Origin of the sequence: Pseudofrankia inefficax, from assembly GCF_000166135.1 — a bacterium.
In the GTDB taxonomy this organism is placed as follows: Bacteria; Actinomycetota; Actinomycetes; order Frankiales; family Frankiaceae; genus Pseudofrankia; species Pseudofrankia inefficax.
Genome location: NC_014666.1, coordinates 5,328,067 through 5,441,858 on the forward strand (window position 1 = coordinate 5,328,067; position 113,792 = coordinate 5,441,858).

The window sequence follows — 113,792 nt, forward strand, 5'->3', positions numbered from 1 at the left end:
GGAAGGTCGAGGTCGGCGCCTGATGGGCGTCGCGGCCCTGCGCGCGGCGCTGCCCGAGTACGCCAAGGACCTGCGGCTCAACCTCGGGTCGGTGACCAGCCAGACGCACCTGACCGAGCAGCAGCTGTGGGGCACCGTGCTGACCGCCGCCCTGGCCAGCCGCGGCCGGACGGCGCTCGCGGAGCTGAACCAGGAGGCGCGTGAGCACCTGACCGACGAGGCCCACCGGGCGGCCAGGACCGCGGCGGCGCTGATGGCGATGAACAACGTCTACTACCGCTCGCTGCATCTTCTTGAGGACGAGGAGTACGACCGGCTGCGCGCCGGCCTGCGGATGAACGCGATCGCCAACCCGGGCGTCGACAAGGTCGACTTCGAGCTGTGGTCGCTCGCCGCGTCCGCGGTCAACGGCTGTGGCCGCTGCCTGCAGGCCCACGAGCACGAGCTGCGCGGCCGGGGCGTGCCTCGCGAGTCGATCCAGGACGCGCTCCGGATCGCCTCCGTGGTGCACGCCGTCGCCGTCACCCTCGAAGCCGAGGAGCTCGCGCCGGCGGCGGCCTGACCCAGCCTCGCCCGTCACCCGTCGGTGGATGACCGCGGCCAACGCCCGGTCGCGGTCGTCCACCGCTCCGGGCATGGGCACGCCGGCCCGGACTGGGAGTCAGACGGTTCGCCCGGTCGCGGCGAGGAGCTGATCCTGCGGCTCGGTGCCGGCGGGAACGGGACGGGCCGCCACGTACATGCCGGTCGCCGCGAGCTGGTCGCCGAGAGCCAGGACTCCGGGAAGGATGGCCGCCACGGCGTCCTGGTCGAGGCGGACCGTGTGACCGGTCGCGCGGGCCAGGTCCCAGGCGTGTACCAGGGGTTCGATCACCGCCAGGGTCAGGATGTCGGCGGCACCGCGTGGTCCCAGCGGGGTGGCCGTCCGCGCGGTCGGGTCGACCGCTGCCAGGACCTGCTCGATGGCCCGACGGGCCGCCTGCCAGGCGGCGGCCGGCTCGGCGCCGGCGAGCGCGCCCGGCTCGGCGGCCGGGGGGCGAGGCCCCCTGCCGGTCAACAGTGCCTCGATCTGCCGCTGCCCGTCGATGAGATGGCCAAGCACGTCGCGCGCCGTCCAGGGCGGGCATGGTGACAACGAGTCCCACCGGTCGGGCTCGACGCGGGCGACCACCTCGTCGACACCGCGCAGCGCGCGTCGGTAGTGGTCCAGCGCGGGGAAGGTCATCGGTCCTCCGTGGAGTCTTCCAGCAGGGGTCGCACGGCCCGCCACGCTCCGGCCGCCAGCTCGTCCGCCGCCTCGCCGAGATTTCCAGCTGTCGTTGCCGCCAGTTGACGGCGGGCGTATTCCTGGGCCGGGCCGATCCACAGCGCCAGCACCACCGCCAGCCCTGGGGTGCCGGTCCAGCCGTGCTCGCGCAGCCAGGACGCGACGTCCTGGAAGAACCGCTGGTTCTCGGCGACGGCGACCGGGTCGAGCCCTGAGCGCAGCACGTCGGGCGGCGTCGTCAGGAACAGCCGGGCGAGCGGCCGATCGTCCTGCAGCCACCGCAGATGCCGGATCACCACCCGCTCGATCCCGACGCGACGGCCGGTGGCCGCGCGCAGCTCGGCCGTCAGCGCCGACTGATGGTCGCAGAGGCCGGCGGCGATCACCGCGCCCCCCAGCGCCTCGCGGGTCGGGAAGTAGTGGAACAGGCTGCCGTTGCTGACCCCGGCGCGAAGCCGCACCGCCTGCAACGACGTCGACTCCCAGCCCTGCTCGCCGACATACGCGAGCGCCGCGCGAACGATCTGCTCTCGGCTGTCACTGGCCATGGAGTGACACTCTAGAGCAAGACTCCAGTCCCCCGTTCGTGCGGGCGGCCCCGATCCCAGGGGAAGGGCTCGAGGTCGGGCTCGACCCAGTGGGTGCGGGCCGGGGAGCCGGCGAGCGTCGTCGCGCGGTAGAAGCGGGTGAGCAGGCGTTTGTCGAGCAGGACCGGATGCGCGTCGATGAAGCCCTCGAAGTCGGCGGCGGCCCGCGCGGTGGCGTGGTGCGCCACCAGCTCCACCCAGGCCCGGCTGACAGTGGCGTGGTACTTCCGCGGTGCCCCGGCGTGGAGGGCGGCCTGCTGGATCCCGTCACTGACCACCCGGACGGCCGCGGGCATGCCGACCCGGCGGATCGCCAGCCAGGTCAGGTGAAGGTGGGCGCGGTGATCGAACTGCCCGGTCGTGCCGGTCACCTCGGCCATCAGCTCGTCGAACAGCCCGGTCGGCCCCTCGCCGTCGTGCGTCACGCGGGCACCTCCGCCAACGCGCGCAGAACCGCGTGGAAGCCGGCGATCGCGTCCGGGGGCAGGTCTACGAGGGCCCGCCGCTCCAGGTCGGCGAGGGCCTCGCGGATCGTGCCGGCGACCAGCCGACCGGAAGCGGTCAGTTCGACGACCACCACCCGCCGGTCCCCCGGCCGGGGGCCGCGCGTGACGTGGCCACGCCGTTCCAGCCGGTCCAGCAGGCTGGTCAGCGTGGTCGGGCGGGTCCCGGCGGCGGCCCCCAGCTCGGAGATGGTGCGGCCACGGCCGTCGGCCAGGATGGCCAGGACGTTGATCTCGGAGGCGGTCAGATCGAGGTCCACCAGCGTGGCGGCAAGAATCTGCAGCGTGACATGGGTGGCTCGCTGAAGAGCGAGCAACGCCGACCCCTCGGCCGGCCCGTGAGAAGTATCCACGATTTCGGACTATACGATTTCGTAGCAACTAGCGGAACCCCGCGGCGGTGGGACGGCCACCAGCACCCGCCGGCTACCAGGTGGTGATCATGCCTCCGTCGATTCGGATGTCCGCGCCGGTCATGTTGGCGGAGGCGTCGCTGGCCAGGAGCAGGACGGCGGCGGCGATCTCGTCCGGCCGGGTGAACCGGCCGGTGAGCATCCCGGCGGCCGCGGAGTCGACGATGTCCGACGCGGTCGCGCCCTGCGCCGCGGACAGGTGCGCGGCGACGCCGTCCGCCCCGAGCCACAGGTCGGTCGCGACCGGTCCCGGGCTGATCGTGTTGACCCGCACGCCCTTCGGCCCGACCTCCTTCGACAGCGCCTTGCAGAAGCTGCTCAGCGCCGCCTTCGCCGCGCTGTAGTCCATGACGAGCGGATCGGCCAGCGTCGAGTTGACCGAGCTGATCGTGACGATCGAGCCACCGCCCGCCGCGAGCATCGCCGGCAGGACGGCGCGGCTGGCCCGGACCGCGGCCATCACGTTCAGCTCCCAGGTCTGCTGCCACATCTCGTCGGTGATCGCGGCGAACCCGGCCAGCCGGGTCGGCGCCGACCCGACGTTGTTCACCAGGATGTCCACCCGCTCGCCCGCCGCGGCGACCAGCCGGGCCGGGCCGTCGGGCGAGGACAGGTCGACCCGGACGGGCGTCAGGTTCCCGCCGGCGGCGAGCTCGTCGAGCTCGGGCGAACCACCCCGCGCGCCCGCGACGACGGTCGCGCCCTCACCCACCAGGGCACGCGCGACGGCCAGCCCGATCCCACGGCTCGCCCCGGTGACGACGGCGGTACGGCCTTCCAGACCCAGCTTCACAGGCACTCATCTCCTACGCGGGGCCGCGGCGAGTACGGCCACCTCCTGGGACGAAAGCTAGCCGGGCACCGGGCGGCCGGCTTCCGTCACATGGCTCATTTCTCGACGCGGGCCGCCCGGCCCCGGCAACCTGATCCGGCAGACCGACGCACCCGGCGGCTGCCCCCTCTGGAGCGGCCACCCGGGCGGACCCGCCGCCGATTTCCATACCAAGCTGGCGATCAAACCCGCCTCCAGGCGCGGTCAGAACCCATGATCGCCAGCTTGGTATGCGAATGGGCGTCCCATGACTGCTTTGCGCCTTTTATCCATACGTGGTTCGCGATCAAGGTACGAGAGCCGTCCAGGCGGACTGGAAGATCAGCGTCCGGGTATGGAAATCGGCATCTCGTCGAGAGCCGAGGCTCGTAAGCGGCTGCGGGATCTCCGGCATCCCACGAATGGTGTGGTCACAGGCCGGTGGTGAGGACCATGCGGTAGCGGGCGTCGCCGGACAGCATGCGGTGGTAGGCCGCGTCGGCCTCGTCGAGCGGGCGGGCCTCCGTCATCGCCCGGACTCCGGTGAGCACGGCGAACCGCATGGTCTCCTCGACGTCCCGGGCCGTTCCGGACGGGTGGCCGTGCACGGACCTGCTGTTGCCGATGAGCTGGAGCGGGCTGACCTGGATCGGCTCCGGCGTGACGCCGATGACGGTGAGCTCGCCGTTGTGGCGCAGGCCGTCGATGGTGGCGCTCATGGCCGTGGAGCTGGCCGCGGTCGCCAGCACGACCTTGGCCCCGCCCAGCGCCTGCAGCCGCTTGGCCACGTCGCCGGTGTTGCTGTCGAGGTAGTGGTGGGCGCCGAGCTTCCTGGCCATGTGGCCCTTGTCGGGGCCCCGGGCGATGGCCACGGTCTCGAAGCCGAGCTTCGCGGCGAACTGCACGCCCAGGTGGCCGAGCCCGCCCACCCCCAGCACGGCGACCAGGTCACCCGGCCCGGCCGGGCTGCGGCGCAGCGCGTTGAACGTGGTCACGCCGGCACAGCCCATCGGCGCCGCCTCGACGGCGGTCAGCCCGTCGGGGATGCGCGCCAGCGCCGACGTGGGAACGACGACGGCCTCGGCGTAGCCGCCCGGGTAGGCCCAGCCGGGAACCTGCATGAGCGCACAGTGGATGAAGTCGCCCTCCCGGCACGCGACGCAGAAGCCGCAGTTCCCGCCGAACCAGCCGACGGCGACGCGTTCGCCCGTGCTCCAGCCTTCGACGTCGTCGCCGACCGCGTCGATGCGTCCGGCGATCTCGTGCCCGGGCACCAGCGGGAACGACACGCCGGGGAACGCGGCGTCGACGAACCCGGAGTCCGAGCGGCAGACGCCGCAGGCCTCGACGGTGAGGCGGACGTGGCCCCGTCCCGGCTCGGGCAGCTCGTTTCTGACGATGCTGAACGAGCCACCCGGCTCGGCGACCTGCGCGGATCGGAAGGTCAACAGCTTGGCGGACGTCTGCGTCGGCATGGCCAACCTCTTCCCGGCCCCGGGGAGGCGAGAACATGCCGTCCGGCCTCGAACCCCGGCGCGGTGAACCCCGGTGCGGTGGCCGCCGGCGCGCGCAAGCCGGGTCTAGCCGACGAGCCCGTCGGCCCGCATGCCGAACATCTGGTGGGCGAGGCCGAACCCGAGGTCCTGGACGAGACGGCGCTTCCACGGGCGTTGGGCGATGGCGTGGGTGAGGCGGCGGGCCGCGCGGGGGGCCTTCATGATGGCCTCGGCGAGTTCCCAGGCGCGGGGCAGCAGACGGTCGGCGGCGAGCACCTCGTTGACCAGCCCGAGCTCCAGCGCCTGCTGGGCCCCGATGGGCTCGCCGGTGTAGAGGTGGTAGGCGGCGCGTTTCGTGCCGATGAGCTCCTGCAGGGTGAGCTGCTGCCCGTCGCCGGGTGCGGCGCCGACCAGGAAATGCGGGTCGACGATGGTGGCGGCCGTCGACGCCAGGGTGATGTCGCAGAGCAGGGCGAACTCGGTGTGGGCGACGCTGGGACCGTTGATCGCCGCGATGGTCGGGATCTCGATGCCGAAGACGAAGTTCTCCAGCAGCTTGGTCGCGTCGTAGTAGGTGTGCTCATAGGCGAAGTCCCTGGGACGCTCGCCCTGCCTGAGCCTGGCCGCCGCCGCCGCGGGGTCGGTGACGACCGGGTCGGGGACCCCCAGCCACCGGTCACCGGTCCCGGTGATGATCAGCACCTCGTTGTCGGGGTCGTTGCCGATCTCCTGCCAGGCCTGGGCCCAAGCGTTGTGGACGGCGAAGTCGAACCGCGCCGGGCCGCCGTCGGTGTGCATCCGCAGTTCGAGGATGCCGTCCCGGCGGTGCATGACGAAGTACTCGGCGTACTTCTCGGCGTAGACCTCGAAGCTCGGCCGTGGCACATAGCCGCCGGCCTGGGCATGCCACTCGTCAAGTTCCCGCGGCATAGAACGATCACCTCGCGCGCTCGTGGGGGCACCGGAGTAGCCTCGGGCCATAACCGAAGCGGTGCTCCCATTATGCGTAACGGTGCTTCGCTTAGCAAGACTCCGGGAGAAGGGCCCTGTGATGGATGAGGCGACCCCTCGACACGTCGGGCTTCCCGTGCGGGCCGACGGCCGGCGCAGCCACGAGCACCTGCTGGCCGCGGCCCAGGCGACGTTCGCGGACCAGGGGACGGACGCCTCGCTGCGGGAGGTCGCCCGCCGGGCCGGCGTCAGCATCGCGACCCTGTACCGGCACTTCCCGACCCGAGAGGCGCTGCTGGAAGCACTGCTGCGGCACGGGTTCGACACGCTGCGCGCCCGGGCGGCCGAGCTGCTCACCGCCGCCGACCCCGGCCAGGCCCTCGTCGTCTGGATCGGGGAGCTGGCCGCGGCGTCCACCCGCTACGACGGCCTGCCCGCCTCCGTCCTGCGAGCCCTGCACGATCCCGGATCCAGCCTGCACCACTCCTGCGACGGCCTGCGCACCGCGGCCGCCGACCTGCTGGCCCGCGCCCAGCGTTCGGGCGCGATCCGCGCCGACCTCGACCCGGGCGAGCTCATCGCCACGGCCTACGCCATGGCCTGGGCCGCCCGCCAGGCCGGCCGCACCCTCGACACCGGCGACCGGCTCCTGACCCTCCTCGTCGAAGGACTCGCCGCCCGCCCCCAGCCGGCCGTCTAGCGCCGGGTGGGGGCGGGTCGGACCGCCGCCGGCATGATCGCCACCCTCGCCTCCGCTGGTCGTGAATCAGCGCTGATCGCAACCACCTGAGGGCCGAAATCGCGATCACGGCGTCCCTTCGGCCTGCGGCCTCGTCGTCAGTTCCAGCGGCTGATCTCTCCGTGGGGATAGGCGGCGAACTGGCCGCTTTCAGCGCCGGTCTTGAGGCTGGTGAGGTAGCTGCCCCAGTTGGTGCTGCACCCGCTCATGAACTCGCTCGCCTCGCGCCAGCCGGTGTGGGCGAACAGCAGCGTGGTGGCGTCCTCGCCGCGCGGGCGCAGCGTGAAGGTGATGCGTGTCCCGACCCAGGAGTCCGGGCCCTCCACCACGTGCCAGGTGATCTCGTTCGGAGTGACGGTGACGATCCGCATGACCGCGGCCGGCTTCTCGGCGGCGCCGAAGTAGACGCCGACGGTCCCGCCGATCTCGGCGCTGCCGTCGAGCGGCCGGCCGGTCCACCAGCGGGCGATCCCGTCGGCGGTGGCGATCAGCTCGTGCACGCGCGCGGTCGGGGCGTCGATGCTGATCCGGTGCAGGATGTCGGGCATTTTTGGGTCCTTCGCTGCCAGGCGCCGACCAGAAGGTCGGCGGCGGGTGTCGACGCGCCCGAGCCGGGCCGGCGCATCCGCAGCAAGGACGAACGACCGGACGCCAGACGGACACCCGCGCCGGGAGATTTTCGAGGACCTGGCCGGAGGGCGCAGACGGACCTGCTGATCCCTCTCCGGCCGGCTACCGCCCCGCCGGGGAATCCGGCTCCGCGCCGCGCGTACTCGAAGGCTCCACCTTGTCCAGGTAGCCCGCGAGGAAGTCGACGACCTCGGCGTGGGAACCCGACATGCCGACGGCCTGCTCCATCAGAACCATCCGTGGGCTGCTGGTCAGGAGGAAGACGAGTATCTCGGGAGACACCGGTACCAGCGCGGACGTGTAGTCGTTGCCCGACCTGGCCATCGCGGCGAGAGTCAGCTGGCGGACCTGTTCGCCCACCGCGGCGATCTCGGCGCGGATCGCCTTGCGATGGTTCGCGAGCGCCATGAGCTCCGCGATGAGCGCCGCCGAGGTCTTGTTGTTGGCGAACTCCCAGATCGCCCGCAGCGGCTGGTCGGTCTCGAGCGCACGGACCAGCGCTCCCACGGTCTGCTCGGACCGGCGCCGGACCAGGGCCAGGAACAGGTCGTCCAGGGTCGGGAAGTAGTACTGGACCAGCGACGGGGTCATCCCGGCCTGGGCCGCCACCACCCGGTACGTGACGGCGGCATATCCCTCGGCCAGCATGAGCCGCTCGGCCGCGTCCAGCAGGTCGGCGCGCTTCGCCGACGTCTCGGTACCGACCCGTCGAGGCCTCGTCACCCAGCACCCTTCACAACCCAGGTATACCTTCCGCCCGCGGCACTCCCGCGGGCTCGGCGCCGCTCACGGGGCGCCAGAGTTCTTCAGGTACTCCGGGATGCGTGGGTCGGGTTCGAGGTCGAGCGAGTTCATCATCCAGGCCATCGTCTCGTAGCAGCCGGTGACGAACAGGATGTCGAGCAGCTTCCGCTCGTCGAGCTCGGCGCCGAGCGCGGCCCAGGTGCGGTCAGAGATGACGCCATCGTCGATGAGCTCGTCGACGGCCCGGATGAGCGCGGCGTCCAGTGGTTCCAGGAACGGGGCGTTCGGGCCGTAGGCGACCCGCGCGATCTCCTCGTCGGTGAGCCCAGCGGCCCGGGCGGCGAAGACGTGCTGGCCCCACAGATACCGGGACTGGCGCCGCGCCGCGACCCGCAGGACGAGGATCTCGACCTCACGGATCGGTAGCTCGGTGTCAAGCAGCGCGTAGCCGTTGAACGGGAGAAATGCCTTGGCGAGCACGGGATGGCGGGCAAGCGACGCAATCGCGTCCCGCCCGGACGGCCGCCGGTCCATCTCCGGCGCGGGCCGGCCCCGGGTCGTCGGGTCGATCGCGGTCAGCGCCCGGACCACGTCGGCGGGCCATTCTCCCGGCGGCAGCGGTGCGATTCGTGCCATCGAAATGCTCCTTCGCGGGTGGTTCTCGTCGAGAACATCGGACTCTTCGCGCCGATCGCGGCTCACGGGCGCGCGGCCGCGGTCACCAGCGAGCCGGGGCACGTTGGCCGAAATCCTCGACTTCTCGCGCGGTGGCCGCCAGCGGCTCCGGCGGGCGCGCCGCGAGCACCACGTCGGCGCCGTACTCGGCCAGCGCCAGCGCCGAGGCCCGGCCGATTCCCGTGCCGCCGCCGGTGACGACGGCGACCTTCCCCGCCAGTGAGAATCTGTCGTTCACAGTTTTCCGGATTCGCTCCGTCGCTTCACTTGCTCCGCGGCCGTCCTCGTCCCTCGGACGACCACTCCACTCGCTCTCTCCTGCGCTCACAGAACCGCTCCCCCGTTCGGCGCGATGACCTGTCCGGTGATGTAGGCCGCCGCGTCCGAGCACAGGAAGGCGCAGGTCGCGGCGACGTCGTCGGGAGTCCCCACCCGGCCCGCCGGGATCATTCGGGCGATGACGTCGTTCCCCGGCAGTTTTCGGCTGCTCTGCTGGTCACGCAGCAGCGGCGTGTCGACCGCGAACGGCGGGATCGTGTTGGCGGTGACGCCTCGGCCGGCGTATTCGAGCGCGACGGCCTTGGTCAGTGCGATGACGCCACCTTTCGTCGCCGAGTAGTGACCCTGGCCGACCGTGCCGGTCTGCCCCGCCGCCGACGAGATCGTGACCACGCGACCCCACCCGGCGGTGACCATGTCCGGGATCGCGGACTGCACGCAATGGAAGGTGCCGGTGAGGTTCACCGCGACGAACCGGTCCCACAGCGCGGGCGAGATCTCCTCGAACGGCGTGAACCCGGAGACCGCGGCGCTGGTGACCAGGACGCCGATGGGACCGAGCTCGGCGCGGACCCGTGCGAACGCGGCGTCGACCGACGCGCGGTCCGCGACGTCGGCCTCGGCCGCGAGGGCCGCCGCGCCCGTGGCGCGCAGCCGGCGGGCCGCGTCCTCGGCGCCGGCGCCGTCCAGGTCGAGGACCGCCACCCGCTGGCCGGCGGCGGCCAGGTGCCGGCAGATGGCCAGCCCGAGCCCCGAACCGCCGCCGGTGACGACAGCCACCCGTGCCATGGCATCCGTCTCCTTCCGTGGGGACATCTCGCGGTCAGCCGGTGACGGCGGGCATGGAGTCCCAGCCGCGGACGGTGGAGGTCGGCGCCCGGCGGGCGGCGGCCAGGTCGACCTCCCAGGTCGGGAAGCGTCTGAGGACTTCCTCAAGGGCGATCCGCCCCTCGAGACGGGCGAGACTGGCGCCCAGGCAGAAGTGCGCCCCATGGCCGAAGGTCACCAGCTGGCTGAAGTCGCGGTGGATGTCGAACCGGTCCGGGTCGGGAAACACCCGCTCGTCGTGGTTGGCCGAGGCCAGCATCAGCAGCAGGGCGCTCCCCGCCGGCACCGTCTGGCCGTGCAGGACGAGGTCCTCGGTCACGCAGCGGGCGACGTGCGGTCCGGGCGGCTCGACGCGCAGCAGTTCCTCGACCGCCCGCGGGATGAGGGCCGGCTCCGCGACCAGCTCACCGCGCTGATCGGGATACTCGGCGAGCAGCTTTCCCATCCAGCCGAACAGACGGCTGGTCGTCTCGACGCCGGCACCCGCGATCACCCCGACGAAGATCTGGACCTCCTGGCGGGTCAGCCGGCGGACCTTGCCCGAGTCGTCGGTGAACTCCAGCGTCAGCAGCTCGGTGATGATGTCGTCCGACGGGTTCTTCGCCCGCCAGTCGACGTACTCGGTGTAGTTCCCGCCTCCGAAGTACTTCTCCTTGGTGACCGGCAGCGGTTTGCCGGGCTCGTTGCGCAGGGCCCGCTGGGCGGTCGAGCGCAGCGACGGCTGCTCCGTGTCCGGAATGCCGAACAGCATGCCGATGGTGCGCATCGGCAGCTCGGCGCCGAGGTCGAGGACGAAATCGAACCGGCCGGCGCCGACCAGCGGGTCCAGGCAGGCGGCGCAGAACGCCCGGACCTTCTCCTCCAGCGCCCTGATCTTCCTGGGGGTGAACATCCGCGAGACCAGGGCCCGGTGGATGGTGTGCAGCGGCGGGTCCTCGTTGATGAAGATCCCCGGCGGCATGTCCGGAGCGGCCTGGACGACCTCCAGGATGTCGCCCTTCGTCGAGGTCAGCCGCCTGAGGTCCTTGAGCGCGGCGACGACGTCGTCGTAGCGGCTGAGCCCCCAGAAGTCGAGGCGCTCGTTGCGGTACAGCGGCGCCTCGTCGCGCAGCCGCCGGTAGACGGGATACGGATCCCTGTCGATCTCGACGTCGTACGGGTCGTAGTACAGATCGCCTGCGCCCACGTGCCTGACCTCCCCTGGACATCGTTGTACGAACGTACAGCATCGCGCCATACGTTCGTACAAAACGCTCGCCCAGGGCAGCCGCGAGGGGACCGCCCGAGGTCCCGCCCCGCCGGCCGGCGTTAGCCGATGCCCTCGCTGATGATCTTCACTTCCGTGTACTCCTCGAAGCCGAGGGTGCCCATCTCGCGGCCGACGCCGCTCTGCTTGTAGCCGCCGAACGGCACCTCGCAGCTGAAGTACATGCCGCCGTTGACGTTCACGACGCCCGACCGGATCTTCTCCGCGATGGCGCGGGCCCGGGCCGGGTCCGCGCTCTCGACCGTGCCGGCGAGCCCGAAGATGGTCGAGTTGGCGATCCGGATCGCGTCGGCGTCGGTGTCGAACGGGATGACGACCAGCACCGGGCCGAAGATCTCCTCCTGGGCGATCCGGGAGGCCGGGTCGACGTCGGCGAAGATCGTCGGCTCGACGTAGTAGCCGCGTTCCAGGTGGGCGGGCCTGCCGCCGCCCAGGACGAGGCGGGCGCCCTCCGCCTTGCCGATCTCGATGTAGTCGAGCACCCGGTCGCGCTGCCTCGCGTTGATCAGCGGGCCCATGTAGGTGCTCGGGTCGGCCGGGTCGCCGTACGGGATCGAGCGGAAGGCGTCCGCGACCTTGGCGATCATCTCCTCGTAGCGGGAACGCTGGACCAGCAGCCGGGTGTTGATCGAGCAGCCCTGCCCGGCCTGCGACAGCGACTGGTAGGCGATCATCAGCGCGTTCGTGTCCACGTCGGCGTCGTCACACTGGATCCAGGCCGACTTGCCGCCGAGCTCCAGGAAGACCTTCTTGACCGTGCTCGCGGCCGTGGCCATCAGATGGCGCCCGACCCCGGTCGAGCCGGTGAAGCTGATCAGGTCGACGCGGGGGTCCTCGGCCAGGATCTGGGCGACGGCGTTGTCCGAGGTGGGCACGACGTTGAACACGCCCGGGGGCAGGTCGGTCTCCTCGACCGCCAGACGGCCCAGCGCGGTGGCGTTCCAGGGCGTGTCCGGGGCGGGCTTGAGGATGACCGTGCATCCGGCGGCCAGCGCGAACGCCGCCTTCGCCAGGTTCACCTGCATCGGGGCGTTCCACGGCGTGATCGCCGCGACCACGCCGACCGGCTCGCGGTACTGGCGCCGGCGGCTCATCCGGCCCATCGACTCGCCGACGCCCAGCTCCCGGACGAACTCGTAGCGCTCGGCGAGGTCCGCGGCATAGGTGATGTTGTCCAGGGCACGGGCGAACAGCGGCACGTCCAGGCTGACGTTCGTCGCGCCGACCTCCGCGCGGATCGTCTCGCGCAGCTCTGGCTCGTGCCGTAACAACGCGGCGTGCAACTGGCGTAAGCAGCGGACCCGCAGTTCCACGTCGGTCGCCCAGGCGCTCTCGTCGAACGCGGTCCGAGCGGCGGCGATCGCCGCGCGCATGTCCTCGGCCGTCGCGTCGGCCGCGACCCCGATGACCTCCTCGGTCGCCGGGTTGATGTTCTCGTAGGTCCGGCCGCCGGACGCCGGGCGCAGCTCGCCGCCGATGAGCAGGCGCTCCTCGACGAACAGGCCGGAGGGAGTGATCACGGGTGTCGACATGGGTGCTCCTCGACGGTGCTGGTCAGCGGTCGCTGGTGGACGACTTGAGGTTGAAGCGGGGCAGAGTCGGCTGGAAGCCGGTGGCTCCGCCGTCGACGGTGATCTGGGTTCCCGTCACGTACTTGGACTCGTCGGAGGCCAGATAGACCGCGGCGGCGGCGATGTCGGCCGGCTCGCCCAGGCGCGGGAGCACCAGCATCCCGCGGATGACCTGCATGTACTCGGGGTCCGCGAGCAGCCTGCGCATGCCCTCCTCGCCGGTGTAGATGAAGCCGACGATGATCGCGTTGGCGCGGATGTCGTCGGCGCCGTAGTCGGCGGCGAGCTGGCGGGTCAGCACGTTCACGCCGCCCTTCGCCGCCTGGTACGCGGGCCGGGACCGCAGCGAGCGCAGGCTGGACGACGCCGAGATGTTGACGATCGAGCCGCCGCCCGCGGCCCGCAGGTGCGGGACGGCGTACTTGCAGGCCCACATCGTGCCGTTGAGCGCGGTCCGGACGATGTAGTCCCAGTCCGCCGTGTCGATCTCGTCGACGTGGTTGTCGCGGCCGCTCGCCGTCACGTCGGTGGCGGCGGCGCTGTTGACGAGCGCGGTGATCGGCCCGTAGGTCTCGACGGCCGTCGTGACGGCGCGGGCGACGTCCTGCTCGATCGAGCTGTCCGCGTGGACGTAGGTGACGGCGTGGCCGTCGGCGCGCAACGACGCCGCGAGCTCCTCACCGCGGAGGTCGTTGCGGCCCGTGAAAGCGACCGCCGCGCCCTGCTCGGCGAACATCTTCACGATCCCGGCGCCGATTCCCGCGGTCCCGCCGGTGACCAGCGCGACCTTTCCCTGAAGCCTCATCGCGCCGTTTCCTCCGTGTCATTCCCGGCCCCGACCGCGCCCACCTCGCCGGCCGGAACAGCGGCGGCCTGACGGGAGACGGTGATACCGATGTTGTCGACCAGCGGGGTGTCTCCGAAGGTCGCCGAGACGAGCAGCCGGACCTCGCCGTCCAGCACATCGAGTGGGCGCAACGTGTCCGCCTCGACGGCGTGGACGTAATCCACCGACGCGACGGCGGCTATCCGGTCCGCGATCCGGCCGGTCACCACCTTCGCGGCGCGCTCCCCCGCGTCGACCAGCTCGACGGCCTCGGTGAGCGCGCGGTAGATGACCGGGGCGGCGGCACGATGGGCCGGCGTCAGCCGGACGTTGCGGCTCGACCGCGCGACGCCGTCCGGCTCACGCACCGTCGGGCAGCCGACGACGGTGGACGGCGAGAGCAGATCCTCGGCCGCCCGCTTGAAGAGGACGAGCTGCTGCCAGTCCTTCTCGCCCGAATAGTTCGTACACGGACCGGCGATGTTCAACATGCTGACCACCATCGTCGCGAGGATTCCCGCGTGGTCGGGCGCGAGCAGGCCGGGCAGGTCCGGCACGAGCTCCGGCTGGGCCAGGAACGTCACCGGGGGCCGCGCGTACAGGTCATCGCGCCGCATCACGTAGAAGAGGTCGACCCCGGCGGCCGCCAGCAGCTCGGTGTCCCGGTCGACGTCGCGTTCGTAGATCTGGACCGAGGCCGGTGCCGCGTCCACGCTCATGACGCCGGCGTAGAAGAGGGCCACCACGTCGTTCTCGCGCCGGGCCCGTTCCACCAAGGACAGATGGCCCTCGTGAATGGCGCCGCTGGTGCCGACCATGCCGACCGTCCGGCCGGCGGCCCGGTGCGCGTCCAGCACCGCCCGCGTCTCGCGGTAGCTTTCCAGCGTCCGCATCACGCCCGCGGGCGCGCTCACGGCCGCCCCGCCGCCGGCTTCGCCCGGGCGGCGAGGGTGGCGGCCCGCGGCGCCGGCAGGTCGAGCACCGTCTTCGTTCCCGGCTCGGCGGCGACGAGAACCGGGATGGCGTTGACCGCGCGGGCGGCGTTCAGCGCGGAGACCGGTTCGAGGTCCGGGTCGAAGGCCAGGTCGAACACGCAGGTGATGGTCGGGACCCCGGTGATCTCGACCTTCCAGTTGGGCTCGTCCTCGCTGACGCGCCAGCCGGGCGCCAGGCCCAGCCCGACCGTCTGCTCGTTGACGACCTCGTAGAACGGCACGTCTCCATCCGCGCCGGTGTACGCCGTGAACGTCCACCGGGCGCCGGCGATCGTGCCCTTCCTGACGTCCAGGCCGCTGGGATGCAGCACGGTGTCCTGGAGGGCGGCGGCGTACTCCTTCTTGGTCACCTTCACGTCGACCAGCTCGAAGCCGAGACCGGCGGCGACGATCTCGGCGGACTGGCGGATGCCCCAGATCCAGCCCTGGTCGGCCTCGGTGGGCGACTGGTCCTCCGGCACCGGCAGACCCATGCCGAGCGCGCCCTGAAGCTGCTGGGCGGCCGGGTAGTGCGGCACGTAGTCGCTCTGCCAGCAGCGGATCTTCTCGACCTGGCCGGCGTAGCCGGAGACGAACAGCGGCAGCACGTCGCTGACCAGCCCGGGAATGTTGCCGCCGGCGAGGAAGGTCGAGCCGCCCTCGGCGCACGCCCGGTCGAGCGTCTCCTGGTCGGCGGGGATGAACGACGGCCACCAGCCGCCCATGCTCGAGTAGACGTTGGTGCCCGCGGCCAGGAACCGGGCGATGACCGCCGGCTCCCAGGTCAGCCCGTGCCACAGCATGCAGTCCGCGCGCAGCGCGACCAGCGCGTCGACGTCGCGCGTCGCGGCCAGCCCGATCGGCCCGATCCCGACCAGCTCGCCGACGTCGCGGCCGTCCTTCTCCTCATGGTGGACGAGGACCCCGACGATCTCCATGCCCGGTTCGGCCGCCAGCAGCCGTAAGGCCTGCGACCCGACGCCGCCGGTGTAACAGACGACAACCCGAATGCCCATGCCGCTCCTCTCTACGTCCCAGTTCTCGCGTCCCAGTGCCGGTGGTGCGCGGCCGGCTCATCGTCACCACGCCTTCCGAGCAGGTCAATCAGCGTTCAGTAAGCTGAACGCTTGTGCAGCCCAGGAGGCGCGGCGGACGCGCCAGAACCAGCGAGAGGAGCGGCCGCGTGGAGCGCGAAACCGAGGAACACCCGCCGGTCCGGCCGGACGACCTCACCGCCAGGGCGCGCATCCGCAACGCGGCGTTCGCGTTGATCGCGCAGAACGGTGTCGACGCGACGACGGTGCGCGCGATCGCGCGGCGGGCCGACGTCTCCCCCAGCCTCGTCCTGCATCACTTCGGCTCGAAGCAGGGCGTCGTCGACGAGGTCACGACCTGGGTGACCGACGTCCTCGGCGACGTCTCCCGCGATGCCGACGCCCAGGCGAGCCCGGCCGAGGCACACCGGCGCCGCCAGCTGCGGTTCGAGCGGATGACCACCGAGACGCCGCTGCTCGGCGCCTACCTGCGCCGGATGCTCCTCGACGGCACCGAGGACGGCCTGGCCTGGTTCGCCCGGGCCGTCGACGCCTCGGCCGCCGGGCTGAGCCAGCGCGAGTCACTCGGCATCGCGAGCCCGTCCGCCGACCTGCGCGTGACGGCCGCGATGCTGGCCCTGCTGGGGTTCGCCCCCGTCCTGCTGCGGCCGTATCTCGAACATGCCCTGCATCTCGACTTCGCCGACGAGAACGACCGAAGCCGCTGGCGCGCCGCCGAGACCGCCCTGCTCACCTCGGTGCTCTACCCCCAGGACGGCGAGGCGGCAGACACGGCCTGATCCCTGCCGACGGACAGCTACGCGGTCGACCGACGGCCGCCGTGCCCGGCGGTGCTGGCCGCGACCGGCCTGATCGTGGCGCCGGGAGGGCCGCCGCCTAGGGCCGCGATCCGGCACGGGATGTCGGTGTTCTCGTCCGTGAGGTAGACCGCGCACACCCGGTGGTACCCGTCGGCGATCGTCATCGGCAGGCCGGCGAACAGATCCCCGCGGACGAGCAGCACCGGCGACAGCTGCTTTTCCTTGCGGATCTTCTGGAGGTCCGCCGCGACATGGGGGTTGTCCGCCGGCAGCAGTGGCAGCAGGGCGGCCCGCAGGATGTCCTTGGCCTTCCACCGCTGTTCCGGCGCGACGCGCAGTGCCTTGACCAGCGCCTCGACCTGCGCGGGGGCCGCCAGCAACGCGAGGTAGTCCGCGGCGGCCGGGTAGTCATGCTCCTGCGGGGCGTCTTTCCAGCGGATGTCCGGCATGACCTCAGCCTCCAGTCGGGACCACGCGTGGGTGAGTATGCACGCCGTCAGGACTCGGGCTGCCGGTTGGACGGACCTGGTAGCCAGGGCGGAGACCCTCATGCCCTGGCGGCGACGACCAGTACCGGTCGCCGCCGCCTGGGCGCGGGGCCTTCGGGCCGGGCGCCTATTCGCGGGCGCCGGTGAGGCGGACCGCCGGCGTCCTGGTCGCCGCCAGCGCGGTGAGGGCGGTCGTCAGGCCGATGACGACGAGCGATCCCAGCCCGACGGCGGCGATCAGCGCCCACGGCACGCTCAGTACCGTCAGGCCGATCATGTGCCGGATGGCGGTCATGAGGCTGAACACGGTCGCGCTGGCGGTCAGGCCGCCGAGGAACAGGCCGATCACGACGACGGCCGCCGCCTCCCACAGCGCCATCCGCACCACCTGGCCGCGGGTCAGGCCGGACACCCGCGCCGTCGCGAACTCCGCCCGGCGCCCGGAGGCGGCGACGACGACCGCGTTGATCATCGCGATGACCGTGTAGACCATGGCGAGCCCGAGGAGCGCCACCATGATCTGGACGTTGATCCGCTGCTGCTCGTCCGCGTCGTGCCGGATCCACCCGGCCGCGGTGTCGACCGCGCCGCCGCTGCCGAGGCCGGCGCCGCGCAGCCGGTCCGCGACGGCGGACCGATCGGCGCCCGGCGTCACCTGGATCGTGTAGCGCCGCGGGGCCGAGGCCTCGACGCCGCGGCCGGCGGGCAACAGGAACTCCGGGCCGGAGATCGTCGCCGGTAGCCGCGCCACGACCCGCAGGTTCCGCGGCTCCCCCGCGAACCGGGTCCGCAGCACGGCGCCGACCCGCCAGTGCGAACCGACCACGGCGACGGTGTCGCCGCGCAGCTCGGCGAGGTCGCCGGAACTCAGGTCGAGCCGGTGGGTCCGGGCGTAGGCGGCGGGATCCACCGACAGGGCGTTGGCGGAGTCGTACTCGACCTTCCCGTCGTTGAGCGCGCCGAGGTCGAAGGCGACCGGGACCTCCTCGGACACCACCGCGACCCCGTCGACGGCCGCCAGCCGGGACGTCAGCTCCCGGTCGGTCGTCACGACCAGGTCCGCGCGCAGCGCGCGGGCCGTCTCCTGCCGGGACGCGACGCCGAGGGTGTCGAGCGAGCCGGCCATGCCGACGACGAACGCGAACAATACGATGACGGGGGCCGCCGTGGCGGCGCTGCGACGGGCACCCGCGCGCAGGTTCGCGTGGGCCAGCTGGCCGAGCGGCCCGACGGCGAACAGCCGCGGCAGCCAGCTCGCCGCCGGGACCAGCAGCGGGGTGAACGCCGCGACGGCGACGACCAGCACCATGGACGAGCAGAGCGCCATCGCGACGGCCGCGTCGCCGCCGACCGCCGGCACGAGCACGAGCAGCGCGATCCCGCCGGCGAGAAAGACACCGCCGAGCACCCACCGCGGGATGGTCATGAGGCGGGTGTCCCCGCCCGACTCGCGAAGCGCCTCCAACGGCCGGACCCGGGCCGCCCGGACCGATGCCACAGCCACCCCGCAGACGGCTACGACGACACCCGTGCCCACCGACACGGCTATCACCCAGGACCGCCATTCGCTGGTGAACCCGTCCGGGACCAGGTCGAAACGCGCCAGCATGGCGTCCTGCACGCGCACCACCGAACGCCCGGCCAGCACGCCGAGCCCGGAGCCGACGAGGCCCAACAGCAGCGCCTCGCCGAACAGCAGCCTGCGAAGCTGCCGGGGGCTCGCGCCCACCAGCCGCAGCAGGGCCAGCTCACGGCGGCGCTCGACGGCGGTGAACGCGAAGGTCGAGCTGACGATGAAACCGGCGACGAACGTCGCCAGGCCCAGGGTCATGCCGAGCAGCGCGATCGCGGCCGTGTAGCCGTCCCGCATGGTCTGGGCCTGGGCGGCCGGGAGCCCGGCGGGGACCTTGGCGGTCGCCGCCGAGATCAGGGTGAGCAGCGACGACTGGACGAGTGCGACGCCGAGGGCGACGGTGACGATCGCGCCGATGAAGACCTGCCAGCGGTCGCGGAAGGTACTCCAGGACATGCGCAACATGGGAGTGAAGCCTCTCTAGCCGGGCGGGCTCGGTCGTCCGGGCTCGTCGTCTGGGCTCGTCGTCAGGGGCGACGCGGGCTCACGATTCCCAGCTCGCCAGCAGGTCGGCCACCGCGTGGGCTGACGGCCGTTCCAGCCGGTCGACCAGGCGCCCGTCGCGCAGGAAGAGCACGCGGTCGGCGGTCGCCGCGGCGGCGGGGTCGTGGGTCACCATGACGATGGTCTGGCCCTCGTCGTCGACCATGGAACGCAGCAGGTCGAGCAGGCCGCGCGCGGACCGGCTGTCCAGCGCTCCCGTCGGCTCGTCGGCGAACAGCACTGCCGGCCTGGTCACCATGGCCCGCGCGATCGCGACGCGCTGCTGCTGGCCGCCGGACAGCTCCCGCGGCCGGTGCCGGGCCCGGTCGGCCAGCCCGACCGCGGCGAGCGCCTCCCGGACCACCCGCCGCCCCGGGCGCTGGCCGGCCAGCCGCAGCGGCATGGCGACGTTCTGCTCCGCGGTCAGCGACCCAATCAGGTTGAAACTCTGGAAGACGAATCCCACCGTCCTCCGGCGCAATTCGGTGAGCTCCGCGTCGGAGGCGCCGGTAATATCCTGGCCGGAAAGCACGACCTGCCCGCCGGTAACCTTCTCAAGCCCGGCCGCGCAGTGCAGCAACGTCGACTTTCCGGAGCCCGAGGGCCCCATAACCGCCGTCCACGAGCCAGCCGAGAACGCGACGTCCACGTCGTCCAGGGCTCGCACCTCCGTGAGGCGACGGCCATATATGCGGCTTACGCCACGCAGTTCGACGACAGGCGCGGACGCCAGCTCCGTCGCGGTCTCCTGGAATCGCGCTCGTACGCTCACGGAAATCTTTATAGCAGCGCAGGCGGAGCCTGACAGTAATGTAGGCGGGACCCTGCGAGGTGGGGTTTTCCCCCGCCCCGGCCGACAGCCTGGCCCGACGCCGACCAGCCGCCAGGCTCCTTCCGTTCGAGGGGCCGCGGGTGCCCGGCCGTCCTTCTCAGGTGACGAGTCCATGGTTCGCGTGGTCATAGGCGCTCCCTATGACAGTCCCTGGTAGTCGGGCGCTACCGGAGGTTCGGCGGGCGGTTGACGCTGGACTACATGACCACCGTCCCCGTCCGGGAACACCGGCCGGCCCGGCCCACACGGTTCGTGGCCGCGAGGTTCGCCGCCTCCGGCGAGCTGGGCGGGCTGACGCTCGCCGGCGCGATCGGCCTGGCCGCGACCGCTGTCGGCGCGGCCTGCCCGGTGCTCGGCGCGCCCGTCGTCGCGGTCGTCGGTGGCGCCCTGCTCAGCCCGCTCGCGCGGCGGTGGCGGGGTGTCGTTCAGCCCGGTCTCGACATCGCCCGGGTGCGCCTGTTGCGGTTGTCCGTCGTCTTGCTGGGCGCCCAGCTGTCGCTGGGTCAGGTGGCGCACGCCGGAGTGGCCTCGCTGCCGGTCATGCTGACCACGCTCGCCGCCTGCCTGGCCGGCGCGGCCCTGCTCGGTCGAGGTCTGCGGGTGGGCCGCGACCTGCGCGTCCTCATCGGGGTCGGCACGGCGATCTGTGGCGCGTCGGCGATCGCCGCCACGAGCCCGACGATCAGAGCCAGGGACCCCGACGTCACCTACGCCGTCTCGACGATCTTCCTGTTCAACGTGGCCGCCGTGCTGGTCTTCCCGCCGCTCGGGCACGCGCTCGGCCTGAGCCCGAACGGGTTCGGCCTCTTCGCCGGGACGGCGGTCAACGACATGTCCTCGGTCGTCGCCACGGCCGGCAGCTACGGCCCGGCCGCCGCCCAGCAGGCCGTCGTGGTCAAGCTCGTCCGCACCCTCATGATCATTCCGATCGTGCTGACGCTGGGGGCGCTCGTGCGCCGCCGGGAGGCCCCGGCCGGCCCGGCCGCCGCGACGCGCCGCCGGCCAGGGCGCGGGGGGCTGGTCGTCGCGCGCCGGGCCGCCCGTCTGGTTCCCGGGTTCCTGGTCGGGTTCGTCCTGGTGGCGGCGGCCAACTCGGCCGGGCTGCTCCCCGCCGCCAGCCAGGAGCCGCTGCGTCGCGGCGCGATGGTTCTCATCGCTGTCGCCCTCGCCGCGATCGGTCTCGCCACGGACGTCGCCGCGCTGCGCCGCACCGGGGGCCGGCCGCTGCTGCTCGGTCTGCTGCTGTGGGTGACGGTGAGCGTGACCAGCCTCGCCGTCGCCAGGGTGGTGTGACACGCTGTCCGGCGATGCCGCTCCCGAGCTGGGCCACGGATCTGGCGACGCTCGACCTGCTGCTGTCGGTCGCCGAGACCGGCAGCGTCGGCGGCGCCGCGCGGGCGCACGGCATCAGCCAGCCCAGCGCGAGTGAGCGGCTGGCCCGGCTGGAACGGCTGTTCGGCGTCCCGCTGCTGGTCAGGACCCGGCGCGGCAGCACGCTGACCCCGACCGGCGAGGCCGTCGTCGCCTGGATCCACCCGGTCGTCGACGCGGCGCAGGCGCTGGCCGACGGTGTGCTCTCGCTGCGGGCCGACCAGCGGGCCCGTCTGCGCCTCACGGCCAGCCTGACCGTCGCGGAGTACCTGCTGCCCCGCTGGCTGCTGGTGCTGCGACGCGGTCACGCCGACCTGGAGATCTCGGCCAGCGTCGCCAACAGCGCGGACGTCTGCGCGGCGATCCGGTCCGGCCGGGCCGATCTCGGTTTCGTCGAGTCGCCCGACGTCCCGGCCGACCTCGGCCGCCGGGTCGTCGGCACGGACGGCCTCGCGCTCGTCGTCGCCGCCCGCTACCCGCTGGCCGCGCGGGCCGACCGGGACCTGCGCGCCGGCGACCTCGTGGATGTCCCGCTGCTGCTGCGCGAGCCCGGTTCCGGCACCCGCGAGACGTTCCTGCGGGCCCTTGCCGGCGCCCTCGGGCGCACTCCGTCGATCCCCCGGGCGACCAGCCTCGGCTCGACGGCGACGATCCTGGCCACGGTCCGCGCGGGCGGCGGCGTGGGCGTCGTCAGCGCCCGGGCGGCGGCGGCCGGCCTGGCCACCGGTGAGCTGGTGCGGCTCCGGGTCGCCGATCTGGCCCTGGAGCGGCCACTGCACGCCGTCTGGTCCGGCCAGGCCCCGAGCCCCCTGGCCGCGGAGCTGATCGACCTCGCGATCAGCCTGCCGCCCTCGGACTAGCGCCGCCCAGGCCGCTCCAAGCCGGAGCGGCTAGTAGCGGATCGTCGTCCGCACTCGGGTCTTGACGAGCTCGTCGTGCTGGTTCGTCCATTCGGTCAGGACGTACAGGTAGAGGGTGAGGCCGTTGCGCCCCTGGCGTTCCTCCCAGTGGGTCAGCTGGGACCGGGTGGTGATGACGTCGCCGGGCCGCATCTTCACGCCGAACTTCTCGGTCATCCCGCCGTTGAGGGTGTTCTCGCCCTTCTTGACCTCCTGGCCAGGAACGGCGCCCATCATGACCGGCCTGGTCATGGACCAGGCGAACGGGTTGAAGTCCTCCGGGGCGATGATCCCGCCCCATCGGGTCGACCTCGCGTACTCCTCGTCCCAGTAGATCCGCGGCGGCGTCTCGTCCCAGTACACCGCGATGGCCCACTTGCGGATGTCCGAGGCGGAGATCGGGTAGGAGACCTCTTCGTCGATCCACACGCCCTTCTGGGCCTCAAGTTCAGGCGTTACCAGCGTCTCGAGGTGCGTCATCGTTTCCTTCGGTCCACGGACCCGCGGACGTTCTCCCCGCCCCGGGCGCGACCGTCGCGGCGGCAGGCCCGGGGCCGGGTGGCCGCGGGCCTGCCGGTCTCGTGCGGTTCAGGGTGCTGTCTGGACGATCGGGAGCTTGGCGGTGACGGTCAGGGCGAACGTCGTGCTGATGCCGTTGCTGGGCCGGGCATACGGGCCGTCGGAGGAGAGCAGCTCCAGCTTGGGACGGTGCCCGGCAGCGAAGGTATAGGCATTGCCGTCCAGCTGGAAACCGATGGTGCCCGACTGGTTGGCCGTCACCCGGTAAAGACCGCGGCTGACGAGGATCTGGGTCCCGGTGGGGCTGACGTCCCACAGCCGGGCGTCCAGCTGGCCATCCGGGCCGGTGTGCTGGATGGACGCGGTGACCTGGGGCATGCCGGCCAGGGTGTCCGCGTGCGTGAGAGCGGGCCCGAGGACGACGATGCTGTTCGGCTGGATCAGGGCCGGCGAGGTGGCGCAGGGGTTCGAGGTCTGCAGGGCCTGCGAGAACAGCGAGCCGAACTGGGAGCTGCCGCCGCCGCCCAGGATGGACAGCAGGCTGGACGGGTCGACGGTGCCGTTGACGAGGCCGGTGAGGACGTCACCGACGGTGCCCGGCAGGATGCCGATCACCGGGTCCTGGCCGACCTGGCCGAGGTAGTTCAGGCCGCTGGAGGTCGTCGACTGCGGCAGGGTCAGGCTGAAGCTGAGCGTGCCGGGGTGCGCGGCGCCCCAGGAGGCCGCGGTGATCGGCGCCGGGGTGGCGCTGCCGGCGGGGCAGGACATCGGTGACAGTGCCACCGAGCCGGGTGCCGGCCCGGTGCCGGTCCCGCGCAGCTTGGCGTCGAAGAACGCCGAGCCGGCGTCGACCAGCCGGTCCACCACGTCCGAGCGGTTGCTCGCGCCCGGGTGCCCGGTGTCGGCGAGCTGCAGCGACACGTCCGCGCTCGGGCTGGCCGCCCGGGCCTGGTTGAACAGGGCCAGGCCCTGCTGGGCACCGAACAGGTTGTCCGTCCAGCCGTTCTCGATCAGCATCGGCGTCGGCGCGCCGGGGATGCCCGTCGTGCCCTTGTACTTCAGCGCCTCGACGAGGCCGGTGACGGCGCTGCCGGAGTACGGCTCGCCGGCGAGCAGCGTCTTGTACCAGGTCGTCAGGTCGGCGCCGGGATCCGTGCCGGCGGGCGCGACCTGGCCGAGCAGGTCGGTGATCAGGTAGAGGAAGCTCGTGTAGGACAGCTTCGACACGCCCACCGGGGAGGTGTCGGCCGCGTAGCTCGGCGGGGCGGTGTCGGTGGCGCGGCCGTTCGGGACCAGCGCGGTGGCCAGGTCGGCCCAGCCCCAGCGCGGGTAGGACGCGGCGATGTGCAGGGGCGCGCCCGCCGGGCTCGTCCACGGGGCGAAGCCGCCGCTGGGCAGCTCGATCCGGTTGTTCAGGAACGCGAGCTGGGCCGCGGTGCCACCGCCGTACGAGATGCCGGTGACGCCGAGGGCCGACGGGTCGGCGACGCCCTCGTCGACGAGGGTTCCCAGCAGTTGCTGGATGTCGCGTGCCTCGTAGCGGGCGTCGTCCAGGTGCACCCATCCGGCGGCGCAGCCGGCGCTGGTCTTGGACGCCGAGCCGCAGGAGTTGCCGAAGCCGCGGGCCGTCGGGGTCACCACCGCGTAGCCACGCTGGGCGTAGTAGTTGGTGTTGTAGTGGTAGGTCAGGGCCTGCGAGCCGGTCGCGGAGGTGTCCTCGAACGCGGTCTTGTCCTCACCCAGGCCGTGCATGATCACGATCGTGGGGAACGGCCCGGACCCGGTGGCCGGGAGCGTCACGTCAACGTCCAGCGGAGTGCCGTCCCAGGACGCGACTCGCCCGCCCAGGTCGGCGGTCGGGCAGAAACGCACCCCGTTCTGCGCCGTGCAGGCGTGCCCGAACGGCGTCACGTCCGCACGGGCCACGGCCGTGTCCAGCACGACGGCCAGGCTCGCCGCGATCGCGCTCGCGGCAACCGCTCCCATCACTCTCCATAATCGTCTCATCACGCAACGTCCTCCCAGTGGGCCTACGCCCGTTGTTACCTACCGGTCAGTAGGAACCGTGGGACGGAAGGATGCCACGGGGATTGCGCCTATGTCACCCAAAAGGGGGTAGAGGCCGACATGTGCGCTGGTCAGGCGCACGGCGGTTAGGGAAGGGCGACGCGACCGGTCAGCGCGAGGCCACGGTGAACGCGCTTCTCGCCCGGCGTCCCCACCCAGGAATCCGCGGCGTGTAGATACTTCCGAGCCACCAAAGCGAGATTCGCGTCCCTTTGAAATCTCAGTTTGCTCCCCTATGCTCCGGTCCACCCGAGGAATGCACGGCGACCGTCGGCGACCACGTCGGGCACGAGCGAAAGATTATCGGACACGCACGGTTTCCTGCGCAACAAATCCGGCCTGCCCGCACCGCCAGGCAGGCGAGACGTCCAACAGAACGGCGCCTCCGCGACAAGGGGCCCGCGACACCAGGGCAACTGATCTTGGATGCCTGCCGGCGCGTCAGCGTCAACACGCAGGCGACCAGCACAGCAGCCCTGATCTCGCCCGCCGGCGGAATCTCAACCGGTTGTCATCGGTCATAGGCGCTCCTGTCGATTTCTGGACACTTCGCCAAGGTTTTCCGTGCGCCGCTGACCTACGCTTGGCCTGCCCGGCTGAAACCCTGGCCTGGAATCCGGCGACGCGCTCCTGGAAGCGTCGATGTGAACCAGCCACGGCACCGGTACTCCTTTCCTGCGCGAAAAGCGACACGCAGCTGTTCGCTGGCCCAGGGAAGGCAGGGAAGGCCTCGCATCGACGGAAGATCGCCACCGGACCGGCCCATGGCCGGCCGGCTGGGGGGACAGGCTTGGAGGACAGGAAATGTGTGGGGTTCGCATGGCTCCAAGCGGCGGCCGGGCGACCGGGGACGCGTTCACGTCCGTCCCGCTGCCCGAACAGCTGGCCGCACGCGCTCAGGGCGAGCCTGACCGGGTCGCCCTCACCTTCGTCGACTACGCCGTCGACCGGGCCGGCGCCGCCACGTCGCTGACCTACGCCCAGCTGTTCGAGCGGGTGTGCGCGTTCTCGACCCGGATCGCGGCCCGCCAGGAGCGGGGCTCCCGGCTGGCGATCAGCGCCCCCCAGGGGCTCGACTACGTGGTGGCGTTCCTCGGCGCGCTGCGCGCCGGCATCGTCGCCGTTCCCCTGTTCCCACCCGATCTGCCCGGGCATTCCGGCCGGCTGGACGCCGTCTTCCGCGACTGCGAGCCGGCGGCCGTCGCCACCACCCGGGCAGCGTTGCCGGCCGTGCGGGAGTTCCTGGCGGGGCAGGACCGGCCCATCGACGTCGTGGTCATCGACGACGCGGCGGGCGACGGCGCGGCCCCGGGAACCGCCGAGCCGGTGGGCCGCGTACCGGACGCGCTCGACGCGGACGACGTCGCCTACCTGCAGTACACCTCCGGCTCCACCCGGTCGCCGGCCGGGGTGCTGATCTCGCACCGCAACATCGCCGTCAACGCCGCCCAGGCCGCGGCCGCCTACAGCCAGGGCCGTGGCCCGGGGCTGACCCTGGTCAGCTGGCTCCCGCTGTTCCACGACATGGGCCTGGTCCTCGTCGTCGGTGGCTGTGTCGCCGGTGGCTACCCGGCCGTGTTCATGGACCCGGTCGCCTTCCTCGCCAGGCCGGTCCGGTGGCTGCGGCTGCTGTCGTCGAGCCCTGGCGCCGTGACGTCCGGCCCGAACTTCGCCTTCGACTTCTGTGCCAGCCGGGTCTCACCCGAGGACGCCGCCGGCCTGTGGCTGGGCGACGTCGCCGCGATCGGCAACGGCGCGGAGCCCGTCCAGGCAGGCACCATCGACCGCTTCGTCCGCAGGTTCGCCCCCCAGGGACTGCGCCGGGAGGTCATCCGGCCGGCCTACGGCCTCGCGGAGGCGACGGTGTACGTCTGTGGGTCCACCGACGGGACCCCGGCCCGGGTCCTGCGGGTCGACCAGGAACGGCTCGGTGCGGGTGAGCTGGTGGTACTGGCCGGGGACGCCGACCGCGACGCGCCCCCGGGCGAGACCCACACCCTGGTCTCCTGCGGCCACCCGGTCGGGCAGCGGCTCGCGATCGTCGATCCCGCGACGTCCCGGGTGCTGCCGGACGGAAGGGTCGGCGAGATCTGGGTCCACGGCCCCAACGTCGCGCAGGGGTACTGGGGCAACCCGGAGCTGTCCGCGACGACGTTCGGGCAGTGGCTCGCGCCGGGCGGCCCCGCGGCGCCCGCTCACGGTGGCGGCGTGGTCGAGCGGGCCGACGGCCTGCCCGTCGGCCCCTGGCTGCGCACCGGTGACCTGGGCGTCCTCGCCGGCGGCGAGCTGTTCGTCACCGGCCGGCTGAAGGACGTGATCGTCATCGACGGCCGCAACCACTACCCGCAGGACGTGGAGGCGGCCGTCGAGGCCGTCCACGACGCGCTGGGCCGCCACCGCACGGCGGCCTTCTCCGTGCCGAGCGACGACGGCGAGCGGGTCGTCGTCGTCGCGGAGATCTCCCGGCGCGCGCTCGACGGAGGGTGGGACCCGACCACCGTCACGCAGGCGGTCCGCCGGGCCGTCTCCGACCGCCACGGCCTCGCCGTCCACGACGTCGTGCTCACCCGGCCCGGCTCCGTCCCGCGCACCACCAGCGGGAAGATCGCGCGCCGCGCGAGCCGGCAGCGCTACCTGGCCGGCGGGTTCGCCCGGGTGGGGAACCCATCATGACGCGACGCCCCGGACCGACCGAGCCGGAGCTGCGGGCCTGGCTCACCCGCGAGGTCGCCCGCCTGGTCGGCACGCGGGCCGAGTCGATCGACCCGTTCCAGCCGCTCGGCGAGCTGGGCCTGGCGTCCCGCGCCGCGGTCGCGCTGGCCGGCGACCTCGAGGACCTGCTCGACATGACCCTTCCGGCCACGCTGGTCTGGGAGAACCCGACCATCGCCGCCATCGCCGCGCGGCTGGCGGCGCTCGGCTCCGAGCGCGAGGACGGCGACGTCCCGCGCGTCGCGGCGGTCCCGAGCGGCGAGCCGGTGGCCATCGTCGGCATGGGCTGCCGGCTGCCCGGCGGGTCGGCCGACCCGGAGGCGTTCTGGGCCTTCCTCACCGCCGGCGGCGACGGCGTCCGCGCGGTGCCGGCCGGCCGGTGGGAGCACTTCGTCGCCCAGGGCTCGCCGTCGGCCGCGGAGCTGGCCGGGCTGGGCAGGTTCGGTGGGTTCCTCGACGACGTCGCCGGCTTCGACCCGGGGTTCTTCGGCATCGCGCCGCGCGAGGCCGAGCTGATGGACCCGCAGCACCGGCTGCTGCTGGAGGTCGTCTGGGAGGCGCTGGAGAACGCCGGCATCACCCCGGACTCGCTGCGCGGCACGCCCACCGGGGTGTTCGTCGGCCTGAGCCTCCTGGAGTACGGCCACCTCACGGCCGCGGACCTGACCCGGATCGAGGCCCACACGTCCACCGGCGCGGCGATGTCGCTCGCGGCCAACCGGATCTCCTACACGCTGGACCTGCGCGGCCCGTCGATCGCCATGGACACCGCCTGCTCGTCGTCCCTGGTCGCGGTCCACACGGCCTGCGCGAGCCTGCGGTCCGGCGAGAGCGCCACCGCGATCGCCGGCGGCGTCAACCTGCTGCTCGCCCCGGCCGTCTCCGCCGCGTTCGCCTCGGCCGGCCTGCTGGCGCCGGACGGGCACTGCAAGGCGTTCGCGGCGTCGGCCGACGGGATCGTGCGCGGTGAGGGCGCGGGCGTCGTCGTGCTGAAGCGGCTGTCGGACGCGCGGCGCGACGGCGACCGGATCTGGGCTGTCATCCGCGGTTCGGCGGTGAACTCCGACGGGCGCTCGAACGGGATCACCGCGCCGAACCCGCGGGCGCAGGAGGCCGTCCTGCGCGCGGCCTACCAGGCGGCCGGCGTCGACCCGGCCGAGGTCGACTACGTCGAGGCGCACGGGACGGGCACCCCGCTCGGCGACCCGATCGAGGCCACCGCCCTGGGCGCCGTCGTCGGAGCGGGCGCGGGCCGCAAGGCCGACCGCCCGCTGCTGATCGGGTCGGTCAAGACCAACCTCGGGCACCTGGAGGCCGCGGCCGGCATCACCGGCCTGATCAAGGTCGCGCTCGGCCTGACGCACGGCGTGATCCCCGCCAGCCTCCATTTCGACGCGCCGAGCCCGCACATCCGCTTCGACGAGGCGGGGCTGCGGGTCGTCACCGAGCCCCACCCCTGGCCCCGCGTCGCCGGGCGCCCGGCCCGTGCCGGCGTCTCCGGCTTCGGCTTCGGCGGGACCAACGCCCACGTCGTCCTGGAGGAGTGGCCCGCCGGCGGGCCGAGCGTCGCCGAGGCCCCGACACCGGACGACCGGGCGGCGGACGCGGCCAGGACCCTCCTGCTGTCCGGCGCCGACCCGGCCAGGATCCGGCGGCAGGCCGCCCGGCTCGCCGGCTGGCTCGACGAGCCGGCCGGGCGGATCGCGCGCCCCGCCGACGTCGCCGCGGTCCTCGCGCGCCGGCACTCCTACGACGCGCCGGTGAGCGCCGCCGTCGTCGGCCGGACCCGCGGCGAGCTGGCCGACGTCCTCTCCGCGCTCGCCGGGGAGGCCGACCACCCGGCCGTCGTCGCCCCGGCGCCGACGGCGCGGCGGCGGGCACGCGCCGACGGGCCGGGCACCGTCTGGATCTTCTCGGGCCAGGGCTCGCAGTGGGCCGGCATGGGTCGGCGGCTGCTCGCGACCGAACCCGACTTCGCCGCCGCCGTCGACTGGGTCGAACCCGTCCTGGCCCGCCACACGGGCCGCTCGCTGCGGGCCGCCCTGACCGGAGCGACCCCGTTCGAGGGGCTCGAGGCCATCCAGGTGGTGCTGTTCGGGACGCAGGTCGCCCTGGCCAGGCTGTGGCGCTCACGCGGACTGGAGCCCGCGGCCGTTCTCGGGTTCTCGATGGGCGAGGTCTCGGCGGCGGTCGTGTCGGGCGCGCTCGACCTCGACAGCGCCGCCCGGGTCATGGCGACCCGGGCCAGGCTGCTCACGTCGCTGGAACGGGACGGCCGCGGCGAGCTGGCCATGGTCGAGCTGACCGACGCCGAGTGGGACGCGCTCGCGCCCGACTACCCGGACGTCGCGGTCAGCGTCTACACCAGCCCCACGCAGCGTGCCGTCGGCGGCGACCCGGACCAGCTGCGCGCGCTGTGCGCCCGGGTCGAGGCGATGGGTCACGCCGTGTTCCCGATGAGCATTCCCGGCGGGGCGCACTCCAGGGCGGTCGACGTCCTGCTCCCCGAGCTGACCAGCGAGCTGTCCGACATCGCCGGGCGGCAGCCGGCCGTGGCCTTCTACGGCACCACCCTGGACGACCCGCGCGCGCGGCCCGCCTTCGACGCCGACTACTGGGCGGCGAACGCCCGCCGGCCGGTCCGCTTCGCCCATGCCCTGGCCGCCGCCGGCGCGGACGGCCACGACACGTTCCTGGAGGTCTCGCCGCACCCGATCGGGGCGCGCGCGGTGCGCCAGACCCTCGGCGCCGGGCGGGTGACCGTCGCCGGAACGCTGCGCCGCGGGACCGACGACCAGGTGACGTTCCGGGCCAATCTGGCCCGGCTCGCCCTGGCCGGCGGCGACGCCGGGGCCCGGGCCGCGCTCGACCGTGAGACCGGCGGCCCCGGCCCGGCACGGCGGGCACCCGAGCCGCCCACGACCTCCTGGGACCGCCGGCCCTACTGGTTCCGCCCGAGCGCCGAGCCGCGGCCGGCCGTGGCCGACCGCCATCCGCTGCTCGGCACCCGGGTCGACCTGCCCGAGGGCGACCGGTACCTGTGGAGCGCCGAGGTCGGGACCAGCGACGCGCGCTGGCTCGCCGACCACACGGTCCACGGGGTTCCCGTGCTGCCGGGCGCGGCGCACGCCGAGCTCGCCCTGGCGGCGGCCACCGCGGTCCTCGGCTCGCCCGACGTCGTCGTCAGCGACCTGGAGATCCACCGGATCGTGCCGCTGGCCGACCACACGACGCTCACCGTCTCGCTGCGCGTGACCGACACGGGTGGCACGGTCGACGTCCACAGCAGGACGGCCGGGCCGGACCGCTGGGTCCGCTGCGCGACGGCGACGGTCGCGCTGGCCGGGACCGATCTCCCCCACGGTCCTGACGCGATGCTGGGCGACGGCGAGGGTGAGCCGCTCGACCTCTACGCGGCGTTCGACGCGGTCGGGCAGCACTACGGCCCCGCGTTCGTCGGCGTGACCGAGGCGCGGTTCGGCGGATCGGGCACCCGGGGTGTGGCCCGCGCCCGGGTGCGACTGCCCGACACGGCGACCGGGCATCCGCTGCTGCGCGTGCACCCGGCGCTGCTCGACGTGTGCCTCCAGACGCTCGCCGCGGCCGGCGCGGGCGTCCCGCAGGCGCAGGACGACCGCGCGGTCTACCTGCCGGTGGGCATCGGCCGGCTGCGCGTCGGCGCGGCCCAGCCCCGGGAGGGAACCTGTCACGCGACGCTCGCGCCGCTCGGCGCGGACGCGACCGGCCTGGTCGGCGCGGTCCGCCTCGTCGGCGACGACGGCGCCGTCCTGCTGGAGGCCGACGAGATCTACCTGCGGCGGCTGCAGCGCGACGACGTGCCGGTCGCGCTGGAGTCCATGCTGTTCGAGGCCCGCTGGGAGCCGGCGGAACTCCCGGCGCCGACGGCCGGTACGGGTCGGCCCGAGGACATCGCGTGGGTCGTGGTGACGGCGGGGCCGCCGCCCTACAGCCTGATCGCCCAGCTGGAGGCCCGGCTGGAGGCAGCCGGGGGCTCCGTCGTCACCGTCGCGCTGGCTGACGGTCCGGCCCTCGCCACGGCGCTGGCCGGACAGGCGGCCCGCGGCGACGCCGGGGTGCTGTTCCTCGTCCCCGATGAGCCCGCGCTGGTCGACGGGGACGACCCGGCCGCGCAGGTAGCAGCGGCGTCCGCGCTGGTCGCCGGGGCGGCCGCGCTGGCCCGCGCGGTGGTGGAGGCCTCGTCCGGGCGGACGCCACGCCTGTGGATCGTCACCCGGGGCGCGTCGGTGGCCGCCGACGGCGAGGCCGGTCGGCCGGGCCCGGCGTCGCTGCGCGGGCTGGTGCGGGTGCTCGCGTTCGAGCATCCGCTGCTGCGGGCGACGCTGGTCGACCTGGACCCGGCCCGCGACCCGCTGCCCGACCTGCTGGCCGAGCTGGCCGCCGGCACCCACGACGACGAGGTCGCCTGGCGGGGTGGCCGCCGGCTGGCGGCCCGGCTCGCCCGCGCCCAGCTCACGCAGGCTCGGGCGGGGCGGCCGACCCTCGTGCGTCCGGAGGCCTACCTGGTGACCGGCGGCCTCGGCGGACTCGGTCTCGCGCTGGCCGCCCGGCTGGCCGAGGGCGGCGCCGCCCGCCTCGTTCTCGGCGGCCGGCGCCAGCCGTCCCCCGAGGTCGAGGCGGCGCTCGGGCGGCTGCGGGCCGACGGGCGCACGGACGTCGTGGTCGTCACCGGCGACATCGCGCGACCGGAAACGGCGGAGCGCCTCGTCGCCGCGGCGACCGCCGGTGGGATGCGGCTCGCTGGCGTCGCCCACGCGGCCGGGCTGCTGGTCGACCAGACTGTTCTGGCCCTCGACCGCGACAGCCTGGAGCGGGTCTGGGCCCCCAAGGTCACCGGCACCTGGCTGCTGCACCGGGCGACCGAGCACCTCGACCCCGACTGGTGGCTGGTCTTCTCGTCCGCCGCCGGCCTGCTGGGCTCCCCTGGGCAGGCGTCCTACGCGGCGGCCAATGCCTGGCTGGACGGGTTCACCCGGTGGCGGCGCGCGACCGGACGGCCGGCGACGAGCATCCAGTGGGGCGCCTGGTCCCAGGTCGGCAAGGCCGCCGGGAACGCGAACCCGCTGCTGGAGCCGCTGTCGCCGGCCGCCGGCCTGGAGGCTCTGGAGGCCGTCCTCGCCTCCGGCCGGGACGTCACCGGCGTCACCCGGCTGTCGCCCACCCGCGCCGTCGCGCTGCTGCCCGAGATCACGGACGTCGCCTTCTTCGGCCCGCTGCTGGCCGAGCACGCCACCCAGGAAGACACGCCCGACGGCGCCGGCGAGGACCGCTGGCCCGGCGCGGCCGCCCTGCGCTCGTCGGACCCGGCAGCGGCCCGCGGCCTACTGGCGGCCAGGCTGCGCTCCCGGGTCGCCCAGATCATGGGCTTCCCGCCGGACCGGGCCGAGCTCGTCGACGCGGACGCCCCGCTGACCGGGCTCGGCCTCGACTCGCTGATGGCGGTCCGGCTGCGCAACGCGGTGGAGGCCGACTTCGACGTCGTGCTGCCGGTGCGCCTGATGCTGCAGGGCGCGAGCCTGACCGACGTCGAACACCACCTCGCCGCCGAGCTGGGCCTGCCCGACCTCGGCACCGGCCGGGCCGACGCCGGCGCCGAGCGGGCGCCCGGCGCCCGTGGGTACATCCCGCCCCGCGACGCGACCGAACGGTGGCTGGTGCTCCTCTGGGAGGAGGCCCTGGGCCGCTCCCCCATCGGCGTGGCCGACGACCTGGCCGCCGCCGACCGAGACGGCGACTCGCCCGGCCGGGCCGGCCGGGCGGTCGCGGCCGCCGTGGCCGACCGGCTCGGGCCCACGGCCCCGCTGGACCAGGCGCCGCCGGACGCGGCCCGGCTGCTCGCGGCGGGCACCGTCGAGCGGATGGCGAACCTGCTGCGCGAACAGCTGGAGGGCAACGGCGGGAACCCGCTGCGCCTGCTGCGCGCCGCCGGACCCGACGAGGGCCGGGCGCCCGGCGGCGAGCGGCCGCTGTTCCTGTTCCACCCGGCCGGCGGGCCGACCAGCGTCTACCACGCGCTCGTCACGCGGCTGCCGGCCGGGCCGGCGGTGTACGGCCTCGAACGGCTCGACGACCTGCGGGACGTCGAGACCAAGGCGGACCGCTACCTGGAGATCCTCCGCGAGATCGACCCGCGGGGCCCCTACCGGCTGGGCGGCTGGTCGTTCGGCGGGGTGCTCGCCTACGAGGTCGCGCAGCGGCTGGTCGCGGCCGGGGCGACCGTCGAGGTCGTCGCCATGATCGACTCGATTCTCCCGCTGCCCGTCACCGGAGACGTCCGGGGGCTGGTGGTCGAGCGGTTCCGCCGGTTCGCCGCCTACGTGAGCGAGACCTACCGGGTCGACCTGCGCCTGCCCTACGAGGAGCTGGCCGCCCTGGACGAGGACGCCCAGGTGGAGCGGCTCGGCCAGCTGCTCGCGTCCTCGGAGATCGGGATGACGCCGGGGGTGCTGGAGCACCAGCGCACCTCCTACGCGGACGCGCGGATCGCCGAGCGTTACCAGCCACGCCCGTACGCCGGCCGGGTCGTGCTGTTCCGCGCGGCGTCCACCCACCAGGTGACGGCCACGCTGGACCCGCGCTACGGGCGCACCGACGCGGCGCTGGGCTGGGACGCCCTCTGCCCGGACCTGGACGTCGTCGTGGTCCCCGGCGACCACACCTCGGTCATCGACCCCCCTGCTGTGGACCTCATCGCCGGCCACCTAGGCCGGCTCCTGACCGGCGACCGGCCGGCCGGCTAACGGACGGAGAGACTGGACATGCCCGCACAGTTATCGACGCGGCGGCGCCGGTGGATCGCGGTGGCCGCGGCGGTGGTCGCGGTCGCGATCCCGCTCGGGCTGGCCGGCGCCCTGCCGGCCGCCGGATCAGCCGCCGCGCCGTCCGCCACCGGGGCACCGGTCGCCCCGGTGGCCCAGGTCAACCAGAGCGTGAACGGCGGCGACAACCCCAAGACGGGGACGGTGCCCGACACGGCGACGCTCGGCGTACCCAACCCGGGGACCGTGCCCGTGGTCGGCCTCGCCACCGCGAAGGCCGCCGACGGTGCCCGGGTCCTCTACGAGACCCGCGTCGACGCCCGCACGGTCGACCTCATGGTCAGCTCGCCGGCCCTGGGCGGCGCCGCCCCGGTCCGGCTGATGCTCCCGCCGAACTGGTCCGGGGACCCGACGGCCACGTTCCCGGCGCTGTACCTGATCCACGGGTGCTGCGAGAAGGCCGACTACCAGTCGTGGTCGCTCTACACGGACGTCGAGGCCGCCACCGCGGACAAGAACGTCCTCGTCGTCATGCCCAGTGACGGCTCGGCCGGCTTCGGCACCAACTGGTGGAACTTCGGCGTGCCGAACAAGGGCTGGGGCTACGACACCTTCCTCGCGACCGAGGTGCCGCAGATCCTGCGCGCCGGGTACCGGGCCTCCGGGCGGGCCGCGATCGCGGGCGTGTCGATCGGCGCCTACGCGGCCGTCGCGCTCGCCGCCCTGCACCCGGGTGAGTACGGGGCGGCCGCCTCCTTCAGCGGCCTGCTCGACACCCAGACGCCGGTGGTGAGCACCGAGATCGCGGCGATCCTCGTGCGGGAGAGCCAGAACCCGCTGGCCATGTGGGGCGACCCGGTGCTGCTGGGGCTGCAGTGGCTCTTCACGAACCCGACGGCCCTGCTCGGGCGCCTGAAGGGCGTCGGGCTGTTCGTCTCCTCGGGGAACGGCAACCCCGGCCCGCTGGACCCGGCGAACACGCAGAGCAGCCTGCTGGACACGATCACGCTGGCCAACAGCACGACGTTCGTCACCCTGGCCCGGCTGTCCGGGCTGAACCCGACCGTTGACTTCTATGGAGCGGGCACCCATTCATGGCCGTACTGGAATCGCGAGCTCGCCCGGGCGTGGCCGGTGCTGGCGGCCGGGCTGGGACTGCCGGCGAGCTGACCGTCGGACCGGGCCGCCCGAGGCGACCTCGGGCGGTCCGGCGGACCGGGCTGCTGCTCACGGTCGCGCTCGCGGCGTTCGTCACGGCGCTCGACAACACCGTCGTGAACGTCGCGCTGCCGTCGATCGAGCGCGACCTGACGCTGTCGACGACCGGCCTGGAATGGGTCGCGACCGCCTACATCCTGACCTTCTCCAGCCTGCTGCTGGCCGGCGGCCGGCTCGCCGACCTGTTCGGGCGCCGCCGCGTCCTGCTGCTCGGCCTGGTGATCTTCGCCGTCGGGTCGGTGCTGTGCGGCCACGCCTCCTCGGGCACCGAGCTGATCGCCGCCCGGGCCGCGCAGGGCGCGGGCGGTGCGGCGGTGCTCCCGGCGACGCTGGCGATCCTGACCGCCGATCTGGACGGGCGCGACCGTGACCTGGGCGCCGGGGTGCTGACCGCGGCGATCGCGGCGGCCCTCGCGCTCGGGCCGGCGGTCGGCGGCGCGATCAGCCAGTACGCGCACTGGAGCTGGGTCTTCTACGTCAACGTCCCGGTCTGCGCGGTGACGATGGCGCTGGCCTGCTGGGCCGTCCCGCCGAGCCGCCGCCAGGGCGGCCGGCGGGCGAGCCTCGACATCCTGGGGCTCGCGACCTCCGGCCTCGCGCTGCTCGCGCTCACCTGGGCCCTGGTCGAGAGCAACGACCGGGGGTTCACCTCGCCGTCGATCATCTACGCCTTCGCGCTGGCCGGGGTGGCTGGCTGGGCGTTCGTCGCGGTCGAGACCACCGGGACCGACCCGATGCTCGACCTGGCGCTGTTCCGGTCGCCGGCCTTCTCCGGCGGCACGGCGGCCCAGATGCTGTGGGGGCTCGGGGTCAACGGCGTCTTCCTGTTCACGTCGCTGTACCTGCAGAGCATCCTCGGCTTCAGCCCGGTCGGGGCCGGCCTCGCGTTCGTGCCGCTGGCCGTCGCGCTGGTCCTGGCCGTGCCGGCGACCGGACGCCTGGTCGCCGCGTGCGGCGCGCGGTTCACGGTCGCGGCGGGACTCGGGGCTGTCGCCGCCGGTCTGTACCTGACCGCGCAGGTGGGGCCCGGCGCCTCCTACCTCGACCTGCTGCCCGGCCTGCTGATCATCGGCGCCGGCTCGGCCCTGACGACCCCGCTGACGTCGGTCCTGCTCGGCGACGTCGACCCGGCCGGGGCCGGGATGGCGTCGGCCGTCCTCAGCACGGCCCGGGAGGTCTCCGGGGTGCTCGGGGTGTCGGTGACCGGGGCGATCCTGCTCGCCAGGCAACGGGCGGTCGTCGCCGCGGGCGGCAGCGCGGTCGACGGCTTCGTCGCCGGCTACTCCCGCGGGCTGAAGGTCTCGGCCGGGCTCGTCGCGCTGGGCGCGCTCATCAGCCTGGCCACCCTGGGCCCGGCCGGGCGCGCCCGGCGCGCGCCAGGCCGCCACCGCCGGCCCCGGCCACACCCGGCCAGCTCAAGGCCACACCCGGCCAGCTCAAGGCCGCGGCCGGCCAGCTCAGGGCGACGGCCGGCCAGCTCAGGGCCCGGACCAGCCAGATCAGGGCCTCGCCAGGCGACGTGAACCCTCCTGGGCGAGCGACCGGCCGCGGCGCCCCTTCGACCCGGTCGGAATCCGGGGCGCAATTGTCCTGCCGGTGCTCCAGGGGAGTGCCGCCGGGCACCTCCTCGGCGCGCCCGGCTGGTTTTCGCCCGAAGTCGAGGCGAGCATCGGCGACGCCTGTGGCGTTACATTCAGACTTGTCCGTTATGTGTGTGTGACGGGTCACAGGGAACCACGGCCGTGGCGGCGGGTGGACGCGACCGACTGGCTGGAATTCCCAGTACACGGATGTCGCCCGCTCACTGACGAGGAGCCCTTGTGATGGCCACCAACAACGCTCGCAACATTCTGGACGGCATCTCAATAGACCAGCGACTGTCCACCGCCAGGGCCGAGCTCAGCCGCATTATCGTCGACCGCCTGACCGAGGAGATCCCGGTTTACGGGACGCTGCCGGCCGAGGAGTTACGCGGCGAGATCACCCGCATCACCGCCGCGAACATCGGAACATTCATCGACATGGCCCGCGACCCCGAGGCGCCGTCGGCCCGCCAGGTCGAGCTCATCAGGGAGTCGGCCTCACGCCGGGCGGAGGAGGGCGTCCCCCTCGAGGCGATCCTGAGCGCGTATTTCCTGGGAACCGAGATCTGCGCCGAGCGCATCCTGGCCGACACCAGTCCCACCGATCTCGCCGAGGTGGCGGCGCTGCATCATCGGCTGCTGCGCTACCTGCGCATGACCACGACTGTCATCGCGAACGTCTACCTGTCCGAACGGCAGGCCACGTCCGGAAAGAACGACCGCGACAGCCGCGCCGCGATGCTTTCCGCCCTGCTGAACGAGTCCCCCGAGATGGCCGAGACGGCCGCGCGGGCCGGCATCGCCCTGCCCGCCTGCTACCTCGCGATGAGCATCGCCGTGTCCAGGCACCCGGACGAGCAGGCCGCGGGAACCGACCCGGCGATCGCCGGCCGGCGCAAGATCCGCCGCATCCGCGCCGCGATCGAGCGCCACGCGTCGCCCAGCGCGCTGTCCAGCCTCTCCGGCGACCAGGGCATCGTGCTGGTTCCCTCGTCCACCGCGGCGGCCGACCTGAGCGCCGCCGACTGGCGCCAGATGTCCGAGCTGGTCGAGCGGCTGCGCGACGCGGCCGGCGCCGACATCATCGCCGGGCTCGCCGCGGCCGAGCCGGACTGCGTGGCCGCGGCCGCCAGGCTCGCCGCCGAGATCCGCCAGGTCGCCGAGACCTCCGGCCGCCCGCCCGGCGCCTACCGGCTGGTCGACGTGCTCGTCGAGTACCAGCTGACCCGGCCGGGCCCCGCCCGCGACCACCTCGCCGACCTGCTCCGGCCGATCCGGGACCGGCCCGACCTGCTGACCACCCTGCGCACCTACCTCGCCTGCGACCTCGACCGCAGGAAGACCGCGACCCGGCTGCGCATCCACCCGAACACGGTCGACTACCGGCTGACGAAGGCGGCGACCCTGACCGGTCTCGACCCGACCCGGGGCACCCACCTCCCGACCATCCACGCCGCGATCGCGGCCCACGACGCCCGCGGCGCGCACCCGCACGTCCAGACCGCGGCCGGCTAGCCCCGGTCGAACCAGCATTCGACGCCGAGGCGGACGTCGAGCTGGCTCGTGTCGTGGTCGGCCGCGTTGGTGTCGGTCAGCTCCAGGTTGAAGAACGCCATCCGCGGCCCGTCGAAGAACGGCCCGGCATGCCACGTCCCCCGGTGCAGGAGGACCGCGACGTCCCCCGGGATCTCGAACGCGACGATCTCGTCGAGCGCGGGCGCCACCTCGGCCGGGCCTTCCCCACGGGCCACCGCCATCCACCACGCACCGCCGCCGACCGCGGCCAGCACCTGGGTCACCTGGCGGTGCCGGGTGATGCGCGTGAAGGTCGTGCGGCCGTGGGTCAGCTCCATGACGTAGAAACGCGGCGTCCCCCGCGACAGGTCGAGCGCGGCCTCGGCGGCCGTCGTCCTGGTGCTGTCCGGCTGGGCGGCGAGCACCTGCCCGTACGGAGCGAAGGCGTTCTCGGTGATCGGCACCGTCGCGACGGCATGCCTGGTAAGAGCCACGGGTCCATCCTGCGGTGCCGCGCCCGTCCTCCACCACGTCCCGCGGGGCCGGTCCACGCGGAACCGCCTGTCCGAGGCCGCCAAGGGCCCACGGGCCCGCCGCGCCCGCCGCGCCCGCCGGGGAGAAACACGGGCGAAACGACCAGGCCCTAGCCTCGACGCGGCCGGGGAGGTGCCCACGATGACGGACCAGCACGAGGCCTTCGAGGCCGAACTCGCGGGTGACAAGCCGGGAGCCTTGATCGAACCGTTCCCGGTCCTGCAGCCCCTCAAGGGCGGCGCGGACGAGGCCTACCTCGCCGCCAGCCCGGAGAACGTGCTGTGGGGACGCCTGCCCACCGGCTCGGATCAGCCCGTCCGCACGGTCCGGCCCGGCACCGAGGTCCTGATCGACACGGTCAGCCACGAGGGTGTGCTGGAGGACCAGGGCCGGGACCCGGTGGCGTTCTTCGCCGGCTTCGGGGTGCCGGCCGACGAGGTGCTGACCGACGCCGTCGCCGTGGCCGCGCGCAGCGCGCACACCCCCGGGCTGGACGGCCCGCATGTGATCACGGGCCCGATCGCGGTGCTCGGCGCGCGGCCGGGCGACGTGCTGGCGGTGCACGTCCTGGAACTGACCCCGCGCACCCCCTACGGCGTCGTCTCCAACCGGCACGGCCGAGGCGCGCTGCCCGGCGAGCTGCCCGCGGGGCCCGACCCGGTCTTCACGTTCTGCCGGGCCGGGAACGGACCGCAGGGCCCGACCGGCACGATCGAGACCGACGCCGGCACCATCACGTTCCCGCTCCGGTTCTTTCTCGGGATCACGGGCGTCGCCCAGGCCGAGGACCGCCACCACAGCTCGGTCCCGCCGGGCCGCCACGGTGGCAACATCGACGTCTCGATGATGACCGCCGGGGCGACGCTCTATCTCCCCGTCCAGGTCCCGGAGGCGCTGGTCTACGTCGGCGACCCGCATTTCGCGCAGGGCGACGGCGAGGTGGCGCTGACGGCCTTCGAGGCGCCGCTACGCGCGCGGCTGCGCTTCGACGTCATCACCCGCGACCAGCGGGCGCACGCGGACCGGCCGTATGCCGAGACCGACGAGTACCTGATCCCGATCGGGCTGGACGAGGACCTCGACGCGGCGATGCGCGACTGCGTGCGCGCTGCCCTGGAGCTGCTCGAACGCCGCTACCGGATCGAGCGGGCCGTCGCCTACGCCTACCTGAGCGCGGCCACCGACTTCGCCGTCAGCCAGGTGGTCGACATCGTCCAGGGCGTCCACGCCAGGATCCGCAAGGCCGATCTCGCCGCGCTCGCCCGCCCCGACCCGCCAGCCGCCGAAGGACCCGCATCGGTCCAGACCTGAAGCCCGCGCCACTGCCGTGACCACGAAGGCCGGCCCGGCGGAGTGATCGCCGTCTTCGCCCTCAGGCGGTCGTGAATCGGGCTTCTCGCAACCAGGCGAGGGCCAGAACGGCGATCATGTCGAGGGCTCGGAGCGGGCAGACGTTGTCGGAGGCGCTGCGTCAGCGGTGGACCTGGGGTGTGGTCGGGGTGAGTGCGGCGGCTGCCTGGGCGCAGGTCGCGACGATCTCGTCGAAGCAGGCGAGGAGCGAGGGCCTTCCCTCGGTGAGGTAGAGGTGTGTGGCGGTCGTGAACCAGCTCATCGCCATCAGCGCCACGGCGTGAATCTCGAGGGATGACCACCGGGGGTCCGATCGGGCGGCAAGGATCTCGATAGCCGTTTTCAGGAAGGCGCCGCCCCCGAGCGAGACCTGCTCGGCGACGGACCGCTGCTCGGTCGCGATGACAGCGCGGATCTGGGCCAGAAGGTTCCGGTCGTAGCCCTGCTCGCACAGGTCACGCAGGACCGCGTGCAGGCTCACCAGCGGGGGTTCGGTCGCCGGCCGTTCGGCCAGGCGGGTGGCCGCCACCTCCCGCCGGACCACGAGCTGGTCGACCAGGATCGCTTCCTTGCTCGGGAAGTGGTGAAAGACGGTGCGGCGACCGACGCCGGCAGCGACCGCGATCTGGTCGATCGTCGTCTCGGCATAGCCCTGGACCTCGAACAGCCGCAGGGCCGCGGCCGTGATGCGCGCCCGCTTCGCGACCGGATCTCGCTCGCGGGTTCGGGCTTCCGGCACGCGACGGGAGTTTACCGGCCGGGGGCCTGGCCCAAGAGCGCGTCGCGCTCGGGCGGTTACGCCCCGGTCTTGACCATTCCGCTGCTATGGCACTAGTGTCAAAGCGCCTTGTGCGTCCCTACCGAACGGCAGGGTCTCTGGTGCCGTTCACCGTCCGAATAGCTCGGGAGCCCGCATGAACCGTCGTCGGCCGGGTCGATTAGCCGTCCTCCTTCTTGCCGCGGCCGCGGCTTTGTCCGGCCTCACGGCCTGCGGGGGCGGTGGCGGGGGAACCACTGTCGCGCCGACCGTGAACGCGGCCACGCGAACCGGGGTGACGGTGACCGGTCCGACGGCGGACGGCGACCGCCCCAACCCGTTCTCCCTTCCGGTGTTCGACCTCGGTGCCGCCGGCTACACCGCGCAGGAGTACTTCTTCGGCGGCACCGCCACCTCCTACGCCCCCGAGCCCGCCACGACACTCGGCCCGGACGGCCGATGGACGATGAAGGCCTCGCGCACGGCGTCGTTCAAGACGCGGATGCTCGTGCTCCGTCCCAGCGATCCCAAGAAGTTCAGCGGGACCGTCTGGGTCTCCTGGCTCAACGTCACCGCCGGCTTCGAGATCGGCGACTTCACCCGCGAAAGCCTGCGAGACGGTGACGCGACCGTGTACGTGTCCGCCCAGAAGGCGGGCCTCGACGGAGTTCCCGGCGCCGAAGGAAACGGCCTGCGGAAATGGGACCCAGAACGGTACGGCTCACTGTTCCACCCCGGCGATGACTTCTCCTACGACATCTTCACCAAGGCCGCGCTTCTCGTCGGACGCGACCGCGGAAAGCTTCCGGTGGACCCCATGGCCGGGTTCGACGTCAAGCAGGTGTTCGGCACCGGTGCCTCCCAGTCCGCCTTCCGCCTGACCTCCTACCTCGACGGCGTGCAGCCACTGACCAGGGCCCTAGACGGCGCCCTGCTGATCGCCAACTTCGGGCGTGCGGCCGCCTTCCAGACCGCCACCGGCACCGACGCCGCCGACGAGGCCTTCAGCCGGCCACCCGTACGCATCCGTGCCGACCTCGGCATCCCGACGATCCTGGTGAGCACCGAGACCGAGGCGGAATCGGTCTACCCGGCACGCCAGCCGGACACCGCGACATTCCGGTTCTGGGAGATCGCCGGCGCCGCGCACGCCGGCGGCGGACCCGACACCATCGGCGACGTGGTCAAGCTCTTCACCCGCGACGGCCTGAAACTGCCCACGGGCAGCCTCGGCTCGACCTCAGGAGCGGTCGGCGCCACGGCGGCACCCAACTCACTTGACTGGCAGCCCGTCGTGGCCACCGCCGGCGTCGACCTGACCCGCTGGGCGTCGGGCGGCCCACCACCGCCCGCACTGCCCCGCATCGCCATCGAGGGAAACCCACCACGGATCGAGCGGGACGCGGACGGCAACGCGCTCGGCGGCATCAGGATGCCCGACCTGGAGGTGCCGGTCGCGACCTACAGCGGCACCGTCCCCGGCGCCTCCCTGATGGCATCCCTGTTCGGAACGATGTCCCCCTTCCCACCCAGCCGCCTCGCGGCGCTCTACCCGGACCGCCAGACCTACCTCACGGCCTACGACCACGCCGTCGACAAAGCCGTCACCGCCGGCTACTTCCTCGCCCGAGACGCACCATCGATCAAGGCGGCAGCGACGGCCAACGCGACCGCGCTGTTCCCGGACCACTGATCCCGGGTGATCATCGCTGCTCGTCGTGGTGGCCCGCATGGCCCTCGGAGGTCCAGATGAGCTGTTCGTAGTGGGGGCAGCCGTCCGGTGGCGCGTCGCGATGGTGCTCGAGGGTGTGTTCGAGCAGCGCCCGGGCCGCGCGGAGCCGGTCGGCCTTGGCCTGCAGGGACTCGATCTGCGTTTCGATCACCCGGGCCCAGGTCGGGTCCGGACGGCCGGCCAGCAGGTCGGCGATGTCGTCGAGGCTCATCAGGGCGGATCTCTGCCAGTAGCGGATGACGGCCAGCCGGCGGATCTCGGCCGGGCGATACCAGCGGCGCCCAGCGGACCGCACCGCCGGGGCGATCAGGCCGCGCTGCTCGTAGTAGCGGATCGCCGAGGCGCGCAGCCCGACGCGACGGGCGACCTCGTCGATCGGCACGAGCTCCTCGTCCACCGGCCGCACCCTCGCTCCCCTCGAACCGCGGTTGCGTTCAAGCCGACTTGAACCGACACGATCGTTCCACACCCGACGACGCCCACGACGGCGCAGTCGAGAAGGAGGAACGACCGTGGCCAACGAACAGGCACTCGACTTCGTCGCCCGCTACCCAGACGCCGCGATGATCACGCTGCGGGCCGACGGCACGGCTCACATGGCGCGGATCGAGGTGGCCACGTTCGACAGCAGGGTCTGGGCCACCGGCGCCGAGCCTCTGGTAAGGACGAAGAACCTGCGCCGCGACCCGCGCTGCTCGCTGTTCGTCTTCGGCGCGCATCCGCACTGGCTCGGCCTGGAGACAACCGCATCGATCATCGACGGCCCAGACGCCCCGGGGATTCTTGTTCGCCTGCTACGGGCCCGGCACGGCGACGCGACCCCGCCAGGCACCGTCCTGGCCCACGACGACCAGCTCGGCCACGACCGGCCATGGCCCGAAGCCGACTACCTCGAACACGCCCACGCCCACCGGCTACTCGCCTACAGCTTCACCATCATCCGGACCTACGGCAACCCATGATCACCAGTGACGCCGGGTCCCGAGCCGTCACGCTGCCGGCGCTGGCCGTCGGCTTCGTCGGCGATGTTCCAGGCGCTGCCCTGGCGGCGCATGGGTACCTGGGCGGCTCGGACGGCCGTTATCTCGTCGCGGTCGCGTCCGGTCGCGTCCGCGACGCGGTCGACTCCGACGGGGGTGTCGATCATTCCGGGGACGATGGCGTTGACGCGGATTCCGTGCGGCGCGTATTCGAGGGCGAGCCCGCGGGTCAGCGCGTTGACGCCGTTCTTGGCGATCGAGTACGGGTTCGCGCCCGGCAGGAGCCCCTGTCTCCTTCGGTCGACGCCTGCGGCGCCCCACCTCGAAGGGGGCGGCCGCTTGCGGGTGGTTTCCGGCTCGGGCCGGTCCTAGGGGACGAGGAGCCAGCTGGTCGCGTCGCGCCCGGCGTTGTCGCAGGCGGCGAGCGCGGCCGGGGAGACGGGGGCGGTGAGGTAGCCGACCAGCCCGTCGAGCAGGTCCGCGACGTGCGCGGCGAAGGACAGGACGTCCTGCCCGCGGGCCTTGGCGCGTTCGCGGTCGGCCGCGGCGTGAATCGCGAAGGCGATGGCCTGGCTTATCCGGTGGGCGCGCAGCGGCTCGGGGATGTCCATGAGGAACGACCGGAAGTGGTCCTGGAAGGCATTGGACGCGGCCAGGTAGGTGGGCGCGAACTGGTCGAACACCTCGCGGCTGCCGTGGGTGTGCAGGTTCGCGACGAAGCTGAGGTAGTTGCTGCCTTCCTGCTCGCCCTGTTCGAGGACCGGCAGCACGTAGCACTCGACCCAGCCGCGCAGGTCGTTCGGGCGGTGCTGGGCGGCTAGCAGGTTGCGCCGCTCGTGCAGGTACGGCAGCCGGAACTCGAAGATCTCCCGGATCAGCTGTTCCTTCGTGCCGAAGTGGTACTGGACCGCGGTGTTGTTGCCGCTGCCGGCCGCGGCGGAGATCTGCCGCAGCGAGACCCCGTCCAGCCCGTGCGCGGCGAACAGCGCCTCGGCGGCCAGGATGATCCGTTCCTTCGGCGACGGCGCTAGCGGCATGGCTCCATCGAAACACACTGGACATCGTCAGGCAACTGCCTTAGCTTCCATGCATCCGCTTGGACCTGAGGAGTGCCATGGGCAGTGCCGCCGAGCAGACCTATCGCGAGGTCATGACCATCGAGCCACCGGCCGTGACGACGCCGCTGGAGCAGTTCAGCCGGGACTTCGTGTTCGGCGAGGTGTGGAGCAGGCCCGGCCTCAGCCGCCGCGACCGGCGCTGGGTGACGCTGACCTGCGTCGCCGCCGCCGACGCGCCGGGGCCGATCGAGGACCACGTCTACGCCGCGCTGAACAGCGGCGACATCGAGCTGGACGCGATGTTGGAGTTCGTCCTGCACTTCGCCGTCTACTGCGGCTGGCCGAAGGCCTCGCACCTGGAGATGGTCATCGCCCGCCAGTGGCACCGCATCCAACGTGAGCAGGGACGCGAGCCGGCCCCGTGGCCGGTCCTTGACAACGCCACGCTCGGCCCGAACGACTGGGAGGCGCGCCTCGCCCGCGGCGTCGAGGAGTTCGTCGACGTGAACCTCGTGCCGGCGCCGCCCGCGGAGACGCCCTATCGGCACGCCGGCATCCTCAACTTCGTCTTCGGCCACGTCTGGCAGCGCCCGGGGCTCACCCGCCGCGAGCGGCGCATCATCACCGTCGCCTGCGTCGCCATTGACGACTCGCCGACGCCGCTGACCACGCACGTCGGCTCCGCGCTGCGCTCCGGCGACCTCACCAAGGCCGAGATGGACGAGATCGTCCTGCACTTCTCCGCCTACTACGGCTTCGCCAAGGGCGAGGCACTCCACGACGCCGCCGAGAAGTAACGCGCGACGAGGTTTCCACGCTCACCACGCACCACACCTAGGGGAGATCAATGCTCAGAAAGCGCACGACCGTGGCCGCGGCGATCCTGTCGGCCGCCGCCGTCCTCTTAGCCGCCGGCTGCGGCTCGTCGAGCTCAGGCGGTTCCAGCGGCGGCGGCACCACCACCGCGGCGGCCGCGAAGAAGACCATCACGGTGGGTGTGATCGCCGACATGACCGGCGCGGCGGCCCCGCCCAACAAGTCCGTCGTCGACGGGGTCAAGGCCGGCACGTTCTACGCCGCCCGCAACGGCTACACCATCAAGTACATCGTCGGTGACACCGCGACGAACCCGGCCACCGCCCTCGCCGTCGCCCAGAAGATGGTCACCCAGGACCACGTCTTCGCGGTCCTGGCGAACTCCGCGCTGCTGTTCGCCGCCGCGCCGTACCTCACCGCGCACAACGTGCCCGTGATCGGCGCCAGCCAGGACGGCCCCGAGTGGATCCCGTCGAAGAACATGTTCTCGATCTGGGGCCCGCTGCAGGCCACCAAGGTCTCCACCACCCAGGGCAAGTTCTTCAAGATGATGGGCGTCACCAACCTCGGCGTCCTCGCGAACTCCGTTCCGACCGCGTCCGAGGCCGGCGAGGGGTCCGCCGCGTCGGCCGAGGTCGCCGGCATCAAGGTCGGCTATCTGAACGCCAAGTTCCCGCTCGGCGGTGACGTCGGCCCGGCCGTGCTCGCGATGAAGGACGCGGGCGTCGACGGCTTCGTCGCCGCCGCGGGCTCCGACACGACCTTCGCCGTGATCAAGGGCCTGCAGGACCAGGGCGTCAAGCTCAAGGCCGCTCTGCTGCCCACCGGCTACGGCGGTGACCTGCTGTCCGCCGGCCCCGGCGCGGCGCAGGCCGCCCAGGGCGCCTACTTCGTGTCCGCCTACGAGCTCATCGAGCAGCAGACGCCCGCCACCAAGCAGTTCGTCGCCGACATGCGAGCGGCCGGCCTCAAGGGTGAGCCCACCTACGCCTCCTACAACGGCTACGTCTCCGTCGGCCTGCTGGTGCGCGCTCTGAAGGCCGCCGGCGCCAATCCCACCCAGGCCAGCCTGATCACGGCGCTCGAGGGCATCCACGACTGGAACGCCCTCGGTCTCTACGGCTCCCACACGGTCGACATCAACGACCGGGAGAACATCGTCTTCGGGCCCGACAGCTGCCAGTGGATCGCCCAGTTCCAGGGCAACGCGTTCAAGCCCGTCCCGAACGCGACCCCCATCTGCGGTGACGTCGTCCCCGGCCGCACGGTCGCGCCCGCGTCCTGACCGTCCCTCTCCGCTCCCACCTGGCCCGGCGTGCTCGACGACGAGCGCGCCGGGCCTTCTTACTCGGAGCCGGCGCGCAGCAGGGCGAGGGTCTGGTGAGCCAGCGCGACGAGGGCCGCGGGTTCGGTAGCCCCGGCTGCCTGGGCGACGTCGAGCATGATGCCCACGTCCTTGCGCAGCAGCGGCTCGGCTCCGCGAAGCCCGGTCGTGTCGAACCCGGACCGCGCCAGGGTGGCCGCGGCGAAGCTGCCGCCGCTCCCATGGCCCTGCACGCGCGCGGCCGCGGCCCGGTCCAGCCCGAGCCGGTCGACGAAGGCGAACAGGTCCAGGGCGATGCCGACGTGGGTCGTGAACAGGAAGTTGTTCAGCGCCTTCGCGACCTGGCCACTACGGTGCCTCCTTGAAGGAAGAGGAAACAGGCAGCCGCGCCCGCTCGCGGGTGACCGCCCAGCGGGCGGCGACAGTCCGGGAGCGGCCTTTGCTATCGGTGTGGCGTGCTATCGGTGTGGCACCTGGTATCGGCGTCGCGACCGGGCGTTCAGGCGTAGTCGGTCGCGATCCGGTCCAGATAGGCGTCGATGTCTGCGGCGCGCTCGCGCAGCTCGTCGGCGGCCTCGGGCGCGGTGAGGACGAGGAACTGGCCCGCCTCGACGGCGTCGGCGACCAGCTCGCCGACCGAGGCCGCGTCGACGACCGGGAACGCCGGCCCTCGCGGTGGCTTGGGCTCGCCGTAGAACCTGACCTGTTCGATGATGTTCGTCGCGACGCCGGCCGGGCACAGGCAGGTCACGCCGATGCCCTGCGGCCGCAGGTAGACAGCCAGTGACTCCGACAGGCCGACGACCGCGTGCTTGGTCGCCGTGTAGGGCAGCCGGTCGTAGCCGTACGGCAGCAGGCCCGCGGTCGACGCCGTGTTGACGATGTGGCCGGACCCCTGGGCGAGCAGCGTGGGCAGGAACACCAGGTTGCTGCGCACGATGCCGAGCAGGTTGACGTCGATGACGCGCTGCCAGGCCTCCAGCGGGATGTCCTCCACGGCACCTACGGCGAGGATGCCGACGGTGTTCATCACCAGGTCGATCCGCCCGAACCGGTCGAGGGCGAGTGCGCGGGCGGCCTCCAGCTCGGCGACCTCGGTGACGTCGCAGCGGAGCGCCACGGCCTGATCGCCGATCTCGGCGGCCACCGCGGCGGCGCGGTCAGCGTCGATGTCGCTGGCCACGACCCGGGCGCCGCGCCGGGCGTAGGAAAGCGCCGCGGCCCGCCCGATACCGCTGCCAGCGCCGGTGACGACCGCGACCGAACCGTCGAGTTTCACGGGCTCCCTCACTTCGTTGACAGGGCCGCCATGCAACCACCTCGACCCGCGACAGTCAACCGCCTTAGGGTCCAGTCATACGCCTTAACCGTGGCCGACGTCGGCCGCGTGGGGAGGCGCTGAAAAGAACCCGCCTCGGTGCCCGGACGCGGAGGAAAGGTGTCGGTGAGCCGCTCGCCCGAACCGAGGCCCAGAGCGGGCCGGCCGGCGGCCGGAATCACGGCCTTGATCGCGGTTTTGGCCCTGGGATGGTCGTCGCGCGGGCATTTCCGCGACCACCCCAGGGCCCAAACGGCAATCATGACCGGTGCGGCGACCCGCGATCCAGGGACTGGACGCCGCGCGACGACTTCTCGATCACTGGAAGGCCCGGATCAGGCTCCAGTCATACCTCGCGACCGACCACTGACGAGATCCACCACCATCGGTCCGGATCCAGGTCCGGCTGCTGTCAGGCGCGCTTGCGGAAAGAGCGCTTGGGCCCGCGGACCTCGACCGAGCCCAGCACCACGCGGCCCTTGATCGTGAGGGTGTGAACAACGTCGGAGGCCGTCGCGAGGGCGGCGTCCGGACCGGGCTTGCGGTGGTCCTGGTAGCTGCCGAGGGTGGTGGCCAGCTCCGCGGTGACGAGCATGTCCTCCGGCACGCGGATCTCCACCGACCCTCCGACCATGTCGATGTCGAGGAGGGTGTTCGCGCCGGCCAGGACGGCCTCGGTGAGGTCCAGCTCGGCGGAGCCCATCCGCTGGCGCAGGACGACATGCTCCGGCACCGGCCAGGCCCCGTTGCGCTTGATCGAACCGAGCGTGTGGCTCAGGTTGAGGGCCTCGGACACTCGGCTCACTACCCCTTCCGGCTGTACTGGGCGATCTCCACGGCGACGAGTCAAGATACCCCCGACACCAGCCCACGTTGAGACCACGCCCTACCGGCCTCGACCGGCTCGAACGACGTCTACCTGGCTACAGGTCACGCAGCGCGTTCAGGGTCGTCTCGGCGAGTTCGGGGCGGCAGATGAGCAGGTCGGGCAGGTAGGGGTTGGGTTGGTTGTAGCGCAGGGGTGAGCCGTCGAGCCGGGAGACGTGCAGTCCGGCGGCCGCCGCGACGGCGACGGGTGCGCAGGAGTCCCATTCGTACTGGCCGCCAGAATGGGCGTAGATGTCGACCTGTCCGCGGACGACGGCCATCGCCTTGGCGCCGGCTGAGCCCATGGGCACCAGGGTGGCGTTCAGCTGGGTGACGAGATGGTCGACGCAGGCCGGCGGGCGTGTGCGCGACACGGCGAGGCGGACCGGGCCGGTCGACGGCGGGGCGAGGGCCGGTGGTCGGCCGGTGTGCAGGACGAGGCCGGCCGCGGGTAGCGCGACGGCGCCGGCGGTGGGCTCCGCGTTGACCGCGAGCGCCACATGGACGGCCCAGTCCTCGCGTGGCGGCTCGCCGTACTCGCGGGTGCCGTCGAGAGGATCGATGATCCACACCCTGTCCCGGTCGACGCGGGCGGGATCGTCGGCGCTCTCCTCCGACAGGATCGCGTCGTCGGGCCGCGCGCGGGACAGCCGCTCAAGGAGCAGCTCGTTCGACCCGCGGTCGCCGGCGGCGCCGCCTTCTGCCCGGATGGCAAGCAGGAGCTCGCCCGCCTCGGCGGCCAGCGTCGCCGCGAGGATGTGGTCGTCCATGCCCGTCACGCTCCGTCCTGCCAGGTGAGGATCCCGGCGTCACGCAGGTAGGTGACGACCTGTTCGGCGCCTTGTTCGGCGGGGATGGTGCCGGAGGCGTCGAGGTGGATTTCGGGGTTGTGGGGGGCTTCGTAGGGGGAGTCGATGCCGGTGAAGTTGGCTAGTTCGCCGCGGCGGGCTTTGGCGTAGAGGCCTTTGCGGTCGCGGGCTTCGGCGACGTGTAGGGGGGTGTCGACGTGGACTTCGATGAATTCGCCGTTGTCGAGGAGGTCGCGGGCGAGTTGGCGTTCGGCGCGGAAGGGGGAGATGAAGCTGGTGAGGACGATGAGGCCGGCGTCGGCCATCAGTTTGGCGACTTCGGCGATGCGGCGGATGTTCTCGACGCGGTCGGCTTCGGTGAAGCCCAAATCTTTGTTGAGGCCGTGGCGGACGTTGTCGCCGTCGAGGAGGTAGGTGTGGAAGCCCTCGTCGTGCAGCTTCTTCTCGACCAAATTGGCGATGGTGGATTTCCCGGCGCCGGACAGTCCGGTGAACCAGATGACCGCGGGGCGTTGGCCCTTGGTGGCGGCGCGGGCGGTTTTGTTGACTTCGACGGCCTGCCAGTGGATGTTGTGCGACCGGCGGAGCGCGAAGTGTAGGAGGCCGGCGGCGACGGTGGCGTGGGTGTATTTGTCGATGAGGATGAAGCCGCCGGTGTCGCGGTTGACGGTGTAGGGGTCGAACGGGACGGGCCGGTCGAGGGTGAGGTTCGCGACGCCGATCTCGTTGAGTTCCAGGGTCTTCGCCGCGGTCTGTTCCAGCGTGTTGACGTTGACCTTGTATTTGGGTGGGGCGAGGGTCGCGTTGACGGTGCGGGTGCCGAGTTTGAGCAGGTAGGGCCGGCCCGGGAGCATCGGCTCGCCGCCCATCCAGACCAAATGGCATGCGAACTGGTCGGCGACCTCGGCCGGGGCGTCGGCGGCGGCGAGGATGTCGCCGCGGGAGACGTCGATCTCGTCGGCCAGCGTGAGGGTGACCGACTGGCCGGCGTAGGCGGCTTCCAGGTCGCCGTCCGCGGTGACGATCCGGGTGACGACGGACTCCTGGCCCGACGGCAGCGCTCGGATCTTCTGCCCGGGGCGGATCATCCCGCCGGCGACCTGGCCGCAGAAGCCGCGGAAGTCCAGGTTCGGCCGGTTGACCCACTGGACCGGTAGCCGGAACGGCCCGTCGCCCGCGGTGTCGGCGATCTGGACGGATTCCAGGTAGCCGACCAACGTGGGTCCGGTGTACCACGGCGTACTCGTGGACAGTTCGGTGATGTTGTCGCCGCGCAGCGCCGACAGCGGGATGGCGCGGATGGCGTCACCTTCGAGGCCGATCTGGGCGGCGAACGTCCGGTAGTCGGCCTCGATCTCGTCGAAGGTCTGCTGGGAGTAGTCGACGAGGTCGAGCTTGTTGATCGCGAGCACGACGTGGCGGATCCCGAGCAGCGAGACGAGGTAGCTGTGGCGCCGGGTCTGGGTCAGGACGCCCTTGCGGGCGTCGATCAGGATGACGGCGAGATCGGCGGTGGAGGCGCCGGTGACCATGTTGCGGGTGTACTGCTCATGGCCGGGGGTGTCGGCGACGATGAACTTGCGTTTCTCGGTGGAGAAGAACCGGTAGGCCACATCGATCGTGATGCCCTGCTCCCGCTCGGCCGCGAGGCCGTCGACGAGCAGCGCGAAGTCGAGTTCGCCGCCCTGGGTGCCGACCTTCTTCGAGTCCGACTCCAACGCGGCCAACTGGTCGGAGAACACCAGCTTCGCGTCGTACAACAACCGGCCGATCAGCGTCGACTTGCCGTCATCCACGCTGCCGCAGGTGATGAACCGCAGCATCGACTTGTCCTCATGCCGGCGCAGATACGCCTCGACGTCCGTCGCGAGCAGCTCATCCGTCGCATGCGCCATCAGAAGTATCCCTCGTGCTTCTTCTTCTCCATCGACCCCGACGAGTCGTGGTCGATGACCCGGCCCTGGCGCTCCGACGACGTCGTCAACAACATCTCCTGGACGATCTCCAGCAGGGTCGACGCCTCGGACTCGACCGCCCCGGTCAACGGGTAGCAGCCGAGCGTCCTAAACCGGATCGAGCGCTGCTCGGGGATCTCCCCCGCCGCCAGCGGCATCCGCTCGTCATCGACCATGATCAGCGTGCCGTCGCGTTCCACGACCGGCCGCGGCGCCGCGAAGTACAACGGGACGATCGGGATGTTCTCCCGGTGGATGTAGAGCCAGATATCCAGCTCGGTCCAGTTCGACAACGGGAACACCCGAATCGACTGCCCCGGCGCCTTACGCGCGTTGTACAACCGCCACAGCTCCGGACGCTGGTCCTTCGGATCCCACCGATGCGCCGCCGACCGGATCGAGAACACCCGCTCCTTCGCCCGCGACTTCTCCTCATCCCGACGCGCCCCACCGAACGCCACATCAAACCCGTACTTGTCCAACGCCTGCTTCAGGCCCTCGGTCTTCCAGATGTCGGTGTGCATCGCCGACCCGTGATCGAACGGATTGATCCCCCGCTGCACCGCATCCGGATTCTGATGCACCAACAGATCCAGGCCCAGGTTCGCGACATGCTGGTCCCGGAAGGCGTACATCGCCTGGAACTTCCACGTCGTGTCCACATGCAGCAACGGGAACGGCGGCTTCGACGGAAAGAACGCCTTCATCGCGAGATGCAGCATCACCGCGCTGTCCTTACCGACCGAATACAACATCACCGGCCGCTCAGACTCGGCGACAGCCTCCCGAAAGATCTGAATGCTCTCCGCCTCCAGACGCCGCAAATGCGACAGATGAGGCGTGCCCGGGACGACGGGACTCGACGTGGCAGTGGACATCAGCCGTTCCTCTCCTGTCCTCGTCTGTGATGGCCGGCTGGTCAGCTCAGCCGCAACGCGACCCGCACGGAGTCGCGGCCGGGGGTGGACCGGGTCAGGAGCGCGAAGGCCTCCTCGAACCGCTCCAGCGGGAACGAGTCCCCGAGCAGCTCGGCGGTCGGGACCTTGCCCTCGTTGATGAGCGCGACGGCACCGGCGGCGTCCAGGCCGGCGCCGGGATGCAGCGTGATGCGCCGGGTCGGGATCCAGTCGCTGTGGAAGCCCTCCAGCGGGCGGTCCTTCATGCCGGCGATGACGACGTGGCCGCCCTTGTGGACGAGGTCCATGGCCAGGTTGACCGTCACCGGGTTGCCCGCGGCGGCGTCGATGACGACGCCGGCCATCGCTCCACCGGTGATCTCCCGGACCCGTTCGACCGGATCCTCCGCGTCGACGTCGATGACGTGGTCGGCACCGATGCGCAGCGCGCAGTCGAGCCGGAACCGGTCCTTGGCGGTTCCGGTGACGATGACGGTGGAGGCGCCGGCGGCCTTCGCCGCGACGATCGTGGCCATGCCCATGTGCCCGGGGCCTTCGATGACCACGACGTCGCCGTCGGCGACCGGCTTGACCCAGGTGACGGCGCAGCTCAGCGGCTCGAAGACGGTGAGCTGGTCGGCGGGGAGGTCGTCGCGCAGCTTGTAGACCATCGAGCCCGGCACCAGCTCCAGGTGTTCGGCGAAGCCGCCATAGAGGCCGGAGCCCTCGTCTACGGAGAAGTCGTGGCCGTAGATGCGATGCCCGGCCGGAGTGAAGGCGATGTCCCAGACCGCGACCCGGTCACCCTCGGCGACGCCCCACTTGTCCGCAGCCTCGGGGGTGATCCTCTCGATGCGGCCGACGATCTCGTGGCCGGGAATCGAGGGGAACGCGCCGCCCCACGAGGTGTGCACGTGGCCGCGGAAGTGGTCGATGTCGCTGTGGCACAACCCGGTGGCCTCGACGCGCAGGACCGCGCCCCCAGGTTGGGGGTCTGGCACGGGCAGGTCGCGCAGCTCCCAGGTCTCGTCGCCGTTGAACACGATCGCGCGGCTCATGGCAGTTCCTTTTCCAGGAGGGCGTTCGCCCGGTCGACGGCGCGGCGGGTGGCGGGTTCGAGGCCCTCGGCCTCGACCGCCGGGCCGACGAGTTCGAGTTCGAAGGGGCCGGTGTAGCCGGTGTCGAGGACGGCGCGCAGGAAGGTGTCGACGGGCATGTCGCCGTCGCCCGGGACGACGCGGGTTCCGGCGGGGAGTGTTCCTCGCTCGTGGGCGAGGACATCGCACAGCTGCGCGACGGCGAGGCGGTCGCCGACGTGGCGCACGGCGGCGGCGAGGTCGGGTTCGCGCCAGCAGTTCCCGAGGTCGACGATGAGGTCGAGGCCGGTCCGGTCGGCGACCTCGACGGCGTCGCGCAGCGTGTGGACGAACGACCGGTCGGTGCGCTGGGTGGGCTCGATCGCCACCCGGACACCACGCGTCGCCGCGTGGGCCAGGCAGGGAGCGACCGCGTCCGCCAGGGCCTGGGTGAGCTCGTCGAACGAACGGCCTGGCGCGGTGCCGGGGGTGAGATAGACGCAGCCGCCGACGACCGCCGCGAGGTCGATGGACTGGCGGATCTCGTCGCGGGTCGCGTCCCACGTCGCGGGGGCGGCCAGCTCGAACTGGTTCGTGATCACAGTGGTGAGCCGCAGCGACCGGGCCGTCAGCGCGCTGACGGCCTGCTCGCGCCCGTAGGCCGCGAGCTTGTTGTCGAGCACGCCGACGTGGCTCAGGTCGAGGGAGTCCCACAGGACGAGCTCGTCGGCGAACGGCCAGGGGTAGGTGCACATCTCGCTGACGGACAGCCGGGGGTGTGCCATCACAGCTTCTCCTGGGTGTCGCGGATCTCGGCTTCGAGCCAGCGGACCTCGCTGAAGTTCTCCCGGCCGCCACGGGCCAGCAGGAGTTCGTGGGCGTCGAGCTTCACGCGCAGGGCGTTCGGGTCGTCGGGCGCCTGGGACAGGACGATCTCGGCGAAGTGCAGTGCTTCCAGTGGTCGTCCGGCCGCGAGGTGTGCTTCGGCGCGGGCGAGCAGCGGGGCGGTTCCCCCGGCGAGGTCGATGAGCTCGTCCCAGATCGCCGAGGGCGGCACGTGGTAGAGCTCGGTGGTCGACTCGTAGCGGAACCAGCCGGTGTGCTCCTCCCAGATCGCCCGCACGATCCAGGGAACCTTGCCGTGGCCCTGGGGGATGTTCAGCTCGGGCGGCAGGGTGACCTGGCCCATCAGGGTCCACAGGTCGACGCCGGCGTTCATGCCCTCGATCGTCTGGTCGCGCAGCGACGCGGTCGCGTCCCGCAGCTGGGTGAGCCGCCGGCGGATCTCCTCGGCGCCGCGGATCGGCTCGCCGTGCCCGGTGATCAGCACCTCGGGGGCGAGCGCGAGGACCCGGTCGACGGTGTGGAGGTAGGAGATGGCGCTGCGGATCTTGTCGCCCCGGACCGTGTACAGGTTCGGGACGTGGCCGAACAGCGGCCCGAACAGGTTGCCGGTGAACAGGATGCGCTCGTCGGGGAGCCAGACGACCAGCGAGTCGGTCGTCTCCCCGCCCGGCGTCGAGTACAGCTCGAAGCGGCGGCCACCGAGGGTGAAGGCGTGGCTGTCGAGGAACGTCGTCGTGACGACGGGCTCGGGTGGCTGGTAGGAGCGGTCGACGTTCGTGATGTCCCTGCTCCACAGCTTCCCGGTGCGCCGGGCGTAGAACGGCTGCAGGTTGTGGAAGTACTCGCGGACGTCGGCGTGGTTCGCGTGCGCGATGGTCTCGATGCCCGGGGCGGTCAGCTGGGACCAGCCGCCGACGTGGTCCGGATGGCCCTGCGTGAAGACGATGGCGCGGACCGGATGGTCGCTGACCTCGGCGAACCGGCTCCTGATCTGGTCGGCCTCGAAGTACATCCCGGTGTTGATCAGCAGGTCGCCGTCCGGGGTGGTGACGAGGTAGCTGTTGGAGATGCCCCTCGACGCGTAGATGCCGTCTCCGAGCGGTACGGCCGGTTGCTCGCCTTCACCCTCCTTGACGATCAGGGCGTTGAGTGGCTGCTGCTGTGCACTCACCGGGCGCGCTCCTTTGCCACCTCGGGGCTGAGCTGGACGGTGTCGGTGTAGAAGGCGAACCGCTCGCGCAGCTCGCCCGCGTCGAGGCCGAAGTCGCCCGCCAGGTCGTAGACGACCCGACCGCGCTTCCCCCGGGGGTGGGCGGCCAGGTAGTGCTCGATGTCCGTGCGGGTCTCGTCGGTGACCGGGAGGCCGGCTCGTTCCAGTACGCCGGCGGCGGCCTGGACGTCGTTGCCGACGATCTCGTCGAACCGCAGCTCGACGAGCTGCCCGGCGGGGACCAGGTCGCGGTCGCGCAGGTAGCCGCGCAGCATCCGTTCGAGCCGGTCCACCCAGTAGGCGACGTGCGCGTCGACGTCGAAGCGCTTCTGGCTCGCCTTCAGCGCGAGGCCGCGCATCGTCAGCAGGGACCGGATCGTGGCGACCGGGTCACGGTGGATCATCACCACGGTCGCGTCCGGGTAGGTCGCCAGCAGCGGGCCGAGCTGCTCACTGTGCTGGTTGGACTTCAGCATCCACCGCTGGTCACTGGGGAACTGCCAGGCGACTGCCCGCAGGACGTCCTTCATGTAGCGGTAGTGCGGGGTCTGGTCGTGGCTGAGGTAGTGGTCGCGGAAGTGCGGGACGTTCGCCATCCACTCCCACTGGTAGCTGGCGAAGTCGGGCACCTGCAGCTCGTTCTCGCCGCAGGCGTGGTCGGGCGAGTGCTCGTGCATCGCCGCGAAGATCTCGTTGCTGGCGAGCCGCTGCCAGCGGGCGTCCGACCGGGACCAGCGCGGGTCGACCCCGTCCGGCCCCGGCAGCTCGCCGAGCTTCGGGGCCGGTTGGGCGGCCAGGTAGACCGGGAGGTGGCGCAGCCGGCGATCGGCGGCCAGCAGGTTCTCCAGATGGGTGCTGCCCGAGCGAGGCAGCGCGATGACGTTGATCGGCCGTTCGATGGGCGCGTCGAGACAGGCGGGGTTGTCCTTCCAGTAGCGCTGGATGAGCAGCCGGTTCGCCGCGGCCGAGACGCAGTGCTCGACGAAGGCCGCCTTGTGCGTCCGCCAGACGTTGTCGTCGGCCTCGACCTCGGCGAGCAGCAGGCCGAGCCGCTTGGTGAACTCCAGCGAGCCGAAGTCATCGAGGCCGGTCCGGCGGGTGGCGCCTTCGAGGACCGCGTCGATGCTCATGTCCAACAGCCGGCGCTCGTCGGCCTCCAGCGCGGCCCGCTCCGCGGGGGTGCGGGTGTCCTCGCGCATTCCCTCGACGCGTAGCACCTTTACGGCCATGGCGGCAGCTCCGTGATGTCGGTCTTGCCCGCGTTCGCCAACCAGCCGCCGTCGACGACGACCAGGTCGCCGGTGTGGTAGCGCGACTCGTCGCTCATGAAGTAGACGCCGATGCCCTCGAAGTCGTCGGCGTTGCCGGCCCGTCCGGACGGGTTGTAGCGGCGGTTGCGCTCGAACAGCGGGCTGTCGACCGCGATGCGCACGGTCTCGCTCACCGTGTAACCGGGACAGACGACGTTGCAACGGATGCCGTACCGGCCGGCCTCCACCGCGATGCCCCGCGACATGGCCGCCATCGCGCCCTTGGAGGCGTTGTAGTGCTGCATGCCGGGACTGCCGGTGAGTGCGGACAGGCTGGCGCAGAACAGCAACGACCCGCCCGGGTCGCCCGCGTCGTAGCGACGTTTCATATGGCGGGCACCCTCACGCATGGCGAAGAACGCGCCGTGCTGGTTGACGGCGAGCAGGCCGTGCCAGGCCTCGCTCGTCAGCTCCACGAAGCTGCGCTCACGGCGCATCAGCCCGGCGTTGGCGATGACCCCGTCGACCCGCCCCAGTTCCTCGACGACCTCGTTCATCGCCTCGACGACGCGGGTCTCGTCCGAGACGTCGACCTCCTGCGCCAGGACCCGGTGACCGAGACCGGCGAGGTCCTTGGCCGCCTCCGCGTTCTTCTCGGCTCGCCGGCCCCAGACGACGACGTCCGCGCCCGCCCGGGCGGCCCCCCGCGCGAAGGCGAGACCGATCCCGGCGTTCCCACCACTGACCACGACCACCCGGCCCGTTAAGTCGAACATGGGACATTGCTATAGCAAAATTTGTATTGCAGTCAAGCGGAGAGGCTGGCCAGGGGTCGCCCGAAGGTCGGCTACCGTTGGCTGCATGGCTCGGCCCGCGCCCGCATCCGCCCGCGCGACGGACATCGTGTCGTTCCTGACGGCGCACCCGTCGCGGGGCTTCACGATCAGCGAGCTCGTCACGCACCTCGGCATGAACATCGCCTCGGCGCACGCGACGCTGGCCGTGCTGTGCGACAGCGGGTTCGTGGTGCGCGACCCGGTCCACCGCACCTACGTCCTCGGCCCCGCGCTGGCGGTCACCGGGTTCGCGACGTTGGAGCAGCACCCCGCGATCGGCGCCGCGGTCGAGCAGGCCGAGGTGCTCGGCGACGAGCTCGGGACGGAGATCAGCGTGATGGCCGCCGCCGGCCGGGACGTCATCTTCCTCGCCCGACGCGGCCCGGTGGCACGGGCGCAGGTCCTCGGCTACCCGGGAGACCGGACGCCGATGCTGGCGCCGATCGGCGCGGTGTTCCTGGCCTGGGCCGAGGACGAGGCGGTCAGCGGCTGGCTGGAGCGGGCCACGCTGACGCCGGCCCTCCGTGAGCTCTACCGGCGCGTTCTCGGGGAGATCCGCGACCGCGGCTACAGCGTGCCCCTGGCGTCGATCGCCGCACCCGCCGTGATCGACGCCATCGCGAAACTGCGTGACGAGCCCACCGACGCCGACGCCGAGCATCGCCTCGCCGAGGTGCTCGCGAAGACCGACGAGATGCTGCTGTCCTTCGAGAGCCTCACCGGCAGCGACAAGATCGTCGTGAAGACGGTCGCCGCGCCGGTCTTCGACCCGATGGGCCGGGTGCTGCTGTCGCTGAGCATCACCGGGCCGGACCACGCGATCGCGGTCGAGGACGTCATCGAGCTCGGCCGACGGCTCGTCCAGTCCGCGACCATCGCCACCCGCCAGGCGCGGGGCAGGATCCCAGGCCGGGACCTGCCGCCGACCGGAACGACGAGTGCCGGCCGGCGGCGCTGATCCTCGCGCGATTCGCCGTTGGCGGATGCGCCCGCGTGGGCGCCTTACCGCCTAAGGGTCACGTGCTGTTCTGTGGCTGGTGGTAGGCGTGGCCGTTGATGGTGGTGGTCATCGTTCCGGTGGCTTGGAAGTCGTTGGTCAGTAGGTCGATGGTGAGGTGGAAGCCGTCGGGGCTGGTTTTCTTGGTGCTTGGGGTGATGCCGGTCTGGGTGAGGTCGGAGTACCAGTCGAGTTTGGAGACGGTGAGGCTCGGGGCGGCGGCGGTGACTTTCTCGGTGCCGTTGAGGGTGCGCAGGCCGTCGTCGGAGTAGTTGGTGTAGCGGACGGCGATGGTGTCGATCGCGGTCTTCGCCGCGTTCTCGGTGATCGTGACGGCCGCTGTTCCGGTCTTGGCTCCGGCGAGTGTGTAGGAGCCGGTGGGTGGGAAGGGGCGGGTCGGGATCGGGCTGCCGGGGACGTAGGGGGTGCCCCAGGGGACGGTGTCGGAGATCGGGGCGACGGTGGGTGCCGGTGCTGGTTTGCGGCTGGTGAACGTGGCGATCATCAGGCGGGCGGTCCGGCCGCCGGGTTCGGTGGAGGTCTCGCATGTCAGCGGGTTCGCGCCGCCGCAGGCGGGTGGGGTCGCGAGTGCCTGCCAGTAGACGACGGCGGTGCCGTCCGGTGACCAGCGGGGGTCGGCCTCCCCGTTCCAGTTCGGGTCGTTGATCGCGCCGGGGCTGCCGTCGCCGGCGGCGTTGATCTGCTGGCCCTGGTAGGTGCCGCGGTCGCCGTAGCGGTCGATCAGGATGGGCTGGAAGAAGCGTCGCGTCCCGTTGTTGCGCACCGAGGAGACCGCGCCGGGGGTGACCAGGTCGGTGATCGGGGGGATGCCCCGCATGCCGGCGAGGAACTCCTGGCGGTCGGAGCCGCGGGTGTCCATGGCGACGGTCCAGTCGCCGTCGGGCGAGAGGTCGATCGGGTCGGTGTATTCGGGGTTGCTGGTGAGCCGGCGGACTTTGCCGGTGGTCAGGTCGGCGGCGAAGACATCGATGTTGGACGACTCGTCCGGGTAGCCGATGTAGGTGACCTCCTTGCCGTCCTTGCTGAAGCCACGCAGCTCACCCACCGAGATCGCGTTGCGGTTGATCGTCAGCTGGCCGGGGTGGGCCGGATCGACGTACACGGTCTGCTTGTCGGTCGCGGTGTCGAACAGCCGGGTGACCGACGTGAGGTCGTAGCGGGCAGCCAGCGGGGTGCCGGTGGTGGGGTTCGGGTTGAACGTCAGCCGGCCGAGGTAGCCGAACTGCCCGATCGCGCCGCCTGAGAACGTGAAGCTGTTGAAGCCGAGATGGACGTTGTCCGGGTTCAGCCGCAGCTCACGGATACTCCCGCCCTTGCCGGACCCGTCGGCCGTGTTGTTGAACCGGACCGGATAGACATGGACCCGGCCCGGGGCGCAGCCGGTATCGGCGAGCTTGAACGACCCACAGTCGATGACGTTCGTGCCGGCCAGGATCCGCTTGCCGTCGTTGAACGGCTGCGGATAGTCCAGGGCCTCGTTGCGCCCGGCCTGATTCGCGGCCGGGACACCACAGGTCACACACTTCCACGCGTCGCCGCCAGGGAAGGTCGTGCCGTCGGTCCGCACAATGATGATCTGCGGGCCCGCGTAGACACTCGCCGGGTCGGGAGCCGCCGGCGCCCCAGCGAAACTGACCATCGCGGAGACCGCGTGCCCGTCCGGCAGATAGCCACCCGACTGCAGACCGACCGACTGGCCGATACAACCCGTCCCGTGCGGGTTGACCGCCACCGTACAGCCACCCGACGCGGCATTGGTCGTCACCGGAGGCAATGGCAACTCACTGACCGAGATCGGCTCCGGCTTCGGCGCCGGCGGATTACTCACCACCTCGGGAAGCGCGTTGATCCCGGAGGGCGCCGCTCCCGTGGTGCCGGCCGAGCCGGACGACGAGCACGCCGCCACCGCGACCATCAGCGCCATCACCAAGCCCAGCACCGACCAACGCGCCCGCGTGGCCGACGCAGGCGGCCGGCGGCGCCCGCCCGGAACCTTCCGACAAGAGGCGCGCGGAAATCGCGATGCGCCACGAGAAATCGTCAAGCGTAAAGGCACCTTTTCCTCTTTCGTTGAGCAGCCCTGAGGTGCGAGGCGGTTCAGCCGGGACGCCGACGGGTGACCGTCAGAAGGATCCGGGCTGGTGGTAGGTGTGGCCGTCGAGCGTCGTCGTCATGGTTCCGACGGGGTCGTAGGTGCCGGAGATGACGGCGCGCGGCGAGATGGTGTATCCGCCCGGCTCGCTGGTCTTCTTCGTTCCGGTGTGTCTCCCGGTGAGGGCCAGGTTCTCGTGGAACGTGATGTCGCTGGCCGACGTCCCCTTGTTCTGGACGCTCTCCGTGCCATTGATGACGTCGAGGCCGTCGTCGTTGAAGTTGGCGTAGGTGACGGAGATCGACAGCACGCCGGTCTTCGTGCTGTTCTCGGCGACCGTGACGGCCGCGGTGCCGGCGGTCCTCCCGCGCAGGGTGTAGGTGCCGGCGGGGAGGTGCGGCAGGACCGGCGTCGGGTCACCGGCGCGGTACGGCGTTCCCCAGGCGACGGTGTCCGGGAGCGGCCTGACCGCGGGGGTCGGCCGCGGTGTGCGGCTGGTCAGCTTGGCGAGCATGAGTCGAGAGGTGCGGCCGCCGGGTTCGCTGGAGGGCGGGCAGGTGGTGGGGTCGCCGACGGCCGGGCCGCAGTCGGCCGCGGCCGGGTAGGTCTGCCAGTAGACGATCTCGGTGGCGCCCGGGGAGAAGTACGAGTCGGCCATCGAGGCCCACAGCGGGTCGTCGGCGGTGCTGCCGGGCCCGGTCGCGAGCGTGGTGCAGGGGCCGGTGGCGCAGGTGTTGAGCTGCTGGCCGTGGTAGTCGCCGCGGTCGCCGTAGCGGTCGTACAGGTAGGGCTCGAAGAGCCGGCGCTGGTGGATGTTGTAGCCGGCGGATTCGGCGGCGCCGGTCGGCAGCGCGTCGGTGATCGGCGGGACGCCCGGCAGCGCGGCGAAGAAGGAGAACCGGTCGTGGTAACGGACGTCCATGGCGACGGTCCACTGGCTGTCCGGTGAGCTCGTGACCGGGTCGCTGTAGGCGGGGTCGGCGTCCAGGCGCCGGGTGGTCCCGGTGGCGAGGCTGGTCGCGACGTGGTCGAGGTTGTCGGACTGGACATCGGCGATACCGAGCGCCTCGGCGCCATCGCCGGTCCAGCCCTTGAACTCGCCGAGGACGTGGTTCTGCTGGTAGGTCAGCCGGGTCGGGGTTGCCGGGTCGACGCGCAGGAAGGTGCCAAACGGCTCGTCGGCGCTGAAAAGCCCGGTGATCTCCGTGAGGTCGTAACGCGGCACCCTCGGCTCGCCGGTGGCCGGCTTCGGGTCGAACGTGAGCCGGCCGTAGTAGGCGAGTTCGCTGAAGGTGTCGTCAGCGGTGGCGGGAAAGAGAATCCGGTTCCAACCGACGTGCACGTTGTCCGGGTTCAGCTTGATGCCGTAGATCAGCCCACCGGCGCCGGAGCCGTCCGCGGTCGTGTTCCACCGGATCGGGTAGATGTGGATGGCCGCGCCGGTGCAGCGCGCATCGGTGAACGTGTACTGCCCACAGTCGACGATGTTGTTGCCGGCGAGGATTCGCGAGCCGTCGCTGAAAGGCTGAGCCGCGCCGAGACTGGTCGAGGCGCCGGCCTTGTTGGCGGCCGGGATGCCGCAGGTGAGGCATTGCCACGCGGCGCCGCCCGGGAACGTCGTCCCGTCCGTTCTGATCATCGCGAGCTGGGAGCCGCTGTACACGCTGGCCGGGTCCGGTGCCGCCGGCGCGCCGGCGTAGGTCAGGGTCGCCAGGACCGTGCGGTCGTCGAGGAAGCCGCCCGCCGACACCGCCGAGATACAGCCGGTGCCCCGCGGATTGACCGCGGTCGTGCACGCCCCCGGGCTGGCCGAGGGCGCTGTCGGCGGTACGGGCAGTTCTGCCAGGTCGATCGGCTCGGCCTTCGGCGGCGCCGGAATACTCACGGCGGCGCCATTGGGGTGGCCGGACCGGCCCGAAGACCCGGAACTGCTGCAGGCCCCCGCTAACAGCACCGCCGCCGCACCGACGACGAGCCAGCGGATACCTCGACGGCCACGAGCCACGCCTACCTCCTGATGCCCAGCAGGAACCCGGATCGAATCCGGCGAGAACCTACCGAGCAGGGCGTAAGCGCAGCGTTAGCTCACAGCGCGGCGTCAGCTCACGGCGAGCGGCAACTCCACCCGGGCGGCCACCTGGCCCGGTTGCCGGCTCCACGCGATCGTGCCGCCGTGCGCCCGCAGAACCGCCTCCACGATGGACAACCCGACCCCGGCGGGACCGGGAACCGCCGCGGTCTCGTCGGGAAGCGCGGTGCCATCGGGACGATCGGCGACCGAGTTAGCGACGGAGAGTGACGCAGTGCGACCATCGTTGCCCGGGGCGACGGTCACGTTGACCCAGCCGTCCGGCCGGTTGTGCCGCGCGCTGTTGTCCAGCAGGTTGCGCGCCAGGCTCTCCAGCAACGCCCGGTCGCAGGCGACCTCGGCGGTCCGCAGGTCGACGTCGACCCGGATTCGGGAGAAGGACGGCGTCTCGATGACCCGGCCCAGGACGTTCCCGACGAGCTCGTCGAGCGCGAACGTGGTCCGCTCCAGGTCGCCCAGGTCGGTCCGGGAGAGCACAAGCAACTGGGCGACCAGCCGCTGCCCGCGGTCCACCGCCTCCGCGACGGTCCGCAGCCGTTGCCGCACGTCGGGGTCGGCCGTGTCGTCGAGCAGCATCGCCAGTTCGGCGGTCGACGTGGCCAACGGGGTGCGCAGCTCGTGCGCGACCTGCCCGGCGAACCGGCGCTGGGCATCGAACGCCGTCGACAGCCGGTCGAGCATCGCGTCGAACGTGTCCGCGAGTTCCTTCACCTCGTCCTGCGGGCCGTCGATCGCCACCCGGTCACCGAGATCGGACGCCGACGCCGAGCGGGCCCGGTCGGTCATTCGGCGGATGGGCCGCAGAATGCTCCCCGACAACACCCAGGCGGTGGCCACCGCGCCCACCAGCACCACGAGCAGCCCGATGAACGACCAGCGCCGCGCATTCGCGAGAGCGTGATCGAGACGGCGCTGTTGTACCTCACGCGCGACCTCGTCGACGGTCTTGCCGTTCGACAGCCGCATGTCGTCGAACTTCGTCGTGAGCAGTTCCTGCGGATGGGCCTCGATGTAGCTGACGACCGTCTGCTGCCGGACCCCCATCTCAGCCAGCAGCGCGGTATGAAAGGAGTACACCGACGGGTACGGCACGTTGCGGAACGCAAAGGCGTTGACCACCGACGTGAAAGACCCGGCGACAATCAGGCTCAAAGCGATCATCAGCGCGATGCGGGTGCGGATCTTCATGTCAGGCGGTACCCCACCGCCGGGGCGGTCGCGATCACCGGCGGATCCGCTAGCTTGCGCCGCAGCGTCAGGATCGTGACCCGCACCGCGTTGCTGAACGGATCCAGCCGTTCGTCCCACACCCGTTCCATCAGCTGCTCCGCGCTCAGGAACGCCCCCTCGGCCAGCATCAATGCCTCCAGCACCGCGAACTCGCGGTTCGTCAGCCGTAGGTCACGACCACCGCGCCGGGCGGTCCGACGGCCAGCGTCGAGACAGATATCCCGCCATTCCAGCACGGGCACCGTGGCATGCGGGCTACGCCGACCGAGCGCCCGGAGCCGGGCCACAAGCTCACGCATGTCGAACGGCTTCGGGAGATAGTCGTCGGCGCCGAGCATCAGCCCCTCGACCCGTTCCGAGACGTCGTCCGAGGCCGTCAGCATCAGGATCCGCGTCGCTGTGCGCTCAGCCACGATCTTCTCGCACACCACGTCGCCGTGCACCCCCGGAAGCTGGCGGTCGAGGACGACGATGTCGTATTCGACGACACCTATCTTTTCCAGCGCTTCCTCGCCGCCGTACGCCACGTCGACGGCAAATCTCTCGCGACGTAAGCCACGGACCACAGCGTCGGCAAGCGGCGCGTCATCCTCCACGACGAGCACCCGCATAACGCGACTCCCACCTTCCTGGACGCCGAACAGAAACGGCCTGCCGGTGCCGGCGGTGGAAATGTTCACCGAGACCGGTTTCCGGCGGCCGGAGCGCCGCTGCGCCTCAGGCCAGCACGACTCCATGGTCATGGTCGCCAGCCAGCTCGCGACACCTCACGCGCCTCCGACACGCTCCTCGGCGGCAACCTAACGTAACCGGCCGGCTGAGGCCGTCGAGGTGGGCGTCGACGGAGCCGAGGCCGAGGCCCGTGGTGACGACCGAGAGGTGGCTGCCTCCCGCGGCACGCCAGGCGTCGGCCTACCACCGGTTCGGTGAACGGGACGACCAGACGTGATGCCGTCAGCGGTCGACGGTGGACATGTTCGCCTCGTCGTGGCGGTCGCCTGCGGCTGGCGTGAGGGTGTCCAACCGTTCGAGCTGCTCGGCGGTGAGCTCGAGGTGGTCGGCGGCGGTGTTCTCCTCGACCCGGGCCACGCGCTTGGTCCCGGGGATCGGGGCGATGTCGTCGCCCTGCGCCAGCAGCCAGGCCAGCGCGATCTGCGCCGGCGTGGCGCCCGCTTGGGTCGCGATGGCCTGGACCTCGTCGACGATGCGCAGGTTGCGCTGGAAGTTCGCCCCGGTGAACCGCGGGTTGGTCTTGCGCCAGTCGTCGGCGGCGAAGTCGTCGACGGTCCGGATCGCGCCGGTCAGGAAGCCATGGCCGAGCGGCGAGTAGGGCACGAAACCGATGCCCAGCGTGCGCAGCAACGGGAGCAGCTCCGCCTCGGGATCGCGGGTCCACAGCGAGTACTCGGTCTGGAGCGCGGCGATCGGGTGCACGGCGTGGGCGCGGCGGATCGTCGCGGGGCCGGCCTCGGACAGGCCGATGTGACGGACCTTGCCCTCGGTGACCAGCTCGGCCAGGGCACCGACGGTCTCCTCGATCGGCGTGTTCGGGTCGACCCTGTGCTGGTAGTAGAGGTCGATGTGGTCGGTGCCGAGCCGTTTCAGGGAGCCTTCGACCGCGGTGCGCACGTTCGCGGCACTGCTGTCGATGACCCCGGGCCCGCCACCGGCATGCGACACGAGGCCGAACTTCGTCGCCACCACCACCTGGTCACGACGGCCCTTGATCGCCTGCCCGACGACCTGTTCGCTGTGGAACGGGCCGTAGATCTCGGCGGTGTCGAGGTGCGTCACGCCAAGGTCCAGTGCCCGGTGGATCGCGCGGATCGACTCGGCGTCATCGACTCCCCCGCCGGTGGTGTAGACACCGGCCATCGTCATCGCGCCCAGACCGATCCGGGAAACGTCCAACGTGCCCAGCGATGCGTTCTTCATCAGGTTGATTCCTCCTGCTCGGCGCTTCGGCCGGGGCGACGACACGCGACGTCGCCCCGGCGATGGGCACCATGCAAGCGGGCGCGGGCCACTCGAAGAACACCCCGCTGAAAGGTGTCCTGACAGGGCATCCCTCGGCCAACGGGTCCCGCCTAGCCTGGGACTGTGGACAACCGCGACGAGGTCAAGGCCTTCCTCAGTTCCCGGCGAGCCAGGATCACCCCCGCGCAGGCCGGCCTCCCCACCCACGGCCGCGGCCGGCGCGTCCCGGGCCTGCGCCGCGGCGAGGTCGCCGACCTGGCCGGCGTCAGCGTCGAGTACTACTCCCGCCTAGAACGCGGCAACCTCGCCGGCGTCTCCGACAGCGTGCTCGACGCCCTCGCCCACGCCCTGCGACTCGACGACGCCGAGCGCACCCACCTGCTCGACCTCGCCCGCGCCGCCGGCCCCGCCACCCGCTCCCGGCGCACCCCTTCCACCCAGCAGATCCGACCCAGCCTGACCCGCGTCCTCGACGGGATGACCGAGCTGCCCGCCCTCGTGAACAACGCACGCCTCGACGTCCTCGCCGCCAACCCCCTGGCGATGGCGCTGTTCGAGCCCCAGTTCACCGACCCCACCCGACCGGTCAACCACGCGCGGTTCACCTTCCTCAACCCCCGCGCCCACGACTTCTGGATCGACTGGGAACGGGCCGCCGACGACAACGTCGCCATGCTGCGCCTCGAAGCCGGCCGGGACCCCTACGACAAGGCGATCTCCGACCTCGTCGGCGAACTATCCACCCGCAGCGAAGCCTTCCGCACCCGCTGGGCCGCCCACGACGTCCGCCTGCACCGCGTCGGGCTCAAACACATCCGCCACCCACTCGTCGGCGACCTGCACCTGTCCTACGACGTCATGGACCTGGCCGCCGACCCGGGCCTCGCCCTCGTCGCCTTCAGCGCCGAAACAGGCACACCCACCGACGACGCCCTCAAACTCCTCGCGAGCTGGGCCGCCACGCACGACCCAGCCCCGACCCCGACACGTCGAAACCAGGCTTAACCTCGCCACCAGGTCAGGCTCGCATGTTGGCGCCGCCGTCGATCGCCCACACCTGACCGTTGATCCATTCGGCGTCGTCAGAGAGCAGGAAGGCGACCACGGCGGCAAGGTCGCTGGGACGGCCCAGCCGCGTCGTGGGAACCTGCTCCAGGAATCTCTTCTGCAGCGCGACATCGTTCTGTTGTGCCTGGGTCTCCCCCATGACCAGGCCGGGCATGACTCCGTTGCAGCGCACCCCACGAGATCCCCAGTTTCCCGCGATGTGTCGGGTGAGCGCGTTGACCGCCGACTTCGAGGCGGAGTACGCGGGGCGCAGCCGGTCGCCACCGCTGACCGCCGTTCCGGACGAGGTGTTGACGATGCTGCCACCGCCGTTCGCCAGCAGATGCGGCAGCACGGCACGCGCGGTCCGCACGAAACCGACCACGTTGACGTCCAACGTGCGATGCCACACGTCCAGATCGGTGTCGAGCAGCGACCGGTCTCGCCCGAGGTTCCCGGGCGAGAGATCCGCGCCGACGTTGAACAAGCCGTGCACGGCGCCGAACTCCGCGATCGCCGTCTCCACCAGTGCTTCGACGGAGGCCTCGTCCGCCAGATCGAAACGCACCGGGATCGCCGCGCCGCCGAGCTTGGTGATGCCAGCGACGGTGGCCTCCGCACCCGAGACATTGATGTCGCCGACGACGACGTCGGCCCCCTCCTCGGCGAGCCTCACCGCCGTCCCAGCACCGATTCCGGTGGCACCGCCCGCGACAATGAAGGTCTTTCCCGCCAGTCCACGCATCTCGCCGCTCCCGTGCATCGAGAATCAGAAAGCCAGAAGTGCCGCCCGCCGGCCGCGACGTCACATGGCCGACCCGTGTGGGCTTGGCGTCGACGGAGGCCGGGCGGTCCGCGCGGCCGCTAGTTCATGTACATGCCACCGGAGACGTCGATGGTCTGGCCGCACATGTAGTCGGCGGCCTCAGACGCGACGTAGGCGACCATGTTGGCGACCTCCTCCGGCAGGCCGACCCGTCCCAGTTGGACCTGGTTCTCCAGCGAGTCCAGCACGGCCGTGCGCGCCACCCTGTCCGCGTCGCTCTGGGCATTGACGACCCGTTCCCGAAGATCTGGTTTGATCATGATGCCCGGGGCGACGCACATGACGTAGACGCCGCGCGAGGCGACCTCATGCGCGAGATTGCGGGTAAACCCGATCACCCCGGCCTTGGACGCGCCGTAGACCACAAGTCCGCGCGCCGGTATCCGGCCGGCCTCGGCGGCGATGTTGATGATGCGGCCCGAACCCTGGGGCAGCAGATACTCCAGGGCAGCATGCGCGCCGTACATCAGCATCGTGAAGCTGCCGAGCACAGTCCGGTCGATGTCCTCCTTGGTGTGCCGGTCGAAGGGCCCACCGACCATCATGACCGGATTGTTGATCATAATGTCCAGGCCGCCGAGCGCGTCATGGCTCTCCCGGACGGCCCGGTGCACCTGGTCCCAGTCAGACAGGTCCGCGAGAATCGGGTAGGCCTTGACCCCCCATTTCTCCTCGATCTCCGCCGCTCGTTTCTCGACCTTTGACAGGGTCCGGCCGATCAGCGCGACATCGGCACCCGAGCCCGCGAGGCGGTTGGCGATCGCCTGGCCCAGGCCGTCGCCGCCCGCGCCGGTGACGATCGCCTTCTTGCCGCTCAGGTCGAGCAGGTCGGCGACCCGCTTGCCGACGATATGATCCGGCAGCCGGTTTAACCCGAGATCCTCGGCCCAGTCTCGGTCCTGTGACTCCATGCAATATCCTCCCGTGCCCGTCCGACAGTTCCAAAGGTAGGGCGCAAGCCCCGGCCCGGTGCCGCCAGCCGATGCTACGGCGGCACCTCGACGGTCCACTAATACAATTTTCGGCGTCCGGCTATGCCGATTTTATATATGTCGGGTAAGATTTGGCGGTGGACACGCACCGCCTTAATTACTTCCTGCGTATCGCCGACGAGGGATCGATCAACCGGGCCGCCAGCGTCCTGGGTATCGCACAGCCGGCACTGAGTCGCCAGTTGCGCCTTCTCGAGGAGGATCTCGGCGTCACGCTGTTTCTCCGGACTGCCCGGGGCGTGCAGCTGACGGACGAGGGAGAACGCCTCCGCGCGATGACGGCCGCGCCGCTGCGCCAGCTCGAACTCGCCATGCAGTATGCCGGTTCACCCCTGGCACGGGTGGAACGCGGCCTCCATATAGGAATGCTGCCGTCCGTCGCCAACATCTTCGCGGCGCCGCTGCTCGGCAGCCTCAGCGCGGCGTTCCCAAAGGTGACCTTTCAGGTGACGACCGCCAGCGTCGACGAGATCGTCGACGGCATGATGAAAGGTACGGTCGATATCGGGCTGATCGTGCCGACGTCCGATGGCAGGCTGTTCCACCAGCATCTCGCGGTGGAGGATCTGGTGATCGTGGGCGCCGCGGCATCGGACCTACAGGCGGATCGCGCGATCCCGTTCAGGGACCTCGCGGACCTGCCACTCATCCTGCCCGTGTCCCAGCCCGGGATCCGCAACAGCCTCGAAAGCGCCGCGCTGCGGCTCGAAATGAAGCTGTCCTCCAGATTCTCGACCGACTCGCTCCAGGTGATGAAGGACCTCATCGAGGCAGGCCACGGCTATGGAGTCCTCCCTCTTTCCGCGTGCGGCGCCGAGATGGCCGCGCGGAGGCTGCGCTATGCCCCGCTACGTGAGCCCGCGCTCAGCCAACAGATCGGGAGCGCCGCCAGCACACACCTCGAACTGCCGCGCGGATTCGCCATCAGGGTCGGCGCGATGATTCGCGAGGAAGCCGATCAGCTGATCGCGTCCGGCGCCTGGAACGCCCGCATGCTGCCGCCGCGCTCCGTGGACGAGTAGGACTCCGCCCGCACCCGGCCGTCACCGCCAGGCAGCCTGGTGACCCGTGCGACGCCGCAGCGGTCAGGCGGCGTGGACGGCGTCCTCGGTGCCGTCAGACATAGACATGCATCGATGTGAGGCGGTGGCCTGGTCCAGGTGCTCTCCGCCCCAACCCGCAGGCCGCCCCAAAGGACCACTCCATGACCGATCCACCGTCGGTACTGTTCGTCTGCGGGCACAACGCCGGCCGCTCGCAGATGGCCGCCGGCTTCCTGACCCACCTCGCCGCCGGCCGCGTTCAGGTCCGCTCAGCGGGCTCCGTGCCCGCGGATACGGTCAACCCCGTGGCGATCGCCGCGATGGCCGAGGTTGGCATCGACATCACCGCCGAGACGCCTAAGGTCCTTACCGTCGACGCGGTCGAGTCCTCGACGGTGGTCGTCACGATGGGCCGCGGCGATGCCTGTCCGGTCTTCCCCTGGATTCGCCACGAGGACTGGGACCTCGGCGACCTTCTCCCCACCGCCTGACGGCGGCCCGGCGTTCGACGCGACCCGTCTGGAGTGCTCTGTGGACCTCGTCGCGGACGTGGCGGCGACGCCGTCTCGTCCCAGCCTCGTCACGATGGTGCGTGCGTGGGGCCGGATCGGCTGCCTCGGGTTCGGCGGTCCGCCGACGCACATCGCGATGTTCCGCCAGCTGTGCGTCGCGGACCGCGGCTGGCTGACGGCCCAGGACTTCGAGGACGCGATCGCCGCCTGCAACCTGCTGCCCGGCCCCGCCTCGACCCAGCTGTCGATCTACTGCGCCTGGCGGCTGCGCGGCCGGGCCGGCGCCCTCGTCGGCGGGCTGGCGTTCATCGTCCCCGGGCTGGTCGCGGTCCTGGCACTCGCGGCGCTGTTCCTGGCCGGAGCGCCACCCTGGTGGGTCCGCGCGGCCGGCGCCGGCGCGGGCGCGGCCGTCGCCGCGGTCGCGGTCCACGCCGGCGTCGGGCTGCTTCCGGCCAGCTGGAGACGCGCCAGGGCCGTCAGCCGCGCGCGGTGGCCGCTGTACCTCGCCGCCGGGATCGCGGGCGCGGCGACCCTCGGGCCGTGGCTGGTCCTGCTGTTGCTCGGCTGCGGGCTCGTCGAGCTCGTCGCCCGTCGGGTCACGCTCGGGCACGGGGATGGCGGGCGCCTCGCGGCCATCCCGCCGCTGCCGCTACTGGCCGCCGGAACGGCCGCGGCCGGTGGTGGGCTGCTCGCGCTGGCCTGGGTCGCGGTCAAGGTCGGGCTGCTGTCCTACGGCGGCGGCTTCGTGATCATCCCGCTGATGCAGGCCGACGCCGTCGACCGGTACCACTGGATGACCGCCGCCCAGTTCCTCAACGCCGTCGCCCTCGGCCAGATCACCCCCGGCCCCGTCGTGCACACCGTCGCCGCGGTCGGCTACGCCGCCGGCGGCGTCGTCGGCGGGCTGGTGGCCGCCGCCGTCGCGTTCGCCCCCTCCTTCGGGTTCATCCTCGTCGGCGGCCCGCATTTCGACCGGCTTCGCACCAACCCGCGGATGCGCACGTTCCTCGACGGCGCCGGAGCAGCGGCACTCGGCGCGATCCTCGGCTCGGCCATCCCGCTGGCCCTGGCGCTGCACACCGGCTGGGAGTACGCCGTCCTCGCCGGCGCCGCCGTCCTGCTGCTCGTGGCCCGCCGCGGCGTCGTGCTCACCCTCCTCGCCGCCGCCCTGACCGGCGTCATCATCGGCGCGGCTGGCGGCCCTGTTCCCACCTGAGCGCGGCTAGGTCGTGAGGATCGCGATGACGAGAAGCTCGACCACGGCGACGATCAGCAGTACCCAGGCCAGATCCCCGCCGCGCGCCCCAGGTTCGTCCGGCGGCCTCGCGAGGTCGTCCTCACCGGGCTCCTCGCGGTCGGCGACCTGCTCGGTCACCCGCTCGGCCGCCTGCTCGGCCTCCTGCTCGGCGGCCTCGGCTCGCCGCGTCGCCGCGTCGAGCTCGGTCTGGAGGCGACGGATCTCCTCGTCGGCCGCCGCGAGCCGCGCCGAGCTCTCCGCCCGCTCCCGCAGCGCCGAGACCCGCTCGGGCTCCCGGCGGGCCAGGTCCTCCTGGAGCCGGGCGACCTCCGCCTCCAGCCGGGCCACCCGCGGCTCGGGCCCTGGCGCGCTCAACAGCCTGGCGCACCAGTCGGCGATGCTCCGCGTGCTGGTCGGGTCGACCGGAGGCAGCCGGGCCAGCCGCTCGGTGAAAGGGCGCCCCGCGGGCGCGTCGACCGACGACGGCCTGGCCGAGCTCGGGTCCGTCTGGGCGGCGGCCAGCTCGGCGAGATACTCCGCCGCGAGCAGTTCCCCCGCCCGGGCGAACACCACCGGATCGGGGCTCCACCCGTCACCGAGCCGCACGAACAGCGGATCCCGGTCGACCGGGCGGGCCACAGCCGACGCGGAGAACACGAACCGGGGCACCGGGCGCGCCGGGGCACCCGGCAGCGGCCAGTCCTGCGCCGCGACGAAGGTCGGCTCGCCCGCGACGGGCCGCAGCGCCGGATGGCGCAGGAGGCCGAACAGGCACCACCCCAGGGCCTCGCTGTCGGCCGCGGCGCCGGGAGCGACCCACAGCCTCCGGTCCCGATCCCCCGCCGACCCGTAGCGCAGCGCGGCGGCGACCAGCCGCGCCAGCACCGCCTGGTCGACCGCGCCGGCCCGCTCGGCGATCCGCCACGCGGGCACCGCGAGCCCCGCCAGCGCGTGCACAGTGATCGGCTCGTGGTGGCCACGGCCGTCCGCGTCGTCGTGGGTTCGCGCCAGGGCCTCGAACACGGCGGCGAAGGCGGTCTCCGGCCGCGCGCCAGCCTGACCGTTCGCGACCGCCGTGGGCCGGTCGCCGCGGGCGCCCGGGTCGCCGCCGTGGGACGGGCGCGGCCACAGGCGCAGCGCCAGCTCGGCGGTGAGATCGTCGGCGTTCCCGATCAGCAGGTATCCCCGCGCGTCCAGGCGTGGGTCCGCGCCGATCTCGCCGCGGACGGCGACGAGAGCCAGGCCCTCGTCGACGAGCCGGCAGACGCTCGACTCGGCGCCGCTGCCCACCGGGCTGGCGTACGCGCCGAACCACCGGTCGCAGTCCGCCAGCGACGGCCCACCGAGTGACGAGGCCACCGGCGCGAACCCCAGGACGTCGGGCTGGCCAGCCGCTTTCGCCCAGACCGGCCCGTAGGCGATGTAGTGGACGAGGCCCTGCGTCCCCAGCCGGTGGACGCCCGGGGCCGACCGTACGGGGGGCGGCATCATCCCGGGCTACCCGCGCGGGTCAAGCGCCAGGGCGCGGGTGGACCTCGGGGAGACGGGCCACCGTCGCGCCGGCCAGTCCCGGGAGGCGGTCCGCACACGGCCCGCCGCCGCCTTGTCTCGCAACATTCGTCGCGTCCTACCCAACGGCGTAGAAGGGGCAGCAAACGCCAGTATCAGGCGGCCCCATTCAACCGGACGGTAACGGGCCAGTCCATAGGCGTGACGGGTGCGCGCCGGCTCGCGGTGGGCCGACCGGCGCGGCCGATCGGCCGGACTGGGGAATGCTGGCGAGGTGGTCCCGCGTCCCGTCGCCGCCTCGTGACGAGCGAGCCGCGCCGGCCTCCGGTGCCCGCGCCCGCCGGTCCGAGCCGGTTCGGCTCAGCGTTCGGCGTGGCCAGGCCGCGCGGGCGGCTGCGGTTGGCGGTCGTCAGCGCGCTCGCGTTCGCCGTGCCGCTGACCGTGGGCCAGCTCGCCGGACGGCTGGAGTACGGGCTGCTGGCGACGTTCGGCGCGTTCACCGCCGCCTACTTCCCGGACGCGGCGCTGGCGTTCCGAGCGCGGGCACTGCCGCTCGTCGGGCTCGGCCTCGCCGGCTCCGCGGCGATCGGCGTGGCGGTGGCGGGAGCCAGCTGGACGATCGCCGTGGGCATCTCCGTGCTGGCGGCCGTCGCGACGCTGCTCGTCCGCGCGTTCGACGTGCCCGCTCCCGGGGCCTACCCGTTCGTCATCAGCTGCGCCGTGGCCACGCAGCTTCCGGAGGACGTCGAGCGGACCGGGGAGCGGGTGGCGCTCACGCTGGCCGGCGCGGCCTTCGCCTGGCTGCTCGCGATGGCCGTGGCACTTCCGGATCGGCACGGGCCGGCGCGGCGGGCGGCCGGGACGGCGCTGACCCGCCTCGCCGACATGCTGGAGGCGATCGGCACGCCGGACTACGACTCCGCCCGCCACGACGCCGCGCAGGCGCTGCGGCATCTCAGGACGGTGCTGCGGGAGGGCTCCGGGCAGGGCCGGAGCAGACAGGCCCTGTCGGTGGTGGCGTTCGGGGCCCAGCACGTGTTCGACGCGGCGGTCTCCCTGGTGACGGTGACCCGCGACCCCGTGGCACCGGTGTTCCCGGAGGCTCTGCGCGAGCTGGCCGCCGGGATCCAGGTCGGTGCCGGTGGGACCATCGCCGACCTGGGCGACCCCGCGGGTACCGACCTCCCGGACGCGCCGGACGCGGCCGCGCGGGCCCGGTCGGCGCTGCGGCTGGCCGTCGCCGGGCTGGCCGAGCCGGGGGCGGCCGGGCCGGGGGCTGCCGCGCCGACGGCCGCGCCGCTGCCCGCCGTCCGGGCGGAGTGGGGCCGGCGGCTGGACCGGGACTCGCTGGCCTGGCCGCTGGCCGCCCGGGCGGGACTGGCCGGGCTCGTCGCGGCGGCGCTGGCGATCGCCGCCGGGGTGGAGCATCCCTACTGGGCCCCGGCCGCCGCCGCCACCGTGGTGCAGGGCTCGACCGTCCGCGCCGCGGGCCGGCGGTCCCTGCAGCGGGCCGCGGGGACGGCCCTCGGAGCGCTCGTCGCGCTGGGCATCCTCAGCGTGCAGCTGCCCGTCTGGTGGCTCATCGCCATGATCGCGGTGCTGGAGGGCGGCGCCCAGGTCCTCATGGCGGCGAACTACGGCCTGGCCACGGTTCTCGTCACCCCGCTCGCCCTCATCCTGGTGGAGTTCGCCAGGCCGGGCACGCCGCCGTCGGAGCTGGTCGCGCCACGCCTGCTGGACACGCTGCTCGGCTGCGTCGTCGGTCTCGTCGTCGTCCTGTCGCTGTGGCCGCACGCCGCCGAGCGCAGGCTGCCGCGGGCGCTCGCGGACTCCCTCGACGCGACCGGCGACCTGCTCGTCCTTCGGCTCGCCGCGAACGGTACGGGCCCAGCTGGCCGTGTGGGCACGGCCGACGGCACGGGCACAGCCGACGGTCTGGAGGCGGACCGCGGTGTCGGCGCGGCGCAGGCCGGTCCTGAGGCGGAGCTCGCCGCCGCCCGTGAGCGGCTGGAGATGGCCCTTGCCCGGATGACCGCGCTGCACGCCGACGCCGAGGACGAGCAGCTGCGCGGACGGCGGACCGCGGATCTGCTCTGGCCCGCCGTGGTCGCGGCCCGCCGGCTCGGCTATCTCGTGCTGGCCGCGCCGGCGGGCCTGCATGGTCCGGCGCCGGCAGGGCTGGCCCGGGTGAGTGCCGCGTTCCAGGCCTGCGCGGACGCGGTGACGAGCGGTCCGCAGCCGGCCGAGGACCTGGTCGGCGCCCTGCCCACCTTCGTCCCGCTGCGGACCGAGTTCGCCGCCTGCGCCGACGCGGTACGGGCCGCCCGGACGGCCGGAGCGCTGCCACCGCCCAGTCGCCGGTCCCGCCAGGCCTGAGCGATCAGCCCGACGCCCCCGGAATCCCCATGGTCCGGGGCGTGATCGCTAGTTTGGCCCTCGAATGGTCGCGCCAAGGCCGGATTCACGACCGCGAGAGGGCCAAAACGGCGATCAAGGAGCCGCGGGCTTGCCCGTCTTCTCGGCGCCCATCCCGGAATAGCCGATGGAGTAGCCGCCATCCACGGGCATCAGCAGGCCCGTGACGTACGAGGCCTCGTCGCTCGCCAGGAACAGGGCGGCCGCGGCGACCTCGTTCGACAGGCCCCAGCGGTCCATCGGGATGCCCGGGAGGCGGTAGACCCCGGGCGGCGGCTCGGGCGACACCTTCGACATCGCCACGAGGCCGGTCCAGATCGTGCCGGGGCAGACCGCGTTCACCCTGATGTTGTCGTCGGCGTAGTCGAGGGCCGCGGCTTTCGTCAGCTGGTTCACGCCGGCTTTGGCCGCCCCGTAGACCCCGTGGTTCTTGAAGCCGACGACCGCCGTCGCCGACGAGATGTTGACGATCGAGCCGCCGCCACCGGCGTCGCGCATCGCGATGATGCCGTATTTCATGCAGAAGAAGACACCTCGGAGATTCACCCCGTGCACGCGGTCCCAGTCCGCGGTGGTCTGCTCGTGTAACGGCCTCAACTTGCCGCCGAACCCGGCGTTGTTCACGAGGACGTCGATCCGGCCGAACGCGTCCCGCGCCGTCGTCATCAGCCGCCGGACGTCCGCCTCGTCGCCGACGTCCGCCTGGACCCCGACCGCCGCAGGGCCGATCTCGGCGGCGACCTCGACCGCCCGGCCGCTGACGCTGGCGCAGACGACGTTCGCCCCTTCGGCCGCGAACCGGTGCGCTATCGCCTTGCCGATTCCCGAACCCGCTCCCGTGATGACCGCGACCTTGTCCTTCAGACGCATGCATGCCTCCCTGGCTCCGTCATGTCCGCCCGTCGGCTGGGCCGTAGGGAGGTATCGCCTTTCAGTCGCCGTCCGGCAGGGGAGGCGCGACAACGGTCCGCATCATGACCGCCCGGGCATTACGGAGATGGGCGGTCATCACCGCCGTGGCCCACTGCGGGTCACCGGCGCGCATGGCGGCGACGATCTCGACGTGGTGTGCCAGGCTTCGCCGCATCGACGCGTCGTCATAGGCGTGGAAGTTCCGCATGATGACCGGCGCCCGGACCGCTCCCGCCAGCGCCGCGGCGAACGCCGGCGCGCCGGCAAGCTCCACCAGCCGCCCGTGGAATGCGGTGTTCAGTGGTATCAGGGCATCCAGATCCTGGTCCTGCCCCGGCAGGCCGACCGCCAACATCCGGGTGGCGAGGCCGTCCAGCTCGGCGATGTCCGCCTCGCCGGCCAGGTCCGTGGCCAGTCCGGTCAGCCGTGGCTCCAGCGTCGAGCGCAGCTCGAACACGCCTTCCAGCTCGTCCGACGACCAGCTGGCCACCCGGGCGCCCCGATTGGGCGGGAGCTCCACCAACGCCTCGGCGGCCAGCTGGCGCAACGCCTCCCGCACCGGCGTCCGGCTGACACCCAGCTGCTCGGCCAGCTCGGTCTCCGCCAGCCTCGCGCCGGGAGGAAACGTATTGTCGAGAATTAGCTCCCGCAGGACCTCAACCACGCGCCCGGTCGATGTCACCACCCGGGCCACAATGCCTCCACTATGATGGCCGTCACGATCAGGCCACCGCCATTCATCCGGAAATTGCACACATCCTATACGCGCCGCCAGGTGAAGGCAAGAATCCTTTCGGGACGTGCCACCCTCATCGGGCCGCCGAGTCGGATCCGGTGGCTACGGGAAGATAAGGCGCGAGATCCGGTTCCGGCTCCACCGCGAACGACCGAAGCGCGAAGGCCACCATTTCGTAGGTGCCCACGGTGAAGATGACGTCCATGAGCTGCCGCTCGTCGAACTCATGCGCGAGAACACTCCAGGTCTCGTCGCCCACCCTGGCGTCGGCGAGCAGCTCGTCCACCGCCCGCAGCAGGGAACGTTCCACCAGGCTCCAGCCGGGCGCGTCCGGCCCGTCGGGCACCCGGCGGATCTCCTCGTCCCGCAGGCCTGCGTCCCGCGCGAGAATGGTGTGCTGCGCCCATTCGTAGTCACATTTCCGGAGAGCCGCCACCCGGAGCACGAGAAGCTCCCGCTGCCGGGCCGAAAGTGTCGTTCCGTACAGGATGTGCCCGTTGAAGCTGAGGAATTCCCTGGTCAGCTCCGGATAGTGCGCCAGGGTGCCCAGCAGGTTGACGCCGGACTGGCCGCCGCCGCCGTCGGCGGCCTTGTCGCCGATGACGGCCGACCGGAAGTCGGCGATGAACGTCGTCAGCGCCGGGGGCCATTCCTCGGGCGGCATGGGCGATATGCGGGCCGTCATGGTCGACTCCTTTCGCCGTGCCTGGTCAGATGACCCGTCCACCGTTGATACCCAGGGACTGGCCAGTGATGTAGCCGGCCTCGTCGCTCGCCAGGAACGCGCAGGCGGCGGCGATGTCCTCGGGGCGCCCGATCCGGCCGACCGGGGTCTTCTCGATCTGCTGGTCGACGTCGATGAAGCCCCGCTGCACCGTGTCGCGCAGCATCGGCGTGTCGATGAAGCCGGGCGGGATCGTGTTGACCGTGACGCCATACCGGGCGAACTCCAGCGCCAGCACCTTGCTGAGGCCCACCACGCCGGACTTCGCCGCCACGTAGCCGGCGAGACCGGGCGGTGGCCCGTAGACGCTCGACGACGAGATGTTGATGATGCGGCCCCAGCCGTTCTCGATCATGTGGGGAAGGACGGCCTGGCAGCAGTCGAACGTTCCGGTGAGGTTGACGGCCAGCATCCGGTGCCAGGCCTCGGCGGTGGTCTCGAGGAACTTGTCCTCGACGGTCAGGCCGGCGTTGTTCACCAGGATCGTCGGCGGTCCCAGCCGGGCCAGCACCTCGTCGATCCCGGCGTCGATCCCGGCGCGGTCCGTCACGTCGACGGGTATCCCGATGGCCTTTCCCCCGGCCTTCTCGATCGATGCGGCCGCGGCCTTCGCCGCGTCGCCGCTGAGGTCGAAGACCGCCACCAGGGCTCCGTCGGCGGCCAGCCGCTGGCTGATGGCGCCGCCGATACCTGATCCGCCGCCGGTGACGATGGCCGTGCGCGCGCTCATCTGATGGCTTCCTCTCCCGCGAGGGTCGTGCGGTGCATGCGGCGGGGCTGTGTCCGGTCGAAGGGACAGGCCCGGTGGACGAGGCCGAGGTTGTCCCAGATCACCAGGTCGCCGACCGACCAGGAATGGCGCAGCACCCGGTCCGGCGCCGTGCTGCGCCGTTCGAGGTCCGCCAGCAGCGCCCGGCTCTCCTCGACGTCCATGCCGATGACACGCGCCGCGCTCGCGCCGAACACCAGCGAGCGCCGGCCCGACTCGTGCTCCCAGACCAGCGGGTGCTCGCGGTCCTCCCACGAGGCCCAGTCCTCCAGCTGTTCGGGGGTCGGGTCCTGGTACGTCCGGCGCTGGATCGACTCGAAGGTATGCAGGATCCGCAACCCGGCGAACCGGTCCTTCTCCTCGTCCGAAAGAGCGTCGTAGGCCACGTAGGTGCTGGCGAACTCCGTCTCGCCGCCCTCGTCCGTGATCACCCGGGCACTCATCAGCGCGGCCTTCGCCGGGATGTCGTCCATCGAGCCGTCGAAGTGCCAGTGGTCGTTGCTGGGGAAGTACTGCGCGTTCGGGTTCGCCGGGTCGAAGCTGATCTCCATGACCTCCGGGCTGCGGTAGCCGGGAATCTGGGCCAGCCTCCCGAGCTTGCGGCCGAAGGCGATCTGCGCCTCGTCGTCGATGTTCAGCTCGCGGAACAGCAGCACGCCGTTCTCCTCGAGCGCCCGCAGGCACGCCGTCGGCAGGTCGTCGTCGTGGAGCATTCGGTCGACGTCGACGTCCACGACCTCCGCCCCGACGAACTCGCTCAGCCTCCTGGTCGCGATCACACTCATGTCAGTGCATTCCCTCCGCGTACCAGGTCCGGAACTCGCTGTAGTTCGGCATCTCCTCGGAGTTCGCCTTCGGGTCGACCACCACGTGGATGACGCCGGGCCGGCCGCTGCTGAACGCTCGTTTGATGGCGGGCGCGATGTCCTCCTCGCGCTCGACGTACTCGCCGTAGCAGCCGAAGCCCTCGGCGACCTTGTCGAGGCGGGTGTCCTTGCTCCAGTGCGTGCCTGTCTCCAGCGAGCCCTGGCCGAAGGTGCGCTTGTAGACGCCGACCTCCAGGCCCCAGGCGTAGTCGACGCTCACCACACAGACGAGCGGCAGGTTCAGCCTCGCGGCGGTCTCCAGCTCGGCGATGTGGAACTGGAACGACGAGTCCCCGGTGATCAGCATCGTGGGGCGTTTCCCGCCGTCCGCCACGGAGGCTCCGACGGCATAGGGAAGGCCGGTGCCCAGGTGGCCGAAGTTCTGGTTCCAGATCACGTCGTGCGGCTTCGCCTGTGAGTAGGTCCAGCCGAAGATGGTGATGGCGCCGCCGTCCCGGACCATGATGCCGTCGGCCGGGAAGGCCTTGGTCGCCTCGACCATCAGGCGGGCCGGATGCACCGGGGACATGCCGGTCGGAGCGGTCTCGGCCAGCTCGGCGAGCCGGGCGGCGTCCTGCCGAATCCAGCCGTCAAGCTCGGGCGACGCGTTCCGCGGCGAGTCCTGGAGCGCCTCGACCAGCTGCGGGACGACCGCGCGCAGGTCACCGACGAGCGGCACGTCGATGGGACGGTTCACGCCGATCGCGGCGGGGTCCTGCTCGACGAGAATCCACGGGCGTTCCGCGTTCTTCGCGGCCCAGTGCTGACCTCGGCCGTAGTGGACCGGCTCCCCGATCTCCGTGCCGATCGCCAGGCACAGATCGGAGCTCACCACCGCCTCGACGGCCGCCGGCGAGAAGCCGTACGGGAACGTGCGGTCCTCCAGTCCGTGGATGTACGAGGTGCCGCCCGACGTCTGAATGACCGGACAGGCCATCAGGTCGGCGAGCGCCTTCACCGATTCCGCGGCCCGGGCCGTGTGGACGCCGTGCCCGATCAGGAGAACTGGCTGCGTGGCCGCGCCGATGAGCCGCACGGCCTCGGCGATCCGGTCCGGGCCGGCCGTCTGGTCGACCAGGCGATAGGCCGATGGCGGCAGGGCCGGCGGTACGTCGAGGTCCTCCAGGATCACGTTCGACGGGTATTCGATGTAGACCGGTCCGGGTGTTCCCGTCAGCGCCCTGCGCAGGCCCTCGCGGATGACCTCGTCGGTCTGGTCCGCGTACTCGATGCTGGCGCAGTACTTCACCGAGGGCTCGAACAGCTCGGACTGCTTGACGAACTGGATCCGGCCGCGGCGGACCCGCTGCTCGGTGATGCGCGCGCGCTGGCCGCCCAGGAAGATGACCGGCGAGTGCTCGACCTGGGCACACATCATGGCGCCGGCCAGGTTCGCGACACCGGGGCCCAGCGTGCCGATGCAGACGGCGGCCTTCCCGGTCATCCGCGAGACGGCCTCGGCCATGAAGCCGGCGGCCTCCTCGTGATGCGGGGCCACGACGTTCCAGCCACGCTGCTCGGCGCACTGGAACATGTGCACGAAGTTCGGGTCCGGGATGCCGAAGATCGTATTGATGCCCTCCGCCTCGAAAAGCTGCAGGATGCGCTCGAAGACTTTTACCGACATGCTCGCCCTCTCGTCCGGGTTCCGGCGGTCATCGCAGTTCCCGCGGTCATCGCAGTTCCGGCGGTCACCGCAACGGGCGCGGGGCGCGGCGCGGCTCCAGGACGAGGCCCTCCAGCTCACCGTCGGCGCGCCAGGTCCGCAGCACGTCCTCCATGGCGTAGAAACCCGGCCAGTAGGGGTCGCCGAGAACCGACCGGATCTGCTGCTCGCCCTCGTTGTTGTAGTAACCGGGCGTGCATTCCCGCGCGAAGTTGGTGTTGTCGATCTCGGTGGCCCGGATCGTCGCGACCCACTGGTCCTGGGCCTCCTCGGTGGGCTCCACGGTCGAGGCGCCACGGGCCAGGGTCTCGGCGATGATGTAGGCGATGTGCGTGGCCTGCTGCTCGAACATCGCCGGCACGGCCGCGGTGATGCCGCCCTGGATGTAGCCGGTGAAGAACTGGTTCGGGAAGCCGTGGCTCATGGTGCCGTGCAGGGTGCGATAGCCCTTGGCCCAGTGGTCGTAGAGCGACAGGCCGTCGCGCCCGACGAACGGCTGGATGCCCAGGCGGCGGTCGAGGTCGGTCGTGATCTCGAAGCCGCTGGCGAACACGATGCAGTCGACCTCGTGCTCGACGCCGTGGGCGATGATGCCCTTCGCCGTGATGCGCTCGACGCCCCTGGTGTCCGAGACGTCGACAAGGGTGACGTTCGGCCGGTTGAAGGTCGGCAGGTACTCGTCGTTGAAGCACGGCCGCTTGCACAGGAAGCGGTAGTTCGGCTTCAGTACCTCGGCGGTCTTCTCGTCCTTGACGACGGAGGAGATGCGCTGGCGCAGCCGTTCCATCACCTGGTAGTCGACCAGCTCCCGCAGCTCCAGGAACTTCGCCGGATCGGCCATCGCGGCCCAGCCGCCGGTGGCGTCGAGGTGGGCCTGCAGGTTTCGGCTGATCTCGGTCCAGCCGTCGCAGATCAGGTCCGGCTGGCCGGGAGCGAAGGCCTCGTAGGCCGCGGTGTGGAAGTTGTGCCGTCTCTCCTCCTGCCAGCCCGGCTGGAGCGTCTTCGCCCATTCGGGGTCGGTCGGGACGTCGCCGCGCTCGTCGATGGACGAGGCCGTGCGCTGGAAGACGTAGAGGTGCTCGGCGGAACGGGCGAGGTGCGGGATCACCTGGACGCCGCTGGCGCCGGTGCCGATCACGGCGACCCGCTTGCCGGCGAGCCTGTCCAGACCGCCGTGCAGGTCGCCGCCGGTGTACTCGTAGTCCCAGCGGGCCGTGTGGATCGTGTGACCCTGGAAATCCGTGATGCCGGGGATGCCCGGGAGCTTCGGGCGGTTGAACGGCCCCTGGCACATGACCACGAACCGGGCCCGGAGGTTGTCGCCCCGGTTGGTGCCGATCCGCCAGCGCCTGATCGAGTTGTCCCACTCCAGCGAGCGGACCAGCGTGCTGAAGATCGCGTTGTCGTAGAGGCCGTAGTGCTTGCCGATCCGCTGGGCGTGCTCGAAGCACTCGTCGCCGCGGGCGTACTTCTCCTTCGGCAGGTAGCCGGTCTCCTCGAGCAGTGGCAGGTAGCAGTAGCTGTCCGTGTCGCACTGGATGCCGGGGTAGCGGTTCCAGTACCAGGCACCGCCGAAGTCACCGGCCAGCTCGATGATGCGGAAGTTCTCGATGCCGGTTTCCTTGACCCGGGCCGCGGCGACGAGCCCCGCCCAGCCGCCGCCGAGGATCGCCACGTCGATCTCCTCGGAGATCGGGTCCCGGGGCACGAACGGCGTGTACGGATCGGCCTCGTAGAAGTCCTCGAACTCGCCCTCGGCGACGAGGTACTGCTTCTGCCCCTCGGGGCGTAAGCGCCTGTCCCGCTCCACCAGGTACTTCGCCCGGAGGGCCTGGTGGTCGACCTCGGGAGTATCCGTCGGTCCGCACTCCTGCATGGGGCATCCTCGATTCGGGATTGTCGCCGAGGTCGTTGGTCGTCAGCGCGCGGCCGGTGGCCTGGGCGCGGTCACGTGAAGCCTTCGCGCTTATCGCTGAAGGGCCCCACGGGAAATGCACACGTGAGGCCTGTTGTCCTGCTTTCCGGACCCGGCGCCGCAGCGGCCTCGGCCCGGTGCCGACGATGGAAAGCGTCCATCGCGCACGGCGGTCCCCAGAACGTCGTCCTGGGTGGCGGCCGGCCGCCAGCCGACCGGCCTCGCCGCGCCAGGCCCGGCCAGGTGTATGCAATCTAGGCGATCCGCGCGACTCTCGCAAGGACCTTGCGGGTCGTCGGACCGATGTTGTATGCAATAACCGTTCAGTCGACAGCCACCGCGGCCCGACCCGCCACCGCGCGGGAGCCTCGGCCGCCGTGGCCGCCGTCGGGCTCACCGGCGGCACAGCGTGCCCGAGAAGACGGTGTGCCCGAGAAGACGGTGTGCCCGACAAGACGGCGTGCCCGACAAGACGGCCCTGACGTGCGCCCGAACGGAGCTTGTGATGACAGATGCCCTGGGCTGGCGGCTGAAACTGGGGGTGGTCACCCCTTCGGTGAACACCGTCGTCCAGCCCGAGTACGACGACATGCGCCCGCGCGGGGTGACCAATCACGTCGCGCGCATTCATATCCGCGACTGGGTCGTCAACAACGCCGACGACTTCGACGGCCTGGTCCGGGACATTGACAACGGTGTCGATGACGCCGTCGAACGGGTGCTGACCTGTGAGCCGGCGTGCGTGGTGCTCGGGGTCTCCATTGAGGCGGTCTTCGACGACCCGAAGGCCGGCGAGGCGATCCGGGAGCGGCTGCGGGTGAAGTTCGGCGACGAGCTGCGGCTCGTTCACGCCGGAGACGCGATCCCGGCGGCGCTGCGGGCCGTCGGCGTGGGCGAGGGGCCGATCGGGCTGCTGACGCCTTACCAGCCGTCGTCCGAGCCGCACCTGCGTTCCTTCGTGGAGCACTGCGGCTACGAGCTGCAGACCGCGGTCCATCTACGCTGCCCCACCGCGGTCCAGATCGCGCACACTCCACGGGAGACCCTGCAACGTGAGCTGAAGGCGATCGCGGAGCGGCGGCCGCGGGCCATCGTCCAGTTCGGCGCGAACCTGGCCATGGGCCGGATCGCCGCCGAGGCCGAGCAGTGGCTGGGCCTGCCGGTGATCGCGGTCAACACGGCCACCTACTGGCACGCCCTGCGCAGCAACGGGATAGCCGACCAGGCAGAAGGCTTCGGCCAGCTGCTGGCCCGGTGCTGACCCATGCCCCACAACTACCCCACTGTGTCCTCGTACCCCACCCTTTTCTCCCCGCTGACGCTGGGACCGCGCACGGCGCGCAATCGCATCTGGATGGTCGCGCACGCCACGGAGTTCTCCACCGACGGCACCTTCGCCGACGCGAGCGCGGACTACTACGCCGAGCGGGCCCGCGGCGGCGCCGCCGTGATCACGATGGAAGCCATGGCGGTGCACCCGTCCACCCAGCCGCGCCGCGGCGTGATCCTGGCCTACGACCCCGCCGTGGTGGACAGCTACCGCAAGGTCGCCGCCGCCGTCCACCCCCACGGCACGCTGCTGCTCGCGCAGCTGTGGCACCGCGGCCGGCAGACCGACGGCATCATCAGCCGCCGTCCCACCTGGGCGCCGAGCCCGGTGCCCGACACCGTGTACCGCGAGATACCCCATGAGATGACCGCCGCGGAGATCGACGAGCTGGTCGAGCACTATGTGCTGGCGGCCCGCCACGCGATGGACGGCGGCGTCGACGGCATCGAGATCCACGGCCTGGCGCACGGCTACCTGCTCGGCCAGTTCCTCTCGCCGGCCACCAACCACCGGTCCGACGCGTACGGCGGTTCGTTCGAGAACCGATTGCGCATCGTCCGCCGCATCGTCGAGGACGTCCGCGCGGCCGTGCCGGCCGACCGGGTGCTGGGCATCAGGCTCAACAGCAACGACGGGGACGGGCAGCCGGGGCTCGGCAACGCCGACTGGGTGCGGATAGCGCGGGAGGTCGACGGCTGGGGCGTCCTGGACTACATCTCCACCACCCAGGGCACCTATCTCGACCGGATGCAGATCTACGCGACCTCGGCGGCGCGGCCGGCCGGCTACGAGGTAGCCGACACGGCGAACCTCACCCGCGCGGTCTCGATACCGGTCGTGGCGGTCGGCAGGATCACCACGCCGGAGATGGCCGAGGACATTCTCGCCAGTAGCAAGGCGCAGTTCGTCGGCATGGCCCGCCAGCTGATGGCCGACCCGCTGTGGCCCCGCAAGGCCGAACAGGGCCGCCCCGCCGACATCCGGCCGTGCGTCGGCGCGAACTGGTGTGTCGCCTCCTTCGCCCGGGGCCCGCTGTCCTGCCTGCACAACCCGCGGGTCGGCCGGGAACGGCAGTTCCACGAGGACGACGCGCGGCCGCGCCGCCGGCGCCGGGTCGCCGTCGTCGGCGGTGGGCCGGCCGGCCTGCGCGCGGCGCTGACCGCCGCCGAGCTCGGCCACCAGGTCACCCTCTTCGAGCAGGACGAGGCGCTCGGCGGCCAGGTCACCCTGATCGCCCGGGCGCCGTCCTACCGCGAGTGGTCCGGCGTCACCGACTGGCTGGCCGGCCAGCTGGCCCAGGCCGAGGTCAAGATCCAGCTCGGCCACCGGGCCACGGCTGACGATCTCGTCGGCCAGTACGAGGCCGTCGTGGTCGCCACCGGGTCCACGCCGCTACGCCACGGCTGGACCGCCCGACATCCCGAACGATGGGGCCCCAAGGCCGCGCGGTTGGCGGGTTCGGACCAGTGGAACGTCTACACCCCGGTGGAGATCCTCACCGGGCGCGCGAACCTGCCCCATCGCATCCTGGTCGTCGACGACACCGGGGACCGGCAGGCGTTCGTCGTCGCCGAGCATCTCGTCACGAACCGCCACCCGGTCCATGTCGTCTCGCAGTACCCGCAGCTCGGGCATGCCTTCGCGGACGGCCACGATCTTCCGTTCGCGTTCGGCGAGCTTCGCCGGGCCGGCGTCACCTTCACGCCCAACGTCGAGGTCAGCAGGATCGACGCGGACACCGTCACCCTCACCGACGTGTTCACCACGGAGGCGACCGAACTTACCGATATCGACGGTGTCGTGCTGATTCTCGGCAACGCCGCCAATGACGGCCTCGCCCGGGAGCTGGACGGCTCCGGCCCGGACGTCCACCTGGTGGGCGACGCGCAGGCGCCACGCCGTGTTTTCAACGCGATCTGGGAGGCCGAGGCCGCGGCCCGCAGGCTCTGAGCGTGACCACGGCCCGACCTGGACCAGGAGACGCCTACATGGAAAAGGGTCATTGATGAACAACGGCGAGGCGAGCGGGCCTTTGGCGGGCTGCCGCGTTCTCGAACTGGGTTCGCTGATCGCCGGGCCCTTCTGCGGGCAGCTGCTGGGCGACTTCGGCGCGGAGATCATCAAGATAGAGGACCCCGCCCGCGGTGACCCGATGCGCCAGTGGGGCAGCCAGGTCCCGAGCGGGGTCTCGCTCACCTGGCCGATCATCGCGCGCAACAAGAAGTCCATCACCTGCAACCTGCGGGACGCCCGGGGCCAGGAGCTGGTCCGGCATCTCGCGGCCCGCGCCGACGTGCTCGTCGAGAACTTCCGCCCCGGCACGCTGGAAAAGTGGGATCTGGGCTACGACGCCCTTTCGAGCCTGAATCCGCGACTGGTGATGGTCCGGATCACCGGTTACGGGCAGGACGGACCGTACGCCCAGCGGGCCGGCTTCGGCTCCATCGGCGAGGCCATGGGCGGGATTCGGCACACGACCGGGAATCCGGACCGCCCGCCGAGCCGTACCGGCATCTCGCTCGGCGACTCGCTGGCCGGCACGTTCGCCGCCTTCGGCGCGGTCATGGCACTGCTGAACCGCGAGCGCAGCGGCCGCGGCCAGGTCGTCGACTCGGCGATCTACGAGGCGGTGCTCGCGCTGATGGAGTCGCTGATCCCGGAATGGGAGCTGGCCGACTTCCGGCGCGGGCGCACCGGGTCGATCCTGCCGGGTGTCGCGCCCAGCAACGTCTATGCCGCCGCGGACGGCTCGGAGATCCTGATCGCGGCGAACAGCGACGCCACCTTCACCCGGCTGTGCGACGTCATGGAACTGCCGGAGCTGGCCACGAACCCGCGCTACCAGACGCACCAGGCCCGCGGTGAGCACCTGGAGGAGCTCGACAAGCTCATCGGGGAATGGACCGTCACCCGTCCCTCGGCCGAGCTCCTCGATCGCCTGCACGAGGCAGGGGTCCCGGCGGGCCGGATCTACACGGCGGCCGACATGGTCACCGACGCCCATTTCAAGGCCCGCAACTCGATCGTCCGGCTGCTGCATCGCAGCCTCGGCGAGTTCCCGATGCAGAACGTCGCGCCGCGGCTTTCGGCGACCCCGGGCGAGGTCCGTTCCCTGGGCCCGGACCTCGGCGAGCACAACGAGGCGATCTACGGCCAGCTGCTCGGCCTCAGCCTCGAACACCGCGCCCAGCTCGTCGCCGACGGAGTCATCTGACCCGGCTTCCGCATTCCTGCCCGCGAACCGCGATCCCTCCCGCGAACGGAGTCCGAGTGCCCATCACGATCTGCGAGGTCGGCCCGCGCGACGGCCTGCAGAACGAACGAACGTTGCTGTCGACCGAGACCAAGCTGGCGCTGATCGACCGGGTCGTCGCGGGCGGGGTGCGTCGCCTCGAGGCGGTCTCGTTCGCGCACCCGAAACGGGTGCCGCAGATGGCCGACGCCGAACAGGTGATGGCCGGGGTCCCGCGCGGCGGCGGTGTCTCGTACATCGGTCTGGTCCTGAACGAGCGGGGATTCGAGCGGGCGGCCCGCGCGGAGGTCGACGAGGTCAACATGGTCGTCCTCGCCACCGAGACGTTCAGCCAGCGCAACCAGGGAATGAGCGTCGAGGCGAGCCTGCGCGCCTGGTCGCGGATCGCCCGAATGGCCCACGACGCGGGCATTCGGCCTTCTCTGACGATCTCGGCGGCGTTCGGCTGCCCGTTCGAGGGCGAGGTCAGCCCGGACCGGGTCCGCGCGATCGCCCGGCAGGCCGTCGACGCGGCCCCCGCCGAGATCGCCCTGGCCGACACGATCGGGGTCGGCGTGCCCACCCAGGTCACCGAGCTGGTCGGGGCCGTCCGCGACATCGCCCCCGGGGTCGCCCTGCGCTGCCACTTCCACAACACCCGCAACACCGGCTACGCCAACGCCGTGGCCGCCGTCAGCGCCGGAGTGGAGACGCTCGACGCCAGCGCGGGCGGCATCGGGGGCTGTCCGTTCGCTCCGGCGGCGACCGGGAACATCGCCACCGAGGACCTCGCCTACCTGCTCGAACGGATGGGCGTCGCGACCGGGGTCGACGTGCGCGCGGCGGCCGCCACCGGTCGGTGGATCGGTGAACAGCTCGGCATCGAGGCGCCGGCACTCGTCGGCCGCGCCGATCCCTTCCCCCGCTAGCCGAGCACCGGTCCGCACCAGACGTTCGCGGTCCGCACCCGGCACCTCCCGATCATCGAATGCCTGTTCTGAGGAGTCCTTGGCGATGTTGTTACAGGGGTCGCGTTACGTAGGCGGAACGTCCTTAGGCGCCGCCGAAGGCTGGAACGTCGAGCGAGTCACCGCGCCGAGCCGGCTCTTCGGCGCCAACGGCCTGCGAACCGGGCCGGACGGCCGGATCTACGTGGCGCAGGTGACCGGCAGCCAGGTCACCGCACTGGACGTCGACACGCTGGCGCTGGAGGTAATCAGCGCGAAGGGCGGCGAGATCATCGCCCCGGATGACCTCGCGTTCGGCCTGGGCGGCGAGATGTACGCGACCGAGGTCATGGACGGCCGGGTCAGCGCGAAGAGCCCCGACGGGCGGACCCGGGTGCTGCGCGACGACGTGCCCAGCGCCAACGGCATCACCGTCTACCAGGACCGGCTGTTCATCAACGAGTGCCGGCCCGGCGGCCGGCTCATGGAGCTGGACCCGGGCGGCGGCGCGCCACGGATGCTGGCCGAGGACCTGCCGATGCCCAACGCCATGGAGGTCGGCCCGGACGGGCTGCTCTACTACCCGCTGCTGGGCACCAACGACATCTGGCGCATCCACCCGGACGGCGGCACCCCCGAGCGGGTCACCGGCGACCTCGGCGTGCCCAATTCGGTGAAGTTCGACGCCGAGGGCTTCATCGTCTCCACCCAGGTCGCCTCCGGCCAGGTGCTGCGGATCAACCCGCGCACCGGCGAGAAGACGACGCTCGCTCAGCTCACCCCGGGCCTGGACAACTGCACGTTCGTCGGCGACCGGCTGTTCGTCTCCAGCTTCACCGGCGAGATCACCGAGATCGTCGCGCCGGGCGAGACCCGCACGACGCTGCCCGGCGGCCTGAACTGGCCGCTGGGCCTGACCGTCGGCCCGGACGGGAACCTGTACCTCGCCGACGGCACCTACCTCTACGTCCTGCGCCCAGGCGGGCGGCTCGAGACACTGGGCATGATCTTCTCGCCGGGCTTCCCGGGCTTCCTGCGCGGGGTGGCCGCCGCCGGGGACGGCGAGTTCGTCGTCACCACCGCGGTCGGCACGGTCGCTCGCTACCGGCCGGCGGCGCAGGAGAGCGAGGTGCTCGCCGCGGACCTCGACCAGCTCGCCGGGCTGGCCCTCGCCCCGGACGGCGCGATCGTGGCCGCCGAGGACGGCACCGGCCGGGTGCTGGCGATCCGTCCCGGCAAGGGCGTCGAGCCGCTGGCCACCGGGCTGAGCAGGCCGAGCGGGGTCGCGTTCGGGCCGAACGGCGACTGCCTGGTCGCCGAGGCCGGCGGCGGGCGGGTCGTCTCGCTCGGCGCCACCGGCGTCGACACGGTCGTGGACGGCCTGGTCGACCCGCAGGGCATCCTCGTGCGCGGCCAGCAGCTCTACGTCGTCGACCCGGGCACCAGGACCGTGACGCGCGTCGACCTGGTCAGCAAGGCCCGCCAGGTGATCGCCCGCGATCTGCCGCTCGGCGCGCCGCCCGGGGTGGTGCCCAAGCCGCTCAAGGGCCTGCCGCCGTTCTCCGGGCCACAGGGCCCGTTCGCCGGAATCGCCGCCGGCCCCGACGGCACGCTCTACGTCTCCGGCGACGCCGAGGGCAGCGTGCTGGCGCTGCGTCAGGAGGGCTGATTCCCATGGGCAACGATCTGCTCGGGATGGCCGGCCGGGTGGTCATCGTCTCCGGCGCGGCCGGCGGCGGCATCGGCACGTCGGTGGTACGGCTGGTGGCCAGCGCGGGCGCGACGGTGATCGCGGTGAGCCGGTCGCCGGAGAAGCTCGACCTGCACGTCGCCCCACTGGCCAAGGAGGGGCTGCCGGTCATCCCGGTCGCCGCCGACGCCGAGACCGACGAGGGCATCGCGCTCGCGCTGGCCGAGGCCGAGCGGGCCGACGGCGACCTGTACGGGCTGGTCAACGTCGCCGGCGGCGCCGACCCGGCGACCTGGATGCCGTCGACCCGGGTGACCAGGGACGACTGGCGCGGGCTGTTCGCCTGGAACCTGGAGACGATGTTCTTCATGAGCCAGGCGGTCGCGACGGCTTTGAAGTCACGCGGCCTGCCCGGCTCGATCGTCTCGGTCTCCTCCATCAGCGGGATGAACACGGCGCCGTTCCACATCGCCTACGGAACGGCGAAGGCGGCCCTCGTCGCGGCGACCCGCACGATGGCGCTGGAGCTCGCGGCCGACGGCATCCGGGTGAACGCCGTCGCGCCCGGTGTCACGGCGACGCCCGCGTCACTCGCGTACGTGGAGGCCGACCCCGAGCGCGACCAGCGGGCGATCGCGATGGGCCGGCGCGGCACCCCCGAGGAACAGGCCGGCCCGATCCTCTTCCTGCTCTCCGCGTTGTCGACGTACATCACGGGCCAGACCATCCTCACCGACGGCGGTCTGAACCTGCGCTGGACCCATCTGGGCCCGGACAACACGTCCCTGTTCCTCAAGGACGAGGAATTCCGCGCGGCCCTCACGCGATAGCCCGGCCGGCCACCATTCGGAGATTGTCATGACTGAGACCGTGCAGAACCTCCAGGAGACACCGCCCGAGCCGTTGTCGGCCCCGATGACGATCGACCCGGCGGCCTACCTCTCGCCCGACTACGCCAGGGCCGAACGGGACCGGCTGTGGGCGAAGGTGTGGCAGCAGGTCGACCGGGTCGAGGAGATCCCGAACGTCGGCGACTTCCTCACCTACGACATTCTCGACGACTCGTTCCTCGTCGTCCGGACCGCGCCCGACACGATCCGTGCCTATTACAACGTGTGCTCCCACCGGGGCCGCCGGCTGGTCGACACCCCGCCTGGGAAACGCGACGCCCGGGGCCGGCGCCGCCAGTTCGTCTGCGGTTTCCACGGCTGGCGTTACGACACGGACGGCGTCTGTACCTTCGCCGCCGAGCGGGAGGACTGGGGCTGCGCGCTGACCGACGACCTGATCCGCCTCAAGGAGGTCAGGGTCGACACCTGGGGCGGCTGGATCTTCCTCAACCTCGACCCGGACTGCGGGCCGCTGCGGGAGTACCTGGAACCGGCGGCGACCCTGCTGGCGCCGTTCCAGCTGGAGAACATGCGCTACCGGTGGCGAAAGTGGCTGGTCTTCGACTGCAACTGGAAGGTCGCGCTGGAGGCCTTCATGGAGACCTACCACGTGCCGTACACCCACCCGGAGTTCATGACGTTCGGCGGCTTCCTCGGCTGGGCCCGCTCGCAGGGCCGGCACAGCAACATCGGCTACGACGCCCCCAAGGGAATGGAGGAGAACCAGGCGAAGCTGCGGCTCGGCGCCGGCCCGGACGCCCGCCTGTCCACGGCCGAGCTGCAGAACTTCACCTGGGAGAACTCGAACACCAACACCACCTGGACGCTGGTCGAGGCCGCGCGCCGGCTCGTCGACGAGCTGCCGGAGGGAACGCCGTCCGACCAGGTGCTGCGGCACTGGCTGGACTCGGCCCGCGCTACCGACGAGGCACGGGGCGTGGTCTGGCCGACCATCGAGCCCGCCGCCGTCGCCGCCAGCGGCACCGCGTGGCAGATCTTCCCGAACTTCCAGATCGGGCATGCTCCGAACAACATGCTCTGCTACAGCGCCCGGCCGTATGGCTACGACCCGGACAAATGCGTCTTCGAGGCCGCCGTCTACGAGCTGTTCCCGCCCGGCGAGGAGCCGAAGACGCAGTGGGAGTACACACCGGCCGACGACCCGGGCTGGCGCACCGTCCTGCCCCAGGACTTCGCCAACATGGCCGCGGTGCAGCAGGGCATGAAGTCACGCGGTTTCGCCGGGCCGAAACCCAACCCGTATCGCGAGCGCAGCGTCGTGAGCCTGCACCACAATCTCGCGAAGTACCTCGGCACCGGCGAGCCAAGCGAGCTCGGCTGAGCTTTCCCTGGCGCGGCGGCCGCCCTCCAGGTGTCAGAAAGGAATGACGGGACCATGCGCGAGTACCTGAAGTTCTACATCGACGGCAAGTGGACCGACCCGGCCGGCACGGCGACGTTCGAGGTCGTGAACCCGGCGACCGAGGAGGTCTGCGGCACCGTCGCGCTCGGCTCGGCCGGCGACGTGGACCGGGCGGTCGCGGCCGCCCGCAAGGCGTTCCCCGGCTGGGCGGCGAGCAGCCGGGAGGACCGGCTGGACCTGCTTCAGCGGATCCTGGACGAGTACCAGAAGCGTGCCGGCGATCTCGCCGCGGCGCTGACCGAGGAGATGGGCGCCCCGGCGTCGCTCGCGGGCGGCTTCCAGGTGGGCCTCGGCGCCGGGCACCTGACCACGGCGATCGAGCTGCTGCGGACCTTCGTCTTCGAGGAGCAGCGCGGCGCCACCCTGGTGGTCCGGGAGCCGATCGGCGTCTGCGGGCTGATCACGCCGTGGAACTGGCCGATGAACCAGATCGCCGTCAAGGTGTTCCCCGCGCTCGCGACCGGCTGCACGGTGGTGCTCAAGCCGTCGGAGCGCTCGCCGTTCACCGGGCAGATCCTCGCCGAGATCCTGCACGCCGCGGGCGTTCCGGCCGGGGTGTTCAACCTGGTCCAGGGCGACGGCCCCAGCGTCGGCGTTCCGCTGTCCGCGCACCCGGGCGTCGACATGGTCTCCTTCACCGGCTCGACCCGGGCCGGCGTCGAGATCGCCCGCAACGCCGCCCCGACCGTCAAGCGGGTCACCCAGGAGCTGGGCGGCAAGGGCCCCAACATCATCCTCGACGACGCGGACTTCGCCGCGAACGTGGCCAAGGGCGTCGGCAGCATGATGGGCAACTCGGGCCAGACCTGCAGCGCCCCGTCCCGGATGCTGGTGCCCGGCGACCGGATGGCCGAGGCCATCGACGCCGCGCGCGCCGCCGCCGCGCAGATCACGGTCGGTGACCCGAACGGCGAGGTCGTCATCGGCCCGGTCGTCGCCGCCAGCCAGTTCGACAAGATCCAGTCACTCATCCAGCGCGGCATCGACGAGGGCGCGACCCTCGTCGCCGGCGGGCCCGGCCGCCCGGACGGCCTGACCAGGGGCTTCTACGTGCGGCCGACCGTGTTCGCGGACGTCAAGAACGACATGACGATCGCCCGCGAGGAGATCTTCGGCCCGGTGCTGACGATCATCGGCTACGACAGCGTCGAGGACGCCATCGAGATCGCCAACGACACCGAGTACGGCCTCGCCGGCTACGTCGCCGGCGCGGACCTCGACGCGTGCCGTGCCGTCGCCCGCCGGATCCGGGCCGGCTGGGTCGGGATCAACGACGCGTTCGACTTCCAGTGCCCGTTCGGCGGCTACAAGCAGAGCGGCAACGGCCGCGAGTGGGGCGAGTTCGGCTTCCAGGAGTACCTGGAGACCAAGGGCATCCTCGGGTACGCCGGGGCGGGCTCGTGACCGAACGCGGGTTCGACGGCCGGGTGGCCGTCGTCACCGGCGGTGGCCGGGGCCTGGGGCGGGAGTACGCGCTGCTGCTGGCCTCGGAGGGCGCCCAGGTCGTCGTCAACGACCTGGGCGCCGCCATCGACGGCGACGGCGCCGACGCGGCCCCCGCCGACCAGGTCGTCGCCGAGATCACGGCGCGGGGCGGCCAGGCGGTCGCCTGCGCCGCGTCCGTGGCGACCCCGGCCGGCGCCGAGGAGATCATCGGGACGGCACTCGACAGCTTCGGGCGCGTCGACGTCCTCGTGCACAACGCCGGCAACACCCGGCGGGTCGCGCTGGACGAGATCTCCGAGGAGGACTTCCGGGCCGTGGTCGACGTGCACCTGCTCGGTGGCTTCCACGTCGTGCGGGCGGCGTTCCCCCGGATGGCCGCGGCCGGCTACGGCCGGATCGTGCTGACCTCGTCGATCGGCGGGCTCTACGGCAACCACAACGTCGTCGGCTACAGCGCGGCCAAGGCGGGGCTGATCGGGCTCAGCAACGTCGTCGCCCTGGAGGGCGCGGCCCGGGGCGTGCGCAGCAACGTCATCGTCCCCGCCGCCGTGACCCGGCTCGCCGTCGGCCATGACACGTCGCGGTTCCCGCCGATGCAGCCCGGGCTGGTCGCGCCGGTCGTCGGCTGGCTGGCGCACGAGTCCTGCTCCGTCACCGGTGAGATCTACGTGGCGCTGGCCGGCCGGGTGGCCAGGGCGTTCGTCGCCGAGACGGAGGGCGTCTACCAGCCGTCGTGGACCATCGACGAGGTCGGCGCGCGGATCGACGCCATCCGGGACCCCAGCAGCCAGTGGGCACTGGCGCCGGTCCCGTCCGGCTTCGTCGAGCACCTGGACCGCAGCTTCGCGATGGCCAGGCAGGGCGCGGCCTCGTAGGTCGCCTGCCGGATTCCCGACCCGAACTCCGCGGGAAGGCGTTGCGTGCAGATGGTGAACACCACGGTCGCGACGGTGCTGGACGCCACGCTCGCCGCAAACCAGTGACCACAGCGCTCCGGCCGCGCGCCGCGCCTGCTCGTCGAGTTCGGCGTAGCTCCAGACGCCCGAGGCGGCCTCGATCGCCGGGGCCTCCGGTGTGGAGCGGCGGCGGCGACACCTCCGACGCCCTGCGCCAGGCCTTCGCGGCCGCGCACGGCCTCGTTCCCCGCGCGACCTACGGCCTCACGGAGGCGCCGACGGTGGTGTCGATCGACCCGCCGGGCGACGAGTGGCGCCCGGGCGGCAGCGGGCGCGTGCTGCCGCAGTACGACGTCGCGGCCTACGACGACGCGGGGCAACGCCTGCCGGCCGGCGAGACCGGGGAGCTGCGCCTGCGCGGCGCGACCCGCGGCGTCTGGACCGGAGCCTGGCGGCCGCCGCTCGGCTACTGGGACGACGGCGCCGTGCGGGCACCCGAGACCGGGCCGGTCCCGACCGGCGACGTCGGCACCGTCGACGCGGACGGCTGGCTACGGGTACTGGACCGCAAGAAGCTGGTGATCATCCGCGGCGGCGCGAACGTCTACCCGCTGGAGGTCGAGCGCGTCATCGGCGGCCACCCGGGAGTCGCCCGGGTGGCTGTCTGCGGCGTGCCCGACGAGCGGCTCGGCCAACGGGTCGCCGCCGTGGTCGAGCGCGTGGGGCCGCCGCTCGACGTCGCCGAACTAGACGCCCTGTGCCGCCGCGACCTCGCGGGCTACAAGGTGCCGGAGGTCTGGTCCGTCGTCGACGCCCTCCCGGTCAACGCGATGGGCAAAGTCTCCCGCGTAGGCCTCACCGACCTCGTCGAACAGCACCGGCTACCCAACCCCTGATCGAGGCGGCCCCAGCCCGGCCGAGTGATCGCCGGGGCAGCCAGGCCGAGTGATCGCCGAGCCGGCCGAGTGATCGCCGTTTTCGCGTCATGATCGCGTTTGAGCCCTGGGGTGGTCGTGGAAACGCGCGCTCTACTACCATCCCAGGGCCGAAACGGCGATCAAAAGCACGCGGGAGCAGCCGCGCCAGGCCGCCGACACAGGCGATCCACCGCGGCCGGCAGGTTTTCCTGGCAAGTCGGGCATCCGACGTCCGGTGAGGCGGTCGTCTCCTGCGCCGGCCGCCCGTCGCTCGGGCATGATGCTCAGGTGCTGAGCGTGCCTCGTAGCTGGTCGGAGCTGACCCCTGGCTGGATGACGGCGGCGCTCGCCGACGTGTGTCCCGGCGCCCTCGTCGAGGCGGTCGAGGTCGATGACGTCGCGGACGGGACCAACAGTCGGGCCAGGGTAAGGCTGCGCTACGCGTCCGGCGCCGGCCCGGAGCGGGTGTTCGTCAAGCGGGAGGGCCGGATGTTCAACCGGCTGGCCCTGACCGCCCTCGGCGCCCGGGAGACCGAGTCCCGTCTCGTGGCCTCGGGGCTGGCGCTGCCGCTCGAACATCCCGCCTTCTACGCCGCCGCGGTCGACCGGAGCCGGCTGGCGGCGGTGACGGTGATGGAGGACGTGACGCTGCGCGGTGCCCGGCCGAACGACGCGACCGTGGCCTTGGACGTCGATCAGGTGCGTACCGGTCTGCTCGGCCTGGCCAGGCTGCATGCCGCGTACTGGGGTGGGCCGCTGCCAGACCAACTGGCGTTCGTGCGTCCGTGGCAGGTCGGGCGAGTCTGGGCGCCGGTGTCGTGGACCAGCCTTGCCCGGGCGCTGCGCCTGCTGCGGACCGGCGGGCACGGCCTGCTGATCCCGCCGGGCGTGGACGCGGGTGTGGTCGAGCGCGGTTTCCGCGGCTGGGCCACGATCGCCGCGAAACACCCGCGGACGCTGCTGCACGGCGACCCGCACCTGGCGAACACCTACGCCCTGCCGTCGGGCGTCACCGGTTTCTACGACTGGCAGCTGATCCGAACCGGCAACTGGTCCCACGATGTCGGCTACTTCCTGGTCTCCAGCCTCAGCACCGCCGACCGGCGCGACCACGAGCGCGACCTGCTCGCCGACTACCTGGCGGAGCTCACCGGCCAGGGCGCGCCCGCCCCGGATTTCGCCGAGGCCTGGGCGCTCTATCGCCAGACGCCCGTGTTCGGCCTCGGTACCTGGCTGCACACCCTGTCCGGCGGTGGCTTCCAGCCGCTCGACGTGTGCCTGGCCGTCATCGAGCGCTTCGCGACGGCCCACGCCGACCACGCGCGAACCTGGTCACCGCCACCCCAACGCCGTACCGGTACCCCGCTGAGAACCGATCACGACGAGCCCGCCCCGACCGGCACACCGAACCTCTGAGCCCGTCGATTTTGATCGAGGGGCGTGCGTACGCCCCCACGCCACGCCCTGTCGACGACGCGAGCTAGCTCGACGTCAGGTACTCCCCGCCTGTTCGAGGTGTCGACGGACACTCGTTGCCACGATCGGGCCCTGTGCCGGGTCGCCGATCGACGGTCAACGCCGGGCCGCGCCGTACGACGATGCGAAGCGCGACAGGCCGTGCCCGGTATTCGGCCCCGGTGGGAGACTCATCGCGTGATCGACGGGGGCGACCGACACGCCGTGAAAGGCGAACCCGACGGCTGGGACTTCTTCATCTCCTACACCACGGCTGACGAGGCGTGGGCGGAGTGGATCGCCTGGCAGCTGGACGAGGCCGGCTACCGGGTCCTCATCCAGGCCTGGGACTTCGTCCCGGGAACGAACTTCAAGATTCGCATGCAGGAAGGCGTGCAGCGCGCGCGACGCACCGTCGCCGTGCTGTCCACCGCCTACCTGTCCTCGGTCTACGGCGAAAGCGAATGGCAGGCCGCCCACGACGCCGACCCGCGCGGCTTCGAACGCAGGCTCGTGCCCGTCCGCGTCGAGGACTGTCCCAGGCCAGGACTACTGGGACCCATCGTCTCCATCGACCTGTTCGACCGCGACCCTGACACGGCCAGCCGCCATCTGCTCGACCGCGTGCGCCACGCCGTCACCGGCACCGCCAAACCCACCACACCGCCCAGCTTCCCCATCCACCGCGTAAACCCGCCGGCCACCGAACCCACCTTTCCCCCCGACAAACCGTCACCACGCCCGGCCGCCGAGCCGAACAAACAACAAGCCCTCGCCGACCTGCTCACCGAGCGACGGCGCGCCCTCGGCCCCGACCATGCCGACACTCTCGCCACCGCGGATGAACTCGCCGTCGCGCTGTACACGCTGGCCGACTATCAGGCGGCCCGCCCGCTGTTCGAGGACACCTTGCAGCGCCGTCGGCGCATCCTCGGCCCCGACGACACCGGGACCCTCACGACGGCCGACAGACTCGCGGCCACGCTGACCTGGCTGGCCGAGTATCTCGAGGCCCGGCCGCTGTTCGAGGACACCCTGGAACGCCGCCAGCGCGTCCTCGGTCCCGACCAGGCGGCCACCCTCGCGACCGCCCACGGGCTCGCCGCCACGCTGACCTGGCTCGCGGACCACCGGACGGCCCGGCCCCTGTTCGAGGACACCCTGGAGCGCAGGCGGCGCGTCCTCGGCCCCGACGACGTCAACACCCTCACCACCGCCCACGAACTCGCCGTGACGCTGTACACGCTGGCGGAGTATCAGGCGGCCCGGTTGCTGTTCGAGGACACCCTGGAGCGCAGGCGCCGCGTCTTCGGCGCCGACCAGGCGGCCACCCTCGCGACCGCCCACGGGCTCGCCGCCACGCTGACCTGGCTGGCGGACTATCGGGCGGCCCGGCCGGTGTTCGAGGACACCTTGGAGCGCCGACGGCGCGTCCTCGGCGCCGACGACGTCGACACCCTCACCACCGCCCATGAACTGGCCGCCACGCTGACCTGGCTCGCGGACCATCGGGCGGCCCGGTCGCTGTACGAGGACACGGCACAGCGCCGCCGGCGCGTCCTCGGGCCCGACCACGCCGACACCCTCGCGACCGCCCACGAACTCGATCTCGCGCGCAAGCGGCCACGGCGGCGCGTGTTCCGTGGTGCGTAGCCAGTTGGGCGGCGAGGCGGACGGACACCCACCGCCAGCGCCGACAGTCGGCGCGGCGGCGCGAGCGGCCGAGAGACAGGGCGGAGGGCGGCCGCCGGACCGGTGGCCGCCCTCCGAGGCTTGGAAACCCTGGGTCAGGAGGTGACGGACTTTCCGGCGAGGGTGGCGCCGCAGATCGGGGTGGCGCCGTCGACCGGGTGGAACGCGCTGCCCCGGAACTGGGTGACCCAGATGCAGTTGTCGACGCCGTTCACGATGTTCTCGCGGTCGTTCGGGTCAAGCTTGTGCGTGCCGTACAGACCCATTCCGGTGAAGTCGTGAATCTTGGCGAGCGACGCGATCAGCGATGCCGAGGTCGGCTTGGCGCCGGCGCCGCGCAGACCTTCGACCAGCATGCCGACGGTCAGGTAGCCGTTGTACATCCCGAAGGTCGGGGCGCCGGTCATGCCGGTGGCCGCGAGGTCCGCGACAAACTGCTTGGTCGCGGCCGTCTGCATTTCGACCGGCTCCGCGGGCGCGATGAAGTAGACGTTCTGCGCCGCCGCCGCCGCGCCCGGGCCGGCGGCGAGGAGGTCGCCGCCGTAACCGGTCGCCAGGAGCGCCGCCTTGAGGTTCACGCCCTGCTGGCGCAGCCCGGTGATGATGGCAAACGCCGTGTCGGAGGTGACCGTGCCGACGAAGCCGTCGACGCCGGCGTTCTTCATCGCCAGCACCACCGGGCCGACGTCGGTCGTGCCCAGAGGCAGTGTCGCGTTCAGGTAGCCGACCTTCACCCCGGCCGCCTCTGCCGAGATCGCCAGCGCCTTGGCGCCGTTCGTCGAGGCCGGGAAGCCGGCGTAACCGACGACCCCCAGGCTGGTGACGCCCTCCTTCTTGAAGAACTCACCCTGGGTCGCCGCGACCTTGTCCGTGTGCATCGCGCCGACGATGGAGAACATGTTCTTCGCGGTGATCCACTCCGGGCCGTCCTCGGCGATCCCGATGACGGGGACGTTGTGGGCGGTGAGGTAGCTCGACGCCAGGAACGTGAGGCTGGAGTTGGCGAGGACCGCGTCGACGTGGTCCTGCGTCACGAACTTCTGCGCCACGGCGAGCGCGGTGGTCGGGCTGGTGGCCGTGTCACCGAGGACGTACTTGACGTCGTAGCCCTCGCGGCCGGCGTAGCGGATGCCCGCCTTCATGCCGTCGAGGCTGGACTTGTTCACCGACGACGCCGCGCCGGTCATGTCGGTTAAGATCCCTACCTTGACGGTTTGCCTGGCCGTCTGGCCCGTGCTCGCGTTCACGCTCGGCTTTGACGAGCCGCCGCAGGCCGCGGTCAGGGCGAGCGCGGCGGCGGTGAGCACCGCGGCCCGGCCGATCGATCTGCGCCTGTCGTGCATTCTTTCTCCTCATCTTGGAACTGTTGACGCGTGGTGAGGCGAGCCCCGGACCTCAGGTCAGGCCGGGCTGAGCACGACTACCGGAATCCTCCGGGTGGTGCGGCTCTGGTAGAGGTCGTAGTTCGGCCAGACGTCGGTGACGATCTTCCAGAGACGTGGTTTCTCGTCGTCGGAGGCGGTCCGGGCGACGACCTGGAGATGCTGCGCCCTGACCTGGATCTCGACGGCGGGATTCGCCGAGAGGTTGAGGTACCAGTCGGGGTCGCGCGGGGAGCCGCCGGTCGAGGCGACGACGAGGTAGTCGTCCCCGTCGCGGGCGAAGATGAGCGCCGTGGTGCGCCGCGCACCGGTGCGCCGGCCGACCGTCGTCAGCAGGAGGGTCGGGACGCCGTTCCACAGGTAGCCGACCTCGCCGTCGGTGTCCTGATAGGCGTGGATGTGGTCCTTCCCCAGCAGGGTCAGGTCCGCCTTGACGTAGTTGCCCTCGGCCATGACTTCTCCTTTCTGAGGCGGTCAGCCGAAAAGGACGGGAATGGCGGTCGCGCCCCGCTCGTACATGCCGATGAAACGGGGCTGCTCGGCGTCGGGGTCCAGGCGCAGGTTCGGCAACCGGTCGAGCAGGGCGCCGATGCCGATCCGTATCTCGGCGCGGGCGACGTGCATGCCGAGGCAGATGTGCGGGCCGCCGCCGAAGGCGAACGACGGTTTGAGCTGCCGGCGGATGTCATAAGCGTCGGCGTCGTCCCAGCGAGCCGGGTCGCGGTTGGCCGCCGCCAGGCAGATGTGCAGGACCGACCCCTCGGGAATGTGGGTGCCGTGGAAGTCGATGTCGCGCGTGGCGTAGCGGGCGAACATCGGGTCGGTCGGCATCCAGCGCAGCGACTCCTCGATCGCCGGTCGCAGCAGCGCCCGGTCCTCGCGGACCGCGGCCAGCACGTCGGGCCGTTGCAGCAGGGCGGTGAGCGTGATGCCCATCTGCTTCCAGGTCGTGCCCGAGCCCGCGATCAGGAGCAGCAGCGAGAACGAGAAGACCTCGGCGTCGGACAGCCGGTGACGCGTCCCGTCCTCATCGGTGATCTCCGCCTGGACCAGCACGCTGATGAGGTCGTCGCGCGGTTCCTCGCGGCGGGCGGCGACGATGGGCCGGAGAATCTCGATGATCTTCGCGGGCTGGCCGATCGAGGCCCGGATGTCCAGCGCCTGCTCGACGGGAACCCCGAAGCTGCTGGTGATCGTGAGGACCGGGATCGCCGCGCAGAAGTCGACGTTGAGCTCGGCGCGGCCGTCGGCCAGGAAACCGTCGATCAGCAGATGGACGGTCCGTTCGATCCAGTTGTGGATCCACCATTCCGCCCGGTTCGGCACGAACGACGGCTGGACCAGGGCCCGGTACCGGCGGTGCTCGGCACCGCCCATCGACAGCATGCTGTTCAGGGCGCCCGACGCGCCGCTGTTCAGGTCCACCGGGTCCGGTGAGGACGCGAACACCTCGGGATTGCGGTAGGCCGCGTCGCAGGCCGCCCAGCTGAACACGGAGAAGTGCCGCCGGTCGGGAAAGGGCAGGCCGGCGAAGAGCAGGTCCTCGCTCACGCCGGTGAGCTCGTGGACGGTGCCCTCGTGGACCGGCCCGGTCTCGCGCAGCCGGTGCCACGCGGGATACGGGTCGGTCTCGAAGCTGCCTCCCGTGCGCGCGAGGTAGGAGCCGCGCAGGTCGAACAGGCTGCGCAGCCGGGCGCGGTCGAGGATGGCGATTTCGGTCATGTGCGTTGACTCGTTCCTCTGTGAACCTCAACGGCAAGGGAAAAGGTTCAGTCGGCGTCTCGGCGGGCTAGCGCGCCACGTAGCCACCGTCGACGGGCAGGAGAACTCCGGTGATGTTCGCGGCCCGGTCCGAGGCGAGGAACGCGGCGGCGTGGGCGCAGTCCTCGGCGGTGATGGGCCGGCCGAGCGGATGGTTGGCACCCGTCTGGGCCGCGATCTTCTCGAGCTGGTCCGGGTCGGTCGTGGCCAGCCCGCCGGCGGCCATGAAGCCGGTGAAGGGCATGCCGGCGGGACAGATCGCGTTGGCCCGGATCCCGAACGGCGCGCCCTCGATGGCGACGGCGCGGGTCAGCTGGTGGACCGCGCCCTTGGTCGCTCCGTATACGGAGCCACCCCAGGCGACAAGGCCGGCGACCGAGCCGGTGTTGACGATGGCCCCGCCGCCGCCCTGCGCCTTGAACTGCAGGACGGCGTGTTTGCAGCCGTGGAACACTCCCCCGAAGTTCACGCCGACGAGGCGCTGGAAGTCCTCGGCCGTGTGGTCCTCCAGCTTCGCGCCCAGGCGCGGCGTCGGGATGCCGACGTTGTTGAACAGGACGTCAAGCCGGCCGAACGCCTCGACGGTCGCCGCGATCATCGCCACGACGTCCTGCTCCTTGGAGACGTCGCAGGTGACCGCGATCGCCGTGCCGCCGGCCTCCTCGATGAGGTGCGCGGCCTCCTTGGCCTCGTCGGCCCGGATGTCCGCGCACACGACGCGGGCACCCTCCGCCGCGAAGACCAGGGCGGAGGTACGGCCGACCCCGGACCCGGCTCCGGTGACGATCGCGTTCTTGCCGGCGAGCAGCTTTCCTTCCGTTGCCATACGGCTCACGCTCCCGATCTGCTGCCGGTGTGTAAGACCAGCGCACTTGTTGGGCAGGCCTCGACCGCCGTACGCACGGACGCCAGGTCCGCGGCGGTGGGCTCGGCGACGAGAACGGCCTTGGCGTCGTCGTCGTGGGTGAAGAAGTCCGGCGCGTAGACGAGACAGAGCCCGCTGCCGATGCACAGGTCCCGGTCGACGGTGACCGGTGGGGTGGCCGCCGGGGAATCGCCCATGTCAGGCTCCGGCGAGCACGGGCGGGGCGGCCGGGGTGAAGCGGTAGAGGCGTTCGGCGTTGCCGCGCAGCAGCTTGTACTGGGTCTGTTCGGGCAGGTGGCTGATGATGTTCCTGACGGTCTGGATGCAGTTGGGCCAGGTCGAGTCGGAATGCGGGTAGTCGGTCTCGCACATGATGTTGTCCTCGCCGATCTCGGCGAGGCTGGCGATGCCGTGGTGGTCCTCGATGAAGCAGCCGAAGATGTGCTCGCGGAACGTGGCGCGGATGTCGAGGGTGTCGAGGTCGACGCCCGTGGACCCGCCGTGGTCCATGAAGGTCGCGCCGCGCTGGACCCAGTAGCGCTGCTTGTCCAGGACCTGCTCGGCGCGCTCCAGGTAGTAGGGCATCCAGCCGACCTCGCCCTCCGACAGGGCGATCTTCAGGTTCGGGTACCGCTGGAACAGGCCGGAGAACAGCCACGACAGCATCGTTCCCGAGGTGCGCATCGCCCCCCAGGTCAGGTTCGCCATGAACGGCGTGTTCGACGCGATCTTCGGAACCTGCGAGGAGGACCCGACGTGCATCGAGACGACCATTTCCAGGTCGTTCGCCGCCGCCATCACCGGCTCCCAGTAACCCGACGGGTCATGAATCGTCGGCAGGCCGAGCGGCTCCGGGTTCTCGGAGAACGCGAAACTCGTCGCGCCCTTCGCCGCGCAGCGCTCCAGCTCCTTCACCGCCAGCTGCGGGTCCCACAGCGGGATCAGCACCAGCGGGATGTACCGGCCGGGCGCGGCGGCGCACCACTCGTCCAGCATCCAGTCGTTGTAGATCTTCAGGCAGACCAGGCCGAAGTCACGGTCGGACGCCTCGTAGAACAGCTGGCCGCAGAACCGGGGCAGCGTCGGGAAGCACAGCGACGCCAGCACACCGGCCCGGTCCATGTCCTTGACCCGCTCGGCGGCGTCGTAGCAGCCCGGGCGCATCTCGCTGTACGCGAGCGGCTCCGGGGAGAACTCCTCCTTCGACTTGCCCGCCACCGCGGACAACCCGGAGGAGGGGAACTTCTTGCCGTCATAGACCCAGAAGTCCATGCCCTTGTCGTCGAGTTCCATGTGGGGGGCGCGGTCGCGGTCCTTGGCGGGAACCCGGTCGACCCAGACGTTCGGCGGCTCCAGCACGTGGTCGTCCACCGAGATGAGCCAGTCGAGGTTCAGCTCCGAGGTCATTTCTCCTCCTCCTTCTTCGTCGCTGCCGGGTTGAGGCGGAAGCTCTAGCGCAGCTCGCCGATCGCGATGTGCTTGACCTCCTGGAAGGCCCGCACGCCGTCGGGCCCGCGCTCGCGGCCGAGACCGCTCTGCTTGTAACCACCGCTGGGCGCGTAGGCGCTGAACACCGCCGTGTTGACGTTCACCGCCCCGGTGCGCAGCCGGCGCGCCACCGCCGTCGCCGCTGCAACGTCGGCGCCGTAGACCTGGCCGGACAGGCCGTACTCGCTGTCGTTGGCGATCCGGACCGCGTCGTCGAGGTCGCGGTAGCCGAGCACCGCCAGCACCGGGCCGAAGATCTCCTCCTGCGCGGCGGGATTCCCGTTGTCCGGCACGTCCAGGACCGTCGGCTCGACGTAGTAGCCGCGGTCCAGCCCGGCCGGCCGGCCACCGCCGACGGCGACCGTGCCGCCGTTCTTCTCGGCGGCGGCGATGAGACGCTCGCAGCGGTCGCGCGCGGCGGCGTTGATGACCGGCCCCATCAGGGCGGACGGGTCGGCGGGCGGGCCGACCTTGAGCGCGCCGTAGGCACGGCTGACGGCGGCGACGACCTCGTCCTTGCGGTCGGCCGGCACGACCATCCGGGTCGCGGCGACGCAGGCCTGCCCGGCGGTCATCGCGACGACCTGCATCGCGCCGGCGGCCACCTTCTCGACGGCGTCGGGCAGGTAGATCTGCGCCGACTTGCCGCCCAGTTCCAGGGCGACCCGCTTCACGGTCGGCGCGGCCTGGGCGAGAATCCGGCGCCCGACCGCCGTGGAACCGGTGAACGACACCATGTCGACCGCCGGATGCGTCGTCAGCAGCTCCGCGCCCGCCGCGCCCTCTTCGACCACGACCGACAGGACGCCCGGCGGCAGGCCGGCGGCCTCGGCCGCGGCGCCGAACGCGAGCGAGGAGATCGGCGTCAGCGGGCTCGGCCGCAGGATCACCGAGTTCCCGGCCATCAGCGCCGGGATCACCTTCTGGAACGCCATGATGATCGCCCCGTTGTACGGGGTGATCGCCGAGACGACGCCGACCGGCTCGTGGCGCCGGACGCTGAGCGCCAGCCGGCCGCGCACCAGCTCGTCCACCGGCACGGGGCTGGCTTCCTCGTGCCGCATCGAGAGGTACAGCGCGATCGTGTCGCGGCCGAGCCCGAGCCCGGACGCCAGCTGGGCCCGCTCGGCGAACGCGACCGGCTGGCCGGCCTCGGCGACCATCGTGGCGACCAGGGCCGGCCCGTTCGCGGCGAGATGGTCGAGGAAGACGCCCAGGATCTTCGCCCGGTCGGCCGCCGGCAGGTCCGCCCAGACGCCCGCGTCGAAGCTGCGCCGGGCCTCGACGATGGCCCGCTCGACCTCGGCGAGCGGCGTCGTTCCGACCTCGGCGACCGTCGTCTCGTCGGCCGGGTTCTCGACCCCGAACGCGCCGTCGCCGTCTACCCAGGTACCCGCGACGTAGGACCGTCGCTCCGTGATGATCGCCGGCACGCCCGGCCTCCTCGCTGTTCGTCGGTTCCCGTCCCGGCCGCTTGAGCCAACGGCTCGCGGCACGTGGGGCCGGGCTAGAAGGGGTTGGCGCTGTAGACGACGGCGCCGCCGTAGTGCGGCGACGAGTGGCAGGCGACGCCGACGGTCGCCTTGGCGCGCTGGCGGTCACCGGCGCGGCCGGACAGCTGCAGGTAGCACTCGAGCATCTGCGGGACGCCGTGCATCCGGCCGTTGCCGAGCGCGCCGCCCCCGGACAGGGCGGGCAGGCCGTCCGGCGAGTCGGCGTCGAGTCCACCTGAGGCGGCAAGACGGTGCGCCTCGCCGACCGGGCACAGGCCCAGCACCTCGAGCCAGAAGTAGACGAAGGGTGAGAAGCCGTCGTAGACCTGCGGCAGGTCGACCTCAGCGGGCTTGACCCCGGACCGTTCCCACAGCCGGCTGGCGAGGCCCGTGCCGGCGTCCATGATGTCGTCGAGCGGCCAGTGCAGCGGCAGCCGCCGCCTCGGCGGCAGGCCAGCGGCGGCCCCGGACACGTACACGGGCGCGTTGGGCAGGTCCGCGGCGCGCTCTGCCGAGGTGAGGACGAACGTCGCCACGCCGTCGACGGGGATGTCACAGTCGAGCCGGCAGATCGGGTCGGCGAGCAGCGGCGCCGCCAGGTACTCCTCGGCACTCAGCGGCCGCCCGCTCCAGTAGGACCAGGGCAGCCGGGCGCCGTTCTTGCGCGCCTCGACCAGCACGGCCGCCATCGACTCCCGGCTCGCCCCGTAGCGCTGGAGGTACTCGTTGTACGGCAGGGCGATCATCTGCAGCGGCCCGAAGAAGCCCTGGGGGGCGGTCCACTGCTGCCCGCCCGAGGCCTCGGTCATCGGGTTGGCGTGGTAGCTGCCGACCGGGTTGTGCAGCGCCCGGTGCAGCAGGACGTAGTCGGCGGCGCCGCTGGCCACCGCGTTGACCGCGAGGCCCACGGCGCCGGTGAGGGCGCCGACGCCGTCGAAACCGGCCGTGTAGCCGGCGTCGGCGCCGAGGTGCGCGGCCATCCACTGCGCCGACACGATCGACGTCCCGTCCGTGACGGCGTGCGCGCCCGAGGTGGGGAACAGCGAGGCGGTGACGAAGCCGTCGACGTCACCGACGCTCAGGCCCGCGTCGGCGATGGCCTGGCGGGCGGTGTCGACCGCGAGGGCGCCCAGCGGCTGGGCCGCATGCCGCTGGACCCGGCTGTGGGCGTAGCCGACGATCGCGACCTGGTTGCTCGCCGGCGAACGGCCGCTCATCGCGCACCGGCCAGCTGGAAGGCGGGGATGGCGACCCCGTCGGCCACGTCCTCGAAGACGACCGTGACCTCGTCGCCGATCCGCAGCGGAACGTCGGCGCCGTCGAGAAGCCGCCCGATCAGCCGTAGGTCCGCCTGGTCGGCGAGCTCGACGTCGACCAGCAGGAACGGAACCTCGAAGCCCGGGAGGAACGACTGGCGGACCACCGTCCACGACCGGACCTGACCCCGCCCGCTCACCGGCTCGAACCGGAATCCCGGGTCGGTGCTGCCGCACAGCGGGCAGACCGCCTCCGGCGGATGGGTGAACCGGCCGCACCGGGCACAGCGGGCGAGCGTCAGCTGATGCCTGGCCGCCGCGGCCCAGAACGGCTCGGACTGGGAGTCCGGTGCCGGCACCGGCCGGCGCGCCGGCGTGGCCTCGACGCTCGTCGGCGCGGTCACGGGATCACCCCGGCGTCCTTGAGCTCGGCGATGCCCTCCCAGGTGCGGCCCAGCTCCAGCAGCAGCTCCTCGGTGTGCTCGCCGTGCTCCGGAGCCCGGCGCAGTGGCGGCGGCCGTTCGTCGAACTGCACCGGCACGGTCGGCAGCCGGTAGCTCGACCCGTCCTCGACGGCTACCTCGCCCAGATAGTCGTTGGCGATCACCTGGGGGTCCGTGAGCAGCTCCTCGACGGCCTGCACGGGCGCCCACGGGGCGTCGATCCCGGCCAGCAGCGCCTTCCACTCGTCGAAGGTGCGGGCAGCGAACTCCGTGTCCAACTCGGCGACGCAGGCGTCCCGGTGGGCGTTGCGGGTCTTCAGGTCGGCGAACCGCGGGTCGGCCGCGAGGTCGTCGCGGCCGACGAGCTGGCAGAAGGCCTTCCAGTACCGGTCGGCCTCCAGGAAGACGAGCTGGATGTGCCGGCCGTCCTTCGTCCGGTAGGTCCCGACCAGCGGGTTCGGCCCGCCGCCGCGGCCCTCGACCGGCCGTGGCTGACCACCGCCCAGCGCGGAGAGCAGATCGGACGACAGCGTCCACATGGCCGTCGCCAGCAGCGAGACGTCCACGACCGACCCGGAGCCGGTGCGTTCGCGGCGCAGCAGCGCGGTGACGACGCCGAACGCCAGCGCCATGGCCCCGTTCCGGTCCCCCATCGCGCCGCGCTGGCTGATCGGGTAGTCCCGCTCCGGCGGGCTGAGTACATGGGCGACGCCGCCGCGCGCGAAGAAGGCCGACGAGTCGTACCCGGGAAGATCGGCGTCGGGGCCGCGGGCGCCGTACCCGTGGCCACGGGCGTACACGAGCCGAGGGAACCGCTCACGCAGCGCCGCCGCGTCGAGGCCGAGCCGGGTGAGCGCCCCGGGCCGGAAGTTGGTCAGGAAGACGTCCGCGGTCGCGAGCAGCTCGTCGAGCACGGCGCGGCCCTGCTCGTCGCGCAGGTCGAGGGCGATCGAGCGCTTGCCCCGGTTGGCCAGCGCGACCGACAGGTTCACCCCGCCGCTGTCGGTCCCGATGCCCTGGGTGGCCAGACCCCGGTAGGGGTCACCCTCCAGCCGCTCGACGCGCACGACGTCCGCGCCCCAGTCGGCCAGCAACGCCCCGGCGACCGGCACGAACACCCACTGCGCCAACTCGACGACGCGGACGCCGTCGAGGGCGCCTAAGTCCGCGGGCTGGTCCATGGTCGGGCTCCTCTCGGTCGCCGACCCCAGCGGTTCGCGGAGGTGGCCGGGGTCACTGTAGAACGTGACTCTCGTATCTGTGAAGACCTAATTCTTCTGAAGACGAGAGCTTGACGTCAGTCTCGAATGTTGCGAGCATCCAGCCGCCGCGTCGAGGACCCGGGATGCCTGTGACCACGAACCTCGGAAGGAATCCGCCGTGGAGTCAGCCGCACAGACCCAAGCCAGCCCGACCGGCCAGGCAGCCGCCTCGGGCGGTCAGCCGCAGGACGTCAACCCGAGCATCGGGGCCAGGGTGAGCCAGCTGGCCGCCGCGCGGCCGCACGCCGTCGCCTTATGGTCGGTCGGCCTCGACGGCGGCGAGTCGTCGTTCACCTGGGCGGTGCTGCACCAGCGGTCCAGCCAGGTCGCGGCCGCCCTGGCAACGCGCGGCGTCGGCCCCGGGGATCGCGTCGGGCTCGGGCTGCGCAACTCCCCGCAGTTCGTGTTCGCCGCGTTCGCGGTCTGGAAACTCGGCGCGGTGCCGGTCCCGGTCCGCTGGGACGTCCCCGACTGGGAGCTGGCCCGCGTCCTGGAGGTGATCGCGCCCCGGGTTCACCTGGGCGCGGACGACCTCGGCTGGATCGACGCCACCGAGAACGACGAGGTCCCCGACCTGCCCGACGTCACCGCGCCGCACCTGCAGGGCATCTGCTCGTCCGGCTCGACCGGGCTGCCGAAGGTGATCGTGAACGAACGCCCGGCCGTCTACGACGCCAGGGCCTCCGCGCCGATGATCGCCGCGTGGCGGGAGGTGTCACGGCCGCAGCGCATCCTCGTGCCGGCCCCGATGTACCACGCGAACGGGTTCACGACGCTCTACAACCTGCTCGCGGGTGACATCCTGGTGCTGCTGACCAAGTTCGACGCCGCCCGCGCCGCGCACGCGATCGAGCGGCACCGGATCACCCATTTCACCGCCGCTCCGACCATGCTGCAGCGCATCGCCGACCTTCCCGGCGTCGACGACCGCGACTTCGGCAGCATCGAATGGATCATCCAGGGCGCGGCGCCGATGCCGCCCTCGCTGGTCCACCGGTGGGCGAGCCTGATCGGCCCCGAGAAGATCTTCATGATCTACGGGATGACCGAGGGCCTCGGCTACACCGCCCTGTTCGGCGACGAGTGGATGGGCCACCAGGGCAGCGTCGGGCGGGGCTTCCGCGGCACCGAGGTCCGCATCCTCGACCCGGCGGGCCAGGAGCTGCCGACCGGCGAGATCGGCGACGTCTACCTGCGGATGCCCCGGTTCGACGGCTACCACTATCTGGGCACCGCGCCCCGCCTGCCCACGACCGAGGACGGGTTCGTCACCGCGGGCGACATGGGTCACCTCGACGCGGACGGGTATCTCTTCCTCGCGGACCGGCGGGTCGACATGATCATCACGGGCGGCGCGAACGTCTTCCCCGCCGAGGTCGAGGCCGCCCTGATCGACCATCCCGGCATCGCGGACGTCGTGGTCATCGGCCTGCGCGACGAGGAGTGGGGCCGCCGGGTCCACGCCCTGGTCGAGCCCACCGACCCGGCGAACCCGCCGAGCACCGCCGAGATCATCGGCTACGCCAAGGGCAGGCTCGCCGCCTACAAGGTGCCCAAGACCGTCGAGCTGCTCGACCGCATCCCCCGCAGCGAGGCCACCAAGATCAGCAGAGGCGCCCTCGTCGCCGCCCGCGGCGGCTGACCTGTGGCCTGGACGGACCGCGCCGCGGACTGGTCCCCCTCGGTACAGCGCTCCCGTGGGCGCACCATCGCGCAGGCCACGGGCATCGTCGAGGCGGCCCGTCGCCTCATCCGGGGCAGCGGCCGGGACTTCACCACCCAGGAGCTCGCCCGCGAGGCCGGGGTCGCGCTCCAGACCTTCTACCGGCACTTCCCGAGCAAGGACCAGCTGCTCGCCGCCGTCATCGAGGAGGAGATCGCCGAGAACGCGGAGCGGATGGCCACCGCGGCCCGCGACCTGCCGGATCCGGTCGCCCGGCTGCGGTCCTATGTCGAGACCACGCTGGCGAGCATCCAGGGTGACGCCGCCGGCGCGACCGATCCGGCCAGGATCCTGGGCGCGCGGTTCATCACCGCCGAGCACTGGCGGCTACGCCAGCGCCTGCCCGAGGACATGGACCGCGCCATCCAGCCCATGATCGACCTGATCGGCCGCGAGGTTGCCGCCGCGCGGGCCGCCGGGCTGCTGCGCCCGACCGGCGCCGGCCAGGACGCCTCGCTCGTGACCATGCTGCTGATGACCGTGTTCCACCACTACGCCTACGCCCCGCTCGGCGAGCGACCCGACGGGATCGTCGAGCACGTCTGGGACTTCTGCCTGACCGGGCTCGGGGGCGGCCAGGCGGGCGATCAGCATCAGCCGACGGAGGACCGCGATGTCGGACAGACCCCAGGAAGGTGAGGACCAGATGTACGGATCCGATTCCCCGGCGGCACCTCGGTTACGCGCCGACCACTCGTTAGCGGCGGAGACCCTTTCGGGCGCCGCCCTATGATCACGGCGTCGCCCCGGATCCCGGGCACCCTGCAGGAGATGCTGTCCCCCGCATGGCTGGCCGAGGCGCTCGGCCCCCAGTTCCCCGGGATCCAGATCCAGGCCGTCACGACCGGCCCCATCGTCAGCCGCGTCGCGACGAATCTCCGTTTCCACGTCGACGGCCAGACCCCGGACCTGGATTCCTCCTCGTTGGCGCTGTGCCTGAAGGGGATGTTCACCGAGTCCGGGGCACTGCTCGCCGGCACCGGGACGCACGAGGCCTTCTTCTACCGCGACCTGGCCGCCGCCACCGGCGTGCGCACGCTGCACGCGGTCTACGCCGACGTCGACCCCGAGCGCGACACCGGGCTGATCATCACGGACGACGTCGTCGCCGAGGGCGCCGTCTTCCTGGACGCCCTCACCCCCTACACGCCCGACCAGGCGGCCGAGAGCCTCGCCGAACTGGCCCGGCTGCACGCCGCGACGTGGCGCGCCCCCGGCCTCGCCGAGGTCGACTGGCTCGCGCCTCGGATGACCAGCCACCTGGGGCACCGCGGCTTCCCCGAGATCCACGGCAACTTCACCGGCCCGATCGGCGCCGGCGTGCCGGCCGAGGTCCGCGACGCCGCGCGGCTCGTCGAGGCCTACCGGCGGCTCGCGGCCGCGGTCGAGGTCGCCGAGCCCTGGTGCGTCATCCACGGCGACCCGCACGTCGGCAACCTCTACCTCGACGCGGCCGGCCGGCCGTCGTTCCTCGACTGGCAGCTCGTGCAGCGCGGGCCCTGGTACGTCGACGTCGGCTACCACCTCGCCTCCGCGCTGTCGGTCGCCGACCGCCGCCGCCACGAGGACGATCTGCTGCGCCACTACCTGGAGCGGCTGCGCGCGGGCGGCGTCGACGCGCCCGCGTTCGAGGACGCCCAGGCCGGCATCCGCCGTGGCGTCGTCGCCGGCTTCTTCCTCTGGGGCATCACCCTCAAGGTCAAACCGGCGATCACGACGGAGCTGCTGACCAGGATCGGCACCGCCGTGGCCGACTGGGACTCCCTGGCCCGCACCCTCGCCGACCCGGACTGACCCCGACACCGGCGCCCCCGCCCGCGAGCCACGCCCCGGTCCCAGCCAAGGGTGCGGCTCGCGGGCGGCGGGTCGTCAGCTCCCGTCCTGGTCCAGCACCAGGGGCAGGAAGATCGTGTCGACGATCTCGACCAGCACCTGGTCGGGCACGGGCGCGAGCGTCATGAGGAACTCGTGGCGCAGCAGGTCGAAGGGCAGCGCCCGCAGGCGGTCGCTCAACCCCTCCGGGCCGATCTCGCCACGGGCCGCGGCCCGGTCGAACAGCACGTCCACGCTGCTCCTGCGGCCGTCGTGGGCGAACTGGCGCAGGTCGGCCGGGCTGGTACCCGTCTCCTGGTAGTAGCCGGCGAGGTGGACGCTCAGGATCGTCGCCAGCTGGACCCGGGTGGCGTTGATCTCCCGCATGAGGGTCAGGACGTCGCCCCGCAGGGTGCCGGTGTCGGGTATGTCGACGCGGTCACGGTCCAGCGCGTGGGTCACCGCCGCCCGGACGAGCTCGTGCCGGTCGGGCCAGCGGCGGTAGAGCACGGGGCGGCTGGTACCGGCGCGCTGGACGACGGCGTCCATGGTGAAGCTGGCGTAGCCGTTCTCCATCAGCTCCGCCCAGGCCGCGTCCAGCAGCGCCTCGTCCAGTACCGCGCCACGGCGCCGTTCCGGCATGGTCTCCCTCGCTCCACCTAAGAAA

At 71.8% G+C, this 113,792-nt stretch carries 101 protein-coding genes and 1 pseudogene (1 of these 102 running past the window's edge); 38 read left to right on the top strand and 64 right to left on the bottom strand.

Annotated features, from left to right (window positions below):
* A protein-coding gene (locus tag FRAEUI1C_RS21580) for a peroxiredoxin (protein ID WP_013425466.1) crosses the window boundary here: on the top strand, positions 1–23 show its final stretch. 553 nt of this gene lie to the left of the window's left edge; the window shows 23 of its 576 coding nt (coding positions 554–576); the start codon falls outside the window, past its left edge; its stop codon occupies positions 21–23.
* Entirely contained in the window at positions 23–562 is a 540-nt protein-coding gene (ahpD, locus tag FRAEUI1C_RS21585; RefSeq protein WP_013425467.1) for an alkylhydroperoxidase, AhpD family, read from the top strand. Before FRAEUI1C_RS21580 ends, ahpD begins: the two co-directional genes overlap by 1 nt.
* A 99-nt stretch (positions 563–661) precedes the next feature.
* Here ahpD and FRAEUI1C_RS21590 read toward each other — a convergent pair whose 3' ends face one another.
* The 7 genes from FRAEUI1C_RS21590 to FRAEUI1C_RS21620 form a co-directional block, all read right to left on the bottom strand.
* Positions 662–1,225, bottom strand: coding sequence for a TIGR03086 family metal-binding protein (locus FRAEUI1C_RS21590; protein WP_013425468.1), 564 nt, complete (start codon positions 1,223–1,225; stop codon positions 662–664).
* The gene (locus FRAEUI1C_RS21595; RefSeq protein ID WP_013425469.1) at positions 1,222–1,815 is read right to left on the bottom strand and encodes a TetR/AcrR family transcriptional regulator; all 594 of its coding nucleotides are present in this window, start codon (positions 1,813–1,815) and stop codon (positions 1,222–1,224) included. Before FRAEUI1C_RS21595 ends, FRAEUI1C_RS21590 begins: the two co-directional genes overlap by 4 nt.
* Positions 1,816–1,826: 11 nt before the next feature.
* A complete protein-coding gene (locus FRAEUI1C_RS21600) occupies positions 1,827–2,279 on the bottom strand; it encodes a hypothetical protein (RefSeq protein WP_013425470.1) in 453 nt (150 codons plus the stop codon).
* A complete protein-coding gene (locus tag FRAEUI1C_RS21605; protein ID WP_157735002.1) occupies positions 2,276–2,710 on the bottom strand; it encodes a MarR family winged helix-turn-helix transcriptional regulator in 435 nt (144 codons plus the stop codon). Before FRAEUI1C_RS21605 ends, FRAEUI1C_RS21600 begins: the two co-directional genes overlap by 4 nt.
* A gap of 73 nt (positions 2,711–2,783) precedes the next feature.
* Positions 2,784–3,563 (bottom strand): SDR family NAD(P)-dependent oxidoreductase, encoded by a 780-nt coding sequence (locus FRAEUI1C_RS21610; protein ID WP_013425472.1) that lies wholly within the window; start codon positions 3,561–3,563, stop codon positions 2,784–2,786.
* 449 nt (positions 3,564–4,012) lie between these two features.
* Complete coding sequence (locus tag FRAEUI1C_RS21615; protein ID WP_013425473.1) at positions 4,013–5,056, bottom strand: alcohol dehydrogenase; 1,044 nt, start codon at positions 5,054–5,056, stop codon at positions 4,013–4,015.
* Positions 5,057–5,161: 105 nt separating this feature from the next.
* Positions 5,162–6,007: an enoyl-CoA hydratase/isomerase family protein gene (locus tag FRAEUI1C_RS21620; protein ID WP_013425474.1), complete on the bottom strand. Its 846-nt coding sequence runs from the start codon at positions 6,005–6,007 to the stop codon at positions 5,162–5,164.
* A 121-nt stretch (positions 6,008–6,128) separates the two neighbouring features.
* On the opposite strand from FRAEUI1C_RS21620, the gene FRAEUI1C_RS21625 reads away from it, so the two are divergent.
* Positions 6,129–6,728: a TetR/AcrR family transcriptional regulator gene (locus tag FRAEUI1C_RS21625; RefSeq protein ID WP_013425475.1), complete on the top strand. Its 600-nt coding sequence runs from the start codon at positions 6,129–6,131 to the stop codon at positions 6,726–6,728.
* Between the two features lie 137 nt (positions 6,729–6,865).
* Here the strand turns inward: FRAEUI1C_RS21625 and FRAEUI1C_RS21630 are convergent, their stop codons facing one another.
* From FRAEUI1C_RS21630 to FRAEUI1C_RS21675, 10 genes are all read right to left on the bottom strand, one after another.
* Positions 6,866–7,315, bottom strand: a complete 450-nt coding sequence (locus FRAEUI1C_RS21630; RefSeq protein ID WP_013425476.1) for an SRPBCC family protein — start codon at positions 7,313–7,315, stop codon at positions 6,866–6,868.
* Between the two features lie 184 nt (positions 7,316–7,499).
* Positions 7,500–8,120: a TetR/AcrR family transcriptional regulator gene (locus FRAEUI1C_RS21635; RefSeq protein ID WP_013425477.1), complete on the bottom strand. Its 621-nt coding sequence runs from the start codon at positions 8,118–8,120 to the stop codon at positions 7,500–7,502.
* Between the two features lie 63 nt (positions 8,121–8,183).
* A complete protein-coding gene (locus FRAEUI1C_RS21640; RefSeq protein WP_013425478.1) occupies positions 8,184–8,777 on the bottom strand; it encodes a carboxymuconolactone decarboxylase family protein in 594 nt (197 codons plus the stop codon).
* Between the two features lie 82 nt (positions 8,778–8,859).
* The gene (locus tag FRAEUI1C_RS21645; RefSeq protein WP_041259589.1) at positions 8,860–9,054 is read right to left on the bottom strand and encodes an SDR family NAD(P)-dependent oxidoreductase; all 195 of its coding nucleotides are present in this window, start codon (positions 9,052–9,054) and stop codon (positions 8,860–8,862) included.
* A gap of 86 nt (positions 9,055–9,140) precedes the next feature.
* Positions 9,141–9,884 carry an SDR family NAD(P)-dependent oxidoreductase gene (locus tag FRAEUI1C_RS21650; protein WP_013425480.1) on the bottom strand — a complete coding sequence of 248 codons (744 nt, stop codon included), beginning with the start codon at positions 9,882–9,884 and terminating at the stop codon, positions 9,141–9,143.
* A 34-nt stretch (positions 9,885–9,918) separates the two neighbouring features.
* The gene (locus FRAEUI1C_RS21655; RefSeq protein WP_013425481.1) at positions 9,919–11,109 is read right to left on the bottom strand and encodes a cytochrome P450; all 1,191 of its coding nucleotides are present in this window, start codon (positions 11,107–11,109) and stop codon (positions 9,919–9,921) included.
* A 122-nt stretch (positions 11,110–11,231) separates the two neighbouring features.
* A complete protein-coding gene (locus FRAEUI1C_RS21660; protein ID WP_013425482.1) occupies positions 11,232–12,722 on the bottom strand; it encodes an aldehyde dehydrogenase family protein in 1,491 nt (496 codons plus the stop codon).
* 22 nt (positions 12,723–12,744) lie between these two features.
* On the bottom strand, positions 12,745–13,566 hold the full coding sequence (locus FRAEUI1C_RS21665; protein ID WP_013425483.1) for an SDR family NAD(P)-dependent oxidoreductase: 822 nt from the start codon (positions 13,564–13,566) through the stop codon (positions 12,745–12,747).
* Positions 13,563–14,480 (bottom strand): 4-phosphopantoate--beta-alanine ligase, encoded by a 918-nt coding sequence (locus FRAEUI1C_RS21670; RefSeq protein WP_049806969.1) that lies wholly within the window; start codon positions 14,478–14,480, stop codon positions 13,563–13,565. Before FRAEUI1C_RS21670 ends, FRAEUI1C_RS21665 begins: the two co-directional genes overlap by 4 nt.
* Before the next feature lie 17 nt (positions 14,481–14,497).
* Positions 14,498–15,577: a dihydrodipicolinate reductase gene (locus tag FRAEUI1C_RS21675; protein ID WP_013425485.1), complete on the bottom strand. Its 1,080-nt coding sequence runs from the start codon at positions 15,575–15,577 to the stop codon at positions 14,498–14,500.
* Positions 15,578–15,744: 167 nt separating this feature from the next.
* Between FRAEUI1C_RS21675 and FRAEUI1C_RS21680 the strand changes: the two genes are divergently transcribed.
* A complete protein-coding gene (locus FRAEUI1C_RS21680; protein WP_013425486.1) occupies positions 15,745–16,395 on the top strand; it encodes a TetR/AcrR family transcriptional regulator in 651 nt (216 codons plus the stop codon).
* 17 nt (positions 16,396–16,412) lie between these two features.
* Here the strand turns inward: FRAEUI1C_RS21680 and FRAEUI1C_RS21685 are convergent, their stop codons facing one another.
* The 3 genes from FRAEUI1C_RS21685 to FRAEUI1C_RS21695 form a co-directional block, all read right to left on the bottom strand.
* Positions 16,413–16,865 carry a hypothetical protein gene (locus FRAEUI1C_RS21685; protein WP_013425487.1) on the bottom strand — a complete coding sequence of 151 codons (453 nt, stop codon included), beginning with the start codon at positions 16,863–16,865 and terminating at the stop codon, positions 16,413–16,415.
* Between the two features lie 166 nt (positions 16,866–17,031).
* Complete coding sequence (locus tag FRAEUI1C_RS21690; RefSeq protein WP_198318615.1) at positions 17,032–18,933, bottom strand: FtsX-like permease family protein; 1,902 nt, start codon at positions 18,931–18,933, stop codon at positions 17,032–17,034.
* An 88-nt stretch (positions 18,934–19,021) separates the two neighbouring features.
* Positions 19,022–19,792, bottom strand: coding sequence for an ABC transporter ATP-binding protein (locus FRAEUI1C_RS21695; RefSeq protein WP_013425489.1), 771 nt, complete (start codon positions 19,790–19,792; stop codon positions 19,022–19,024).
* Positions 19,793–20,053: 261 nt separating this feature from the next.
* Here FRAEUI1C_RS21695 and FRAEUI1C_RS21700 point away from each other — a divergent pair, with 261 nt between their 5' ends.
* Entirely contained in the window at positions 20,054–21,145 is a 1,092-nt protein-coding gene (locus FRAEUI1C_RS21700) for a YeiH family protein (protein WP_013425490.1), read from the top strand.
* Between the two features lie 14 nt (positions 21,146–21,159).
* Positions 21,160–22,083: a LysR family transcriptional regulator gene (locus FRAEUI1C_RS21705; protein ID WP_013425491.1), complete on the top strand. Its 924-nt coding sequence runs from the start codon at positions 21,160–21,162 to the stop codon at positions 22,081–22,083.
* A 30-nt stretch (positions 22,084–22,113) separates the two neighbouring features.
* Here FRAEUI1C_RS21705 and FRAEUI1C_RS21710 read toward each other — a convergent pair whose 3' ends face one another.
* Together FRAEUI1C_RS21710 and FRAEUI1C_RS21715 are read right to left on the bottom strand one after the other, a co-directional pair.
* Entirely contained in the window at positions 22,114–22,602 is a 489-nt protein-coding gene (locus FRAEUI1C_RS21710) for a MaoC family dehydratase N-terminal domain-containing protein (RefSeq protein ID WP_013425492.1), read from the bottom strand.
* A 108-nt stretch (positions 22,603–22,710) separates the two neighbouring features.
* On the bottom strand, positions 22,711–24,627 hold the full coding sequence (locus FRAEUI1C_RS21715; RefSeq protein ID WP_041259592.1) for a CocE/NonD family hydrolase: 1,917 nt from the start codon (positions 24,625–24,627) through the stop codon (positions 22,711–22,713).
* Positions 24,628–25,527: 900 nt separating this feature from the next.
* Between FRAEUI1C_RS21715 and FRAEUI1C_RS21720 the strand changes: the two genes are divergently transcribed.
* The 5 genes from FRAEUI1C_RS21720 (at position 25,528) to FRAEUI1C_RS21740 (ending at position 38,533) form a co-directional block, all read left to right on the top strand.
* A complete protein-coding gene (locus FRAEUI1C_RS21720) occupies positions 25,528–27,381 on the top strand; it encodes a fatty acyl-AMP ligase (protein WP_041259594.1) in 1,854 nt (617 codons plus the stop codon).
* Entirely contained in the window at positions 27,378–34,199 is a 6,822-nt protein-coding gene (locus FRAEUI1C_RS21725; RefSeq protein ID WP_013425495.1) for a type I polyketide synthase, read from the top strand. Before FRAEUI1C_RS21720 ends, FRAEUI1C_RS21725 begins: the two co-directional genes overlap by 4 nt.
* A gap of 18 nt (positions 34,200–34,217) precedes the next feature.
* Positions 34,218–35,387, top strand: a complete 1,170-nt coding sequence (locus tag FRAEUI1C_RS21730) for an alpha/beta hydrolase (protein WP_013425496.1) — start codon at positions 34,218–34,220, stop codon at positions 35,385–35,387.
* The gene (locus tag FRAEUI1C_RS21735) at positions 35,312–36,958 is read left to right on the top strand and encodes an MFS transporter (RefSeq protein WP_232425072.1); all 1,647 of its coding nucleotides are present in this window, start codon (positions 35,312–35,314) and stop codon (positions 36,956–36,958) included. The genes FRAEUI1C_RS21730 and FRAEUI1C_RS21735 overlap by 76 nt, the downstream gene beginning before the upstream one ends.
* 300 nt (positions 36,959–37,258) lie before the next feature.
* Entirely contained in the window at positions 37,259–38,533 is a 1,275-nt protein-coding gene (locus FRAEUI1C_RS21740; protein WP_013425498.1) for a PucR family transcriptional regulator, read from the top strand.
* Here FRAEUI1C_RS21740 and FRAEUI1C_RS21745 read toward each other — a convergent pair.
* Positions 38,530–39,027 carry an ureidoglycolate lyase gene (locus FRAEUI1C_RS21745; RefSeq protein WP_013425499.1) on the bottom strand — a complete coding sequence of 166 codons (498 nt, stop codon included), beginning with the start codon at positions 39,025–39,027 and terminating at the stop codon, positions 38,530–38,532. The genes FRAEUI1C_RS21740 and FRAEUI1C_RS21745 overlap by 4 nt on opposite strands.
* A 181-nt stretch (positions 39,028–39,208) precedes the next feature.
* Between FRAEUI1C_RS21745 and FRAEUI1C_RS21750 the strand changes: the two genes are divergently transcribed.
* Positions 39,209–40,378, top strand: coding sequence for an acetamidase/formamidase family protein (locus tag FRAEUI1C_RS21750; RefSeq protein WP_013425500.1), 1,170 nt, complete (start codon positions 39,209–39,211; stop codon positions 40,376–40,378).
* 160 nt (positions 40,379–40,538) lie between these two features.
* On the opposite strand, the gene FRAEUI1C_RS21755 is transcribed toward FRAEUI1C_RS21750, so the two are convergent.
* Entirely contained in the window at positions 40,539–41,156 is a 618-nt protein-coding gene (locus FRAEUI1C_RS21755; RefSeq protein WP_013425501.1) for a TetR/AcrR family transcriptional regulator, read from the bottom strand.
* A 319-nt stretch (positions 41,157–41,475) separates the two neighbouring features.
* On the opposite strand from FRAEUI1C_RS21755, the gene FRAEUI1C_RS21760 reads away from it, so the two are divergent.
* On the top strand, positions 41,476–42,867 hold the full coding sequence (locus FRAEUI1C_RS21760) for an alpha/beta hydrolase domain-containing protein (protein WP_232425073.1): 1,392 nt from the start codon (positions 41,476–41,478) through the stop codon (positions 42,865–42,867).
* Between the two features lie 10 nt (positions 42,868–42,877).
* Here the strand turns inward: FRAEUI1C_RS21760 and FRAEUI1C_RS21765 are convergent, their stop codons facing one another.
* Entirely contained in the window at positions 42,878–43,303 is a 426-nt protein-coding gene (locus FRAEUI1C_RS21765) for a MerR family transcriptional regulator (protein ID WP_157735003.1), read from the bottom strand.
* A gap of 115 nt (positions 43,304–43,418) precedes the next feature.
* Here FRAEUI1C_RS21765 and FRAEUI1C_RS21770 point away from each other — a divergent pair, with 115 nt between their 5' ends.
* The gene (locus tag FRAEUI1C_RS21770) at positions 43,419–43,868 is read left to right on the top strand and encodes a pyridoxamine 5'-phosphate oxidase family protein (protein WP_013425504.1); all 450 of its coding nucleotides are present in this window, start codon (positions 43,419–43,421) and stop codon (positions 43,866–43,868) included.
* Here FRAEUI1C_RS21770 and FRAEUI1C_RS38565 read toward each other — a convergent pair.
* Positions 43,853–44,167, bottom strand: coding sequence for an SDR family oxidoreductase (locus FRAEUI1C_RS38565; protein ID WP_269724422.1), 315 nt, complete (start codon positions 44,165–44,167; stop codon positions 43,853–43,855). The two genes, FRAEUI1C_RS21770 and FRAEUI1C_RS38565, sit on opposite strands and share 16 nt — an antisense overlap.
* Positions 44,168–44,254: 87 nt before the next feature.
* Positions 44,255–44,923: a TetR/AcrR family transcriptional regulator gene (locus FRAEUI1C_RS21785; RefSeq protein WP_013425505.1), complete on the bottom strand. Its 669-nt coding sequence runs from the start codon at positions 44,921–44,923 to the stop codon at positions 44,255–44,257.
* Positions 44,924–45,000: 77 nt separating this feature from the next.
* Here FRAEUI1C_RS21785 and FRAEUI1C_RS21790 point away from each other — a divergent pair, with 77 nt between their 5' ends.
* Together FRAEUI1C_RS21790 and FRAEUI1C_RS21795 are read left to right on the top strand one after the other, a co-directional pair.
* Positions 45,001–45,741, top strand: coding sequence for a carboxymuconolactone decarboxylase family protein (locus FRAEUI1C_RS21790; RefSeq protein ID WP_013425506.1), 741 nt, complete (start codon positions 45,001–45,003; stop codon positions 45,739–45,741).
* A gap of 50 nt (positions 45,742–45,791) precedes the next feature.
* Positions 45,792–47,045 carry an ABC transporter substrate-binding protein gene (locus FRAEUI1C_RS21795; protein WP_013425507.1) on the top strand — a complete coding sequence of 418 codons (1,254 nt, stop codon included), beginning with the start codon at positions 45,792–45,794 and terminating at the stop codon, positions 47,043–47,045.
* Between the two features lie 59 nt (positions 47,046–47,104).
* Here the strand turns inward: FRAEUI1C_RS21795 and FRAEUI1C_RS41195 are convergent, their stop codons facing one another.
* The 11 genes from FRAEUI1C_RS41195 to FRAEUI1C_RS21850 form a co-directional block, all read right to left on the bottom strand.
* Positions 47,105–47,530, bottom strand: a complete 426-nt coding sequence (locus FRAEUI1C_RS41195; RefSeq protein ID WP_083819616.1) for an NAD-binding protein — start codon at positions 47,528–47,530, stop codon at positions 47,105–47,107.
* 53 nt (positions 47,531–47,583) lie between these two features.
* Positions 47,584–48,363, bottom strand: a complete 780-nt coding sequence (locus tag FRAEUI1C_RS21805) for an SDR family oxidoreductase (RefSeq protein ID WP_013425508.1) — start codon at positions 48,361–48,363, stop codon at positions 47,584–47,586.
* A 451-nt stretch (positions 48,364–48,814) separates the two neighbouring features.
* Positions 48,815–49,207, bottom strand: a complete 393-nt coding sequence (locus FRAEUI1C_RS21810; RefSeq protein WP_157735004.1) for a LiaF domain-containing protein — start codon at positions 49,205–49,207, stop codon at positions 48,815–48,817.
* Between the two features lie 118 nt (positions 49,208–49,325).
* Positions 49,326–50,039: a 3'(2'),5'-bisphosphate nucleotidase CysQ gene (locus tag FRAEUI1C_RS21815; protein ID WP_013425509.1), complete on the bottom strand. Its 714-nt coding sequence runs from the start codon at positions 50,037–50,039 to the stop codon at positions 49,326–49,328.
* Positions 50,040–50,044: 5 nt separating this feature from the next.
* Positions 50,045–51,973, bottom strand: a complete 1,929-nt coding sequence (gene cysN / locus FRAEUI1C_RS21820; protein WP_013425510.1) for a sulfate adenylyltransferase subunit CysN — start codon at positions 51,971–51,973, stop codon at positions 50,045–50,047.
* Complete coding sequence (gene cysD, locus FRAEUI1C_RS21825) at positions 51,973–52,911, bottom strand: sulfate adenylyltransferase subunit CysD (protein WP_013425511.1); 939 nt, start codon at positions 52,909–52,911, stop codon at positions 51,973–51,975. Before cysD ends, cysN begins: the two co-directional genes overlap by 1 nt.
* A gap of 41 nt (positions 52,912–52,952) precedes the next feature.
* Positions 52,953–53,987: a zinc-dependent alcohol dehydrogenase gene (locus tag FRAEUI1C_RS21830; RefSeq protein WP_013425512.1), complete on the bottom strand. Its 1,035-nt coding sequence runs from the start codon at positions 53,985–53,987 to the stop codon at positions 52,953–52,955.
* The gene (locus tag FRAEUI1C_RS21835) at positions 53,984–54,790 is read right to left on the bottom strand and encodes a sugar phosphate isomerase/epimerase family protein (RefSeq protein ID WP_013425513.1); all 807 of its coding nucleotides are present in this window, start codon (positions 54,788–54,790) and stop codon (positions 53,984–53,986) included. The genes FRAEUI1C_RS21830 and FRAEUI1C_RS21835 overlap by 4 nt, the downstream gene beginning before the upstream one ends.
* Positions 54,790–56,022, bottom strand: a complete 1,233-nt coding sequence (locus FRAEUI1C_RS21840; RefSeq protein ID WP_013425514.1) for an MBL fold metallo-hydrolase — start codon at positions 56,020–56,022, stop codon at positions 54,790–54,792. Before FRAEUI1C_RS21840 ends, FRAEUI1C_RS21835 begins: the two co-directional genes overlap by 1 nt.
* Positions 56,019–57,290 carry a sulfotransferase family protein gene (locus FRAEUI1C_RS21845; protein WP_013425515.1) on the bottom strand — a complete coding sequence of 424 codons (1,272 nt, stop codon included), beginning with the start codon at positions 57,288–57,290 and terminating at the stop codon, positions 56,019–56,021. The genes FRAEUI1C_RS21840 and FRAEUI1C_RS21845 overlap by 4 nt, the downstream gene beginning before the upstream one ends.
* A complete protein-coding gene (locus FRAEUI1C_RS21850) occupies positions 57,281–58,087 on the bottom strand; it encodes an SDR family NAD(P)-dependent oxidoreductase (RefSeq protein WP_013425516.1) in 807 nt (268 codons plus the stop codon). The genes FRAEUI1C_RS21845 and FRAEUI1C_RS21850 overlap by 10 nt, the downstream gene beginning before the upstream one ends.
* Before the next feature lie 85 nt (positions 58,088–58,172).
* On the opposite strand from FRAEUI1C_RS21850, the gene FRAEUI1C_RS21855 reads away from it, so the two are divergent.
* Positions 58,173–59,105 (top strand): IclR family transcriptional regulator, encoded by a 933-nt coding sequence (locus FRAEUI1C_RS21855; protein WP_013425517.1) that lies wholly within the window; start codon positions 58,173–58,175, stop codon positions 59,103–59,105.
* A gap of 58 nt (positions 59,106–59,163) precedes the next feature.
* Here FRAEUI1C_RS21855 and FRAEUI1C_RS21860 read toward each other — a convergent pair whose 3' ends face one another.
* Positions 59,164–60,897 (bottom strand): TolB family protein, encoded by a 1,734-nt coding sequence (locus FRAEUI1C_RS21860; RefSeq protein WP_232425074.1) that lies wholly within the window; start codon positions 60,895–60,897, stop codon positions 59,164–59,166.
* Here FRAEUI1C_RS21860 and FRAEUI1C_RS41200 point away from each other — a divergent pair.
* Positions 60,887–61,249 (top strand): hypothetical protein, encoded by a 363-nt coding sequence (locus tag FRAEUI1C_RS41200; RefSeq protein ID WP_232425075.1) that lies wholly within the window; start codon positions 60,887–60,889, stop codon positions 61,247–61,249. The two genes, FRAEUI1C_RS21860 and FRAEUI1C_RS41200, sit on opposite strands and share 11 nt — an antisense overlap.
* 39 nt (positions 61,250–61,288) lie before the next feature.
* Here the strand turns inward: FRAEUI1C_RS41200 and FRAEUI1C_RS21865 are convergent, their stop codons facing one another.
* The 4 genes from FRAEUI1C_RS21865 to FRAEUI1C_RS21880 all read right to left on the bottom strand — a co-directional run bounded on the left by FRAEUI1C_RS21865 (position 61,289) and on the right by FRAEUI1C_RS21880 (position 66,511).
* Entirely contained in the window at positions 61,289–63,142 is a 1,854-nt protein-coding gene (locus FRAEUI1C_RS21865) for a hypothetical protein (RefSeq protein WP_049806971.1), read from the bottom strand.
* Positions 63,143–63,355: 213 nt separating this feature from the next.
* A complete protein-coding gene (locus FRAEUI1C_RS21870) occupies positions 63,356–64,534 on the bottom strand; it encodes a HAMP domain-containing sensor histidine kinase (RefSeq protein ID WP_013425520.1) in 1,179 nt (392 codons plus the stop codon).
* Positions 64,531–65,187 carry a response regulator transcription factor gene (locus FRAEUI1C_RS21875; protein ID WP_013425521.1) on the bottom strand — a complete coding sequence of 219 codons (657 nt, stop codon included), beginning with the start codon at positions 65,185–65,187 and terminating at the stop codon, positions 64,531–64,533. Before FRAEUI1C_RS21875 ends, FRAEUI1C_RS21870 begins: the two co-directional genes overlap by 4 nt.
* Before the next feature lie 343 nt (positions 65,188–65,530).
* Positions 65,531–66,511, bottom strand: coding sequence for an aldo/keto reductase (locus FRAEUI1C_RS21880; RefSeq protein WP_013425522.1), 981 nt, complete (start codon positions 66,509–66,511; stop codon positions 65,531–65,533).
* A gap of 165 nt (positions 66,512–66,676) precedes the next feature.
* Between FRAEUI1C_RS21880 and FRAEUI1C_RS21885 the strand changes: the two genes are divergently transcribed.
* The gene (locus FRAEUI1C_RS21885; protein WP_013425523.1) at positions 66,677–67,558 is read left to right on the top strand and encodes a helix-turn-helix domain-containing protein; all 882 of its coding nucleotides are present in this window, start codon (positions 66,677–66,679) and stop codon (positions 67,556–67,558) included.
* A gap of 13 nt (positions 67,559–67,571) precedes the next feature.
* Here FRAEUI1C_RS21885 and FRAEUI1C_RS21890 read toward each other — a convergent pair whose 3' ends face one another.
* Positions 67,572–68,345, bottom strand: a complete 774-nt coding sequence (locus tag FRAEUI1C_RS21890; protein WP_013425524.1) for an SDR family NAD(P)-dependent oxidoreductase — start codon at positions 68,343–68,345, stop codon at positions 67,572–67,574.
* 119 nt (positions 68,346–68,464) lie between these two features.
* Positions 68,465–69,337 carry an SDR family NAD(P)-dependent oxidoreductase gene (locus FRAEUI1C_RS21895; RefSeq protein WP_013425525.1) on the bottom strand — a complete coding sequence of 291 codons (873 nt, stop codon included), beginning with the start codon at positions 69,335–69,337 and terminating at the stop codon, positions 68,465–68,467.
* Positions 69,338–69,495: 158 nt separating this feature from the next.
* Here FRAEUI1C_RS21895 and FRAEUI1C_RS21900 point away from each other — a divergent pair, with 158 nt between their 5' ends.
* The 3 genes and pseudogenes from FRAEUI1C_RS21900 to chrA all read left to right on the top strand — a co-directional run bounded on the left by FRAEUI1C_RS21900 (position 69,496) and on the right by chrA (position 72,189).
* Complete coding sequence (locus FRAEUI1C_RS21900; protein ID WP_013425526.1) at positions 69,496–70,440, top strand: LysR family transcriptional regulator; 945 nt, start codon at positions 69,496–69,498, stop codon at positions 70,438–70,440.
* Positions 70,441–70,622: 182 nt separating this feature from the next.
* Positions 70,623–70,934: pseudogene (locus tag FRAEUI1C_RS21905) on the top strand (arsenate reductase/protein-tyrosine-phosphatase family protein); the annotation flags it as partial.
* 58 nt (positions 70,935–70,992) lie between these two features.
* Positions 70,993–72,189, top strand: a complete 1,197-nt coding sequence (gene chrA / locus FRAEUI1C_RS21910; protein WP_013425528.1) for a chromate efflux transporter — start codon at positions 70,993–70,995, stop codon at positions 72,187–72,189.
* A 6-nt stretch (positions 72,190–72,195) separates the two neighbouring features.
* Here chrA and FRAEUI1C_RS21915 read toward each other — a convergent pair whose 3' ends face one another.
* Positions 72,196–73,698: a hypothetical protein gene (locus FRAEUI1C_RS21915; RefSeq protein ID WP_157735005.1), complete on the bottom strand. Its 1,503-nt coding sequence runs from the start codon at positions 73,696–73,698 to the stop codon at positions 72,196–72,198.
* A 321-nt stretch (positions 73,699–74,019) separates the two neighbouring features.
* Here FRAEUI1C_RS21915 and FRAEUI1C_RS21920 point away from each other — a divergent pair, with 321 nt between their 5' ends.
* A complete protein-coding gene (locus FRAEUI1C_RS21920) occupies positions 74,020–76,095 on the top strand; it encodes an FUSC family protein (protein ID WP_157735006.1) in 2,076 nt (691 codons plus the stop codon).
* Between the two features lie 114 nt (positions 76,096–76,209).
* Here FRAEUI1C_RS21920 and FRAEUI1C_RS21925 read toward each other — a convergent pair whose 3' ends face one another.
* The 7 genes from FRAEUI1C_RS21925 to FRAEUI1C_RS21955 all read right to left on the bottom strand — a co-directional run bounded on the left by FRAEUI1C_RS21925 (position 76,210) and on the right by FRAEUI1C_RS21955 (position 83,683).
* Positions 76,210–77,004 carry an SDR family NAD(P)-dependent oxidoreductase gene (locus tag FRAEUI1C_RS21925; RefSeq protein WP_013425531.1) on the bottom strand — a complete coding sequence of 265 codons (795 nt, stop codon included), beginning with the start codon at positions 77,002–77,004 and terminating at the stop codon, positions 76,210–76,212.
* Positions 77,005–77,065: 61 nt separating this feature from the next.
* Positions 77,066–77,731: a GntR family transcriptional regulator gene (locus FRAEUI1C_RS21930; RefSeq protein ID WP_232425077.1), complete on the bottom strand. Its 666-nt coding sequence runs from the start codon at positions 77,729–77,731 to the stop codon at positions 77,066–77,068.
* A gap of 124 nt (positions 77,732–77,855) precedes the next feature.
* Entirely contained in the window at positions 77,856–78,467 is a 612-nt protein-coding gene (locus tag FRAEUI1C_RS21935; RefSeq protein WP_013425533.1) for a carboxymuconolactone decarboxylase family protein, read from the bottom strand.
* Between the two features lie 25 nt (positions 78,468–78,492).
* Positions 78,493–79,236 (bottom strand): SDR family NAD(P)-dependent oxidoreductase, encoded by a 744-nt coding sequence (locus FRAEUI1C_RS21940; protein ID WP_013425534.1) that lies wholly within the window; start codon positions 79,234–79,236, stop codon positions 78,493–78,495.
* Positions 79,233–80,060, bottom strand: coding sequence for a TauD/TfdA dioxygenase family protein (locus tag FRAEUI1C_RS21945; RefSeq protein WP_013425535.1), 828 nt, complete (start codon positions 80,058–80,060; stop codon positions 79,233–79,235). Before FRAEUI1C_RS21945 ends, FRAEUI1C_RS21940 begins: the two co-directional genes overlap by 4 nt.
* Position 80,061: 1 nt before the next feature.
* Positions 80,062–81,768: a thiamine pyrophosphate-binding protein gene (locus FRAEUI1C_RS21950; protein ID WP_013425536.1), complete on the bottom strand. Its 1,707-nt coding sequence runs from the start codon at positions 81,766–81,768 to the stop codon at positions 80,062–80,064.
* Positions 81,769–81,832: 64 nt separating this feature from the next.
* Entirely contained in the window at positions 81,833–83,683 is a 1,851-nt protein-coding gene (locus FRAEUI1C_RS21955) for a flavin-containing monooxygenase (protein WP_013425537.1), read from the bottom strand.
* A 544-nt stretch (positions 83,684–84,227) separates the two neighbouring features.
* Between FRAEUI1C_RS21955 and FRAEUI1C_RS21960 the strand changes: the two genes are divergently transcribed.
* From FRAEUI1C_RS21960 to FRAEUI1C_RS22015, 12 genes are all read left to right on the top strand, one after another.
* Positions 84,228–84,983, top strand: coding sequence for a maleate cis-trans isomerase family protein (locus tag FRAEUI1C_RS21960; protein WP_013425538.1), 756 nt, complete (start codon positions 84,228–84,230; stop codon positions 84,981–84,983).
* Positions 84,984–84,986: 3 nt separating this feature from the next.
* Complete coding sequence (locus tag FRAEUI1C_RS21965) at positions 84,987–87,002, top strand: oxidoreductase (RefSeq protein ID WP_013425539.1); 2,016 nt, start codon at positions 84,987–84,989, stop codon at positions 87,000–87,002.
* Positions 87,003–87,057: 55 nt separating this feature from the next.
* Positions 87,058–88,266 (top strand): CaiB/BaiF CoA transferase family protein, encoded by a 1,209-nt coding sequence (locus FRAEUI1C_RS21970; RefSeq protein ID WP_013425540.1) that lies wholly within the window; start codon positions 87,058–87,060, stop codon positions 88,264–88,266.
* Positions 88,267–88,322: 56 nt separating this feature from the next.
* Positions 88,323–89,213 (top strand): hydroxymethylglutaryl-CoA lyase, encoded by an 891-nt coding sequence (locus tag FRAEUI1C_RS21975; protein WP_013425541.1) that lies wholly within the window; start codon positions 88,323–88,325, stop codon positions 89,211–89,213.
* An 85-nt stretch (positions 89,214–89,298) separates the two neighbouring features.
* A complete protein-coding gene (locus FRAEUI1C_RS21980; RefSeq protein ID WP_013425542.1) occupies positions 89,299–90,900 on the top strand; it encodes an SMP-30/gluconolactonase/LRE family protein in 1,602 nt (533 codons plus the stop codon).
* A gap of 5 nt (positions 90,901–90,905) precedes the next feature.
* The gene (locus FRAEUI1C_RS21985) at positions 90,906–91,751 is read left to right on the top strand and encodes an SDR family NAD(P)-dependent oxidoreductase (RefSeq protein ID WP_013425543.1); all 846 of its coding nucleotides are present in this window, start codon (positions 90,906–90,908) and stop codon (positions 91,749–91,751) included.
* Positions 91,752–91,779: 28 nt separating this feature from the next.
* The gene (locus FRAEUI1C_RS21990) at positions 91,780–93,153 is read left to right on the top strand and encodes an aromatic ring-hydroxylating oxygenase subunit alpha (protein WP_013425544.1); all 1,374 of its coding nucleotides are present in this window, start codon (positions 91,780–91,782) and stop codon (positions 93,151–93,153) included.
* A 54-nt stretch (positions 93,154–93,207) separates the two neighbouring features.
* Positions 93,208–94,638: an aldehyde dehydrogenase family protein gene (locus FRAEUI1C_RS21995; protein WP_013425545.1), complete on the top strand. Its 1,431-nt coding sequence runs from the start codon at positions 93,208–93,210 to the stop codon at positions 94,636–94,638.
* A complete protein-coding gene (locus FRAEUI1C_RS22000) occupies positions 94,635–95,555 on the top strand; it encodes an SDR family NAD(P)-dependent oxidoreductase (RefSeq protein WP_013425546.1) in 921 nt (306 codons plus the stop codon). The genes FRAEUI1C_RS21995 and FRAEUI1C_RS22000 overlap by 4 nt, the downstream gene beginning before the upstream one ends.
* A gap of 197 nt (positions 95,556–95,752) precedes the next feature.
* Positions 95,753–96,472, top strand: coding sequence for a class I adenylate-forming enzyme family protein (locus FRAEUI1C_RS22005; RefSeq protein ID WP_232425078.1), 720 nt, complete (start codon positions 95,753–95,755; stop codon positions 96,470–96,472).
* A gap of 309 nt (positions 96,473–96,781) precedes the next feature.
* Positions 96,782–97,909 (top strand): phosphotransferase, encoded by a 1,128-nt coding sequence (locus tag FRAEUI1C_RS22010; protein ID WP_157735007.1) that lies wholly within the window; start codon positions 96,782–96,784, stop codon positions 97,907–97,909.
* A gap of 264 nt (positions 97,910–98,173) precedes the next feature.
* Positions 98,174–99,601 (top strand): tetratricopeptide repeat protein, encoded by a 1,428-nt coding sequence (locus tag FRAEUI1C_RS22015; RefSeq protein WP_232425079.1) that lies wholly within the window; start codon positions 98,174–98,176, stop codon positions 99,599–99,601.
* Between the two features lie 134 nt (positions 99,602–99,735).
* On the opposite strand, the gene FRAEUI1C_RS22020 is transcribed toward FRAEUI1C_RS22015, so the two are convergent.
* The 10 genes from FRAEUI1C_RS22020 to FRAEUI1C_RS22065 form a co-directional block, all read right to left on the bottom strand.
* Positions 99,736–100,983, bottom strand: coding sequence for an ABC transporter substrate-binding protein (locus tag FRAEUI1C_RS22020; protein WP_013425549.1), 1,248 nt, complete (start codon positions 100,981–100,983; stop codon positions 99,736–99,738).
* A gap of 57 nt (positions 100,984–101,040) precedes the next feature.
* A complete protein-coding gene (locus FRAEUI1C_RS22025) occupies positions 101,041–101,475 on the bottom strand; it encodes a nitroreductase family deazaflavin-dependent oxidoreductase (RefSeq protein WP_013425550.1) in 435 nt (144 codons plus the stop codon).
* A gap of 21 nt (positions 101,476–101,496) precedes the next feature.
* Positions 101,497–102,744, bottom strand: a complete 1,248-nt coding sequence (locus FRAEUI1C_RS22030; RefSeq protein ID WP_013425551.1) for a cytochrome P450 — start codon at positions 102,742–102,744, stop codon at positions 101,497–101,499.
* Between the two features lie 67 nt (positions 102,745–102,811).
* A complete protein-coding gene (locus FRAEUI1C_RS22035) occupies positions 102,812–103,609 on the bottom strand; it encodes an SDR family NAD(P)-dependent oxidoreductase (protein ID WP_013425552.1) in 798 nt (265 codons plus the stop codon).
* A gap of 5 nt (positions 103,610–103,614) precedes the next feature.
* Complete coding sequence (locus tag FRAEUI1C_RS22040) at positions 103,615–103,845, bottom strand: ferredoxin (protein WP_013425553.1); 231 nt, start codon at positions 103,843–103,845, stop codon at positions 103,615–103,617.
* Position 103,846: 1 nt separating this feature from the next.
* Positions 103,847–105,055, bottom strand: coding sequence for an amidohydrolase family protein (locus FRAEUI1C_RS22045; RefSeq protein WP_013425554.1), 1,209 nt, complete (start codon positions 105,053–105,055; stop codon positions 103,847–103,849).
* 44 nt (positions 105,056–105,099) lie between these two features.
* A complete protein-coding gene (locus FRAEUI1C_RS22050; protein ID WP_013425555.1) occupies positions 105,100–106,569 on the bottom strand; it encodes an aldehyde dehydrogenase family protein in 1,470 nt (489 codons plus the stop codon).
* 74 nt (positions 106,570–106,643) lie between these two features.
* Positions 106,644–107,846: a thiolase family protein gene (locus FRAEUI1C_RS22055; RefSeq protein ID WP_013425556.1), complete on the bottom strand. Its 1,203-nt coding sequence runs from the start codon at positions 107,844–107,846 to the stop codon at positions 106,644–106,646.
* Positions 107,843–108,289 (bottom strand): Zn-ribbon domain-containing OB-fold protein, encoded by a 447-nt coding sequence (locus FRAEUI1C_RS22060; protein ID WP_013425557.1) that lies wholly within the window; start codon positions 108,287–108,289, stop codon positions 107,843–107,845. The genes FRAEUI1C_RS22055 and FRAEUI1C_RS22060 overlap by 4 nt, the downstream gene beginning before the upstream one ends.
* Entirely contained in the window at positions 108,286–109,509 is a 1,224-nt protein-coding gene (locus tag FRAEUI1C_RS22065) for a CaiB/BaiF CoA transferase family protein (protein ID WP_013425558.1), read from the bottom strand. The genes FRAEUI1C_RS22060 and FRAEUI1C_RS22065 overlap by 4 nt, the downstream gene beginning before the upstream one ends.
* 199 nt (positions 109,510–109,708) lie before the next feature.
* On the opposite strand from FRAEUI1C_RS22065, the gene FRAEUI1C_RS22070 reads away from it, so the two are divergent.
* The 3 genes from FRAEUI1C_RS22070 to FRAEUI1C_RS22080 all read left to right on the top strand — a co-directional run bounded on the left by FRAEUI1C_RS22070 (position 109,709) and on the right by FRAEUI1C_RS22080 (position 113,107).
* Positions 109,709–111,232: a class I adenylate-forming enzyme family protein gene (locus FRAEUI1C_RS22070; RefSeq protein WP_013425559.1), complete on the top strand. Its 1,524-nt coding sequence runs from the start codon at positions 109,709–109,711 to the stop codon at positions 111,230–111,232.
* Between the two features lie 3 nt (positions 111,233–111,235).
* Complete coding sequence (locus FRAEUI1C_RS22075) at positions 111,236–111,952, top strand: TetR/AcrR family transcriptional regulator (protein WP_013425560.1); 717 nt, start codon at positions 111,236–111,238, stop codon at positions 111,950–111,952.
* A gap of 90 nt (positions 111,953–112,042) precedes the next feature.
* Complete coding sequence (locus FRAEUI1C_RS22080; protein WP_013425561.1) at positions 112,043–113,107, top strand: phosphotransferase; 1,065 nt, start codon at positions 112,043–112,045, stop codon at positions 113,105–113,107.
* Between the two features lie 75 nt (positions 113,108–113,182).
* On the opposite strand, the gene FRAEUI1C_RS22085 is transcribed toward FRAEUI1C_RS22080, so the two are convergent.
* The gene (locus tag FRAEUI1C_RS22085; RefSeq protein ID WP_013425562.1) at positions 113,183–113,767 is read right to left on the bottom strand and encodes a TetR/AcrR family transcriptional regulator; all 585 of its coding nucleotides are present in this window, start codon (positions 113,765–113,767) and stop codon (positions 113,183–113,185) included.
* Positions 113,768–113,792 lie beyond the last annotated feature (25 nt).

What these genes read in the sequence shown, in the direction of transcription:
- ahpD (WP_013425467.1), top strand. Translation starts at nt 23, where the DNA reads ATGGGCGTCGCGGCCCTGCGCGCGGCGCTGCCCGAGTACGCCAAGGAC.
- FRAEUI1C_RS21590 (WP_013425468.1), bottom strand. Translation starts at nt 1,225, where the DNA reads ATGACCTTCCCCGCGCTGGACCACTACCGACGCGCGCTGCGCGGTGTC.
- FRAEUI1C_RS21595 (WP_013425469.1), bottom strand. Translation starts at nt 1,815, where the DNA reads ATGGCCAGTGACAGCCGAGAGCAGATCGTTCGCGCGGCGCTCGCGTAT.
- FRAEUI1C_RS21615 (WP_013425473.1), bottom strand. Translation starts at nt 5,056, where the DNA reads ATGCCGACGCAGACGTCCGCCAAGCTGTTGACCTTCCGATCCGCGCAG.
- FRAEUI1C_RS21620 (WP_013425474.1), bottom strand. Translation starts at nt 6,007, where the DNA reads ATGCCGCGGGAACTTGACGAGTGGCATGCCCAGGCCGGCGGCTATGTG.
- FRAEUI1C_RS21625 (WP_013425475.1), top strand. Translation starts at nt 6,129, where the DNA reads ATGGATGAGGCGACCCCTCGACACGTCGGGCTTCCCGTGCGGGCCGAC.
- FRAEUI1C_RS21630 (WP_013425476.1), bottom strand. Translation starts at nt 7,315, where the DNA reads ATGCCCGACATCCTGCACCGGATCAGCATCGACGCCCCGACCGCGCGC.
- FRAEUI1C_RS21640 (WP_013425478.1), bottom strand. Translation starts at nt 8,777, where the DNA reads ATGGCACGAATCGCACCGCTGCCGCCGGGAGAATGGCCCGCCGACGTG.
- FRAEUI1C_RS21650 (WP_013425480.1), bottom strand. Translation starts at nt 9,884, where the DNA reads ATGGCACGGGTGGCTGTCGTCACCGGCGGCGGTTCGGGGCTCGGGCTG.
- FRAEUI1C_RS21660 (WP_013425482.1), bottom strand. Translation starts at nt 12,722, where the DNA reads ATGTCGACACCCGTGATCACTCCCTCCGGCCTGTTCGTCGAGGAGCGC.
- FRAEUI1C_RS21665 (WP_013425483.1), bottom strand. Translation starts at nt 13,566, where the DNA reads ATGAGGCTTCAGGGAAAGGTCGCGCTGGTCACCGGCGGGACCGCGGGA.
- FRAEUI1C_RS21670 (WP_049806969.1), bottom strand. Translation starts at nt 14,480, where the DNA reads ATGCGGACGCTGGAAAGCTACCGCGAGACGCGGGCGGTGCTGGACGCG.
- FRAEUI1C_RS21675 (WP_013425485.1), bottom strand. Translation starts at nt 15,577, where the DNA reads ATGGGCATTCGGGTTGTCGTCTGTTACACCGGCGGCGTCGGGTCGCAG.
- FRAEUI1C_RS21685 (WP_013425487.1), bottom strand. Translation starts at nt 16,865, where the DNA reads ATGCCGGACATCCGCTGGAAAGACGCCCCGCAGGAGCATGACTACCCG.
- FRAEUI1C_RS21690 (WP_198318615.1), bottom strand. Translation starts at nt 18,933, where the DNA reads ATGTCCTGGAGTACCTTCCGCGACCGCTGGCAGGTCTTCATCGGCGCG.
- FRAEUI1C_RS21700 (WP_013425490.1), top strand. Translation starts at nt 20,054, where the DNA reads ATGACCACCGTCCCCGTCCGGGAACACCGGCCGGCCCGGCCCACACGG.
- FRAEUI1C_RS21705 (WP_013425491.1), top strand. Translation starts at nt 21,160, where the DNA reads ATGCCGCTCCCGAGCTGGGCCACGGATCTGGCGACGCTCGACCTGCTG.
- FRAEUI1C_RS21710 (WP_013425492.1), bottom strand. Translation starts at nt 22,602, where the DNA reads ATGACGCACCTCGAGACGCTGGTAACGCCTGAACTTGAGGCCCAGAAG.
- FRAEUI1C_RS21715 (WP_041259592.1), bottom strand. Translation starts at nt 24,627, where the DNA reads ATGGGAGCGGTTGCCGCGAGCGCGATCGCGGCGAGCCTGGCCGTCGTG.
- FRAEUI1C_RS21720 (WP_041259594.1), top strand. Translation starts at nt 25,528, where the DNA reads ATGGCTCCAAGCGGCGGCCGGGCGACCGGGGACGCGTTCACGTCCGTC.
- FRAEUI1C_RS21725 (WP_013425495.1), top strand. Translation starts at nt 27,378, where the DNA reads ATGACGCGACGCCCCGGACCGACCGAGCCGGAGCTGCGGGCCTGGCTC.
- FRAEUI1C_RS21730 (WP_013425496.1), top strand. Translation starts at nt 34,218, where the DNA reads ATGCCCGCACAGTTATCGACGCGGCGGCGCCGGTGGATCGCGGTGGCC.
- FRAEUI1C_RS21735 (WP_232425072.1), top strand. Translation starts at nt 35,312, where the DNA reads ATGGCCGTACTGGAATCGCGAGCTCGCCCGGGCGTGGCCGGTGCTGGC.
- FRAEUI1C_RS21740 (WP_013425498.1), top strand. Translation starts at nt 37,259, where the DNA reads ATGGCCACCAACAACGCTCGCAACATTCTGGACGGCATCTCAATAGAC.
- FRAEUI1C_RS21750 (WP_013425500.1), top strand. Translation starts at nt 39,209, where the DNA reads ATGACGGACCAGCACGAGGCCTTCGAGGCCGAACTCGCGGGTGACAAG.
- FRAEUI1C_RS21785 (WP_013425505.1), bottom strand. Translation starts at nt 44,923, where the DNA reads ATGCCGCTAGCGCCGTCGCCGAAGGAACGGATCATCCTGGCCGCCGAG.
- FRAEUI1C_RS21790 (WP_013425506.1), top strand. Translation starts at nt 45,001, where the DNA reads ATGGGCAGTGCCGCCGAGCAGACCTATCGCGAGGTCATGACCATCGAG.
- FRAEUI1C_RS21795 (WP_013425507.1), top strand. Translation starts at nt 45,792, where the DNA reads ATGCTCAGAAAGCGCACGACCGTGGCCGCGGCGATCCTGTCGGCCGCC.
- FRAEUI1C_RS21815 (WP_013425509.1), bottom strand. Translation starts at nt 50,039, where the DNA reads ATGGACGACCACATCCTCGCGGCGACGCTGGCCGCCGAGGCGGGCGAG.
- cysN (WP_013425510.1), bottom strand. Translation starts at nt 51,973, where the DNA reads ATGGCGCATGCGACGGATGAGCTGCTCGCGACGGACGTCGAGGCGTAT.
- cysD (WP_013425511.1), bottom strand. Translation starts at nt 52,911, where the DNA reads ATGTCCACTGCCACGTCGAGTCCCGTCGTCCCGGGCACGCCTCATCTG.
- FRAEUI1C_RS21830 (WP_013425512.1), bottom strand. Translation starts at nt 53,987, where the DNA reads ATGAGCCGCGCGATCGTGTTCAACGGCGACGAGACCTGGGAGCTGCGC.
- FRAEUI1C_RS21835 (WP_013425513.1), bottom strand. Translation starts at nt 54,790, where the DNA reads ATGGCACACCCCCGGCTGTCCGTCAGCGAGATGTGCACCTACCCCTGG.
- FRAEUI1C_RS21845 (WP_013425515.1), bottom strand. Translation starts at nt 57,290, where the DNA reads ATGGCCGTAAAGGTGCTACGCGTCGAGGGAATGCGCGAGGACACCCGC.
- FRAEUI1C_RS21850 (WP_013425516.1), bottom strand. Translation starts at nt 58,087, where the DNA reads ATGTTCGACTTAACGGGCCGGGTGGTCGTGGTCAGTGGTGGGAACGCC.
- FRAEUI1C_RS21855 (WP_013425517.1), top strand. Translation starts at nt 58,173, where the DNA reads ATGGCTCGGCCCGCGCCCGCATCCGCCCGCGCGACGGACATCGTGTCG.
- FRAEUI1C_RS21870 (WP_013425520.1), bottom strand. Translation starts at nt 64,534, where the DNA reads ATGAAGATCCGCACCCGCATCGCGCTGATGATCGCTTTGAGCCTGATT.
- FRAEUI1C_RS21875 (WP_013425521.1), bottom strand. Translation starts at nt 65,187, where the DNA reads ATGCGGGTGCTCGTCGTGGAGGATGACGCGCCGCTTGCCGACGCTGTG.
- FRAEUI1C_RS21880 (WP_013425522.1), bottom strand. Translation starts at nt 66,511, where the DNA reads ATGAAGAACGCATCGCTGGGCACGTTGGACGTTTCCCGGATCGGTCTG.
- FRAEUI1C_RS21890 (WP_013425524.1), bottom strand. Translation starts at nt 68,345, where the DNA reads ATGCGTGGACTGGCGGGAAAGACCTTCATTGTCGCGGGCGGTGCCACC.
- FRAEUI1C_RS21895 (WP_013425525.1), bottom strand. Translation starts at nt 69,337, where the DNA reads ATGGAGTCACAGGACCGAGACTGGGCCGAGGATCTCGGGTTAAACCGG.
- FRAEUI1C_RS21915 (WP_157735005.1), bottom strand. Translation starts at nt 73,698, where the DNA reads ATGCCGCCCCCCGTACGGTCGGCCCCGGGCGTCCACCGGCTGGGGACG.
- FRAEUI1C_RS21925 (WP_013425531.1), bottom strand. Translation starts at nt 77,004, where the DNA reads ATGCGTCTGAAGGACAAGGTCGCGGTCATCACGGGAGCGGGTTCGGGA.
- FRAEUI1C_RS21935 (WP_013425533.1), bottom strand. Translation starts at nt 78,467, where the DNA reads ATGACGGCCCGCATATCGCCCATGCCGCCCGAGGAATGGCCCCCGGCG.
- FRAEUI1C_RS21940 (WP_013425534.1), bottom strand. Translation starts at nt 79,236, where the DNA reads ATGAGCGCGCGCACGGCCATCGTCACCGGCGGCGGATCAGGTATCGGC.
- FRAEUI1C_RS21945 (WP_013425535.1), bottom strand. Translation starts at nt 80,060, where the DNA reads ATGAGTGTGATCGCGACCAGGAGGCTGAGCGAGTTCGTCGGGGCGGAG.
- FRAEUI1C_RS21950 (WP_013425536.1), bottom strand. Translation starts at nt 81,768, where the DNA reads ATGTCGGTAAAAGTCTTCGAGCGCATCCTGCAGCTTTTCGAGGCGGAG.
- FRAEUI1C_RS21955 (WP_013425537.1), bottom strand. Translation starts at nt 83,683, where the DNA reads ATGCAGGAGTGCGGACCGACGGATACTCCCGAGGTCGACCACCAGGCC.
- FRAEUI1C_RS21960 (WP_013425538.1), top strand. Translation starts at nt 84,228, where the DNA reads ATGACAGATGCCCTGGGCTGGCGGCTGAAACTGGGGGTGGTCACCCCT.
- FRAEUI1C_RS21965 (WP_013425539.1), top strand. Translation starts at nt 84,987, where the DNA reads ATGCCCCACAACTACCCCACTGTGTCCTCGTACCCCACCCTTTTCTCC.
- FRAEUI1C_RS21970 (WP_013425540.1), top strand. Translation starts at nt 87,058, where the DNA reads ATGAACAACGGCGAGGCGAGCGGGCCTTTGGCGGGCTGCCGCGTTCTC.
- FRAEUI1C_RS21980 (WP_013425542.1), top strand. Translation starts at nt 89,299, where the DNA reads ATGTTGTTACAGGGGTCGCGTTACGTAGGCGGAACGTCCTTAGGCGCC.
- FRAEUI1C_RS21985 (WP_013425543.1), top strand. Translation starts at nt 90,906, where the DNA reads ATGGGCAACGATCTGCTCGGGATGGCCGGCCGGGTGGTCATCGTCTCC.
- FRAEUI1C_RS21990 (WP_013425544.1), top strand. Translation starts at nt 91,780, where the DNA reads ATGACTGAGACCGTGCAGAACCTCCAGGAGACACCGCCCGAGCCGTTG.
- FRAEUI1C_RS21995 (WP_013425545.1), top strand. Translation starts at nt 93,208, where the DNA reads ATGCGCGAGTACCTGAAGTTCTACATCGACGGCAAGTGGACCGACCCG.
- FRAEUI1C_RS22020 (WP_013425549.1), bottom strand. Translation starts at nt 100,983, where the DNA reads ATGCACGACAGGCGCAGATCGATCGGCCGGGCCGCGGTGCTCACCGCC.
- FRAEUI1C_RS22025 (WP_013425550.1), bottom strand. Translation starts at nt 101,475, where the DNA reads ATGGCCGAGGGCAACTACGTCAAGGCGGACCTGACCCTGCTGGGGAAG.
- FRAEUI1C_RS22030 (WP_013425551.1), bottom strand. Translation starts at nt 102,744, where the DNA reads ATGACCGAAATCGCCATCCTCGACCGCGCCCGGCTGCGCAGCCTGTTC.
- FRAEUI1C_RS22035 (WP_013425552.1), bottom strand. Translation starts at nt 103,609, where the DNA reads ATGGCAACGGAAGGAAAGCTGCTCGCCGGCAAGAACGCGATCGTCACC.
- FRAEUI1C_RS22040 (WP_013425553.1), bottom strand. Translation starts at nt 103,845, where the DNA reads ATGGGCGATTCCCCGGCGGCCACCCCACCGGTCACCGTCGACCGGGAC.
- FRAEUI1C_RS22045 (WP_013425554.1), bottom strand. Translation starts at nt 105,055, where the DNA reads ATGACCTCGGAGCTGAACCTCGACTGGCTCATCTCGGTGGACGACCAC.
- FRAEUI1C_RS22055 (WP_013425556.1), bottom strand. Translation starts at nt 107,846, where the DNA reads ATGAGCGGCCGTTCGCCGGCGAGCAACCAGGTCGCGATCGTCGGCTAC.
- FRAEUI1C_RS22065 (WP_013425558.1), bottom strand. Translation starts at nt 109,509, where the DNA reads ATGGACCAGCCCGCGGACTTAGGCGCCCTCGACGGCGTCCGCGTCGTC.
- FRAEUI1C_RS22080 (WP_013425561.1), top strand. Translation starts at nt 112,043, where the DNA reads ATGATCACGGCGTCGCCCCGGATCCCGGGCACCCTGCAGGAGATGCTG.
- FRAEUI1C_RS22085 (WP_013425562.1), bottom strand. Translation starts at nt 113,767, where the DNA reads ATGCCGGAACGGCGCCGTGGCGCGGTACTGGACGAGGCGCTGCTGGAC.